Below are 114515 nucleotides of genomic sequence, written 5' to 3' on the forward strand. Positions count from 1 at the left end.
CACGGGTTTTTTCGGGGAGTGAGTCGATGCAGTGAGGGCAACTGATGCCAGGCTCATAGGCCGACGACTGCATATCATCAAGCGAGATGGGCATACGGCAAGCGTGGCACTGCTCATGCTCACCTTCGCTAAGGTCGTGACGCACGGTGACGCGGTTATCAAACACGAAACACTCACCGCGCCATAAGGACTGCTCTTCCGGGACCTTTTCGAGGTAGTTCAGCACACCACCTTTGAGATGATAGACCTCTTCAAAGCCCTCTTTAAGCATAAAGCTGGAGGCCTTTTCACAGCGAATACCGCCGGTGCAGAACATCGCGACCTTCTTGTGCTTTTCCGGGTTATAGTGCTCACGCACGTACTCAGGAAACTCACGAAAGGTGGTCGTTTTCGGGTCAATTGCCCGTTCAAAGCTACCAATCGCTACTTCGTAGTCGTTACGGGTGTCAATGACCAACACGTCTGGGTCGGAGATCACATCATTCCAATCTTCCGGTTCCACGTAGGTTCCCACGGTGTCGTTGGGGTCAATATCCGGCACGCCTAAGGTGACAATCTCTTTTTTCAGTTTCACCTTAGTACGGTAAAACGGCGTTTCGTCGCAGTAGGACTCTTTGTGGTCGATATCGCTTAAGCGAGGATCGGCGGTCAGCCAGGCCAGCAGGGCATCAATGCCTTCACGCGTGCCCGCCACGGTGCCGTTAATGCCTTCTTTAGCCAACAGCAGCGTGCCTTTAACATCGTTATTGACCATCGTCTGACGCAGTGGCTCACGCAGCGCTTCAAAGTCGTTCAGAGTGACAAATTTATACAGTGCCGCGACCACAATGGGCGGCATTTGGGTGGTTTCCATCATGGAATACTCCTGGTAGTCGCCCTCGCAAAGGGCGGACCGGGTAAATAAACGCGCGTAGTTTAGCAAACAATTCAGGCAAAGTGCTGCTTCGCCTAACGATGGCCAGGGGAGCGCTGGACAATCGTCGATTAATTCGATCTGACCATCTAAAAAGCTTCACCCCACACACTAGGCGGGCAGCGTATATTGGTGTTATCGCTTATGACGCTTTCGGAGAACACCATGCACATCCGTCGTTCTAACGAGCGAGGCTATGCCGATCACGGCTGGCTGCGCTCTTTCCACACCTTTTCGTTCGCCAACTATGTGGACCCTAACCATATGGGATTCCGAGCGCTGCGGGTAATTAATGAAGATCGGGTAACCCCCGGCAATGGCTTTGGCGCCCACCCCCACCGAGATATGGAGATCATCTCCTATGTGCTGGAAGGGGAAATGGAGCATCGCGATAATATGGGTAACGGTGAAGTTATGCGCCCGGGCGATGTACAGCGTATGTCCGCAGGTACTGGCGTGTTGCACAGCGAGTTTAATCATTCAAAAGAGAACGGGCTGCATTTCCTGCAGATTTGGATCGAGCCTGCCAAGCGCGGCATTTCACCTAGTTATGAGCAGAAAGCCTTTCCAACCGCTGAACGCCAGGGACAGTGGCGCTTAGTCGCTTCTCAAGATGGGCGCGACGGGTCGGTGAGCGTTAATCAAGACGTTAACCTCTACGCTGGCTTGTTCGACGCTGGCGACCACGCGGCTGCCCCACCGTCACGCTATGCCTGGTTGCATGTGGTTAAAGGCACGGTCGACGTTAACGGCGAAACACTAGGCTCTGGAGATGCCGCTGCCTTTCAACCGGGTGAGACGTTTAGCGTGACAGAGGGACAAGCAGCCGAAGTGCTGCTGTTTGACCTCGCCTAGCGCAACCTCAGCCCTGAAACGAAAAAACGGCCCCATAAGTAGGGCCGTTTTAGTTGATCACGCTGACAGCAGTGACTAGCTGTTATGCGCCGAGTACAGCACGCGAATTTTCAGCGTGTGCTCAACTTTCTTCAACGCTTCTAGGGCCTGTGGGCCGTAGGCTTTATCAACATCAATGACTACATAGCCCACTTTGTCATTGGTTTGCAGATACTGACCTGAAATGTTGATGCCGTTTTCAGACAGTACGCGGTTAATTTGCGATAACACGCCAGGCACGTTGTCATGAATGTGCAAAAGACGATGCTTATCCGGATGAGCAGGCAGCGCCACTTCTGGGAAGTTAACAGAGGTAACCGTGGTGCCATTATCCGAATAAGTAATCAGTTTTTCAGCCACCTCAATACCGATATTCTCCTGAGCTTCCAGGGTAGAACCACCGATATGGGGCGTTAAAATCACGTTTTCCAGGCCGCGTAGCGGGCTTTGGAACTCTTCATCGTTGCCTTTCGGCTCTACCGGGAAGACATCAATGGCGGCACCGTTAAGCTTGCCAGCCTTAATCGCCTCTGCCAGTGGCTCAATCTCAACAACGCTACCGCGGGCTGCGTTAATCAGGATGGCGCCCTGTTTCATGGCTGCGATCTCTTTCTCACCAATCATCCAGCGCGTAGCAGGCAAGTCAGGAACGTGCAGGCTGACCACGTCAGAGCGTGCTAACAGCTGCTCCAGACTCGCTACCTGATTCGCATTGCCCATGCCTAACTTGGTGATCACATCGTAATAGATAACATTGAAGCCAAGCGATTCAGCCAATACTGAAAGCTGCGCACCGATGCTACCGTAACCAACGATACCCAGGGTTTTGCCCCGCGCTTCGTGTGAGTTTTTCGCTGATTTCAGCCAGCCGCCTTGGTGAGCACGAGCATTCTTCTCAGGGATGCCACGTAGCAGCATGATGGCTTCCGCCAGCACTAACTCTGCGACCGAACGGGTATTGGAGTACGGCGCGTTAAACACCGCGATGCCGCGCTTAAGGGCTGCCGTCAAGTCAACCTGGTTCGTTCCGATACAGAAACAGCCAACGCCCACCAGCTTTTCTGCCGCGTCAAATACGCGCTCATTGAGCTGCGTACGCGAGCGAATGCCGATGAAGTGAACATCACGAATCTTTTCGATCAGCGACGCTTCATCTAGCGATGTCGGCAGGTGCTCGATGTTCTCGTAACCTGCGTTGTGAAAATTGTCCACCGCGCTTTGGTGGACGCCCTCGAGCAGCAGGATCTTGATCTTGCTCTTGTCCAGGGACGTTTTGGCCATGGCTGAATCAACCTCTATGGTCGGCGGCATGCGCCGTGTATCGGTTCACGGGAGGCCCATATGGTAGCACAATCACTGCCGCTCTCGGCGTCTTGAGATGATGAAAAGTGTGCGTTTACAAGATGAACCAGACGCAAGTAGAGGAATTGAACCAGGATGAGGGCAGACGCCACCCCCTTAGCTCGGTGTATACTGGGCGTTTATTTTTTGATAACACGGCTATAGCCACATTCGCCGCCCTTAGTCAGCGTCAGGGCGCCAGCAAAATAGTAGGCCTTACCCAATGAGCGATAACACTCCACCAGCGCAAGATTTCGCCGCAACGGTTTCACAGCTTGAAACCATTGTGGAACGCCTTGAGTCCGGCGAACTCTCATTGGAGAACGCTCTGACCGCGTTTGAACAAGGCGTAAAACTCACGCGTGAAGCCCAGCAGCGGCTCGACAACGCCGAACTAAAAGTTCGCGCATTAAGTGAAGGCCGCGATGGTAAGCTTGACGTTACCTCTTTTGCGACGGGTCCAGAAACGGATAATGCCACTGATCACGGCAACGATAGCGAGGAAACGCCGCCATGGTAACGACTGCTAATGCTTCTCAACTGGCGACGCTGCGCCACGCGAGTAACACGCGGGTGGATGCCACACTTTCAGCCTTGTTTGACACCCAACCCGCCGTCGCGCCATACCTTGAAGCCGCTATGCGTCACGGCCTATTGGTGGGAGGCAAACGCTTGCGACCACTGCTGGTATATCTCGCAGGTAACGCGCTAGGGGCGCGGGAAGACGCGTTGGATGCCCCTGCAGCAGCCATTGAGCTGATTCATGCGTACTCATTGATTCATGACGATCTGCCTGCCATGGACGATGACGATCTGCGTCGCGGCCAACCCACCGTGCATAAAGCGTTCGATGAAGCCACCGCGATTTTAGCGGGAGACGCTCTGCAAGCACTGGCCTTTGAGGTACTTGCCAGCCAGCCTCATCCTCGGCTTGGCAGCATGGTCACCACGCTTGCCGTTGCCTCTGGCCGGGCAGGAATGGTCGCAGGCCAGGCGCTAGACTTAGCCGCCGTGGGTGGCCATCCGGACGTGGATGCCCTCGCTCATATGCACGCCCACAAAACCGGCGCGCTGATTGTGGCCGCAGTGCGCTTAGGTGGCTTAGTCGCGGTAGATGAAAACGACCCCCGACTTGCCGCTCTGATTCGCTACGCCCGCGCCATTGGTCTAGCCTTCCAGATTCATGATGATGTCCTTGATGTGACGGGCGATACCGTCACGCTGGGTAAAATCTCTGGCGCTGATGCTGCACGTGCCAAGCCGACTTATCCCAGCTTACTGGGACTTTCCGGCGCACAGCACAAAGCAAATATGCTTATCGAAGAGGCCATTGCCGCCCTCGCCCCGCTTGGCGAGCAAGGCGCACCGCTGGCCGATCTTGCCCACTATATGATCGAGCGCGACCACTAAACGATGTCCATGACCCTGTCCATGAAAACATGCCTATGAAGCTGTTCGACGAGATTCCCCGCGAGCGCCCGGCAACGCCGCTGCTCGACTCTTTTGATCATCCCGCTGCGCTGCGGGCCATGAATGCTAGGCAGCTTGCCCAGTTGGCTGACGAACTACGTGCCTACTTGCTATACAGCGTTGGTGTAACAGGCGGCCACTTCGGTGCAGGTCTGGGCGTTGTGGAACTGACCGTAGCGCTTCACCACGCCTTTCATACGCCCAAAGATCGTTTGGTGTGGGACGTAGGCCATCAAGCGTACCCGCATAAAATTTTAACTGGCCGTCGCGAAGCGATGCTCAGCATTCGCCAGCATGGCGGCCTTGCAGCGTTTCCCCGCCGCGCAGAATCCGATTACGACACTTTCGGTGTAGGCCACTCCAGCACGTCGATTTCAGCTGCCCTGGGGATGGCGCTAGCCGCCCAAGCACAAAACGACCCGCGTCGCGTGTGTGCCATTATTGGCGATGGCGCACTCACTGCGGGAATGGCGTTTGAAGCGCTGGCCCATGCAGGCCACGTTAACGCCAATATGCTAGTGGTGCTGAACGACAATGAGATGTCGATCTCGGAAAATGTTGGCGGCATCGCGACCTATCTAGCCCGTGTGCTGTCTAGTAAGCCCTTCCTTAAGATGCGTGAAGAAGGCAAAAAAGTGCTCTCCCATCTGCCAGGCGCACTCGAACTTGCCAAACGCACCGAAGAGCATATGAAAGGCATGGTGAGCCCTGCCACATTATTTGAAGAAATGGGCTTCCACTACATTGGCCCAATCGATGGCCACGACCTGGAGGCGCTCACCGAAACATTGCGCAACCTGCGCGACCAGGACGGCCCTCAATTTCTGCATATCAAAACAGTTAAGGGTAAAGGCTTTCTGCCCGCCGAAGCTGACCAAATTGGTTATCACGCCATCACTAAGCTAGAAAAGCCCAGTGCCACTGCCAATGCACCACTGGTGAAGCCCCCGGTAGCGCCCAAGACCCCGGCTAAGAAAAAGTACTGCAACGTGTTCGGCGACTGGCTGTGCGATATGGCAGCCACTGATTCAAGGCTGATGGGAATTACCCCCGCCATGGGCGAAGGTTCGGATTTAATTCGTTTCTCCCAGCAGTATCCTGAGCGCTATTTTGATGTCGCGATCGCTGAGCAGCATGCCGTAACGCTTGCTGCAGGCATGGCCTGCGAGAGCATGAAGCCTGTTGTGGCGATTTACTCCACGTTCTTGCAGCGCGGCTACGATCAACTTATTCACGATGTGGCCGTCCAGAATCTAGACGTCACCTTTGCGATTGACCGTGCAGGCCTTGTGGGGGAAGACGGACCAACGCACCACGGCAGCATGGATCTATCTTTTTTACGCTGCATTCCAGGTATGGTGATTTTAGCCCCTGCTGATGAAGCAGAGTGTCGCGCCATGCTCAGTGCCGCTTACCATCATCCCGGCCCAGCAGCGGTTCGCTACCCTCGTGGCACGGGCCCTGGCGCAGCCATTCCCGAACACTTAGAGCCGCTGCCCATTGGCCAAGCACAGATACGCCGCGACGCTGGAAATGAAGGTGTGCGTATTGCATTGCTAGCATTTGGTAGCGTCAACGACGCCGCCGCAGCGGTCGCCGAAAAGCTCGACGCAACGCATATCAATATGCGCTCTATCAAGCCACTGGACCGAGACACCGTGCTGCATGCCGCTGATGAACATGAGCTGCTGGTCACGCTGGAAGAGAATGTGATTGCCGGTGGTGCAGGCAGCGCCGTGAACGAGCTGCTGCACGCAGAAGGGGTACAAATCGAGGTGCTTAATTTAGGCCTGCCTGACACCTTTGTTGAACACGGCACCCCTGCAGAGTTGTTACGCGACTGCGGCCTAGATGCCGACGGTATCGAGCGCGCTATTCGCGCACGTCTCCCGTAACTTTTAACTTTTCAACGGTTGAGAACACCATGCTATTTTTGATTATCTTGTTTGGCCTGATTGGCCTTGCTGTCGGCGGCCCCATTGGCCTGCTGGTAGGCGGTGGGTTGGGCTGGTGGCTAGGACGACGAATTAGCCGCCGCTTAAGCGCGGCTCGCACACAAATCCAAGAAGGCTTTTTAGAATCGATCTTCTCGGTAATGGGCTGTTTGTGCCAAGCCGACGGTAAAGTCACCGATGGCGAACTTGGCGTGGCCGAAAAACTGTTTGACCAAATGCACCTTCAAGGCGAACAGCGTGCCAAAGCGCGAGCCGCCTTCGAACGCGGTCGTGCCGACGACTTCAACCTAGATGCAGAACTGGCGAACGTTAACCGACTGACCCAGCGCCAACCGATTTTACGCCAGGTATTTTTGCAAGTTCAGTTAACCGCCATTGCTGCCGACGGCGTGTTGCACCCTGCCGAGCACGAGATGATTTTGCGTGTGGCCCGCGGAGTAGGCTGTAGCGACGCCGAAGTACAGCAAATCGAAGCCATGCTTCACGGTGCAGCTGCGAATTCGCAGGGTTCCAGCGAAGAGGCATTGAAAGACGCCTACCGCGTACTTGGGGTGAATGAAGACGCCAGCGACGCAGAAATCAAGAAAGCGTACCGCCGCCTAATGAGCCAAAATCACCCCGACAAACTCGCAGGCAAAGGGCTGCCTGAAAGCATGCGTGAAGTGGCTCAAGCGCGCACTAGCGAAATTGGCAACGCTTACGAGCGCATCCGTAGCGCCCGAGATCAGTAGCTCGACAGGTTTCTAAGCACTCGCTACAGTTAAGTCTCACCGCACTGCTTAGGAGCTGCTTAATGATAACGAACTACAGTTTTCCGAACTCTCGCTCGGTGCGGGTTACCTGGACACTTGAAGAACTGGGTCTGGAATACCGCTGCCAGCATGTCGCACTGGATAAAGGTGAGGGGCAAACCGCTGAGCACCTAGCCCGCCACCCAGATGGCAAGGTGCCAGTCATTGAAGATGGCGAGCTAACGCTGTTTGAATCGGCACCTATTTGCCGCTATCTAGCCGAGCAATATGGCGATGGTAGCCTTCTGCCCGGAAGCGCCGCTGAGCGAGCGCAGGTCGACCAGTGGCTAAGCTTTATCGTCACCGAAATTGAGCAACCGTTGTGGCTTCAGGCCAAGCATAAATTTGCACTCCCCCAAGATAAGCGCGTGCCTTCAGTATTGCCCACCGCCGCCTGGGAGTTTCAGCGGGCACTGCTAGCGTTAGAACGCCGTTACCAGGGCCAGGAAACGTTAGTCGGCGAGACATTTACCCTGGCGGATCTTTTCCTTACCCATACATTAACGTGGGCAGCCAGCATGAAGCATCGCCTGCCCGAATCCCTAATTACCTACCGCGCACGCCACGCTGATCGTCCAGCGCTAGCCCGTGCCATGGAAAAAGAGCAAGCGGCAGTTGATTGCTAGGTAACCGCCCTATGAGGTAGAACAGCGCTATAGACGGCAAAGTAGTGGCAAATACTTCCAGCAATCACAAATAAATGCCAAATGGCGTGATTGTAGGGGATGGCACGCACGGCATAGAAGATCACCCCTAGCGTGTAGATGATTCCCCCTGCGGCAAGCAGAGCGATGCCGGCCACTGATAAATTGGCCGCCATCTCTCTAGAGGCCAGGACGATCATCCAGCCCATCAGTAAATAGATAGTCACGCGTAGTACCGCGAAACGCTGTGGCCATAGCAGTTTGCAGCCAATCCCCACTAGTGCTAGCGACCACACGGCAGTAAATAAGACCCAGCCTGTGGTGCCGCGCATATTAACGAGCAGAAAAGGCGTATAAGTACCCGCGATAAGTAAGTAAATTGCACAATGGTCAAGCAGTTGAAAGCGTTGCTTCCAGCGCCGATGAGATATGCCGTGATAGAAAGTCGAGGCAGTATAAAGCAGAACTAACGTGGTGCCGTATAGGCTTAGACTGACAATTTTCCAAGGGTCGACATGCACGGCCAAGCTTGCTACTGCCAGCAGCACGACCATACCCACCAAGCTAAACACAGCACCAACCCCGTGGGTAATGCTGTGTAACCACTCTTCGACAATGCTGAACTCACCCTGCTGAGGCAGTACGTCATGCCGTTGTTCATCTAGAGCTTTCATTGTGGGCCACTCTCCTAGGTTTAAAAAAACCTAATAACTTTATCGCCCCTTACGCTTGTATCAGCCTTTACGTTCAATATCCACGTCACTGGCCTGGGTAAAGTCATCCAGCGCCATCATATGACCAAGTTTGCCAGCTTTGGTTGAGAGATAGTGTTCATTGTGGGGATTTAGGCCCGTAGTAATCGGTAGGCGCTCAACCACATTCACCCCGTCGCGGGTTAAGGCATCTACCTTCCGCGGGTTATTGGTCATCAGCTTTAATGCCGTGATACCCAAGTGGTTAAGCATTGGCACACACAGGTCATAACGACGCATGTCTGCACCAAAACCAAGCTGCTCGTTGGCTTCGACCGTATCAGCACCTTGGTCTTGCAGATGATATGCACGGATTTTATTCAGCAGCCCAATTCCTCGCCCTTCCTGGCGCAGGTAGAACAGCACACCACGCCCTTCTTCGGCAATGCGCTTGAGCGCTTCTTGCAACTGATAACCGCAGTCACAGCGCATTGAGAACAGCGCATCGCCGGTTAAACATTCAGAATGCACGCGTCCCAGCACCGGCTCGCCGCCGCTCACATCACCTAGCGTTAAAGCGATATGGTCTTTACCCGTGGCTTCATCTTCGAAACCGTGCATGGTGAATGTGGCCCAAGGCGTGGGCAGCCGGGAAGCGGCAATGAAGCGAATGGTCACAGGTTACCTCGTTGATTAACCAAACCAGCTAACCACACCGGTGTTGGAAAAATAAGAAAACAGTTTACCAGGAAGCAGCGGTGGCCTCACGGTCTCAACAGGGAGAGACGTTTTTAAGTACGTTTTTAAGTACAATTGCTATCTTCAAGCACAGTTATCTTCAAGTACCGTTATCTTCAAGTACAATGACTCCCTTACAATGCGGGCAAACTTCTCAAGAGCAAGTGTTTATGACCACCACACCTTTGCAAAACGACCGTTTTCTTCGTGCGCTGGCTCGCCAGCCCGTCGACCGCACTCCGGTGTGGATGATGCGCCAAGCAGGCCGTTACCTGCCAGAATATCGCGCCAGCCGCGCCGATGCTGGCAGCTTTATGGATCTGTGCCGCAACCATGACCTAGCCTGCGAAGTAACGTTGCAACCCCTTGAGCGTTATCCGCTAGATGCCGCCATTCTATTCTCCGACATCCTCACAATCCCGGATGCGATGGGCTTGGGGCTCTATTTCGAAACCGGCGAAGGCCCTAAATTCAGAAAAACCGTACGCACCCCAGAAGAGGTGGCGGCGTTAACAGTGCCCAATGCCGAGCGCGATCTCGACTATGTGATGCGCGCCGTATCGACCATTCGTCGTGAACTGAACGGCCGGATGCCGTTGATTGGCTTTTCGGGTAGCCCCTGGACGTTAGCCACCTACATGGTGGAAGGCGGTTCTAGCAAAGATTTCCGCCATCTGAAAACCATGCTCTACGATACGCCAGACACCATGCACCAATTGCTAGATACCCTGGCACAGTCGGTAACCGACTACTTAAACGCGCAAATTCGCGCTGGCGCTCAAGCAGTACAGATTTTTGACACCTGGGGTGGCGCACTATCTACCCCCGCCTACCTGGAATTTTCGCTGCGCTACATGGAGCAAATTGTCTCCGGCCTGATTCGTGAACACGATGGTCGCCGCGTGCCGGTCATTCTGTTTACCAAGAATGGCGGCCAGTGGCTGGAACATATTGCCTGCGCCGGCGCCGATGCGCTAGGTATCGATTGGTCCACCGAACTTTCCGACGCCCGCGCACGGGTAGGCCATAAAGTGGCGCTGCAAGGCAATCTCGACCCGAATGTGTTGTTCGCACGCCCTTCTGCCATCCGAGCCGAAGTTGCACGCGTGTTGGAAAGCTATGGGCACGGCCCGGGCCACGTCTTTAACTTGGGCCATGGCATCAGCCAGTTCACCAACCCCGATCACGTCACCGCCTTTATGGAGGCGCTGCACGATTTAAGCCCGCAGTATCATCAAGGCATTCCTACCCAAACGAACGCCCCGCGTCCAGGAGCAAAGTAATGAGCGATTTACGCGACGACCAGTGGTTTACCGAAGTGTTTGATAGCCACGGCAGCGCTTTCTCGCTGAAAGTCACTGAAAAGTTGCTGGATGTGCAAAGCCCTTACCAGCACTTGGAAGTCTATACCACGGAGACCTACGGCAACCTGATGGTGCTAGATGGCTGCGTGATGCTGACCGATCGCGACAACTTCCTCTATCATGAAATGATAGCCCACCCCGCACTGTTCACCCATCAAGATCCCAAACGGGTGGTGATTATTGGTGGCGGCGATTGCGGCACATTAAAAGAAGTATTACGCCACCCCAGCGTTGAAAAAGTGACACAAATCGATATCGATGAAGAAGTGACTAAGGCCGCCGAGCGTTTCTTCCCAGCGCTGGTAGAAGCTAACGGCGACCCACGTGCTGAGCTGCTGTTCGCTGATGGTGTGAAGTGGGTAGACGACGCTGCCGATGAGAGCATCGACGTGCTGATTATCGACTCTACCGACCCAGTCGGCCCCGCAGAAGGGTTGTTCAAAACTGATTTCCTGAAGCGTTGCCACCGTATTCTAAAAAATGGCGGCGTGATGGTGCAGCAAAGTGAATCACCGCTTTACCACAGCGGCTCTATCATTCGCGAACTGCGTAACGATATGCGTGAAGCAGGCTTTGATAGCGTGGCAACGCTGCCCTTCCCACAGCCGGTGTATCCGTCTGGCTGGTGGAGTGTCACGTTGGCCGGTAAAGCAACCAGCGTTGAAAGCTTCCGCGAACAGGCTGCCGCTGAGCACGAAATGCCGCTACAGTACTACACAGGTGATGCTCACCGTGGTGCACTATCGCTGCCGCCTTTCATGCGTAAAGCCTTCGCATAACGCTGCGACTGCGAATAGCCAAAAGGCCGAGCATTGCTCGGCCTTTTTTATGGGCTTACGTTTTTGAGCTTACGCTTACTTGCCCTTTCACGTTAAGGAATAACAAATGAAAACCGTTCGTTGGTTGGGATTAGGAATTAGTGTTTTAGTACCCGCGATGGCCATGGCCAGCACGCTGGAAACCGTTCAGGAGCGCGATAGCGTGCGCTGTGGCGTTAACGCTGCCCAGCCAGGCTTTTCATCATTAGATGACAACGACCAATACCGGGGCCTGGACACCGATGTATGCCGTGCCATTGCCGCTGCGGCGCTTGGCGACGCGACAAAAGTAGATTTCGTGCCACTCGACTCGGTAGAGCGTTTCACTGCTTTGCAGTCTGGCGAAGTCGATGTCCTATCACGCACCACGACCTGGACCTCAAGCCGTGACACAACGATGGGAATGAACTTTACTGGCGTGAGTTACTACGATGGCCAAGCCTTTATGGTGGCCAGTGATCTTGGCGTGCAAAGCGCCAAAGAACTCGATGGCGCGGCAGTTTGCACCCAATCCGGCACTACCAGCGAACTCAATCTTTCTGATTACTTTCGTATCAACGACATGACCTATGACACCGTCGTATTTGATGCACCCGAACAATCTATTGCAGGTTTTGAAGCAGGCCGTTGCGACGTTTTAAGCTCTGATGCTTCCCAGCTTTATGCTCAGCGGATGCAGCTTGCTGATCCCGACATGGCGGTCGTGCTTCCTGACATCATCTCAAAAGAACCCCTTGGCCCAGCCGTTCGTCAAGGTGACGACCAATGGTTCAATCTTGTGAAGTGGTCGCTGTTTGCCATGCTAAATGCGGAAGAGCTGGGCATTACACAAGCTAACGTAGATGAACAGCTTAATTCGGAGAATCCTGATGTCATGCGCCTGCTTGGTCAAGATGGTGACTTTGGTGAGCCAATGGGCATCAATACCGATTGGGCGTACCAAATCATCAAGCAGGTGGGTAACTACGCCGATATCTTTGATAGAAACGTCGGTGCTGACTCTGACTTCAAGATTGCCAGAGGCTTAAACGCCTTGTGGAAAGATGGTGGCATTCAATACGCACCCCCTATTCGCTAATCCTGTTTATCTTTCAAACCCGTTAATCTGTAACGCTTAAACCTACTATTCTAAAACTATCAGCAACGTTAGCGACTCGCACCAAAATAGAGCAATCGCTAGTCGCTAATGTTCCTTTTTGCACCAATACTTTCGTATACAGCTGGCATTTTGCGTTGAAAAGCGCTGAATTTGACGACATATCCTTTCTGGCACCTTCCTTGCTAGCTTTTAGTGTCATGCATCTGCATGCATAACGACATTAAATCGAGTAAGGGGAACGACCATGATGAATAAGAAACACTTGGTACTACTGGCCTCTGCGGGCGCTATCACGTTGGCCGGTGTCGCCACTGCCCAAGCTGATACGTTAGAAGACACAATGGAACGTGGTGCAGTACAGTGCGGGGTCAGTGACGGCCTGCCAGGTTTTTCCGCCCCGGACGATGAAGGTAACTGGCAAGGACTCGACGTTGACGTATGCCGTGCCGTTGCAGCTGCCGTTCTCGGCGATGCGGATGCGGTGAACTATATTTCTCTGAACGCTGTAGAGCGTTTCACTGCCCTACAATCTGGTGAAGTGGACGTACTTTCACGCAACACCACGTGGACCACCACCCGTGACACGACGCTGGGCCTCAACTTCACTGGCGTTAACTTCTATGATGGCCAAGGCTTTATGGTCTCCCGCGACCTGGGTATTTCCAGCGCGTCTGAACTGGACGGTGCCGCTATTTGTATTCAGTCTGGCACCACGACTGAGTTGAACCTAGCAGACTACTTCCGTGCCAACGGCATGGAATTTGATCCCATCGTTTTCGATACCTCTGAGCAAACCGTTGGCGGCTTCCAAGCTGGCCGCTGTGACGTTCTCACTTCCGATACTTCCCAGCTAGCCGCACTGCGTATTCAGCTAGACGACCCGTCTGGCGCGATGATTCTGCCTGACGTTATCTCTAAAGAGCCGCTCGGCCCGGTGGTACGCCAAGGCGACGATGTATGGTTTAACATCGTGAAGTGGTCGTTATTCGCCATGCTTAACGGCGAAGAGTATGGCGTCACCAGCGAAAATGCCGAAGAAATGCTCAACTCTGATAACCCTGATGTTGCCCGCCTGCTTGGTCAAGATGGCAACTACGGAGAAGGTATGGGCTTAGAAGCTGATTGGGCCTACAACATCTTGAGCCAAGTCGGTAACTACGGCGAAAGTTTTGAGCGCAATGTGGGCATGGACTCCCCGCTTGAGATTGAACGTGGTGTTAACGCCCTGTGGAACCAAGGTGGTTTCCAGTACGCACCGCCGATTCGCTAAGCGTCTCGTTTGACCCCGGCCCGCCGCCCCATTCTTCCAGGGGCCTTGGCGGGCCATTTGATTGATCGTCCGTACCGCGGAGACGCCTTCCATGTCCGTAAGTCCTAACACTCGCCCCGCTGGCCACAAGCCGCCGTTTTGGCGAGACCGTGCCAAACGTGCGCTTATCTTCCAGCTGCTGCTCGTCGCTGCTGTGGCAGCCTTTTTGCTCTACATTGTCGGTAATGTCCAAGACAACTTATCCGCACGTGGTATCACCACCGGGTTTGGTTTCTTGGGCAACACCGCAGGCTTTGGAATTGTGCAGAGTCTGATCGACTACTCTTCCCAAAGCACCTATGGCCGCACCTTCCTGGTCGGCTTACTCAATACACTGCTGGTAGGTGGCCTAGGGGTATTGGCTGCCACCATCATTGGCTTTATTGTTGGCATCGCCCGCCTGTCGCCTAACTGGCTACTGGCGCGCTTAGCCACCGCCTATATCGAAACCTTCCGCAACATTCCGCTGCTGCTGCAAATTTTCTTCTGGTACTTTGCCGTACTACGTACGCTGCCAAGCGCGCGGGAGAGCATGGCATTTGGTGAAGCTATTTTTCTCAACGTGCGCGGGCTGTACTTACCCCAGCCGCTGTTTGAGTCTGGTTTTGGCTTAATTCCCCTTACCTTTCTTGTCGCCATTGCTGCCAGTATTGCCCTGGTGATATGGAACAAGCGTCGCCATGAAGCCACCGGTAAACGCCTGCCGGCCTATTGGATTTCGTTTTTACTGATTTTTGGCTTACCGCTATTAGTGCTCGTTGCCACCGGTGTGCCGGTTACCTGGGAAATGCCGGAACTACGCGGCTTTAATTTCCGTGGTGGTATTACGGTGATCCCTGAGTTCCTCGCGCTTTGGCTTGCCCTGTCGATCTATACCGCCTCCTTTATTGCTGAAATTGTCCGCTCTGGTATTCAGGCAATTTCTCACGGGCAAACAGAAGCCGCCCAGGCGCTAAGCCTGCCGCGCAACTTGGTTCTTCGTCTGGTGGTTATCCCTCAGGCGTTGCGCGTCATTATTCCACCGCTAACCAGCCAGTACCTGAACTTGATCAAGAACTCATCGCTGGCAACCGCCATCGGTTATCCCGACCTTGTCTCGGTGTTTGCTGGCACCACGCTGAATCAGACTGGCCAAGCCATTGAAGTCATTGCGATGACCATGGCGGTCTACCTAACCATCAGCCTGCTGGTGTCCATGTTTATGAACTGGTTCAACGCCCGAGTGGCACTGGTTGAACGCTAGGCCGACGGTGAGGATGTTTACATGATCCATAATCAAACAATCATTAAAGAGCGGCCAGCCCCCAGTAGTTCTGTCGGGGCGGTTGCTTGGCTACGCGCCAATCTGTTCAATGGCCCGATCAATACCATCTTTACCCTGATCGGGCTTTACATACTGTATTTGCTTGTTGTTCCCACCGTTCAGTGGGCGTTTTTGAATGCTGACTGGATAGGTACCACACGGGATGACTGCTCTCGGGAAGGAGCTTGCTGGGTCTTCATCAATGCACGCTTTACCCAGTTTATCTACGGCTTGTATCCCCGTGAAGAAATCTGGCGAGCCAACATAGTCTTTGCTGGCTTCTTTACGCTGATAGCCTGGCTAGCAATTCCCCGCCTGCCCCTCAAACGTTGGGTGGCGGTATTCGCTCTCGTCGGTTTCCCCATCGTTGCTTATGTGCTGCTGCACGGCGGCTACTTTGACATGCCTCGCGTGCCCACGCACCGCTGGGGTGGCTTAATGCTGACCCTACTGCTGGCCACCGTCGGTATGGTTGGTGCGCTGCCAATCGGCATTGTGCTGGCATTGGGGCGACGCTCCAATATGCCCATTGTGAAAAGCTTCTGCGTGGTATTCATCGAGTTCTGGCGCGGGGTACCACTGATTACCGTACTGTTCATGGCTTCGGTAATGCTACCGCTTTTCCTGCCTTCCGATATGAGCGTCGACCGCCTAGTACGCGCACTAATCGGCTTAACACTGTTCCAAAGTGCCTACATGGCCGAGGTTATTCGTGGTGGCCTGCAGGCCATCCCTAAGGGTCAGGAAGAGGCTGCCGCTGCGCTAGGCATGACCTACTGGAAACGCATGGGCCTGATTGTGCTTCCTCAGGCGCTGAAGATGATGATCCCCGGCATCGTGAACACCTTCATTTCGCTGTTTAAAGACACCACCCTGGTCATGATCATCGGGCTATTTGACCTATTGGGGATCGTACAAGCGGCGTTGGCCGACTCACGCTGGCTAGGCTTCTCGCTGGAAGGCTATGTCTTTGCCGCCTTCATGTTCTGGATCTTCTGTTTCAGCATGTCGCGCTATAGCCAGTATTTAGAACGCAAGCTGCACACCGGCCATAAGCGCTAACGCCGCTTTTATTAACGATTTTTTAGCAGGATAAAGACATGACTCAAGCAGCCACCAACATCTCTGGCACCCCCACTTCTGACCTGATGGTTGAAATGCGCGGCGTCAATAAATGGTACGGCGATTTTCACGTGCTGCGCGATATCGACCTGGAAGTAAAGCGCGGCGAGCGTATCGTTATTTGCGGGCCTTCAGGCTCAGGCAAGTCAACCTTGATTCGCTGCATTAACCACCTGGAAGAGCATCAGCAAGGCGATATCGTGGTGGGCGGCGTGCCGCTTACACAAGACGTTAAGCGTATCGAGCAAATCCGTCGTAGCGTGGGCATGGTGTTCCAGCACTTCAATCTCTTCCCCCACTTAACAGTGCTGGAAAACTGCTGTATAGCGCCAATGTGGGTGCAAAAAAAACCACGCCGCGAGGCGGAAGAAATGGCCATGCAGTACTTAGAGCGGGTGCGTATTGCCGAACAGGCACTTAAGTACCCGGGTCAGCTTTCCGGCGGCCAGCAGCAGCGGGTCGCCATTGCCCGTTCACTGTGCATGCACCCTGACGTGATGCTATTCGACGAACCAACGTCGGCACTTGATCCAGAAATGATCAAGGAAGTGCTAGACGTCATGGTGGAGCTTGCTAATGAAGGCATGACCATGCTGTGTGTGACCCATGAAATGGGCTTTGCCAAAACCGTCGCCGACCGGGTGATTTTTATGGACCAAGGGCAAATTATCGAAGAAAACGCTCCTGAGCCGTTCTTTAATAACCCGCAGTCAGAACGTACACAGCTATTCTTGAGCCAAATTCTGGGGCACTAAGTAAAGCAATTGATAAAGCAATGGGCCTCATCGAAGGCCCATCTTTGTATTTCGCTTATATCTAGCGGCGCCAACTCATCGACACAAGAGAGACCGTTCAAGATGGAAAAGCTATTTATTGACCGCGCCCCACAGCCGATTGCTCCCTTTTCGCACGCTTGCCGAGTGGGCGATTTGGTATTTATTACCGGCCAGATGCCCACCGTACCTGAAACCAACGAAATGCTGTTGGGCACCTTTACCGAACAAACTCATCGCGTCATGCAAAACCTAGCCATCGTGTTGGAAGAAGTGGGCAGTCGCTTTGAATACGTCGTGCAGTCACGCGTATTTATTACCAATATGGGCCACTTTGACGAGGTTAATCGCGTGTATGCCAGCTACTTCAAACAGCCGCTGCCAACCCGCACCTGTATTGGCGTCACCGGTCTTGCCGGCGGGGCCGATGTAGAAGTGGATATGATTGCCTGGATCCCACCCTCACCAGCACCCTCACCCAAAACCGACTAACTCCCCAGCGGGGTAATGCTGGCAGGCTGCAGGGCAGGCTGCTCTCGGTGTTGCGTTAGCGGTTTATTGGCGAGCGCTGTGAGCAGTATCTGTAACGGGTCGCCATGACTCACCACCAACACCGTCTCGCCTTCGCAGCGACGCTCCAGCTGCTCAACAACTGCGCACATACGCTTGGCGACGTGACTTACCGCCTCCACCTGATGCTGTTGATGGCCAGCATCCTGGGCATCTAACGCCCATACGTCAGGGTAATGCCGATCCGATTGGCCATCGAGCTCACCAAAGTAGCGCTCACGAAGGCGCTCCTCTTTCTCCAGCGTTAAGCCAAACGCTTTAGCGACTCGATCAGCGGTTTGTGTTGTCCGCAAAAAGTCCGAGTGCACCACCTTGGTGGGCGTCGGCCAACGCCATTGCTCAATGACGGTTGAGAGCTGCTCTTCGCCCAGAGGTGACAAGCCGAAGTCGGAGAGCCCACGCCCAGGCGAACTAATAATGAGGCCTTGTTCGTTCGCTTGGCTATGGCCATGGCGCATCAAAAGATAGCGATTTCGCCAATGGTAGAAGGTGGCTGTGAAAGTGTTTGACATATCTTTGTAACAAATCCTAGATTGAAAGAGATCGTTTTCGAAAAATAAACATCTAGCGCTACAAATGTCCACTTGCGAAACGCACACGAAGCAAAAGAAGCACTGAACTCAATAGTGGATAGCACAACACAAAAATAACGCACATAAGAGGCTAACTATGGAAACATCACGTTTCTGCAAGCGCCCGCTTGCCATGCTAGCGGCTGCATCACTGCTCCCCTTCGCACTCCTCTCTACCCATGCCTTCGCAGAATGCGAGCGCGGCGACCTGGATTCACTGTACTGCGATGAAAACGGCGACATGGTGGCTGATCGGCCAAGCGATGAGTCAGAGTGGGCAAATCCAGACACCCTTATTTTTGCTTATACACCGGTAGAAGATCCGGCCATTTATTCGGATATCTGGCAACCCTTTATTGATCATCTATCGGACGTTACCGAACGCGACGTGCGCTTCTTTGCTGTTCAATCTAATGCCGCACAAGTGGAAGCCATGCGGAGCGGGCGCTTACACATTGCCGGCTTCTCAACCGGCCCTACTCCCTTTGCCGTTAACTTGGCAGGCGCGGTACCCTTCGCATTAATGGGGTCAGATGACGGCCAGTTCGGCTACACCCTGCAGCTATTTACTCACGTAGACTCAGACATTGAGAGCCTGGAAGATCTCAAGGGCAAGCGTGTTGCCCACACCTCACCAACGTCCAACTCCGGTAATCTAGCGCCGCGTGCCTTACTGCCAGAGCTTGGCATTACACCCGAAGAAGACTACGACGTTGTTTACTCGGGCAGCCACGACCAATCGATGCTGGGCGTAGTCGCTCGGGATTACGATGCCGCGCCGGTTGCTTCTGAAGTAGTCGAGCGCATGGCAGCACGTGGTCTTTACGATGAGGAAGATGTACGTCTGATCTACGAATCTGACCGATTCCCCACTACCTCCTATAACTATGCCCATAACTTACACCCGGACCTTGTAGAAAAAATCGAGGAAGCCTTCTTTACCTTCGATTTTGTTGGCACCGAGCTTGGCGAAGAGTTTGAAGGCGTCGAAAAGTTTATTCCGATTAATTACAAAGATAACTGGCAAGTGATTCGTACCATCCAGGCGGCTAATGACGTGAGCTATACACGAGAAAACCTGGAGTAACAGCGATTGCGCCGCCCCCGGCGGCGCAATTATTCGCCTTTCGATGGAAACAATCACATGCTGGAAATTACGAATCTGGTCAAACGTTATGGCCACAACGAGGCAGTGCTGAAAGGGCTCGACCTTAAGGTAGAGGACAACAGCGTTGTTTCTATTGTCGGCGCGTCCGGTGCTGGTAAAAGCACCATGCTTCGCTGTATCAATCGGTTAGTAGAACCCACATCGGGCTCTATCAAACTCAACGGCGCCGAACTGGTTAAGGTGAAAGGCGCTGAATTACGCCGCGCTCGACGCAAAATTGGCATGGTTTTCCAGGGATTTAACTTACTTGACCGTCTCACCGTCATGGAGAATGTACTTGCTGGACGACTTGGCTACGTTAATCTCTATCAAGCAATTTCACGTCGCTATCCCCAAGCCGATATAGAGCGCGCGTTTACTCTCATGGAGCGTGTTGGGATTGCTCATTACGCCAATAAACGAGCCGATGAGCTTTCCGGCGGTGAGCGCCAGCGTGTCGGGGTGGTACGGGCATTAATGCAAGAACCCGACCTGCTGCTGGCCGACGAGCCAACGGCATCGCTCGACCCGCGCACGTCCGAGCAGATCATGATACTGCTGCAGAGCCTTGCCAGTGAGCTTTCGCTACCGGTATTGATCAATATTCACAACGTTGCGCAAGCAAAAACCTACACTGAGCGCATTGTCGGCTTACGCCACGGCAAGATGATTTTTGATGGAGTGCCTGCGGACTTTAATAAAGACGCGCTTGATGCCATTTATGGAGGTATTGAAGCGCCTGACGATGCCATTACCGAGCAGCCCGATGCCCGTGCAGAGGAGCCACGACATGACGCCGTCTGACTCCCCTTCTCCCCCGCGCACCTGGAAAAAGCCGCCTTTTATTGCCAATCCCGTCATCCGTTACGGCATTTTTATTGTCGCAGCGATTTATCTGGTGTGGGCTTTCGGTTCTTTACCGTTTAATTGGGCGCGCATTTCAGAAGGCTTACCGCGGGCAGCGCGCATCTTTAGCGGAGGCTTCCCACCCAGCTTGGAACGATACGAGTTGCTGCTGACAGGTTTTAAAGAGAGCTTCCAAATTGCCATTCTCGCCACATTGCTAGGCGTTTTCCTATCGATACCGTTTGCGGTGATGGCCGCTCGTAACATTGCACCAATGCCCATTTACGTTATTGGCCGCGCGGTCATTATTATCTCGCGCAGCTTCCACCCCGTTATTGTGGCCATCTTATTCGTGGCGGCCGTTGGGTTTGGGCCACTGGCAGGAATTTTAACGCTGACTCTCTACTCCATCGGTTTTGTTGGAAAGTTGTTAGCAGAAGAGATCGAAGAGATTGATTGGGGGCAGGTAGAAGCCATGCGAGCGGCGGGTGCAGGCTACATTGCTACGTTGTATTACGCCGTCTTTCCTCAAATATTACCCCGCCAGGTCGGCCTGTCGATGTACCAGCTTGATAGCAATCTTCGCGCCTCTGCGGTGGTTGGGATCGTCGGTGCAGGCGGTATCGGTGGCACGTTAATGAATGCCTTTGGTCGTTATGATTACGACTTCGCCTTTGCGATTCTGCTGGTCATTATCGCGGTTATTTTGCTTAGTGAAGGCATCAGCGGCTGGGTGAGGAAAAAAATATGGTAGATCACGCACAGCAACTTGCCGACCGCGTTTGGCATCGCTACGACCGTAAAGAGCGGCTCATCCGCTACGCCGTGCTGCTGGGCACGTTAATGCTGGTGTTCTGGGCGGTTCGCGATATTGATATTTTCTGGCCCTGGGTATGGGACGCTCCCAATCAAATGTCTAACTTGGGTGCGCGCATGTGGCCACCCAGCGCTGCCGGGCTAAGCAATATTCTGAACGCGCTACTCGAAACAGTGCACATTGCAACATTAGCCACATTTCTGACTATTTTTCTCGCCTTGCCGGTCGCCTATATCGCCGCACAGAACACCACTCCCAATCGTGTTTGCCTGTGGCTAGGGCGCTTTATTCTAGTATCAAGCCGCTCGGTGAATACGATTATATGGGCGCTGTTATTTGTGGCTATTTTTGGCCCCGGCGTGCTGGCAGGGATTTTAGCGATTGTGTTTCGCTCAATTGGCTTTATCGGCAAGTTAATGGGTGAGGCGATTGAAGAAATCGACCGGCGACCGGTGGAAGCGATGGAAGCGACCGGTGCCTCCAAGGCAAAAGTGGTTGCCTACGCCATTGTGCCCCAGGTGATGCCAGCCTTTTTTGCCATTGTGATTTTGCGCTGGGATATTAATATCCGTGAATCCACCGTGCTAGGACTCGTTGGCGCAGGCGGCATTGGTGTGATTCTTCAAGGCGCTATCGACACCTTTGCCTGGCCGACGGTCGCCACCATTTTGATCGCGATTATCATCTTAGTACTGATTGGCGAAGCCATTACTAGCCTGCTACGCAGCAAAGTGCTTTAAATTCACACAGTACTTTAACACACAGTACTTTAACGCTCGCAAAGAGGCTCTAACGCTACGCAAGTGTTTGACCAAACGGCAAATGCTTGCCATGGTTAGAGGGTAACTAACGACAAGGAGGACGTACGACGATGACCACCTATATCGTGGTAGCTGACGCCGCCCGCGCGCGTATTTTCACCCGTGATGCGTTGAATCTCACTGAGCTTGAGAGCCTTGTACACGCAGCAGGCAGGCTGCACGAAGGTGATTTAATCACCGATCGCCGCGGTGCCGATGTTCATGAATCTACGTCAACGTCATCGCGCTCGTCTGGAGAAGAGGGCGCTGCCTCGCAGCATGAAAATGAGTTATTTGCCAAAGAAGTCGCCAAGCGCTTATATGGCGCACGCGTCGATAACAGCATGGAAAAGCTTATTATGGTCGCACCGCCGAAATTTCTTGGGCTACTGCGAGAAAAACTCGATAACCCCACCCATAAGTTGGTCATTCACACGCTTTCAAAAGATTTGAGCAAAGCGTCCCTGACCGATATTCAACACGCCGTTAGCGACTTACGCTAATGCTCTTTACGCCACCCACGCTTTTCGTCTAAGCACGCTTTTCTGCTAAAGAAATGGTCGCTCTTGCCGATAGTCGTCTGACCCCTGACGATTTAGAGAGCGACCATGTTTTCCTCCCTACGAGCCCGCATCTTACTAGCCGCCCTCACGGCCATTATTGTAGCCCTCATCATTAATGGCATAGCCAGCTACACCACCGTCAAACATCACAACACTCAACAAATAAGCCGCAATCTCAGTGCCGTTGTTAACGGTAACACTCAGGCGATTAATGAGTGGTTTAACGCTCGCTATACCATGCTGGCCAGCATGGATGATGCCGTCAGCAGCAGCGACCCGCTTGTCGCCTTACGTCAGTTGGCTGATTCCGGCAGTTTCATGACTGCCTATATGGCTTATCCCTCTACGTCTGATGCTGTTTTTTCTGATAACTGGCAGCCGCCTAGTGATTATGACCCTCGCCAACGCCCCTGGTATCAAGACGCTGCCAACGCCAAAGACACCATTATCACAGCGCCTTATGTCGACGCCCAAACAGGGGGGTTAATCGTTACCTTTGCACGCCCCTTCTACCGTAACGGACAGCTCGCTGCTGTCATTGGCGCAGACATCACCATTGAAGATGTTATTGATATTGTGGCCAGTATCGCCCCGACACCTTCAAGCTTTGGTTTTTTGACGACAGAAGATGGCACGCTGGTGGCACACCCTGACCCCGAGTTAACGCTTGAGCCATCCTCTGTGCTGAGCAGCGACCTAACTAACGACAGCTTGGCTAGAATTATTCAAGCCGAAGAGCCTCAAGCGCTTGAGCTGCAAAACAGTGGCAAGCTGCTCATGGGCAGCACAGTGGGCGGCAGCAGTGGTTGGCAGTTAGTGGTGGCGCTTGATGAACACGAAGCCACCGCAGGCCTGCGTGCCATTGCGACCACCTCAATTATTACCCTGTTGATTGTCGCGGCCATCACCGCTGTTATATTTGGTGTGCTGCTGTCATTAATGCTTCGTCGACTGCTTGGCGTGCGTAATGCGATGGATAACATTGCCTCGGGAGATGGCGATTTAACCCAACGCCTGCCAGAAGAAGGCAACGATGAAGTGACTCAAATTGCTCAGGCGTTCAACCGTTTTGTCGGCAAAATGGAAGCCGTGTTGGTTGATGTCCGCACGAGCAGTGAAGCGGTTCATCACGCGGCCAACGAAATTGCCATGGGTGGTCAGGATTTATCGCGCCGTACCGATAACGCGGCTGCAAGCCTGCAGCAAACGTCAGCGTCAATTGAGGAAATTACCAGCACCGTTCAACACACCGCCGCGTCCGCCCAGGAAGCCAACCAGCTCTCCCATGCAGCATCAAACGTCGCAAAGGAAGGCGGTCAAGTGGTGGCTAACGTCGTCACAACAATGGAAGACATTTCTCAAGCCTCTAATAAAATTGGTGAAATTGTCACGTTAATGAACAGCATTGCCTTCCAAACTAATCTGCTGGCACTCAACGCCTCCGTGGAAGCGGCTCGAGCAGGTGAACATGGCCGCGGCTTTGCCGTGGTGGCCGACGAGGTCCGCAAACTGGCGGGGCGCAGTAGCGATGCTGCTAACGATATTCAAAAGCTAATCGAAGACTCGCAAACCAAAGTCAACAATGGCACTTCTCTGGTACAAAATGCGGGGGCGACGATGCAGGATATTGTTTCCCATATCACCCGCGTTACCGATGTGCTGGAGGAGATTAACGCAGCCACCAGCGAGCAGAGCGACGGCATTCATCAAGTCAATATCGCCGTTGCCGAGCTTGATCGCATGACCCAGGAAAACGCCGCGATGGTTGAGGAGTCCACCACCGCCGCCGAGCAATTAAAAGAGCAAGCTGAACATCTCGCGGGGACTATCAGCAGTTTTAAGCTGTCCCACACCGCTACACCTGCTTTGCAAGTGCCCTATCAAGCACCTGACAGCCAACGTCGCCATATCGCCTAGGGATTACACTATGCATTTTCGCTCGTTACGCTCTTTTGTCGTGGCACTAGCAGGCCCTTGCCTGTTAGCCATCGTGGCCGCCATGGTGGTGTATAACTTGATCGCCGCCGCTCACACCCAACAAACCGTGGATGACCACACCAGTGAGCTCATGGAAGGCGCGCTAGATGCCCGCTTAAACGCCATTGCCGATGCGGAAGGCCAACGCATTCAGCGCGAGCTGGACAAAGCGATGACGCTGGCCAGCCAACTAGCCACGACCAATGCGTTAATGGGCATGGAAGATGCAGAAGGCCAACGCGCGCTGTACTTAAGCCGCCGACAGCTCTCGAATCTTGTCCGTCAAACCGTCGCCGATAATCCTGATCTATTGGATGCCTATATCGGCTGGGAGCCCAACGCCTTTGGAGATGACGCCCGCTACGCGGGTGACGAGCGCTACGGCCATGACGGAAGCGGCCGCTTTATGCCCTGGTGGTACCGCACCGATGATGGCGAGCTGGCGATACTACCGCTAGGTGAGGACATGGAAAGCGAAACGCGCCTAGCCAGCGGCGTGCGCGAAGGCGAGTATTACCTGTGTCCGCGCGAAACCTTAGCGCCTTGTATTATCGACCCCGCAGCTTACGACTTTGGCGGCGAAACCCAGCTAGTCACCTCGTTCAATGCGCCAATTTTGGTGGATGGCGAATTTCGTGGAGTGGCGGGGATTGATTTGGCGCTTAACTTTATCCAAACCCTGTTAAGCGATGCTAACCAGGCGCTTTATAACGGCGCTGGACGGATGACACTGGTGGCGGGACGTGGTGGTTTGGTAGCAGATACCGCTGGCGAAGAAGCCCTGGGCTTGCCCGCTAGCGATTCGCTAAGTGACACGCTATTGGCAGGTATTGAGCAGGCAACAACGCAGGACAGCCTACACAGCAGCATGGCCGACGGCATGCTCCAGCGTTATCAGCCTATCACCCTTGGCAACACGGATCAGCCCTGGGTGCTGATACTGCAGCTCCCCGAGTCAGTGGTACTGGCCGAACTGAACGCCTTGCAAGACGTACTTAGTGAGCAGCGCCAACAAAACACGCTCGGCATGACACTGGTAGGCCTACTGCTGGCAGCCATTGGTGTCGGTGCACTGTGGTGGATTGGTGGACGAATCGCACGCCCTCTTAAACGCTTAGCCAACCGAATGGAAGAAATCGCGACAGGACATGGTGACCTTACCCAACGCTTGCCAGTTCATGGCCGCGACGAGAGCGCAGCGGTAGCAGAACAGTTCAATGCCTTCGCGGAGAAAATCCAAACCATCTTGCTGGATGTACGGCGCAGCAGCGAAGCAGTCAACCATGCAGCCAATGAGATTACCCAAGGAGGGCACGATCTTTCACGGCGTACCGAACAGGCCGCTGCCAGCCTGCAACAGACCTCTTCAGCCATGGAAGAGATCAGCAGTACCGTTGGTCACACCACTCACGCCTCACAGGAAGCCAGCGGGCTTTCCCAAACAGCCTCGGAGCTAGCGTCCCGCACTGACAGTGCATTTGAACAGGTGGTCGCCACGATGACGGATATTCGCACCAACTCTGATGAAATTCAGAGCATTGTCAGCGTCATTGATGGCATCGCTTTCCAGACTAACCTACTGGCGCTAAACGCATCCGTAGAAGCTGCCCGTGCTGGGGAGCATGGTCGTGGTTTTGCCGTCGTGGCTGATGAGGTACGTAAACTCGCCTCGCGCAGCAGCGACGCCGCCAAAGATATTCGCCAACGTATTGATGCCTCAGCCGGTAAGGTAGAAAGCGGCACACAAATGGTGCGCGATGCCGAAGCCGCTATGCATGAACTGGCTCAAAGCGTGACGCGTGTTACTCAAATGCTGGGCGATATCAGTACGGCCGCGCGAGAGCAAAACGACGGTATTAGTCAGGTAAGCATTGCCGTTACCGATCTAGACCAGATGACTCAGCAAAACGCAGCCCTAGTACAAGAGTCCACCACCGCCGCCGAACAGCTTAAAGATCAGGCGGACCGGCTCGATGCACTGGTGGGTGGGTTCACGCTTGAAGCACATGACAGCCGCCATACACAGGGCCAGCGCACACTGCCTGCGCCAGCGCTGGCACAGTACTAACCTACTATAAAATCAGGCCGCCAGGGGATCGGTAGTAGCGGAGGTTTATCGCTACGCTGGGCTCCGGCGGTCCTTAGCCTGCCAGGCCTCATTTCGAGGCCCACCTCGTTATCCACCCTGCCTTAGCTCCGTTTACTTCAGTGCGTGTTTTCCCACTTACGAACCGATAACAACACGATATTAAGCATACGCCTAAAGTCGTATTCATTGGTGCCGATAGTAGGGCTGCAGATAGTACCTATCAGATAGTACGTAACAGATAGTACGTAACAGATAGTACATACAAAGTGGTCTATTTCAGGCCTTAGCTTTCCTAAATAGCGAGACTATATTCATGCTGTCGTCCCTACGCTTGCGTATTCTCATCATCACGTTACTGGTAATTACGCTAGCACTGGCTATTAATGCCTCAGTCAGCTACCTGACCCTGCAAACACATAATGACCAGCAGGTAACTCGGCAGTTGGCCTCTATTGCGCAGGGTAACGCCCTAGCAATTGAGGAGTGGATTGATGCCCGAGCCGCCATACTAGAAGCAGCGCGCGCACCCGTGCTCGATAACGACCCGCTTGCGCCACTTGTCCAGTTAGCAGAGTCAGGCGGTTTCCTAGCGGCCTTTTACGGCCAATCCGATGGTAGCCACCTTTCGTCCGATGGCTGGGTACCTGGCAGTGATTATGATCCACGTCAACGTGACTGGTACCAAGCAGCAACAAAGCAGGATCGTACTATCGTCTCGTTGCCTTACGTGGACGCTAATAGCAATCAGCTAGTGGTTACCTTTGCTACACCAGTTAAGCGTAATGGCCGTTTATATGGGGTGATCGGCGGCGATGTCGTCATCAACAACCTTGTCAGTCAGGTCAACGCTATTCGGCCAACGCCTTCGAGTTTTGCCTTTCTAAGTAGCAAAGGTGAAACAGTGATTGCCCACCCCGACACTGCACTGACGCTCAAACCGCTGAGTCGAATTAGCGACACCTTGTCCCCTGCGGCCATCGAACAGCTGAGCACTGCGCAAGACGCTTGGGAGCCTATCGAAGTCGGCGGCCTGGATAAGCGACTCTCAGTGACCCCGATTGCAGGAACCGACTGGGAACTCGGCGTGGCGCTAGATGAGCATGAAGCCACTGCAGGGCTGCGTGCCATCCTCAAGTCGTCATTGTTTACGCTAATCGCCATCATTGCTGTCACAGCTCTGCTGTTGAGCCTGTGGCTCAAGCATACTTTCGCTGGCCTAGAACGGGCTCGTGATGCCCTGGATGATATTGCCAGCGGTGAAGGCGATCTAACCCGCCGACTTCCCGAACAGGGCCGTGATGAAGTGGCTCAGATTTGCGGTGCCTTCAACCGTTTTGTGGGCAAAATGGAAGCGGTATTGGTTGATGTACGCACCAGTAGCGACTCGGTGCACCATGCCGCTAACGAAATTGCACTGGGCGGCCAGGATCTATCCCGGCGTACCGATAACGCGGCTTCTAGCCTGCAGCAGACCTCTGCCTCAGTAGAGCAGATAACGAGCACTGTGGAGCACACCGCCGCCTCGGCCCAAGAAGCCAACAAGCTCTCCCATACGGCCTCGAAAGTAGCGAAAGAAGGAGGGCAAGTGGTCGCCAATGTGGTTACCACGATGGAAGACATTTCCCAGGCCTCCCATAAAATTGGCGAAATCGTCACGCTAATGAACAGTATTGCGTTCCAAACCAATTTATTGGCCCTCAATGCATCCGTAGAAGCCGCCCGGGCAGGGGAACATGGCCGTGGTTTTGCCGTAGTTGCTGATGAAGTACGGAAATTAGCAGGACGCAGTAGTGAAGCCGCCAACGATATTCAAAAACTCATTGAAGACTCACAAAGCAGAGTGAATAACGGTACTGCATTAGTGCAAAACGCGGGCGCAACCATGCAAGACATCGTCGCTCATATCACTCGCGTCACCGATGTGTTGGAAGAAATCAATTCCGCCACAAGTGAGCAGAGCGATGGCATCAAACAGATCAACATCGCCGTGTCTGAACTTGACCGTATGACCCAGGAGAATGCTGCCATGGTGGAAGAATCCACCACTGCCGCTGAACAGCTGAAAGAGCAAGCTGATCATCTTAAGGGTACCATCAGCAGCTTTAAACTGTCTCAACACCCCTCGGCTCCTCTGATAGTCAACTCGACCAACGCTTTGCCATCGTATTAAGTGACTATCATATTGAGTGACTAAGGAATCGGCGGTAGTGGAATATCATCACTGCGTTTGGCACCCGCCGTCATCTCTCGGCAAAGTCGCAAGAACTCTCGTACCCCCGTGGTAAGGTACTTGTGGCGGTGCCAGATGAAAGTGAACTGACGTTTTAAGTCTAATTCCGGTGTTGGCAGAGGCACTAAGCTGCCACGCCGGAAAGCATCACGCAGTGCTAGCCTAGAAACGCAGCCAATCCCCAGGCCGGACTCTACTGCCCGCTTAATACCTTCGGTATGTTCAAGCTCCAACAGGGTATTAAACCGACTACGCCGATGCCGAGCGGCGTGCTCAAGGGTCATGCGGGTGCCAGAGCCCTCCTCGCGCATAATCCAGTCTTCACGCAACAGCTGTTCCAGCTCAAGATGCTCGCGACCCGCCAACGGGTGGCGCGGCGAGCAGAATACGCACAGCTCATCCTCTACCCATGGTTGGCTGATAATCATATCGTCGTCGCACTGCCCTTCAATCAGCCCTAAATCAAGCGAGTGCTGGCGTACACTCTCAATGATGTGACGCGTGTTACGCACCGCTAGCCGCACCCGACTGCCGGGGTAGCGCTGCATGAAATCGCTGATCAACAGAGTTGCTAGATAGTTGCCAATGGTTAGCGTTGCGCCCACATCTAATGCGCCTACGCCCTGCTGGCCGCGCAACAGTTCCTCAACCTCTTCGGCCCTGTCCAGCAGGGCTACCGCTTTTGGCAACAGTTGAAAGCCCAATGCATTAAGCTTCAGCCGTTTTCCCATGCGGTCGAGAAGCTGGCAGTCAAATTGACGTTCAAGCTCCGCTAGCGACGTACTGGTAGCAGATTGGGACATGGCAAGGGCACGCGCCGCCTGGGAAACACTTTCGTGCTGGGCGACGGCCACAAAGACTTCCAACTGGCGCAGGGTGTAATGCATAGAGACAACCTATCTTGTTTCAGCGGCATATCTATTTTTTAGATAAGTGTTATCAGTATAATTTGCTTAACAGATATATCCCGGTTTATTTAGAATTAGCAGCAACATATTTAGCCATCTTTTATGCTTTTTTAGAATATGGCAGACGAGGCTTAGGCCACTCTGCCCATTGGAGGAGTTAGCATGAGCAAGTTTGCCCTGGAAGAAGTCCTCAGCGTTCACCACTGGAACGACACCCTGTTCAGCTTCCGCACCACTCGCGAGCGTAGCCTACGCTTCAAAAATGGTCAGTTTGTGATGATTGGTCTGGAAGTGAACGGCAAGCCGTTAATGCGTGCTTACTCCATTGCCAGCCCCAACTATGAAGACCATCTGGAATTTTTCAGCATCAAAGTACCCGATGGCCCGCTCACTTCGCGCTTGCAGCACCTTCAAGTTGGCGACCAAATTATGGTCAGCCGCAAGCCTACGGGCACGCTGGTATGCGATGACTTACTTCCAGGCCGAAACCTTTACATGCTTTCCACCGGAACGGGCCTTGCACCGTTCATGAGCCTGATCCAAGACCCAGAAGTGTACGAGCGCTTTGAAAAAGTGGTGCTGGTGCATGGCGTGCGCGAAGTATCTGAACTTGCCTATGCCGACTTCATTACCAAAGAACTGCCTGCTCACGAATATTTAGGCGAAGAAATTGCCGAGAAGCTGGTGTACTACCCCACGGTCACCCGTGAAGAATTCCACACAATGGGACGCCTGACCGATCACATTCGCAGCGGCAAGCTGTTTGAAGATACCGGTCTTCCGCCGATTGATCCGCGCCAAGACCGCGCGATGATTTGCGGCAGCCCCGCCATGCTCGACGACACGAGCGCACTATTGGACGAACTGGGCCTGAATATTTCCCCGCGGATGGGCGAGCCGGGTGATTACGTAATTGAGCGAGCCTTTGTTGAAAAGTAAGGAGTGAAGAGTAATAAATAGAAGGCAGGGAAAGTGTTTGCCAACAAGTAAGAAAACGCAACGCCCCTCTAAGCAGACCGCTTAACGGGGCGTTTTGGTAACTTTTAGGGAGTGAACACCCGTCGCGATTAAACCGCGTCTTTACCGGTTTCACCGGTACGAATACGGATCACCTGCTCCAGCGGCATAACAAAGATTTTGCCATCGCCGATTTTGCCTGTATTGGCAACCTGCGTGATGGCATCAATAACCTGTTCTGCCATATCATCATCTACCGCAACTTCTAGCTTTACTTTGGGCAGGAAATCCACCACGTACTCTGCACCACGATATAGCTCTGTGTGACCTTTCTGACGGCCAAAGCCCTTCACTTCCGTTACCGTAATGCCCTGCACGCCGATATCAGAGAGCGATTCGCGTACGTCATCAAGCTTAAACGGCTTGATAATGGCTGAGATCAATTTCATTGCGACATCCTCTAGCTTGGTGGCCTTTTATTAAAGGTTGGCGGGACACTGCTGTTAGCCAAGCCCGTTAGCGTTAAGCATACACCGCTACAGGCAGAGAATAAAAAATCAACGCCAATGGATTGTAAGAATGCACTAAGGCAAAAAGGCCTCCCGATAGGGAGGCCAAAAGAGCACGCCAGCTCATTTAATTAGCGTAAGCTTATTTCTTAACGCTAAATTCGGGATAGGCTTCAAGACCGCACTCAGCAATATCGACACCTTCATACTCTTCTTCTTCGCTGACGCGGATGCCCATGATGGCTTTCAGCACCAACCATACCACCAGGCTCGCGACGAATACCCAGCCAAAGATACCAACAATACCGATCAGCTGTGCGCCGAAAGAAGCGTCGCCATTGGTCAACGGTACCGCAAGCACGCCCCAGATACCCACCACACCGTGTACCGAGATCGCACCGACCGGATCATCAAGCTTCAGTTTGTCCAGCGTGACGATCGCAGCGACAACGATCAAGCCACCCACAGCCCCAATCACCGCAGCGCCCAGCGCAGAGGGTGAAAGAGGATCGGCAGTAATCGCGACAAGACCAGCCAGTGCACCGTTAAGTGCCATGGTAAGATCCGCTTTACGGAACCACAGTTTGGCAAGAATCAGTGCGGCAAGCACGCCACCAGCAGCGGCCGCATTGGTGTTAACAAACACCTGAGCAACGTTGTTGGCAGAGCTGATGTCGGACATTTTCAACTCAGAGCCACCGTTGAAACCGAACCAACCCATCCAAAGAATGAAGGTACCCAGTGTGGCCAGCGGCATGTTGGCGCCTGGAATCGCATGGATAGACCCATCTTTACCGTACTTACCTTTACGTGGGCCAAGCACCAATACACCCGCTAAGGCAGCCGCGGCACCTGCTAAGTGAACAATCCCAGAACCCGCGTAATCGGAATAACCGACTTCAGACAACCAACCGCCGCCCCATGTCCAGTAGCCAGACACTGGATAAATAAAGGCTGTCATCACCACCGCGAAGGCCAGGAATGCCCACAGCTTCATGCGCTCAGCAACCGCACCAGACACAATCGACATGGCAGTTGCCACGAACACTACCTGGAAGAAAAAGTCAGAGCGCATTGAGTAGTAAGGCGCATCATCACCGCCTGCAGTCACTGCATCCACGCTGTTTTCAGCGCCGATTAAGAAACCAAGGTTGGGTAAGAAGCCACCTGCGCTGCTGGAATACATGATGTAGTAACCCACCAGCAAGTACATGGTGCAGGCAATTGCAAACAGCGCGATATTTTTGGTCAGGATTTCGGCGGTGTTTTTTGACCGAACCAAGCCAGCTTCAAGCATTGAGAAGCCAGCGGCCATCCACATTACGAGCACGCCGCAAATCAAGAAGTAAAACGTATCGAGCGCATAGCTCAAATCAGCTAACTCATTCATGAGGTGTTCCCCGTTGTATTAAGAGAAGTTATACGTAAAAGGCAGGCCGGAAAGCGTTACACGGCGTCAGCGCCCCGCTCACCAGTACGAATACGGATCACATCTTCTAATGGCGTTACAAACACCTTGCCATCGCCGATCTTGCCGCTGTTGGCCGCGCTGCAAATAGCATCAAGAACGCTTTCCAGGCGCGCATCATCGACAGCAACTTCTACTTTTACTTTGGGTAGAAAATCGACAACATACTCTGCCCCACGATACAGCTCGGTATGCCCCTTCTGACGACCGAAGCCTTTAACTTCAGTCACCGTGATGCCCTGAACGCCGTTGTCGGCGAGCGCTTCACGAACGTCGTCAAGTTTGAATGGCTTGATGATAGCGGTGATGAGTTTCATCCCGGATCTCCCCTGCTGGATTAGGTAGCGGCAGCGCCGCCCGAGTTAACTACTTATCTCGTTAATGCGCATACCGTGCCACCCAACTTTTTTTTCTTATAAGTCAGCAGGTTGTTTTATAAAAATTAAGATTGCTCGGTGGCAAGGAAGACTTAGCAGCAGCCACCACGACCTGCTTGCACCATAAAAGAACATTAATAAAAACGAGGTGCTTCATTTCGATGCACTGCGTCGATAAAAAGAGGCCAGACGCTAATTTTCAAACGATACATGCGTATCGACGGCGGGTTGCGTATCCTTATTAGCAAGCAGTGCACATTTATGCGTAGTCATTTAAGGAGAGAGCGATGGCGCCTCAAGATCGCATTAGCCGTTTAGCCCAGCAAATTGGGGATCGTTTGCAGAACGCGTCCCAAGCCCCGGAAGATATTCAAAAAGGCGTACAGCAGGTAGTGCGTGGTGCCTTTGACAGGCTAGAGCTGGTGTCACGGGAAGACTTTGATATTTTGATGGATGTATTACAACGCACCCGTTCCCGCGTTGAAGCCCTGGAGCGCCAAGTGGCCAGCCTTGAGGCAGCGGTGGAAGCCTCTACCTCAACAAGCAGCACCCCGGTTGAAGCAGAAGCGCCACCAACGCCCACTAAGCCCCACAGCGCTCAAACTGAAAACACCCAGCCGCCTAAAGCGGATACCTGAGCGTAAGCGACATTCTGTTGCCAGCGGCAAGCAATTCTCCTTGCCGCTGACTCTTCCTGTTAATAATAATCACTATCATTGACATTCGGTATGATGGTGATATCTTGCCTGTACGATAATTTTTTACCTCTTTTGAGCACCAATAAAGGGCAGCCATACAAAGCAGTCCCACATTGAAACTCATATTGAATAGGTAACTGCACCAAGCTGCCCTCACCGCGATTACTATCACCACGATGCCACAGCAGCAACGCGCTTCAACGCCTGAAATCACGTCACAAGCACTTGTGCAGCTTGGCCAGCGCTTTGGGATTCACTACCGTATTGAAGACTCACCTAGTCCTCTTGGCCCGGTAGCATTAGGTCATGTTCACGATGTAAGTCTTTCGCAGGCTCTCCATCTAACGCTTTCTGATCTACAGGTGGAACGCACTTACACCTCTACTTCCTATCAGAGTGTGCCCTGGTTTATCAGCGTTATTTTGGAAGGCGAGATCAGTGCTCAACTAGGTGAGACGCCCTACCGATTAAAGGCAGGCGATGGGTTTTGTGCGCATTTTGATGCCCAGCACCCAATCATCGTTCGCCAGCCTGCCCAGCCACGTTTGCGCACCGTCAACTTAGCGGTATTGGCGACGGCACCACTTGCGCTACCGATACCGCCACACAGCCCGCAGTTTCAAGTATGGCAGTTACCTACTGCACTACGGAAAACGCTTTGCACCACCATCGATCAACCGCCCACCGCTTGGCGTCAATCATTATTATGGCAAGGGCTGGCGCTGCAACTCCTGGGGCTTGGGCTACCGGAACAGCGCCAGCAACAGCCTAAATCGCCCAAGCTTTCCCAGCGTGACCAACGCTGCATCACCGCGTTGCATCAGAAAATCGCGGAGCACCCCGAACAGCGTTATCACCTGCAAACATTGGCCAAAGAAGCGGCCATGAGCCCCAGCAGCCTGCGTCAGAAATTTCACTCTTATTATGGCTGCTCAATTTTTGAACACCTGCGCGCTTCCCGACTGCAAAAAGCTTACCGCGATTTAGAAAAGGGCTTTAGTGTGCAACAGGCTGCCCATGCATGCGGCTATCGCCATGCCAGCAACTTTGCCACGGCCTTCAAGCGCCAGTTTGGTATGACACCTCACAGCATGCAGAAGTAACCACCTTGGTGTTACTTCTGCATGCTTAGCCACTGCTGGACGAACACCAGTTGCTGTCATCTATTACAACGAGTTCCCTCCTTCCGCGGCATTTGGCAGGACGCATAACTAGTTTGGCATTGCGCATACCTTTGAAGACTCTCAAAAAGTAATAATTCTCATTACTTATTTTGCTTCCTCGGCCTACAGGAACTCCTTATGTCGTCACCACAACGCCGCTTTCTCCTGTCACCCCTTAGTAGTGCAATGCTGATAGCCTTTACCGCCACGCCGGCCTTTGCTCAGCAGGCTTCCGAGCTAGCAACCGTCACCGTGACTGCCCAGCAGGCGGCTACCAAAGTTACCACCCCTTTTATCGAAACACCTCAAAGCGTTTCTACCATCACTCGTGAACAAATGGATCACCGTGGGGTGAGCACCGTTCAGCGCGCCACTAACTACACTCCCGGCGTGTACAGCAATCAGGTCGGCGCTTCCAATCGTTTCGATTACCTAGTATTGCGCGGGTTTTCTGACGGCAGTTTGAGCAATACCTTCTTAGATGGCTTAAAGGTCATGGGTGATGCCAACTCCCATAGCAGTATGCGCATCGATCCGTGGTTCTTAGAGAGTATTGAAGTCGTTCGCGGGCCTGCCTCGGTGCTCTATGGTCGCGCGTCACCTGGCGGAGTGGTGGCGCTAAATAGCAAGCGCCCTGAATTTGAACAAGGCGGTGAGCTACGCTTTCGAGTAGGCAATAATAACCAGCGCAGTGCCGCTTTTGACCTCACTGGGCCAATTGGCGCAGAGCAGCGAGTGGCCTTTCGCCTGACCGGTATTGCCAGTACCGCCGACACCCAGTTTGGCCCCGCCGAAGAAGAGCGCTATGCCATTGCGCCCCGGCTAACCTGGGATATCACCGATGACACCAGCCTAACGGTCGAGGCTTACCTGCAAGATGAGCCAGAAGGCGGCTACCACTCTGGTGTGCCCTATGAAGGAGCGGTAGTACCCAGAAATGGCAAGAAGATCAGTAACAACTTTTTTGATGGCGAAGCCGACTATAACGCCTACGAGCGTACTCAGCGCATGGCTGGCTATACCCTGGAACATCGCTTTAATGACGACGTAACGGGCCGCCAGCTACTCCGTTATCTCAATTCCGATGTGGTGCTTAACCAAGTCTATGGCTATGGCTGGACGTCAGCTACCTCTGACGAATTAACTCGCTACTATTCTGTCAGCGATGAATCTTTAGAAGCCTGGACTATCGACAACCAGCTTGAAGCTACCATCAGCAGCGGCTTTATGGACCACACCCTGCTTGCTGGGGTCGATTACCAACAGCGGGAAAATGACGTGTCATGGCCTTCTGGGTACTTTCCCCCCATCAATGCCTTTAATCCCAACTATGGTAGCGGCCCGATTGAATTTTACGCACCTACCCGTGAACGTCATGAGATCGACCAAACGGGTGTTTATCTACAGGATCAAATCGCCGTCGATAACTGGCGCTTCACGCTAGGCGGCCGCTACGACTGGGTGAATATCGACAATACCAACCGCGATAGCGGTGACACCAGCTCACTTAGCGATACCCAGTTCAGTGGCCGCGCCGGTATGGTATATCTGTTCGATAACGGTGTAGCGCCCTATGCTAGCTATTCCACCGCTTTCACGCCTACCAGTTTTGTAGATGAAAACGGCAACTTATTAGCGCCGATGGAAGGTGAGCAGTGGGAAGCTGGCCTAAAATTCCAGCCTAACGGCAGTGCTAGCCAATTCAGCGCGGCACTGTTCCATATCAGCCAAGAGAATGTCGCGACCAAAGAACAGCCCTCCGACCCTTATCGCGCGGTAGGTGAAATTGAATCACAGGGGGTGGAGTTAGAAGCACAAACCCAGCTAACGGATACCCTCTCGGTTCAGGCAGGCTATAGCTTCACCGACATCACCTACGCCAAAAGCGATGATGGCAATCAGGGCAACAATGCGATCTATTCGCCGCGCCATCAAGTGCAGCTGTGGGGTCAATACGCCGTCAACGATGGCTGGCTGAACGGTGTGGATGTCGGGGTTGGCGTGCGCCACTACGCGGATATTGCCGCCGATCGAGCCAACACTGAAACCGTCCCTGACTACACCCTGGTCGATGCCACCATTGGCTACGACCTAAGCCAGCTCGGCGTTGAAGGGGTTGAGACACGCTTAAATGTAAACAACCTGCTGGATAAGGAGTACGTGGCTTCCTGCAACTCGCTGGAGTACTGCTACTTCGGCGCAGAACGAGGCGTTACCGCCAGCGTTCACTACCGTTTCTAATCCATTGTTTCTAAAATACTGCTTCTAAAAACGTCAGCACCAGTGATGCCCTGGTATAGCGCCTGGGCATTTTTTTCCTCAAGCTTTTCCCGAAACCAATGTTTGCAAACAATAAACATTATCGTTTAAATATACGCCTTACTTCTTGGATGGCTTCTCACCACCATGCGCCACCCCAGCTTGCTCTCTTTGCTCGTACGCGGCGGGCTCTTTGCCGTTTGCCTACTGACGTTTTCTACCGCCAAAGCACAGTGGGCAACTATCGACTGGACCATTGCAGAAACCTTACTGGCGTTAGACGCCCCTGTCGGCAGTGTCGCTCAGCAGAGCGATTACCATGCATGGGTAGGCGAGCCTCGGATACCTGACAGTGCCACCGATATGGGGCTACGCACTCAGCCAAACCTGGAACTGCTAGCCCAAGTACCTCCAGAACAAATACTGCTATCCCCCATGTTTGCCGGGTTAGCGCCTCGCCTGGAGCGGATTGCTCCTGTCAGCACCTTTTCGTTCTACTCACCGGGCACTGATACGTGGCAAGAGATGCAGGCACTAACGCGCCAGTTAGGGGAGCTAACCAACCGCAATACCCAGGCAGAAAAGCTGATCAACGAGACGCAAACCCTAATGGCCAAACTGCGCGACCAGGCCCCTGAAAGTGCGCCGCTGCTGATGGTGCAGTTTATGGACGCCCGCCATGTGCGAGTGTTTGGAGAAAGCAGCCTCTACAATGCTGTACTTAAGCAACTAACACTGCCCAATGCGTGGGACCAACCCACCAACGCCTGGGGCTTTACACTGGTGGGGATTGAGGCCCTGGCACGCTACCCAGAGGCAACGTTAGTGATTATCGAGCCGCTTCCCGCCGGTATCGAGGAACAGCTCGAAAGCAGCAGCCTATGGCAGCACTTACCCAGCGTTAAAAACGCTCAACTGCTACGCCTACCACCCGTCTGGAGCTTCGGCGCACTGCCCTCTGCCCAGCGCTTTGCAAGAGAATTGTTCGCTGCACTCTCGCTAGACAGCCCAGCTCAAGCAACTGATCCAACCGTTAACTAAGGTTACCTTTCCCGGCGCACGCTATTTTTAAACGTTCCAGATACCGTAGGGTTACGTCAGGAATCAAAACTAGCGAGGGAGCGCCATGACACTAGCCATTGTGGCCACACGCGCAGGCGTTGGGCTGGAAGCCCCCGCCGTGCATGTCGAGGTACATCTAGCCAACGGATTGCCGGGGCTGACGCTGGTGGGCCTGCCGGAAACCGCCGTCAAAGAGAGCCGTGAGCGGGTGCGCAGCGCCCTCATCAATGCCGGGTTTGATTTCCCCAACACCAAGCGCATTACCCTCAACCTTGCCCCCGCCGACCTACCTAAAGAGGGCGGTCGCTTTGATTTGCCGATTGCGCTTGGCATTCTGGCCGCCTCCGGCCAAATCCCAGTGGATGCGCTGGAAGGCATGGAGTGTGCCGGTGAGCTGGCGCTGGATGGCAAACTACGCGCCGTACCCGGCGTACTGCCTTTTGCTCTCGCCACACGACGCGTCAATAAAGCACTGATTATTCCCCGCGCCTGTGCCGATGAAGCTGCATTAGCGGGCGATTTGTCGGTGCTACCCGCCGACACCCTTTGGCAAGTGGTTGCTCATTTGCTGGGACAAGAGAAAATACCGCCCCACCAACTGTCTGCTTCGGTGAGGTCAACGGCCCCTGTTGCTGATTTAGCCGACGTGCGCGGCCAACAGCAGGCACGCCGCGCCCTGGAAGTAGCGGCCGCTGGTGGCCATAACTTGTTATTAGCAGGGCCTCCTGGTACCGGTAAAACCATGCTCGCTAGCCGCTTACCGGGCATTTTGCCGCCGCTTTCCGAAGACGATGCGCTGCAGGTGGCCGCGGTGCGTTCAGTATGCGGGCTTCCCTTGGAAGCAGACTGGGGCCAGCGCCCCTTTCGCCAGCCTCACCACAGCGCCAGCGCCGCCGCGTTAGTGGGTGGAGGCTGTCATTTTCAACAATCGTTGCGACTAAACAATAATTACTGCGACAATCTCTATGTTGAGTTTACATAGAGCACGCCCTTGTGACCGTTTCTCTCAAACAATGCAGAACCTTTAGCTTTCAAGATGGCACCCTTAAAGACGAAACTGAGCGCTTGGTCGTTTGGTGGTACGGGCCTATCTTCAAAAATATCCGCTCACAAAGCGTCCCTAAAATTTATGTATTTTTAAGACCTATTGATCAGGAGAACAAATTAGGAGATGTGATTAAGCGAACGACGGTCTTAACGCATGTCGGGCTATTGAGAATCGGCTCCGTCTGGGAAAAGGGCGTGAGCAACTCCCGCATCGCATTTGAGGAGAAAACATTCCCTGTTTCGTTCTCTCCGGGCGGCTGGCGGATTGTCTCCTTAGACGACTTACACAAAGCAGGGCGCAGCCTCTATACCTCCTTTCATGAGGCAAGCTATTTACCGCTGGACAGAAAACACAAATCGTACCTGATTGAATTTGACCTCCCAGGTGGCAAACATCTGCTCATCCCTTGCACCGAATTTTTTGCACGCGTTTACGGTCGATCATCTGAAATCAAGCGTGTGCTCGCCACTTACTGTTGGGAGGAGGTCAAAGAACGGCTTTATCGACCGCTTAATGCGCCCCCATCGCCAGGTACCTGGCCGGTCAGATTTACATATCGTGTTCATAGGCACGATGCGATTTTGCTCGCGCACATGCTGTACGACCCCTATGCCGAACAAGCTGCCAGAGATATTTATGCGCAGACTGAAGCCAGCTTCCCCCAAGATAAGATGCTTTTAAAAGTCACTCCATGGTTTCAAGGCAGCGGGGAAATCTCTGTTTCTGGCGTTCCAATTGATTGTGGCAACACATTCCTAGGCTTGCAGATATTAGGCTGTACGCAGCCCGATGGTGCCACGATCCACCGCGAAAGAGAGAAATCAACGACAGTACCAGCCACCGATGGCGACGATGCCTCCTCTCAGTTCCCCTATCATCAGCTTCAAGACATCCCCGATGTCATTGACCTGACGGATGATGACGAGCCCGACCACGGTTCTTCCTGGCTAGACCTTACTGAGGACGAATTCGTTATTTTAGGTAAGCCTCGCGCCGTCTTGGATAAACGATATACTCGAAAAAATGTGCCCGATACACGAGGCGTCCCCGTTCCGGGTGACGAAACCATTTTCTCCACTGGGGAGCCACATGGATCAGGAAAAGGGGTCGGACAGGCCTCTATTCATGCTCCTATTACACTGGAATCACAGGGCTTTCTACGTGATATGTGGAATGCGCTTCTCTATTTACAATCGGCCTATCCCGCAACGATTCGTGGCGTTAGCTGGTTTACCTTTGAAGACGGCTTTAGCACTTCTCCTGACCCTCGGTTGATCAGCCTCGAACCTTTCGAAATAGACGAGGAGGTGAAAACGACAGTCGCCAATTGGGTTTACATTGATACTCAGACCAAGGTACCTCGCGGGGTGCTCGTCATTAGGGTGCATTTGTTAGATCAAACACTCTATCTCATGGAGATTCAACGACGCCCTCCAAAACCCAGAGCTGGCGGTAGCGAGGAGGCATCCAAGCCTCCTTCCTATAAAGGTTTGGTCTTCACGCTGAGCCACCAAGGCAGCTTCGAGCAGTGGTTACGCCAAGTGCTGTCTAACGTGCGGCACGTAGAAGGTGTTGTCCAAAAACTAGTTCGTCACTGCCCAGGATTCGCCGATACGTTCAAGCACCCTAAATCCAAAAAGGAACAGATACCCTGCGAAGCCTCTGTGTTAAATGCTTTTAGCAAGGTCAGTATTGGTCGCAGTGACTTAGCATAGGTACTATTTGCCACCTTTATGAGTAGCGGTGTCTGTTTTGTCGGTAAGAGCAACCTGTACACCCCGTGTGCAGGTTGCTCTTCTGACGAAGAGCCGATACGGCCATCCCTTCAGTGGCGGGCGAGGATCTTCGCTGCGATGGGCGAAGTGATCATTTGAATCACGGCAAAAAAAGCGGCTGGAATTGCGATCTCTGATGGCAAGCCAGAAGCAGCGACAAACGCTGCAGCGATGCTGAATTCCTTTTTACTGACCGTGAAAAGATAGGTAATCACCTCTTTGCGATCAGAAGTGAGTAACCGTGAGGACATACCTACCAGGTACCCAATCAAATTGAGGCACAGGGCCGCCCCCGCAATCACAAACGCATACCCACCATAGCCAATGATCGTGGCGGCATTCGGCCCGACCACAGCGAGTAGGATCAGCAGATACAAAATTGACCCTATCCCTGCATACGCTGAATCATGCCGTGCAAAGAAAGTCGAGAACTTTGTCCGCAAGCTGACCCCAATCACGGTAGGAACAAGCACAATCAGTGTTAATTCAAGAATAATTGAGCCCAGCGGTACGTCTAACTGGAGGCCAGTGAGCCATAAAAACAGGAAGGGAACAATAAACGGACATAACGCAGTGTTGACTGCGTTGAAAACAGCGGCAAGCGCCACATTGCCTTTCGCCATCAGTACCAAAAGAGGAGAAGACACATCTGTCGGCAGCGTGCCGAGCAAGGTTTGGCCAGCAGCCAGCGGGCCGCTTCCAAAAAATAGACGGCCCGTTAGCCACCCGGCAATCGACATAGGCCCATAGACCAGCCCCAATGCCAACAACTGCCGTGACGGCTTTCGGAACACGATGCGCACTGCATGCGCATCGAATGTGAGGCTGATAATCAACATCAGTAATGCCAGTAATGGCCCAATCGCGAACTTAAGCATTATTCCGGTGGCCGGAAAGAGTAAGCCTCCCCCCGCGACGACGATTACAAACCAGACAAGGTGCGCCTCGACAAAATAAATGAATCTACCCATGGTGGATTGGACGTTACCGGTTGAAGTGGATTGAGCCCCGCACCTAAAACATGATCACCTTCGGCCCAGCACACAAAGGCTCCTTGGTAGCTAGGGACGTGCTTCCCAATCCAGCGATGCAAATAGATAATGCTCAAGGGTTGAAGCTTTAGTTGCTAGAGGTTTTATAGTACCAAGAACAGATAATTCGAGAGAGGGTAACAGATGGGACATCATCATGATCATCCCCACATTGATCCTGCCTCTGGCGACCGGCGCGTCAGCATCTCCATTTGGGCCAATGGGCTCTTAACCATCGCTCAAATTGTCGGTGGCATTATGGCGGGGAGCCTATCGCTGATCGCTGATGCGTTACATAACTTTTCTGACATGGCAGCGTTAGTCATTGCCTTTGCTGCTCGTAAAATCGCCAGACGGCCTGCCGATGCGCATATGACCTTTGGCTATGGCCGCATCGAGATAGTGGCAGCACTCATCAATTACACCACCCTCATTATCGTCGGCGTCTACCTGATTTACGAAGGCGCTATGCGGATGATCGATCCCCCTGAGATAGAGGGATGGACAATCGTGATTATTGGTGGCGTCGCGCTTGTCGTCGATGCCCTTACCGCCGTGCTCACGTGGTCAATGCAAAAAGAGAGTGTCAATATCCGCGCCCTTTTTCTGCATAACTTATCGGATGCGTTTGCCTCCATCGCTGTGATTATCGGTGGTTCGCTTATTTTACTGTACGACATGCGCTGGGTAGACCCCGCCATCACGATAGGGATTGCGCTATATATTCTTTACCTTGCCTTCTCTGAAATTGGTGGCCCTATCCGTACGCTAATGCTGGGATCTCCCCCGGACATTGACGGGCAGGCAGTCGTTGAGACCGTCCGAAATATCGAGGGAGTCCAGGATATTCACCATGTGCATCTATGGCAGATGCAGGAAAACATGGCAGCCCTTGACTGCCACGTGGTTCTGACAGAAACCGGCTGGCAGCAGCTTGAATCCGTCAAAGCAGAGATCAAGGAGCAGCTTAAAATGCGCTTCAGTATTGCTCATTCCAGCCTAGAGTTTGAGCATAGTGATCACGCGCATCAAAATGCCAATCTATATGGGCACGAGTGACAGACCGAGGCCGACTCCCGGCTCAGGTAGGTAGCGAGCGACTTACTCCCATAGCGATTGGCTTATTTTTCAACCCTACTTTTCCACCCCATCGTTGAGACAGAGAGAGAAACATGTTCAAAAAAGCGTCTTTTATATTAGCTGGTACGTTAATGCTGACCGCTGCAATCGTCGCCGTATCGAAGCCTGCCCTCTTAGACATGCAAGCTCAGGCAGCAAAAGAGAGCGGTGTCCAGGCCGAGGACTCCTTGGTGCGTTCACACTCCCCCATCTTGGGACGAGAAGACGCGCCGGTGACGATTGTGGAATTCTTCGATCCGGCTTGCGAAGCCTGCCGTGCCTTCTACCCACTGACAAAAAGTATTCTGGAAACCTACCCAGAAAAAGTGCGGCTCATCGTGCGCTACACTCCTTTCCACGGCGACGTATCTGATAAGGCCATTCGGGTATTAGAAGTTGCTCGTCGTCAGGGCGTCTTTGAACCGGTACTGGAGAGGCTGCTGGCTCGCCAGGATCAATGGGCTTCACATGGCAGTTTTGATGAATCCGCTATCCTCGATATCGCGAGCCAAGGGGGCCTTGATTTAGCGGCTGCCGAAGAGCAACTGACTTCTGCTGAGGTGCAGGCGGTGATTGACCAAGACATGGCGGATGTCAGAGCCAATCAGATTCGCCAAACACCCACCTTTTTTGTCAATGGCGAGCCTTTAGACCCCTTTGGTATGCAAGAGCTGATTGATGCCGTCGAGAGTGAAGTAGCGGAGATCTCTGGGGAAGAGGATGGCCAGTGATGCAGCGCTGGTGGTTACTAGGCTTGGTGGGCTTTTACCCCTTGCTAGCCGAAGCCAATTGGCAAACGCATCTTTCGTTGCCGCCGTCTGAACTTAGCCCTGTCAGGTTACAAGCGACTAGCGAGCAAGAAGGCACATTACCGCTTGATAGCGTTGATACCCTAACCTTTGGGCGTGATGTCATCATTGATACCACCCTCTACGAGGCTTTAGCAGCAGAAGGTGTCCCTACGCGTTTCGCCAGTAAACTGGAAATACTGCTCAGCGAGTTTATCGCAGCGCCGCTGGAGTTTTCTGGCAGTGAACGTATTCAATTAGTGTGGGAGGAAGATCGACGCCAGGACGGCACCCGTGTTGGGCCACCACGCCTCAGTTATGCAGCTCTGCCTGATCAGGCAGAGCCCTTGGAGGTCGTTTGGCCGGTCACCCAAAAGGGGGACGTAGCTCTTTTCAAAAGCGACACCCTGCTAGGCACGTTGCGGTTGCCCGTGCTTAGTGCCCGCTTAACGTCTCGCTTTGGGAATCGGCGACATCCTGTGTATGGAGGGATGCGTCCTCATAATGGAATTGACTTGGCTGCGCCGACAGGAACGCCGGTCATTGCCACCGCACCTGGGCGCGTATCCTTTATGGGTCGCCAAGGGGGATATGGGCAGGTGATCGAGGTGGAGCACGACACAGGGGCAATCAGTCGCTACACACACCTTAGCCGATTTTCCCCACAGCTAGTGGTTGGGGATTTAGTCAATGCGGGAGAGTCGCTCGGAGAGGTAGGTGCCTCTGGGGTCGCCACGGGGCCCAACCTACATTACGAAGTGAGAGTCAATAACCAGCCTGTTGACCCCCTTGGTCAAGGTCAACGCATCATGCTAGGCGAACAGCCGACTCAAAGTGAATATCAAGCGTCACTTTACGAGGCAAGAGATCGCTTAGAACAAGCTATCGGTACGGCGTCACTTTATGACTTGATCTCGTTTAACGAGCCGTAACCACTCGTGCTTAACAACGTTGCATGGGGGTTAGTAACGTGAACGTGCGCTTGTCTCGTTATGGAACCCAAGCCGTGTAATCACTCATCTATCACAACACAGGTAATCGGTATGGAAGAGGTTTCTCCCGTCACCATGGGGGTATTGGCAAGCCTTGCGGCGGGCTTGATGACGGCTGTAGGGGCGCTTCCTGTCTTGTTTACCAAAACACCGAATCGTGGTGTTCGCGATTTAGCGTTGGGGTTCGCCGCTGGTGTCATGCTAGCGGCCTCTTTCTTCTCACTGATCATACCCTCCTTAGAAGCCTCGGAGCTGCGTTATGGCGGTAGCGTGGTACCTGCTGCCATTGCTTGTGCGGCCATTTTGCTAGGGATTGGAATGGTCGCACTACTGAACGAGCTCTTACCTCATGAGCACTTCGAACAGGGGCGAGAAGGGCCAGAGGCTGCCTCACTACGCCGTATCTGGTTGTTTATTATTGCCATTACGATACACAACCTGCCAGAAGGGCTGGCCGTTGGCGTGGCCTTTGGCGCAGGGGGAAGCGAAGGAGGCATGCCGCTAGCGATTGGCATTGGACTTCAGAATGCCCCAGAAGGACTGGCCGTAGCAGTATCACTGCTAAGCGTGGGCTATTCACGTTGGCGGTCATGGACGATTGCCGCCCTTACGGGGCTTGTTGAGCCGTTGGGTGGCTTATTAGGCGCTGGAGTCATCAGCATGTCACAAGCGCTACTGCCCTGGGGGTTGGCCTTTGCAGCGGGGGCGATGTTGTATGTGATCAGTCATGAGATTATTCCCGAAACTCATCGGAGCGGGCACCAAAAAAAGGCCACGCTGGGCCTCTCCATCGGATTGGTACTCATGCTGTTTTTGGATGTTTCGCTGGGCTAACCATTGGGCGTGGGGCGTAGCGTTAGTGCTAACCCAAGTCGTGAGCCCCTCCGTGCGATTTTTCAGTGATACAGAGCTGATGATCACTGATGACCTCAATGATTCGGCAGCTTTCCACTTTACCACCGGCACACTGTGTGACCATCCGTTGAAGCTCCTCACGCAGTATGGACAGTCGTTGAAGGCGGGACTCCACTTTCTTTAGGTGATGCGTGGCGATGGCATCGACTTCTTGGCAAGGCATATCAGGTTGATCTGACATGGCCAAAAGCTCTCGCACTGACTCCACCGAAAAGCCAAAGTCACGGGCATGACGAATAAAGGTCAAGCGCCGCACAGCGTCGTCTCCATAGCGGCGCTGTCCTCCGCCGGTTCGTGTCGCATCGCGCAACAGCCCAATACGCTCGTAATAGCGAACCGTTTCAGGTTTGCAATCGGCTCGTCGTGCTAACTCACCAATGCTGATACTTTGCCCCATCATCGACATGGTAAAACTCCTTACGCAGGGCTTGAAGCTGTAGTTGCTACAAGGTTTACACTTCAAAACCATAGCTCATTGGGAGAAGAGGCACCATGAAAACATCAACGCAGGCGACAGCGCCTACCGTCTTGACACTGCGTGTTGAAGGCATGGACTGCGGCGGTTGTGAGCGCAAGGTTGTGTCGGCGCTAGAGCGGCTGGACGGCATTGAGGAAGTCACGGCAAGCTCCGTCACAGGATCGGTGAAGATTCACCAGCGCGATCATGGAGGCCCCTCGCAACAGACCATTGAGGGCATCCTGAACGAACTAGGCTATCAAGTGACTTCCCCTGCTGGCCAAACACGCGCATCTGGTGCTTCATCCTCTTGGTGGCAAACCGCTAAAGGGCGCTTGGTCATTATCACGGGAAATCTGCTGATCGTAGCCTTCGCGCTTCGTTTAGCATGGCCTGCGCTGGGTAATGTGCCGTTCATTCTGGCCACGCTGGTCGGCTTAATGCCCATTGCGCAGAGTGCCTGGGGCGCCCTCAAAATGCGCAACCCCTTTACCATCGAGATGCTGATGTGCATCGCTGCGGTTGGCGCATTGGCCATCAATGCTGCTGCTGAAGCTGCGATGGTCGTGTTCTTGTTCGCCGTAGGTGAGCTACTCGAAGGGGTAGCTGCGTCACGGGCGCGCCGCAGTATCTCAGCCTTGGCAAACTTAACACCCTCAACGGCGAGGCTGATGGACAACGGCCATCTGCGTGATGTCTCGGCGGAGTCACTTAAACCCGGTCAGCGTGTGCTGGTGCGGCCCGGTGATCGCGTACCCTGCGATGGACGCATCCTGGTGGGCACCTCCGACATTGACGAGTCGCCGGTAAACGGCGAGTCCATACCTCGTTCGCGAGCGCCTGGTGATGACATTTTTGCTGGCACAGTGAATCTTGATGCCGCCCTGGAGGTGGAGGTAACACGAGGCGCTGATGACAATACGATCGCACGCGTTATTCGTCTGGTTGAAGAAGCACAGGCCGCCAAGGCACCGATAGCACGCTTTATTGATCGTTTTGCGTATTACTATATGCCCGCCGTCGTCTTACTCGCCCTACTGATGGCGATAGTGCCACCGCTGGTATCGACCATGGCATGGTCGGAGTCGATTTACCGTGCGTTAGCATTGCTGTTAATCGCATGCCCCTGCGCGTTAGTCATTTCCACCCCTGCCGCCATCGCCGCCGGTCTCTCGGCGGGAGCTCGGCGCGGACTACTGATCAAAGGGGGAGCCGTTCTTGAACAGTTAGGTAAGCTTCGCTTGGTGGCATTAGATAAAACGGGCACCCTCACTGCGGGTACCCCAAGAGTCACAGATGTGGAGTCTTGGATTGCTGAGGAAGACGATAACAGCGTATTGCGGCTCGCCGCCGCAATAGAGCGGGATTCCAGTCACCCTATCGCCACGGCTATCGTTGAGCATGCCCGACAGTCGGGCATCAACCTCCCCACCGTCACCGGCGGCCGCGCTCTGGCGGGGCGCGGTGTTTCCGGCCAGGTGGAGGGTCGCGAGCTGAGCTTAATGACGCCTCGTCACCTTCACGAGAAAGTCATCCTTGAGGAAAGTCTCAGTGCTCGGATTGTCGCGTTAGAAGAAGCCGGTAAGAGCCTCGCTCTCCTCGTCGAAGGCGAGCGTTTACTGGGCTTGATCGCGGTTCGCGATGAGCCACGCGAAGATGCCATGGAAGGCCTAGCGGCGCTATCCCGTTTAGGCGTACAGGCGGTCATGCTCAGCGGTGATAATGCCCGCACCGTCGCTGCCACGGGGGGTCGCTTAGGCATTGAAGCGTACGGCGAACTAATGCCTGAAGACAAGGCAGCGTATGTTCGAGACTGGCAAGCGGCAGGCCGTGGCCCCATCGGTAAAGTAGGCGATGGCATCAACGATGCACCGGCACTCGCGGCAGCAGATGTGGGTATCGCGATGGGGGGTGGCACGGATGTGGCGTTGGAAACCGCCGATGCAGCCTTGCTCAAGAACCGCGTTACCGGCATCGCTGAGCTGATAGACCTCTCTCGTGCCACGCTGCGCAATGTGAAAACCAACGTTGTTCTCGCCCTTGGCTTAAAAGCCATTTTCCTAGTTACAACGGCGCTGGGTATTACCGGCATGTGGATTGCGGTGATGGCCGATACCGGTGCTACCGTCCTGGTGACGTTGAACGCCATGCGACTGCTGGGTTACCGCTTTTCGCCCAGTACCGCAATGACAGGCCTGTCACAAGGAAAAACAACGTCATGAGAACAGCGCCAAACGATAGCCCTTCACGTCGCTGGCCATGGTTCACATTAGCTTGCGTGATGGCTCTAGCCGATCAACTGGTCAAGGAAATTGTGCATGCCCAGATGTCGTTTGGCCAAGTCATTCCGCTAACGCCGTTTTTTAACTGGGTTTATACCGGGAACACAGGAGCCGCTTTCAGCTTTCTCGCAGAAGCAGGGGGTTGGCAGCGCTACCTCTTTCTTGGTTTAGCGTTGGTGGTGGTCGTCGTATTGGTTGTGCAGCTATGCAAACCCCTGTCGCGCTTGGAGGCCTGTGCGTACAGCCTGATTCTTGGCGGCGCGCTCGGTAATACTGTTGATCGCTTAGCGCGAGGGTACGTCGTCGACTATCTGGACATTTACTGGGGCGAATGGCATTGGCCCGCCTTTAACATGGCCGATATCGCGCTATTTGCCGGTGTATTGATGTTCGCGGTGGCGTTATGGCGTGAAAGTCCTGCTTTTAAGCGCTCTGAGTAACGCTATGGATGTGGTCGATAAAGATAAAGAATATACGCTTTTTGCTGGGCGCTCCTCACCAATAGTCGATTGCGTTGTAGCGCTCGCCGCTGGGGTGCTGACCACCTTGAGTGCCGCCCCCTTTTCCCTATGGTGGCTTGGCCCAGTGAGCGTGGCACTGGTCTATTGGAGAATAGCGTCGCTAACGCCCGCCATGGCCACCCTGCGTGGGTGGTGCTATGGGGTAGGCCTGTTCGGTTCAGGCACGTCGTGGGTCTTCGTTGCTATTCACGATTTCAGTGGCACCGGGGCCTTGGTGGCGATGCTCCTCACCACTCTTTTTGTCAGCGTCCTGGCGCTCTTCTTTGCAGTCCCCTTTGGGCTCTATCGACGCATCACGGGGCCACGGTTCGCCTTTCTTAGCTTTGCCGGTATGTGGGTGGTGAGCGAATGGCTACGCACTTGGATGCTCACCGGCTTTCCCTGGTTATTGCTGGGCACCTCTCAGATTGATTCTCCACTAGCCCCATGGGCGCCCGTTGGTGGTGTATACTTGCTGTCACTCATGACCGCGCTGACAGGTACGTTAGGGGTAGAGGTACTGCGTCGCCGCTGGAGTTTCCTTGTCCCAATGGCCGCCTTGTGGATCGTTCCATTCCTATTGCCCGCCCAATGGACAACCCCGGCTGGCAAGCCCATCCGGGTGGCATTGCTGCAAGGGAATCTTGACCAGCGCATTAAGTGGACTGCCCAAGGGCAGCGCGAAGCGATCAGTATCTACACGACGATGACACGAGAGCAAGCAAGGGATATCGATCTCATCGTTTGGCCTGAGGCAGCCCTTCCCATGCTTGAGCAGGAAGCACAGCAAATACTTGAGCAAGTAGCGTCCGACCTGGGGCCTGACACCGCCTTGTTGACCGGCATTTTGCAACGCGACAGTGAAGGGCGCTCTTATAACAGCGTCATAGGGCTAAATGATGTGCAGGGCGAATACCAGAAGGCGCACTTGGTGCCCTTTGGCGAGTATTTGCCATTCCAAAGTCTCCTCGCTGGCACCCTTGCTTTTTTCGACTTGCCAGTACCTCGCCTGACCCCAGGGTCAGGCGAACAGGCTCCGTTACACGTGGCTGGAGCCACCATTGGCAATGCCATTTGTTACGAAATCATTTTTGCCGACCATGTCGCCCAACAGGCGCGTAATGCCGAGCTGCTATTAACGGTTTCCAACGATACGTGGTTTGGGCGCTCCATTGGCCCACACCAACATCTTCAAATGGCGCGTCTACGTGCCTTAGAAAATGGTCGTCACCTACTTCGAGCTACCAGTAATGGCGTGACGGCCATCATCGATTCACAAGGTCACGTCACAGCCCGTGCCCCACAGTTTGAACAGGCCAGTTTAACGGGCGAGGTGACCCCGATGCAGGGCCTAACTCCTTTCACACGCACCGGTAGTGGCCCCGCTTGGATACTCGCTGCGGTGCTGACACTGCTCGGGTTACAACTGAACTTATCTCGATCAAAAAACGACGCATTAGATGAAAAAGGAACCTAGCGATGCTCTTGGCAAAGAACGCAGCAATACTTAAGAGATTCCTCCCATGGCCAATGCAGATCGGCTTCATCGTGAGTGTGATGGTTTCGTTTCTGGCATGGCTCCCTGTCGCCATGGCGGCACAACCTTCCACTGCCCAGGAGACGGAATGGCCCAAGGGGCATTACCCGCTACCTGAGGAAGGCAATATTATCGGAGAGGCTGACACCTTCATCGTGAAGAATTACGAGGATACTCTGATTGATATTGCCAGACGTCACAACCTTGGCTACCAGGAGATTGTACGTGCTAACCCAGAGGTCAGTATTTGGGTGCCCGGAGTGGGTACTGAAGTAACCATTCCAGGACGCTTCATCCTGCCGAATGTCGAGCGTACTGGGGTCGTCATCAATATCGCCGAGCTGCGGCTTTACTACTACCCAGATGTCAAAACCGGTGAGACACCGCGCGTTGAGACCTATCCTATCGGCATCGGTCGCGAAGGGTTTGATACACCCCTTGGTGTGACCGAGACCACCATGAACATTAAAAACCCCGCATGGTACCCGCCTGAGTCGGTAAAACGTGAAGCGGAAGCACGCGGCGAAACCGCACCAAGCGTTGTACCGCCCGGCCCCGATAACCCGCTAGGAGACCATGCCATCATCCTAGGCTTCGATGGCTATTTGATTCACGGCACCAACCAGCCCGATGGCATTGGCATGCGCGCAAGCCGAGGTTGTATCCGCATGTTACCCAAAGACATCGAATCTATATTTGACCGCATTCCACCCGGCACCCAAGTCAACATCATCAATCAGCCGATCAAGATAGGTTGGGAAGGCGGTCAGCCGCTGATTCAAGCCTTTCCGCCGCTTGGAGAAGAAGAGCACAGTATGACCGCACTCACAGAGACCATGACACGCCTTAACCAATACAATGTCGATAACGTAAACCTCGATTACGAGCAGCTCAGCGATGTCCTGTCACTCTCTAACGGGCTTATAACCCCACTACATCCAAAGCAGGAACAGGAGCCACAGCGCCACAGCCCAGAAGAGAAGGCTATCAAGGGCATTTATGAAGACCTGGTTTTGACGTCATCTCAACGGTCATGACACGCCTTTTGGCACCCCGTTGAGCCCTGGCATATAGGTAGAGAGCCATAGCCCCGTCCAAACGGCGGGGCGACATTCGCCTACAGAGTCGCGGGGCCCTCCAAGTGACTGCGCGCTATCAGTGTCTTAGCACTCAATATCCAGAGGCAGCCAGTAGGTAACGCCACCCACTACCACCTGTATCCCGTCTGTCGTCCGCTCTACGGTCTGTTGTCGAAGCATTTTCTGCGTTAATTTTGTGTCATGGAAATACTCCATGGCAGCAACGATCCATGCCTCCCTCCAGGCCTCTCCTTGATCAGCACACCGGGCCATCGTCATCAGGGTGCGGGCTAGTGTTTCTTTTCGCCGCTTTCTTGCCCGTTTTACATCCACCCGAGGAGCCAACGTGGTGGCATGTTGGCGATTTAAGAAATTAGTAAACCCCGTGACCGAGGCTGCTTGTCCGGGCACCGCATGCAAATAGTTGTCCACATCGCCCTGTTGAGGCAGTCGCTGCCCCTCCCGGTCAGTAGCGAGTAGCAATGCGGCTGCCGCTCTTAGTGCAAGTCGTGCGGAGGTGTGGGACGTTTTGCCCGCCTCTATACGGGTTTCCAATTGCAGCCAATAGGCTTGCAGCACTTGGTCTGATAGCGAAGCGAACGGCATAGAACTGAGACACGCTTGAATACGTCTTTTCTCTGAGTCGATCCGCTTTGCTTGGTGATCCGGCTCTACCCCTTGCTCTTCATGCAACCATCGCATGGGAAGCCTCACACGCCGCAAGCCCTCCGCCCCGAAGTGATGAAGTAGCTCCGAATAGCTCGGTATCCGTGACCATGCCTGGTCGAGCTCAAGGAAGAACGAGAAGAAATGATTGATCTTGAGGGCAGCCTTATGCGGCCCAGTGATACGAATCAGCCATTCACCAAATTCCCCAAAGGCCTCACTTAACGCTTTGGTAGTGATACCGGCTTGGCCAATGGAGATCCGCTTGCGGCATGTTCGCGTCCAATAGCAGGGCTCACAGGCATCACCTCGACCCGCTGGCATGGGATTACCACACGATGGGCAGGCAATTTCCCCTTGCTCATTACAGGCTTTGCACAACGCATCCCCGTTGGGTGCCACCACCAATAAACGATGTCGACGACATGCAGAACAGGTACCGTGGTCTGCTGTCGAACAGCGTGGACATAAGCGATGATCATGCCCCATACGCGCCACTCGGGTAAGACGTTGAGATGCTTTCCCACACGCCTCGCAGGGCTCTGGTTCTTTGAAATAGGGAGCGCAGGCGATACAGACAGGGCCGTAGGGAGTGACCTTGCCGATGTTGTAGTCTGAACTGGCTTTTCCACATCGTGCACACGGTTTGTCAACGTTGCACTGACGACAGACGGCGTCTGGGTCATTCTTAGGCAGACGGGCTAACTCACCACATCGTGGGCACATCCGCCGCTTAAACACACGAGCATAGCAAGTTGAACAGTAGCCGTGCCCTTTATGGCGTCGCCACAATTTGGAGACTTCTCGGCCACACTCATCGCAGTCGACCGTTTGGTGTTGATTCAAGAGGTTGGCTCCGCTTTCATTCTGCGTTTTAAACGCGCCCATGAGGCTCTAACAGCGCGTTCCGACATGGGGCGACAAGCCGGGGGAACACGGCGGCGATGCGGCCCATGAGGGTGGTGAGATAACCGTAATAGCAGCGGCAACAACACAACGGGGGGTGACTTTCGGTGGTCATGAAGCGCGCTCGTTTTCACATTGAACGCGACCAACGCACTGAACGTTTCCTCAACGCCTATACTGAGCAAACGCTCCACCGACGCCAATAAAGCACTACGCTCGCTGACAGGCAACAGTTCAAACGCCAGCCCAGACAAAGGCATTCGACTATCCGTAACCGAAATGCCCAATGACAGAAGCGCATCGGCCAGGGGGGACGCAGGCCGCCGACTTGCACGCCGAACAACGCCAATAAAGAAGGCCACCATAGAAAACCAATCGGCGGGTGCGATAGGGGCCTCCCTAAACGTCACGTTGCTGCTTTTTAAAGCACGATCTGCCATCACTTGAACACTGAACGCTTCTGCTAAATGCAACGTGCATACCACCTTTCTAAAATCGTCATGGCACCGACTGCACTGAGCTAAATGTTGATCTTCCGCTGACAGGCGATGGGGCTCTATAGGGGCCTTGCATGCTGGGCATTCATCTATCAGCTGCACCCCATGAAAGCGGCACCCAGTGTGCCAAGCGAATCGCCAGTGTCGGCGCAAGTAAGGGGTTGAGTCCTCTGCCAAGCACAACGTGCATACCTGTTGTCCTCCATGGCGGGTTCGATTTCGGCTGCCGAGTGCCAACAACCAGGGCCAAGTCCGCGTTTCCGGTAATGAGTAACCGGCCACTTTCTCACAATCGTCACGCACCCCAGCTTTCTGAAACTCAGCGGACGATATCCCCGATGCATTGACTAATGGGCGCATTCTTACGAGGGGAATTTCCCTATCAATATCCCTTGTCCATATACGCCATGTTGGCCAGATAGCCCCGGTGAGCGACAAAGGATCACACCCCTGTCTCAACGCCGCCCGTACCAGCCATGAAGAAAGCGACTCTTCAGACAACAGAGGCACACTCAGCGCCCAGGGCATTACAGCATCACCTCCCTAATGCCACGGGTAGGTCGCACCCATGATTTACTCTGAATAATTTTCTCATCGATACGCTCAGCCCCGGACAAAATAGCGGCATTGGCACACTCAATCAGCAGCCGGTGCAGGTCGCCAAAATTGCCGCCAGAGATCGCGTGAAGCTGGGTCGCCAATTGTGGCTCATGCAGTTGGGAAGGATGTTTGAGCGGTAATATCTTCTCAAAGCCAGCGAGCAGCTTCTGAAACTCCTGATTGAGCTCCCACTTGGGTAACGCGACCACATCAAAGCGACTCGCATGCTGCGGGTCTGAATGCAGCACCCGCACGGCATCCTGCGTGCCCACGCCAACGATGGGAATCATTAACTCATTGCACAGGAGCTTAATGGCATTCATCGTTTCTCGCTGCTTGACGGCACCACCGGTTAGCAGTGAGTGAAACTCATCAATGATCAGCAGGCGCGTATGGCAAGCACGCAGTTGATGAATCACCTGGTAGCGCAGCTTGGGAACCGGATCAGTAGGTCGATAGGGAGCCCAGAAACTCTCTAGTACCGCGATATACAGACTTTTCTCATCGGCACTCGGTGGGGCCTGAGTGACGACAACCGGCTTTACCGGCTCTACGTCTTCATTCACGTAGCCTTCACCATACTGCTTATGAAAACGCTGAACGATGGTGGTCTTCCCGTTATTAGAGTCACCCACGATCAAAAGATTGGGCATACGAGGACGACTGGGCTTCTCCATCAACCCGCGCATAACCTCAATAACACGGTTGGCCAATGGATAGCCCAACCATCGCGGTTGATCCATAAACTCCATCCGCTCTTTAGCGGACAGCCCCAAGACGTGACGGAGGTCAGGATGAAGGTGTGTGCTCATGCTATGTCCCAGTTCACATCGATATCACCCGTTAAAAGACCGTTTCCTTGAGCGGGTGACTCTTGAGGGGCCGCGTTTGAGGGCGCATTTAACAGAGGATCTGCAGGCGTCACCTTCTTCTCATGCTCTTTGCGGCGTTGCGCCTGACGGCGGCTTCGCTTGGTGCGCGCTTGCGACTCCTCCACATGGGTTCGAAGCTCACTAATAGCGCGTAGAATTTCAGACTCATTCACCGAGTTCCTGCCTTCCTGGCGAAGGCGTGCCTTAGCCTGGGCATACTCCCAAACACTCATCGAGGGGAGGGCAAGATTGGCAAAGGGAATGCGAAAATAGTGCCCGAGTTCCGGGTCTTTGAACCAAATGACGCTAATGTCGCGAGGATCGCGCCGGAATACAAAGGTTCGTTTCTTGTCTGGCATGTCTGGATCTTTGGCATTGATCCACGGCCTTAGCGCCTCATCGTAATAGTTCATGCCATCGATGGTCACACCAAAAGTCTGGATCGTGCGCTGAAAGCTGGGCAAAAAATCGAGCAATACAGAGAGCCTGTCAGCAGGCCTCGGCGCTAATCCCACTCCCTGCACGTCAGCATTGCCAAACACACCAATTTCCCACTTCTTCATCGGCGACATGCCAATTCCAGAATGAAGGCGCTGGTGGTAAACCTTACAGATCAACGTCACCAGCCACTCTTCAAACTCGCTTTTCGTCATGGCTGCATGTTTCTCTGGATCGTACCCCTCTTTCTCTTTAATGGAGGAGAAGGTTGTCCCAGGCAGGTTATGGATTTCCTTGAGAAGAGATCCCAGCACCCGCTCAATGTGGCCACCATAACGAGGCTGCTTAACAGGTCGAAACTCAAGATTGATCCCATAGGCTAGGCATGAGCGCCGAAACGTCTCTGAGCGAAAATCTGGGCCGTTATCGACGTGAATCGTGGCGGGTGTGCCCCATACCGGCCACTCAGCCTCCACGTTATGCAGTAGCAGCCACTCATCTTTAGGAAGCATGGATTGCGCCACACACATGCCTACGGATGTTTCAGAAGGCGGGTCAAACGATAAGTAGTACCCCGTGACCATGCGAGTACACACGTCCATGGCCAACGTGATCCATGGACGGCCAATCGGTTTGCGATACACGTCATCGACCAAAATAATATCGGCAGGCGTGTGGTCAATCTGCATGACGGCTAGCGGATAGTCCGCATTGGGAAACTTTCCGGCAGCTGGCTGAAACTTATTAATCGCTTTCTCTCTAAAGCCATGGCCACGCAACCGATCACGCTCTGGGATGTCACGCAGACGAGCACGAACGGTACCAGGGCTCGGCGGATCAATGCGCCGCTCGTGGCAGCGACGCATGACCTCCTGTACCGCCTTTTGTGCTGAGGGACGCTGCAGCGTCAAATAAACCTCTTTGATAACTTCCTGAATCACCGCCTCCGCATGCGCGGGGATACGCGACTTCCCCTTCTTCCACCCTGGCTTTTGAGGAATCAATGCGAGCACCGAGCCCGTCGCTTTATACCGCTTCAACCAACGGTAGATCGTAGCCGTATCAACCCCCGTTTGCTTAGCACGCTCCTCCGCTGCATCTCGCCCCACGGTATGGCGATCCACCAAGGGCTTAATGATGGAAAAGCGATGCTCGGCCTCCCGCCAATCGGCATCCCCAATCTCGGACATATCCTGCTCAGGGGGTACAGACCCGCTATTGAGAGGCGCTAGTTCTTTGATGCGAAGCGGGCAACTACGCCCGGACTCAACGGCAATGCCAATGACCGTCTCAAAATCGAGCACCTGGGAAATTCGGTAAACGGTGCCATCTTTCTGAACCTGCTCACCCACCATGATCTGCAAGTGTTGGCGTCTTTGGGCGACTCCATTATTTGGTTCAGTTGTGTTGCCACGATGATTATTCATGATCGGGTACCCATACCTCCGATAGAGGACTGAAGGATTGAGCCATATCGCAATCTAGCTGTCGGGTCGCCAGTAGATGCCATAAATGCGCAATCCCCTCTGCCCGGTAAATATCGCCCATGAAGTGCCGAGAAAGCAGGTAATCCAAGGTCGCCACCCCCATCTCCCTCACCGTATTGAGGACTGCCTGGCTTTCGACAGAGGGAAACACCATCCGCTTATAGCGCGCTAGGAAGGTAATGTTGTCCAAGGTCTTATCACGAATGCGGCTTTCATCATGAATGCTAAAAGACCATCCCTCGTTGCTAGCATGCCGCATCGCCGCCTTCCATTTAGGCGACCATTCACGCCAATGTGCTTGCCACTTTTCCCGTGGTTTGACCTCCACCAGGAGAGGTTTTGGGTAGTCCTTGTAATGACGGTTACCGAGACGGTAATAAACCAAATAATCCGGGGTGTAGGTGTAACACCTACCGGTCACAGGATGATGAAACGGGATCTCGCACGGCTGGGAAATCACACCAAGGACGCTCACATCAAAGTCAGCCTTTATGAGGAAATCACGTTCGAGCGTCGACTCGAACGCAATAGACTCCTCCCCGCGAAAGGCATAGTAGCCAGACACACTTCGTCGGGTAGGGCCGATTTTACGAACAGATGTAGGCAGTGGCATGAGCAGTCGCACCAAATGTTGAATAAAACGTGGCCTGTCGCAGCAATTGCTATTAATTCTGTCGCATTCAATCCTGCATAGACTACCATAATAGCCCGATATTACGTGCTGAGGGTCGCATTAATTGCTGAAAATGACAGAGGCTCAAAACCCAAACCAGGGGAAATCTCGCTTGCTCACCACGGCGTGCTGTTTTTAGACGAGCTGCCAGAGTTTTCGCGTAACGTCTTGGAAGTTTTACGGCAGCCACTAGAAACGGGGGAAATTCACCTCTCACGCGCCAGTCATGAACGCCGTTATCCGGCACAGTTTCAGCTCGTTGCCGCCATGAATCCCTGCCCCTGTGGCCACCTGGGGGACCCGCGCCAGCGCTGCCAGTGCAGTGCCAGCCAGATTCAGCGCTATCAGGCACGGCTTTCTGGCCCGCTGCTAGACCGCATTGACCTGCAAGTGGAAGTGCCCGCCCTTCCGCCCGAACAGCTCACCGCCCAAACTCAAGGTGAACCTTCCAGCGCCGTGCGCGAGCGGGTGATGGCCGCCCGAGAGCGGCAGATGGCGCGAGGTGCACTCAACAGCCAGCTTAGCGGCAAAGCCCTAGAAGCCGCCTGCGCGCTGAACGATGAAGAGCGCGCCTGGTTGGCAGGCGTGCTGGAAAAGCTCAAGCTCTCTGCCCGCGCCTATCACCGTGTTCTGCGGGTCGCGCTTACCCTGGCCGACCTACAAGGCGAACCCAAGCCCACTCAGCCACACTTTATCGAGGCTATCGGCTACCGGCAGTTGGATAGGCTGCTAAGGGGAGCCTAGTGCACATTTTCAACAAAGTTATCCAAGGCATCAAACAGCACTTGCCGAATCGGTTCGGCCTCGTTAACTAAGTGGTGCCGTGCTTCTGGGTGGCGGTAGATCTCAGCATTGGGAAACTTCTCCTCTAATACCGCCAAATTCCACTCCCAATCGACGGTAAGATCTTGCTCGCCCTGCAGAATAAGCGTCGGCAGCGGATTAGGTGACAACGCTAGCAAGCGCGGCATCCAACGTCGCATGGCAGTTATCCACGAAACGCTTAACCGTTCGGGCTGAAGCGGGTCTTGGTCGCGTAGAAACGCCGTAAACTGCTCATCAGTGGAATTGGGGCGATACTTGCGCGGCAACTCTTTTAAAAAAGGGCTCGCAATGAGGTGCAGCCAGCTAGACTGACTCCAACGCCAGGGGCGCACCAATGGCGCCAGCAGTACAATACCCGCCCAGCCTGCTGCCTCACGGCGGGTGAGCGCGTCGGTCGCCAAGATGGCCGCACCCGTACTCTGTCCGACCCCTAGCCACGGCTTAGGGGCCATACCCTGGCATTGCAATGTCGCCTGCAAATGCGCAAGGCAGTGCTGGTAGTCGTCAAAATCTTCAATGTCGGCACGTGGGCCGCTGGAAAGGCCGTGACCAGGAAGATCCCACAACACCACCCGCCACCCCTTGGCCAGCAGGCAACCGAGCAAATGGCGGTAAAGCCCTAAATGGTCAAAGTAGCCATGAATTACAAACGCAGTGCCCGTGGGGACAGGCGGGCTCCATACTTGGCACCAAAGAGCAAAGCGTCCAGTATCAATAAAACCCGCGTGCACTTCGCTGGTGTCGTTTAAAAGCGTTTCTAAGCCGTAGTGGCGAAAATAGTCATGCACAGCGTCCGTTAGCTCATCGCCCGGCCTAAGCCGGGAGAGCGATGATTCGCCTGCTGCTTGCCTAAACAAGCCTTCCAGGTGTTGGAAATTATGCATTAACGTCTCTCCGTGAACGCCACCTATCCATTGGCTGAATGACAGCGGAGACCACTACCGCTCTCATCATTTGGTCGAGCATTTTGCTGCTTTACGGCATCGGCTGTTTACATGCCAGCGCAGTTGTGGAAGTATTTTCCATAAATATATGTTTACCCTGACCGTGGCACGGTAATATCCCACGGGCATCTTTACAGGAGAACCCCATGAGCGAGCGTATCACGCGTCACCGTTTACAGGTGTCAGCAGACCTGGACCGTTTCATCAATGAGCAAGCATTACCAGGCACGGGTGTCGACGAAAACGCCTTTTGGGCCGGCGTTGACGCCCTCTTCCATGATTTGACACCGAAAAATCGCCAATTGCTTGAAGAACGCGACACGCTTCAAGAAAAACTGGATGTCTGGCACCGTGAAAATCCGGGCCCGGTTAGCGATATGCAGGCTTACCGCAGCTTCTTAAAAGATGCTGGTTACCTAGTGGATGCGCCGAATAGCGTTAAAACCACCACGGCTAATGTAGATCGCGAAGTCGCTGTTCAAGCAGGCCCGCAGTTGGTCGTGCCTGTGAGCAACGCCCGCTATGCGTTGAATGCCGCTAACGCCCGCTGGGGCAGCTTGTACGATGCTCTATACGGCACCGATGCGATTTCAGAAGAAGATGGCGCTGAGAAAGGCACCAGCTTCAACCCGAAGCGTGGCCAAAAAGTTATCGCCTATGCCCGCGGTGTGCTTGATCGTGCAGCCCCTCTGGCCACAGGCTCTCACCGCGATGCAGTGAAATACGCTATTCGTGACGGTCACTTGGTCGTTAGCCTGGAAGGCGGTCGCGAAACCGGCCTAAAAGATTCCGGCAAGCTGATCGGCTTTAACGGCGACGCATCTGCGCCAGAAGCAATCCTGCTTGCCAATAATGGCCTGCACCTGGAAATCCAGATCGACGACAGCCACTCGATCGGTAAAACCGACCCCGCTCACGTGAAAGACGTGGTGGTGGAAGCGGCGCTGACCGCAATTATGGATTGTGAAGACTCCGTTGCTGCTGTCGACTCTGAAGACAAAGTCGGTGTTTACAGCAACTGGCTTGGCCTGATGAAGGGCGATCTGGAAGAGAGCATCGACAAAGGCGGCAAAACCTTCAAGCGGACGCTGCACGCTGATCGTACTTGGCAAACCACCGATGGCAGCACCGTTAAACTGCCGGGTCGTTCGCTGATGTTCGTGCGCAACGTTGGCCATTTGATGACCACGCCTGCCATCCTAGACGAAAACGGCAACGAACTGCCGGAAGGTATCTTGGACGCAGTAGTGACCTCACTGCTGGCGCTGCACGACCTGAAAAAAGACGCCGATCAGCCGCGTAACTCACGCGCTGGCTCAGTGTATATCGTGAAACCGAAAATGCACGGGCCGAAAGAAGTAGCATTCGCCAACGAGCTGTTTGGTCGCGTTGAAGACATCTTGGGCATGAGCCGTGACACTCTGAAAATGGGCATCATGGATGAAGAGCGCCGCACTACCGTCAACTTGAAGGCGTGCATTGCTGAAGCGGCTTCTCGGGTTGTATTCATCAACACCGGTTTCCTTGACCGCACCGGTGATGAAATGCACACCGCCATGGAAGCAGGCCCGATGGTTCGCAAAGGCGATATGAAGAGCGCTGCGTGGATCACCGCCTACGAGAAGAACAACGTGCAGGTAGGCTTAGCCTGTGGCCTGCGTGGTCGTGCTCAAATCGGTAAAGGCATGTGGGCGATGCCGGATCTGATGCATAACATGCTAGAGCAGAAAATTGGCCACCCGAAAGCGGGTGCTAACACGGCATGGGTGCCCTCTCCAACGGCGGCTACGCTACATGCGCTTCACTATCACCAAGTCAACGTAACGGATGTACAGCGCGAGCTGGAAGCCCAGGGCGAACCCGATTTCTTGGATGACCTGCTCACCGTGCCAGTCGCCGAAAATGCCAACTGGTCGGATGAAGAGATTCAACAAGAGTTGGATAACAACTGCCAGGGCATTCTGGGCTACGTAGTGCGCTGGGTTGAGCACGGCGTGGGCTGCTCGAAAGTGCCAGACATTCATAACGTAGGCCTGATGGAAGACCGCGCTACGCTGCGTATTTCCAGCCAACATATTGCCAACTGGCTGCACCACGGCATTGTCGATGCGCCGCGAGTGGAAGAAACGCTTAAGCGTATGGCTAAAGTGGTTGATAAGCAGAACGCTGGCGACCCCACCTACACGGCCATGAGCGCCGACTTCGAAGGCTCAACCGCCTTTAAAGCAGCCTCTGACTTGGTGTTCAAAGGCCGCGTACAGCCTTCTGGCTACACCGAACCGCTACTTCACGCGTGGCGTCAGGTGCATAAGGCGAAGTAAGCCCGTTTTACGGTATCATCAGCCTCGAGGCGCATGCCTCGGGGCTTTTTTATAAAGGACAATAATAATGACCGTAATGACTGCCGAGCAGATTGAACACTTTTTAGATGAGGTGTTTCCCCAGCGGATGGGCAGAATTGAAAGCGTTGGTGCGATGAGTGCCACCCTGCGACTAACTATCGGTGAGCAACACCTTCGCCCTGGCCCCAGGGTGTCTGGTCCGACCATGATGGGCTTTGCTGATGTGGCATTGTATGTGGCCATTTTGGCACAAATAGGCCCCGAAGCCATGGCGGTCACCAGTGACTTAAACTGCCATTTCTTACGTGCGGCCTCTGGCGAACACGATATTGTTGCTCACGCCAAACTCATTAAGTTAGGCCGCCGTTTAGCGGTAGGCGAAGTGCAGATTTTCTCTGTCAGCGATGACACTAAGCCGGTTGCGCACATTACCGCGAGCTATGCGCTGCCAGACAGCCCAACTGGCCAACCACCGCGCTAACGGCTGAGCAGCGCAGTGACGGCTAAGCCTAACCAGCCTGCCATCAACAGCAAACCACCGATGGGCGTTACAATACCAACGCTAAGCCCTACTAGGGCCATTAGGTAAAGTGAGCCCGAAAATGCGGTGATACCCAACGCCCATAGCGCTAGCACGATGCGCTGTCCTGGCTGAGGGCACTGGCTGCGCCAAGCCAGCACCGCTAACATGGCCAACGTATGCCACGCTTGGTAACGCACGCCAGTTTCAACGATGTCGACCATGGCAGCAGTGGTACGCGATGCCAACCCATGAGCCGCATAGGCCCCTAGTATCACCATTAACGCCCCTGAGAGGGCTACTAAACACCACCAGGGTTTGTCTGCTCGCTGCATGCGTTACTCCTGTTTATAAATACTCATTATAAGTACTTGAGATAAGTGCTTGAGATAAGTACTCGACATACGCACTCGATGTTTCACTGACATGATTCACGTTGTTACATACCTTGAGCGGTACGAAACCGCTACAATAGACAATGTTTTGCCTCACCGAATGGGACACTTACCGTTATGCCTACTCCTAATGAGTCGATACAACTGACGCTCAATGGCGAATCGCATACGCTGGCAGCTGGCCTTAGCGCCGCTGATCTGATTGAGCAATTAGGCCTGACCGGGCGCCGTATCGCTGTGGAAATTAACGAACAGATCGTGCCCAAAAGCCAGCTTGCTCAAACGCATTTAGCCAATGGCGACCAGATAGAAGTCGTTCACGCCATCGGCGGCGGCTAGCGTAGCCCATCACCGTTTTTGCTTTCAAAAGGAACCGCTATGACGCCACTGACTGATACACCGTTTACCGTTGCTGGGCGCGAGTTCAGCTCCCGCCTGCTCGTGGGTACTGGCAAATACAAAGACTTTACTGAGACTGGCGCGGCCATTGCACAAAGCGGCGCGGAAATTGTCACCTTTGCCGTGCGCCGCACCAACTTAGGTCAAGATGCCGACGCGCCTAACCTTCTCGATGTCATTTCCCCTCAACGCTACACCTTGTTGCCCAACACCGCTGGCTGCTACAACGCCAAAGACGCCGTGCGCACCTGCCGCTTGGCGCGTGAGCTACTGGACGGCCATAACCTGGTCAAGCTGGAAGTGCTCGGCGACGATCACACCCTCTATCCCAATGTGGTCGAGACGCTAAAAGCCGCTGAGACACTGTTGGCTGATGGCTTTGACGTCATGGTGTACACCAGTGATGACCCTATTGTGGCACGTGAACTAGAAGCCATGGGTTGCTGCGCCATCATGCCGCTAGGTTCGCTGATTGGCTCGGGGCATGGCATTCAAAACCCGCATAATGTACGCCTGATTGTTGAGCAAAGCAGTGTGCCCGTGTTGGTCGATGCGGGCATCGGCACCGCTTCTGACGCTGCCATGGCCATGGAGCTGGGGTGTGACGGCGTACTGCTCAACACAGCGATTGCTCACGCCCGCGACCCGTTGCGTATGGCTAACGCCATGAAGCTTGCCGTAGAAGCTGGCCGCGATGCCTTCTTAGCAGGCCGTATGCCTCGCCGCCAGAGCGCCGACCCCTCTTCGCCTTTTGCAGGCCGAATTAACGGCTGATACAGAGACACCATGACCGATACGAACGACACTACGCCTGAAAGCAACGCTGCTGGCGCTGAGAGCAACACCACAGGCCCTGAAAATGCTGATGCCCCGCTACACCGGCGGGGGATTAAGAGCTACGTGATTCGCGCAGGGCGCATGACCCCAGCGCAAAGCCGGGGCTTAGAAGACGTTTGGCCACGTTTAGGACTGACGATTGCCGATGGGCGTCAGGATCTGGACACCCTATTTGGCCGCCAAGCGCCACGCGTGGTGGAAATTGGCTTTGGTATGGGTAACTCACTCATCGAGCAAGCCGAACGCCACCCAGATACTGACTTTATCGGTATTGAGGTTCACGCGCCTGGTGTGGGCAAGCTGCTAGACGAGGTAGATAAACGCGGCTTAACCAACCTGCGCGTTTACCGCGAAGATGCCTTAGCGGTGCTGGAGCAGTGTCTACCTGAAGACTCATTAACCACGCTACAGCTATTTTTCCCCGATCCCTGGCCGAAAAAGAAGCACCACAAGCGGCGTATTGTGCAGCCTGCGTTTGTTGAACTAATTCGTACGCGCTTAAAACCTGGCGGCACCTTCCACATGGCGACCGACTGGGAAGCCTATGCCGAGTGGATGGCCGAGGTCATGGACGCCGCACCCGGCTATGCGAATACCGCCAGCGCCGACACAGCACCCTACGTTCCGCGTCCCGACTTTCGCCCGCTAACTAAGTTTGAAGCCCGCGGCGAGAAACTTGGCCACGGCGTATGGGATTTGATTTACCGCCGTGACGTTTAAACACAGCGATTAAAGATAGCTCAGCGTCGTTTACGTTCGCTTATCGTAAACGACGCGATGCAGCGTACCGCTACCGCTTTCAAAGGCATCAATATTCGCCACTGTGGTCTCGGCGATATTGGTCAGCGCCTCGGTGGTAAAGAATGCCTGGTGGCCGGTAATCAGCACGTTGTGAAAGGTCGTCAGGCGCATGAACTGATCATCGTCGATCACACCATGAGACAAGTCTTCGAAGAACAGCTGCTCCTCCTCTTCGTAAACATCTAGCCCTAAGCGGCCAATTTTGCCGCTTTTCAGACCAGCGATCACCGCCGGGGTATCGACCACTCGGCCGCGGCCAGTGTTGATCAACATGACACCCTGCTTCATTTGCGCGATGGCATCGGCGTTAATCAGGTGATCAGTATCGGGTGTTAATGGGCAGTGTAGCGAAATAATATCTGCTTGAGCATAAAGCGACTCAACCGGCACGTACTCCACAAACGGCTCGGCATTCGGGTTTGGTAAAGGATCGCTGGCAACTACTCGGCAGCCAAAGCCATGCATGATATTGGCAAAGATCAAGCCAATCTGCCCAGTACCAATCACGCCCACGGTTTTGCCATGCAGATCGGACCCCAGCAGGCCATCCAGGGCAAAGTTGCCCTCGCGCACTCGGTTGTAAGCGCGGTAGGTCATGCGGTTCAGGCTTAACACTAGGGCCACTGCGTGCTCTGCTACGGCATAAGGTGAATAAGCAGGCACCCGCACTACGGTAATTCCCAGCCGCTCAGCCGCCGCCAAGTCAACATGGTTAAAGCCCGCCGAGCGCAGTGCTACCAATCGTGTGCCGCTAGTGTGTAGCTGCTCCAGAACGTCCGCATACAAATGGTCATTTACAAAAGCACATACAGCTTCAAACCCCTTCGCGAGAGGCGCCGTATCAACGGTCAAGCGCGCATCAAAAAAGCTTAATTCGTGTCGATTCGCGGCATTAGCACGAGTAAGAAAGGTTTCGTCATAAGGCTTAGCGCTAAAAACGGCAACGCGCATGGCATTTCTCCTGGCTCTGGATAGATGATCAGCATAGGCAATTTGCCTATTGTCTGCCTAAACGTCAGAAGAGGTATTCACCGAGATCAAAGAAAGATGCCGCTAAAAGGAGTAAAGCCGCTCCAAGCGGGAGCGGCAAAAGACCGTGACTAGCAAGGAAAGAGGAACAATGACAGGAAACTGGCGCTGATTTTTGAAATAGCGTCGTGGTTGCCAATCTTTCAGCAAACACGGGCACTAGAAAAAAGAAAGCCGCTCCAAGGGAGCGGCAAAAGACCGTGACTAGCAATGAGAGGGAGAAACTATGACAGGAAACTGGCGCTGATTTTTGAAATAGCGTCGTGGTTGCCAATCTTTCAGCAAACACGGGCACTAGAGAAAAGAAAGCCGCTCCAAGGGAGCGGCAAAAGACCGTGACTAGCAATGAGAGGGAGAAACCATGACAGGAAACTGGCGCTGATTTTTGAAATAGCGTCGTGGTTGCCAATCTTTCAGCAAACACGGGCACTAGAAAAAAAGAAAGCCGCTCCAAGGGAGCGGCAAAAGACCGTGACTAGCAATGAGAGGGAGAAACCATGACAGGAAACTGGCGCTGATTTTTGAAATAGCGTCGTGGTTGCCAATCTTTCAGCAAACACGGGCACTAGAAAAAAGAAAGCCGCTCCAAGGGAGCGGCAAAAGACCGTGACTAGCAATGAGAGGGAGAAACCATGACAGGAAACTGGCGGTTTCTGTCGTGGTTGCCAACGTCTCATCAAACGCTGACAATCACAATATAATCATTCTCATTTACCCCGTCAACCTAAATGCGAATACTTTTTATTTATTTTTAAGACAGTTTTTTTACACTAGCCCACTAACTGCAACCAGACGGGCAACGTCAGCATCGCTAACAGCGTCTGGCCGGTAATAATTGCCGCCATAAGCTCTGCATCACCTCCCAACTGCCGAGCAAGAATGTAAGCAGATGTGGCGGTAGGCAGCGCTGCAAACAGCAACGCCACATCACGACTGATAGGGTCCAGCCCCACCAGCCACGCTAATAACAGCACCACCGCAGGCATTAACAACAGCTTGATGCTATTCGTCGCTATCACGCCACGATCCAGCCGTAACAGTGCTGCAGGGCGCAGCGCCACTCCCACGGCAATGAGCCCTAGCGGCAGCGCCGCACCACCCAATAGCCCTACTGTATCCTTGCTCCAACCGGGCAAGCCAACACCCGAAAGATTGAGCCCGATACCTGCTAGGCAGGACAAAATCAGTGGATTTTTAGCCAGTGCGAGGGCACTTTGGCCAAGGCTTCCACTGCCCAGCGTACCTGCCGCGACAAAGCTTGCGACACACATTACGTTCACCACCGGTACCATGAGTGCCACCGCCACAGCGGCGGTAGTCGCCCCCATGCTGCCATGTAGCGCCGCGGCTCCCGCGACGCCCACGTAGGTGTTAAAGCGAACGGCACCTTGGAACACCGACGTGAACGCCGCAGGCGTTAAGCCAAGGTAACCACGACAGCGCCATAACAACAGACCCAAAACCCCCATAGTGCCGAGCAATACCAACGCGATGCGTCCAACCGGCACTTGGCTGACATCAGCAGTAGCCAGCGTACCTATCAGCATTGCTGGAAATAGCACAAAGTAGATCAGACGCTCCATTTGCGGCCAGAACGTAGCACTTGGCCAACGGCCATAGCCAATGGCAGCGCCCAGCAAAATCAATAAAAACAGTGGCCCAAGTGCGCCAGTAATGCTCTCCATTGTTATTCCTTGTTAACTGCGACATCCCAGCACAGCGACATCCGTGCGATTACTGTTACCATGAAACTAACTTCCACCTTACGGCCTGCGTAGTGACTATTCTGCCATGAAGAACTTGCCTAAACCTGTCTACTTCACGGGTTTTCCAGCACTAAAAGTGCTTATCCTCATCACTGGCATCTCACTGGCCGCCTGCACGTGGTACGTTTTCGCCAATTGGCTACGTGATGATGGTGATATTGCATGGTTTACACCGGATGCCGACTGCAATCTACACACCAGCACGTGCTCGGCAGTTCTGGGGGATAAAGGCCGCCTAACACTGACCGTTGATGCCGATGGCCGTATCGACGCGCTGGATATTCTGCCACTGGATGTAGAAGTAGAGGGCCTCAACCCAAGCCATGTGACGGTCGACTTTATTGGGCGTGATATGGATATGGGCTTACACCGTTTTGGATTAACCGCTACTGCACCCGGGCACTTTCATGGCCAAGGGCAAGTCGGTATCTGCACGCAAGACGTGATGCCCTGGCGGGCGCGGGTTATCCTGGAAACACCGGAAGGAAAGTTGGGCAGTTGGTTCGACTTTGACGTGATTAGGAGTTAGTACGCATGGCCGCTAAACCAAACAATCGTAAAGCACTCTGGCTAGGACTAGTGCTGATACTTGTCTTGCTGACCATTTCGGCTATCGGCCTTTACCAGTTTGCCTTCCAGCCTAACAGTGACGACGTGACGGGGGGGCCGATAGAAATGCCCTCTACCCAAGGTGATTTCTCTCTCTCCCAGCTAGATAAAGACGACATTGCGATTGTTTCATTTGGCTACACCTACTGCCCAGATGTTTGCCCAATGAATCAGGCCGTTAAACGCCAGGCATTGGCCCAGCTAAGCGACGCACAGCGCGAACGCGTGGTGCCGATAATGATAACGGTTGACCCTGAACGCGATACGCTGCCACGCATGGAAGAGTATATGCAGTTCTTTGGTGATGCGTTTATCGGCTTGGTGGGCAGTCAAGAGCAGCTTGAAGATGTAGCAGCACGCTATGGCGTTATTTGGCGGCGAGTAGAGGCACCCGATTCAGCCATGGCCTACACCATTGACCATAGCGCTTCGCTTTTCTTGGTTAACCGTAAAGGTGAGATTTTGCAGAGAGTGCTCTACTCCCCAGCACCACACGGCTTAGTGTCAGCGCTGGAGAATGAACTAGATAGCTAGGACCAACTGAAAATCTGAGTTTATCGTTTAGGCGGTCCCGGGGTTAAGGTGTGCTTTGTAGGTGATCAAGCATTGCCATTAGCGCTCTGGCTTGAGTGCCATCACGCGTGTCATGCAACGGATTGAGTTGCCACGTACTTTCGGCAAAGCCCCACCAATCCCAGCACCCCTGCGGATTAGCCATGCTACTTTCCGCCTGTGGGTACAACACCACTTGTCCATGGTCTGCTGCCCAACGGTTCAAACCACTGTGACGTACAAACGTATCGCCAATGGCTTCAACGCTCATTTGACAACCATGCAAAGCTATTGTGACAGGGCACCCTCCCGCTTCACACGCCTCGGGAATAAATAGATACCCCACATCAGCCAAGCCTTTAACCGCGTACTCCGACTGATCAAAGGCAATCACTTCGCCCTCGCTAGCATTAGCCTCACGCTCAGGGTAAAGCCATGAAAGCATATCGCCAGCCACATTCTCATCACAGGCAAGCACATGACTGCCCCCGCCCTGGCGACAGCCACCAAGTGCCTGGGGGCTAGCACTGGCCTGCTTCGGCAATTTTATGGGCCAGCCATGACCTGTGTTCTCACTGCTTACGAAACGCAGCTGCTCAGAAGATGCCAGCCAGCGCTGCCACTGTTCTGCCAACAAGCTACCCAGCTCAGGAGACACCGTGTCATCTTCATCACCGTGCCATACATAGGCACGCAGTTGGCTTAACGCGTCGCGCTCACCCACCTGCTCAAGTGACTCGTAACGCTCGCGCCGACGATCCAGCTCATCCAAGGAAGGCAACCCCCGGCGAGTGCTCATACACTGGTTAAGGGCCAAACTGAGCGCGCCCTGGGCACAGCTCCAAGGCCCCGCCGCTAATACACCTACGCCACTAAAGCGCTCTGGCCAAGCAACCGCCAACTGTGCAGCCATGTAGCCGCCAGAAGAGACACCTACCACGCTAGCATGATCGCTCGCTGCGCTGAGTGCAGGTAAATCACCAGGCACGTCCTCTGCTTCAGCCTGAACAACCGTGCTGCCTAACAGTAAAAGCGCGCCAACAAGGCAAGATGTAGAAACGGCGGAACGTATCATTTACTCAACGCCTAACAGTTCAACGCGGAACGTCAGCATCTCATTCGGGCCAATCGGGCCTTGACCACCTTCCCCATACGCCAGCTCAGCAGGGATATATAGCATCCAGCTATCGCCTACGCTCATCAGTTGAAGCGCCTCCTGCCAGCCTTCGATGACCTGGTTTACCTGGAAACTCACCGGCTGACCGCGCTCAAAGGAACTGTCGAATACGGTGCCATCCAGCAGCATGCCTTCATAATTCACTTCTACGGTGTCTTCTGCGCCTGGAGTTGCGCCGTCGCCGGACTCAAGCACTTCATACTGCAAGCCAGATTCAGTCACTTCAACTTCTTCACGCTCAGCATTTTCCGCTAGGTAAGCCTGGCCTTCCTCTAGATTAAGCTGAGCAATTTCAGCGGCTTCTTGCTCGCGCTCCGCCATAGAACGCTCTTGGAAAGCGACCAGCGCCTCCATCATTTCTTCTTCGCTTAACGCCAACTCCTTGCCATCAAAGACATCGCGCATGCCGTCCGTAAATGTATCTAGATCGAGGTCTTCAATATCAGCCTGCATGCTCTCGCCTAGAGTGACGCCTAAGCTATAGGCAAGACGCTGTTCGTCGGTTTCAGGCGCCGCTGCAGCAAAAGGAGCAACCAGTAACAAACTCGCCAAGGCGGTGGAAGAAAACAATGCTTTCATGTAAAAAAACCTTATCCAGCGGCGCAACGCGCCAAATGTTTGAGTAGCTCAAAGACTAACACCCGCCACCTCAGGCTGCATTACCTGAGAAGGCGGGTGTTAGTGAGACCGCTATTAAGTTCAGTAGTTTGGTGTCTTAAACGACCAATGTGGGACAGTGTGCCGCACCCGCCACCCGTTGGGAGACACTGCCCAACAACAAGTTCTTCTCGCCGTTGGTTCCTTGAGCACCAATCACGATTAAATCGCACTCCCGTTTACGGGCAAAGCGCACAATGGTTCGTGAGGGGCGCCCGCCTTTCACAAACGCCCTTATTCGCGCGCTGTCCGCCCCCATCTCTATGGCATAGGACTTGGCGTGGACTGCAATTTCCGTGGCGTACTCTTTCAGTGCATCATCGGGCAAATCAAGTTTATTCGGCCGCACCATGGAAAGCGATGCTTCCAATAAGCTGTGGTGCTTAAAGACACACAGCAAATAAAGCTCTGCACCGGTAAGCATATGCAGGCCAACCGCTTTATCCAGCGCCTTAATCGCCCCTTTTGAGCCATCTACGGGAATTAAAATGCGATTAAACATCCGCGATCTCCTTGTGACTGCTTAGCGGAAGGCAACATCACGCAAAAACAGCGCAATCTGCGGGAACATGATCAGCAGCGCTGCCGCTAGAATCAGCATAAAGATAAAGGGCGGTGTGCCTTTGATAACTTCCCAGTAAGGCCGCTTAAAGATTGCAATCGCGGTGAATATATCGCACCCAAAGGGCGGCGTCGCCGAGCCTATCGCTACTTGTAGCGTGATCAAAATACCCACTAGCACAGGGTCGAGGCCGGTCGCTGCAATCGCTGGCGCAAAAATGGGTGTTAGCACCAAAATGACCACAATTGGGTCAACAAACATACAGGCGACAAAGAAGGAGATACAGATTGCAATCAGCACACCTGTAGGCCCAGCCTCATTGACACCTACTGCTTCCAGAATCATTTGCGGAATCTGTGCGAACGAGATTATCCAGGAGAACCCATTACCAACAGCGACCAATATAAACACTACTGCGGTAATTAAACCGGTGGATTTAGCAATCGCATAAATATCGTTCATCTTGAGCGAACGGAATACCACAAACTCAAGCAATACGGCATATAGCACACAGGCTGCGGCTGCTTCCGTCGGGCTAAAAATACCACCATAGATACCGCCAACAATTATGACGGGAAAACCTAGCGGCCATAGTGCTTTTTGTACGGCTACAGCGCGCTCTTTCCAGCTAGCGCGGGGCTCAGTAGGCACGCCTTTTACCACGGCATAAATAATGCAATATATTGAGAACATAAACAGGATTAAAAGCCCTGGCCCAATACCCGCGATAAACAGCTCACCAATAGATGTTCCTGAAATAACCCCATAAATAATCATGCCAATACTTGGGGGTATCAAAAAGGCAATGTCACTCGCGTTAATGATCAATGCCAGTGTAAAGGGGTCTGAGTAGCCCGCTTTCAACATTTTGGGTCGCAGCGGTGAACCCACTGCTACTACGGTTGCCTGAGTAGAGCCAGAAACCGCGCCAAACAGCGTACAGGAAGCCGCTGTACTGACCGCAAGACCACCTTTGATATGGCCTATAAAGGACATCACCATATCAATTAAGCGATTGGCCGACTGCCCTCGAGTCATGACATCTGCCGCCAATATAAACATTGGCACCGCAATCAGCGAAGCAGGCCGAATACCTGCCATCATCTGTTGGATCAACGTATCCATTTGGCCGAAGCCGTTAAACATCATATAAAAACCGATCACCGCGGCGGTAATCAGCGGGATCATCATAGGAAAGCCCAGCAGCAGCAGGGCAATCATGGTGACTACCATTATCGTCGTCATAGCGTTCCCCTAGGGTGCAAGCCCTGCTTTACACTTCTGTTTCGGTGTCTTTGTAACCGTCGACTACCCCTGTCGAGAGATATACATCCCGAGAGGTAAGGTTTTTAATTGCCGTTAATAGGTACTGAATGCCCGTAATTAAGAACCCCATAGGCACCCAGACGTAAATGATCCAAATAGGCAACCCGAGCGATGGCAACACGCGACCTTTACTTTGAAGGTCGAGGATGTAAACCACGGAGTAGTACAGCAGGAAAAACATAACAAGGGAGGTAAATAACGATATACCTATCATCAGCACCTTACGCCCCCCGACGGGCAAGGCATCATAGATGGCTGACATACGTATATGGCGGCCGTGGCGAGCAGCGTAGCCGATACCCGCAAAAGTAATCATAATGATTAAAATACGGTTTAATTCACCTGAAAACATAATGCTATTACCAAATACAAAGCGGGCAATAACATTGGTGACCGTATTCAGCGCCATTAGCAAAACCCCCACCGCCAGTATGACTGACTCGATTTTGCTAATTGCAGTGTCGATCACGCCTAGTATGCCAGGCAAGCTAGAGCTGTAATTCTTTTCGGATTCTTCTTCGGTCATGGCCGATCTCCTCTTATGCAGCGTGGCAGCTAACTATTCAAAACCTAGTGCCTCTTCCTTCACTGACCACCGAACGGAGCGTGTCCGGCCTTACTCATTTTGTAGCGTAACGGTTAATAACTCTTTCCGCTTCAACGCTGGATGTACGTAAATTTTTCTGTCTTTTACGCACGGTAACGCGCTTTTTTTGTTAGATGGCTGTCAGCATCGGGTAAGCGTATAAAAATAAAAAAGGGGGCAGCGCTGGCTGCCCCCTGGTGTTTTACCGTTAAAACGAGTGTACTAAACGGAGAGTTACTCGTTAGTGACGGCTTCGAGATCAGCTTTGAACTGCTCAAGCAATTCAGAACCTTTATCGCCCGTCATTTCTAAGAAGGCTTCTTCAACCTGAGGAGCACGGTCACGGAAAGCTTGGATTTGTTCTTCATCCAAACGTGTCACAGTGACTTCATCCGAAGCTTCCTGGATTTTAGCTAATGCCTCGTCGGCTAGGCCTTTAATGTGCTCGATTGTGTGATCATAAGCAGCATCAGACGCCTCCTGCACTAGCTCCTTATCTTCATCAGACAAGCCTTCATAGAAGTCTTGGTTAGCCATCATGGCGGTAGTGAACCAGCCATGGCCTGTGAAGGTAAGATGCGGTGACACTTCATATAAACCGCCGGACTCAATCCAGAAAATCGGGTTTTCTTGACCATCGATAATACCGGTTTGCAGGCCACCATATACTTCGCCCCACGGCAGCGGCGTTGGTGTTGCACCAAAGGCATCATACGTTTCTGAAAGCAATGGGTTCGTCATGGTACGAATTTTCTTATTATTCATATCTTCCGGCGAGCTAATCGGCTCGTCGGTGGTAACGACCATTTCACCTTCAGGGTACATCTTCAGTAGCTCAAGGCCTTGTTCGGCGTAGAGCTCAGGGAACATCTCGTTAATGGCCTTACTCTCATCGAAGAAAGTGAGGACGGTTTCTTCATCTGTTGGTAACAAATAAGGGATAAAGAAGATTTGCGCTTCTGGGATAAGAGAACCCGTGAACCCAGGCGACTGGTTGACAAACTGAAGAATGCCGTTTTGGGTCTGCTCCATGATGTCGTCAGACTCACCTAACTCACCGAAACGGTAAACCTGAACGGTATGATCTGAATTCTCTTCGATATATTCTTTGAATGCGTAAGCGAACACATCTTGGACATCGCCTTCGTACTCTTCGTGGGCGTAACGCCAGTTATCTGCTTGAGCGGCTGCGCTGAGACCAAATAGTAGTGCACCAATGCTCGCCGTTGTCATTAACTTAGTCGTTACTGAACGAGTCGAAATTAACTTGCTTGCCTTCATGCAGAGTTCCCCTAGCAGTGGTAAGCGCGCTATGCGAGTGCGCCAGTACTTAATTTTTGTATAAAGCGTGCCGCTCTCAAACGCTCTGTTAGTTGTCAGTAGCTTTAGAGTAACTATTCATAAAAGCATCCTTCATAAAGCATGTTTTCTTGAATACATTTAGAAACAGTTACACATGCAATAACAACCTTAAAACACGCGTTATTCAAAAATAGCTTAATTTCAGGCTAGCGCGGTCGCTCGTAGCGGTCAAGCTGTGTCGCAAGCATATTAAGTGCCTCCCTGACGTTCTCGCGCTCGGGTGACACAGCCACCTGATCAAATGCAAGAGCATCGTAAAACAGCTTACTTTGCAGCCATTGTGCAACATCTTGCTTACTTATAGCGCAGTTTGTTAATCGCTGGTTATGTTTAGACGCTTGCAATATCCAGTGCTGCCAGCGTTGAAGATTCTCACGCTCAGCTTGAAGTTCGGCCTGCTGAAGCGTCTTTCGCAACTCAGCAATATCCTTATTCATGGCAGCTTGGGGCTTAAGGTCGCGACGCAATTGGCGCAAAACAGCCGTGACCGATTGCTGCCAACGCTCGCGCGCTTTGCGCTCCACTGCCAGCGCCCGGGGTGATGCCTGAAGACCGTGCTGATAGAGCCAGCCGTGCACTAAAAGCTCACACACATCCACCTCTGCACTGTCCTGCAGAATAAGACATGCTTGCTCGACCCCGGGTTGGGCATAAAACGTCAGTGCAAAATCCCACAGCGGAGCCTGCTGTAAGCGCTGGAATCGGTTAGAATCGAACATTGATTTACTCACTTTTTCGGGAGAATGCATGATCGCACTGCGCCAAGTCGCCCTGCAACGGGGTACGCAAACGCTACTCGATAACGCTGACCTTACGCTCCACAGCGGCATAAAGGCTGGCATTATTGGGGCAAACGGCGCCGGTAAGTCGAGCTTATTCAAACTCCTGCTAAGCGAGCTCGGCCCCGACCAAGGCGACGTCGAGATGAGCGGTGGTCAGCGGATTGCCCACATGGCCCAGGAAGTGGAAGCACTGGATCGCCCCATTGTGGAGTATGTATTAGATGGCGATCGTGCATTGCGGCAAGCAGAAGCTGATCTTCTGGCTGCACGCAAAGCAGACGATGCGCATCGGGAAGCCGAGTTACATGGGCTTATCGAAACGTTGGATGGCTATACTGCAGAATCACGGGCATCGCAGCTGTTGGTAGGGCTCGGTTTTGTGCAAGCAGATCTTAAGCGACCCTTGTCGGACTTTTCCGGGGGCTGGCGTATGCGAGTGAATCTAGCCCGCACACTGTTTATGCCTTCCGACTTATTACTGCTTGATGAGCCGACCAACCACCTTGATCTCGACGCTCTACTTTGGCTAGAACAGTGGCTAACCCGCTACCCAGGCACATTGCTGCTGATTTCTCATGACCGCGACTTTCTGGATGCCGTGTGTGATCACATTGTGCATATGCATCACCAAACGCTTGAGCTTTACCGCGGCAACTACTCTCGCTTTGAGCGCACGCGGGCTGAAAAGCTCGCTCTACAGCAAGCAGAAGCAGCCAAACAGCAGGCTCGCCGCGAAGAAATTGAGCGCTTTATAGCGCGTTTTCGCGCTCAGGCAACCAAAGCAAAGCAGGCGCAAAGTCGTGTAAAAATGCTGGAGCGTATGGGGGATATTGCTGTTGCTCATACGGATTCGCCTTTTCACTTCACCCTGCCTGCTGCAGATAAGACCTCACATCCACTGCTCGTGCTTGACCAAGCGACCCTTGGCTATCGCAGCGAAACAGGCGATATCGCGCAGTTAGAGAAGGTCAACATTACGTTATTACCCGGTAGCCGCATCGGCCTATTAGGCCCCAATGGCGCGGGTAAATCGACATTGATCAAATCATTGACCGGTGAACTTTCGCTGTTAGAGGGCAAGCGCGTTCCAGGTGAGCATTTAGCCATTGGCTATTTTGCCCAGCACCAGTTGGAAAGTTTAGACGTGACGACGACACCGTTTGTACATGTGCAACGGCTCTCTCCCACGGCAAGTGACCAGGAAATTCGCAATTTTCTAGGAGGCTTTGGCTTTAAGGGCGATGACGCCTTTGGCGAAGTCGGCACCTACTCCGGCGGTGAAAAAGCGCGCTTGGCACTCGCGCTAGTCGCCTGGCAGAAACCCAACCTGCTGCTGCTCGATGAGCCAACCAACCATTTGGACTTGGAAATGCGTGAAGCGCTAACCGAGGCGCTGGCAAGTTTTGAGGGCACGGTCATTCTTGTGTCTCACGACCGGCATTTATTGCGTGCCACGGTTGATGAATTCTGGCGGGTAGCAGACCATCGTGTTGAACCCTTTGATGGCGATCTCGATGACTATCGGGCATGGCTAAAGGCGCGTTTGGAAGAAGGCAGACGCGATGCGCGTAGCGAAAAAAGCGAACGCCAAAGTCAGCAGCCTAGCGGTGACCGGAAAGCCGCTCGCAAGGCAGCAGCAGAACTACGCGAGAAGCTGCGACCACTGAAAAAAGAGCGTGATCAAGCTGAAAAAACTATGGAGAAAACTCAGCAGGCGCTTGAAGAAGTAGAAGCTATTTTGGCTGATCCTACGCTTTATACCGACAGCGCTCGCAAAGCAGAACTGACCGAAGCACTTGCCCAGCAGGCGAAAATCAAAAGTCGCTTGGATACTGCTGAACAGCAGTGGCTAGCCGCAGAGGAAGCGCTGGAAACAATGGAAGCAGAGCTGTTGGCCAGCGAAGACGCCTAGCCTTACGCTGGCTAATCCTCACTGCTTGAAACCAACGCTGTTTGAAACCTAGGCTAATTAACTAGGTCAGCTTTCAAGCATGAACGTTACCGGCCCATCGTTAATTAGCGCCACTTGCATATCAGCACCAAATTGGCCGGTCGCGACGCTAGGCCAGGTTGCGCTCGCCTTGGCCACCAAATAGTCAAACAGGCGCTCGCCATCGGCAGGCGGTGCAGCGCTAGAAAAACTGGGACGCAAACCTTTGCGAGTATCGGCGGCCAACGTAAACTGTGACACCAGCAATAAGCTACCGTTAGCCTGTTGAAGGTTATGATTCATTTTGCCTTCTTGGTCGCTGAAAACGCGGTAGTGCAGCAGTTTATGCAGTAACTTTTCAGCATCGACCTCACTGTCGCCCTTTTCAACGCCCACTAAAGCAAGTAAACCATGCTCAATGGCTCCTACCGTCTTACCTTCGACCGTCACGCTGGCGTTTTTTACCCGCTGAATCAGTGCCTTCACACTTGCCTCTTGCGATGTGTCCCAAAGATAATACAGTGTACTCGCTGGCACAGGCATCAGACAAAACCCTGATTTGAATTAACCCTGGCCCAGTAGCGCATCACGAAAACCATCGCTTAGAGGACGCTCGCCCAACCAAATACCAAACATAGCGCTGGCGAATTCAGCACTGTCATCTTCAAATACCACATCGCCATTAAGGGCGAGTTGCAGCGACTCCCCATCCCAGCTGAGTAGATAGCGATCACCAGGTGCTACATCACGATAGCGCTGATTCAGCCGCTCTAGGTCCTCCTCAATTTGGCTAAACTCATAGAGTGTCAGCGACTCTTTTAGCGTTTTCTCAGTCGCTTCAGCAAAATCAGCCGCCTCAATGTCATGAAAATAAGCTAACTCAAGGCGGCGAGGAACATCACTCAATGGCAGCGGCTCAGTTTCTCCCTCAAGCTGGTAGTAAGCCCCTGCATAGGCGGTCCAGATCATATAGCGGAACACGCCAGTACCCATTAACGCGTAGCGCTGACCATCAATTTCAACGACGCGCTCAAAGCGCTCTCCCCGTTCAGTCACACTATCTGCCAGCACACTAGGTGCCGATAAAAATGTACCGACTGACAGCAGCGTGCCCAGCATTAAAGGGTGTTTGTATACATATAGCATAGCGAAACCTCTATTTTTTTCAGAACACTAGCTATACATACACAAAACAAAAATAAAGGTTCCGTACAACAACTACCAGGAGCGACATAGCATGAGGTCGCAGTGAGGTTCGCCTAGCAGCATTTCGGTCACTTGGCTGCTGTGCTGGGGCTGGCCGCGGCTTCCAATAATCACCAAATCTGGAGAGTGTCGCTTCATGTAATCTTGAAGCACATCACAAGGTTGCCCTGGCTCGAGCACTAACTCAACATCAGGGACGCCATCAAGATCGCGCATTAAACTCTCAATCTCGTTATCCAGCGTCCTACGTAAGCGTTCTACTTCATGGTCTCGCCACTGGGCAAAATTAGCCTGGGAGCCCAACTCACGCTCTCCAGGCAAACTCCAGGCATGTAGGAGCGTCAACGTCGCTTCTGGAAAGCGAATGAGTGCCTCCCTGAGCGTTTGGCGTGCGGTAAGCGAAAAATCGATCGGCACCAGAATATGTTGCCAAGGCTGCGTTGGTAGATAAGAGGCGACCACCACTGGGCAGGGCGCACTTCGCAGCACACGCATCACGGTGGTTCCCAAAAGGAGGTCTTTCTGTCCGCGCTTACGGTGCATGCCCATAATAATTAATGAGGCATTGCGTTCGTGAGCTTCTCGAACGATTTCAACATGAGGCGCCCCCACAACGGTTTGAATAAACAATGAAGGCGCTTCCAGCGCGTAATCTTCGCGCAGATCGGTCAATGTAGCACTGATATCTTCGTTAACCGCGCTTTCAACGTCGTGAAGAACACGGCGGGGCAAGTAAGGGTCAAGGACGTGAAGAATGTCGAGCTGCGCCCCTTGTGCATAGGCCAGCCGAAGGGCGCGAGCAAACGCAGCGCGGTTATCCTGAGAAAGGTCCGTGGCGAACAGCAGCGTGCGAGACATGGCACAACTCCTTGGCCGACCAAGTCGGCACCGTCAGTAGGCACGTTAGATAGCCAAACAGGCACTGTTCAGCATGGTGTTCGTTTGCGCATACTGCAAGGTGTGTCTTACCTTTTCGATTGCTGCTCTGCACGCTTATTGCGCTAGGTCATTTACATCACCACCACGCATGGAAATGGTGCACTGGCCCACGCCCATGACCGACATTTAGCCGAGTGCTCGCTTCTAATGCGGCATGTAACCACACCTTAGCTTCGCCAATCGCTTGCTTAGGTGCATCTGACGACGCATTGTCCGGTAGTTTTGCTAGACACGCAGTGATCGCAGACGAGAGCGCGCAACCCGTGCCGTGCAAGTTATCAGTGTCGATACGCGAGGCAGGAAGCCATGTGTGGCCGTCCGGGGTTGCCAGTAAGTCTGGGCAGGTATCTCCACGTAAGTGCCCACCTTTCAGCACCACATAAGGAGCGCCCAACTCAACCAGCGCTGGCAGCATCGCCTCCATGTCATCCAGCGAATTCGGTGATTCGGCATCTAAAAGCACAGCCGCTTCAGGCAAATTGGGCGTAATCACGTCAGCCAACGGTACCAATATATCGCGCACAGCACGAATGCCTGCGTCATCGACCAGAATATCCCCACTTTTGGCTACCATTACCGGGTCCAGCACGATCCAGCGGGGGCGTTTTTGCCGCAATACTTCAGCAATTACTTCGGCAACCTCGCGGCTGGCGACCATGCCAATTTTAACGGCATCTAATGCCACATCATTTATCAGGTTTTCTAACTGCTCGCGAATAGCGTGAGGTGAAACCGGATACACAGAAGCCACACCACAGGTATTTTGGGCGATGACAGCAGTGATGACATTGGTCCCGTAGACACCCAGCGCAGAAAAGGTTTTCAGATCACCCTGCAAACCCGCACCACCCGAGGGGTCGGAACCAGCGATGGTAAGTACATTGCGAAGGCGGAAATCGTTGGACATGGGGCTCCTTACTTAACGGTTCAGTAGTGCTCTAGAATACCCAAGTACAGCGCTCAATAGGGGCTTCTTAACTAAAACAATGGCCGCCTCTTAGGCGGCCATTGTGTGTTCAACGAGAGCAGCATGCTAATAGCATAGTTACATCGCTATTGAGCCGCTACTGCGTTGTGTCTCCATCTGGATTCCGTGCGTTGTAGTACGCCTGTTCAGAGATTGCATGGTAGTTTTCGACCTTATCCTGGAAGGTACGATAGGAGTCATAAATCCGTGTACCCAACTCGCTCGACTCAGCCAACTCAGCAATGACTTCTGCTGAATACTCACGGGCCTGAGCCAACACGTCGTCAGGAATGCGGCGCAGCTCAACCTCATGTTCGTTGACCAACGTCTCCAGCGCATCGTTATTACGCGCGGTGTACTCATCAAGTACGCTCGCATTAATATCGCGCACTGCGGTCGTCAAGATAGCCTGCAAATCAGCGGGTAACTCGGCTAAGGCTTCTTCGTTGACGATGGTTTCAAACATCACCGTCGGTTCGTGCCAGCCAGGATAGTAGTAGTAATCGGCAGCCTGATGTAGACCAAAGGCTAAATCATTGTAGGGACCAATCCACTCAGTCGCATCAATGGCACCTGACTGAAGTGATGTGAAGATTTCGCCGCCTGGCATGTTCACAATGGCAACGCCCATACGGCTCATCACTTCACCGCCTAAGCCCGGCATGCGCATTTTCAGGCCATCAAGATCCTCAATGGAATTGATTTCCTTGTTATACCATCCGCCCATTTGAACGCCAGAAGCCCCCCCCACCATGACATCCACACCAAAGGGCTCGTAAACTTCGTTCCACAGTTCCATGCCACCGCCATAATACAACCAGGCATTCATTTCCTGTGCGTTCATGCCAAATGGCACCGCAGCGAAGAACTGTGCTTCAGGGGCTTTACCCTTCCAGTAATAAGAAGCAGAGTGGCCAAGCTCAGCAGTGCCGTCAGACACAGCATCAAAGACTTCAAACCCAGGCACCAATTGGCCAGCGCCGAATACTTCAATGGTTAGGCGACCATCGGACATTTCTTCCACTAGCTGCGAGAGACGCTCAGGCCCCTGCCCCACGCCTGGAAAGTTTTTCGGCCAGGAAGTGACCATTTTCCAGCGGAAGTTTTCTTGTGCCTGAGCCTGATTATCAAAACTTGAGACCACTAGCAAGCTAGCGGATAGAGCGGTTGTCATCGCAATGGCGACAGGTAGCGCTTTGGCTTTCATACATAACCCTCTTGCTTCTATTGTTGCTGTTATAGTCAGGGGGAGGCCGCCTAGCCCGTTTGACTAAGCGGTTTGTTGCAAGCCGTTCGTTGGCACAGCTAGGCTGCTTTTAATTAAGATTGCCACGTAGTTGCGTTGATAGTAACGATAGTTTTCAACTGGGCACTAATCTAAATGACTTAGCCTAAAAAGATGCCTTTTTCAAAATTGAGTAGGGAGCCAAGTGGCCAGTTGAGGGAAATACGCTAGCATCAGCAACATGCCAAGCTGCATCAGGATAAACGGAATGACTCCACGATAAATCGCCGAAGTTGGCACTGAAGGTGGTGCTACACCGCGCAGATAAAACAGTGCAAAGCCAAACGGTGGGGTTAAGAACGACGTTTGCAGATTGATGGCGATCATGATGCCCAGCCAAATCGGATCTAGCCCCATGGCCAACAGAATCGGCCCAACGATGGGCACCACCACGAAAGTGATCTCGATAAAGTCGAGAATAAAGCCAAGCAGGAAGATGACCAGCATCACGATAATAGTGGCGCCCACCACACCGCCGGGCATGCCTTCGAACAGATCAGTCACCATATGCTCGCCGCCGTAAGCTCGGAAAACCAGCGAAAACAGCGCCGCACCAATCAATATCATAAACACCATGGTGGTCACATGGGTGGTTGAACGCAGCACATCTTTCAGCGTTGCCCAATCCAACTGACGATAAGCAATGGCCAGCACCAGAGCACCAAAGGCGCCAACGGCAGAGGCTTCAGTGGGGGTTGCAAAACCGCTTAAAATCGAGCCAAGCACCGCGACAATAAGTACGACGGGAGGCACTAAGCCTTTCAATAGCAGCCATCCCAGACCTGATGTATGACCAAGCTCGGCCATTAGCTCTTCACGGTCAGCAGCAGGCGCCATTTGCGGGCGTAGCCAAGCGACCATAGCAACGTAAATCATATACATAACTACCAGAATCAACCCTGGCACCAGCGCTCCCATAAACAGATCTCCCACAGAGACCGTTTTAGGACTAAAAATGCCCATCGAGAGCTGAGCCTGCTGGTAAGCGGACGACAGCACATCGCCAAGCAGTACCAATGCAATGGAGGGCGGGATGATCTGGCCTAGCGTGCCGGTCGCACAAATGGTGCCGGTCGCAAGCGAGGTGCTGTAACCACGCTTTAGCATGGTAGGTAGCGACATAAGCCCCATGGTCACCACGGTGGCTCCCACAATGCCGGTAGACGCCGCCATCAGCATACCGACCAAGGTCACGGAGATGCCCAAACCCCCCCGCATAGCACCAAACAGCAGCGCCATTGCATCGAGCAGTGTTTCGGCTACTTTGGACTTCTCAAGTAAAACGCCCATTAAGACAAATAGTGGCACCGCCAATAACGTTTGATTGGTCATAATGCCGTAAAGCCGATTGGGTAGCGCGGCGAGATAACCACTGTCGAAATTGGCGCTTACACCGATAGCCTCAAGGCCTAAACCCATACCAGCAAACAACAGCGCGGTGCCCGCTAACGAAAGCGCCACAGGAAAACCGAACATGAGTACGATACAGATGGTGGCAAATAAAATAAGCGGCATAAATTCCAACATCAAACGCGCTCCTCAAGGTGGTTATCACCACCAACAGATGGGGGTATCCGGCCAGTAAATACGTAGCTATTGCGCACGACCTCAATGACACCTTGCACTATCATCAGCGCAGCAAAGATCGGTATTAAGGTTTTCAGTGCAAAGACGGCTGGAATGCCACCGTAGTCTGAAGAGGTCTCCATAACACGCCAGGAGTTAGCAACGTAGCCTAAGCTTGAAGCAATGATAAACATCATCACGGGAATCAAGAGCGTAATAATACCCACGATGTTAACCATCGCCTGGCGGCGAGGCGTCATTCCTCGATAGAAAATATCGACACGCACATGGCCATCGTGGCGAAAGGTGTAAGCCGCAGCGAGCATAAAGACACTGGCATGCATATACATCACCAGCTCTTGCATAAAAATGCTGTTAACGCTGAAAACATAACGAAGCAGTACAATCGCGAACTGAATCAACATCATAATGATGATCAGCCACGCAAGACTACGCCCGAACCATTCCGAAGCGCGGTCCAGCGCAGCGATAAACGCAGGTAGTTGTGTTGTGTCTGACATGGAAGTGTCTCGCGTAAAACGGCTAAGGGGAGTCAGCGCCCCAGACAATAGCGCAAATACGCAGACAATGCAGCGCCCATAAACCGCCTAGCACGCTTATTATTAAACGCTTTGGCGGATTGCCGCTAGACAGGCTGGAGGTAATGGTAAATCGACAGCAATCGGTAAATGGTCAGAGAACAGATGGTCCAACACATGGACATCTGCGGTTTCAAGTGTCTGGGAAAGCAGGATGTGATCCAGCGCGCGACGGGGTTGCCAAGATGGATAACTAAGCAGTGGCTTAACCGGGTGAAGTGGCAGCGACATGCTAAAACGTTCATGGGCATGAAGCTGATCAGGCGTGCAGTTTAGATCCCCCATGACGACCACATGGCGCAGCGGCTCAATAATATTGCTTAAATAATTCAGCTGACGCACACGCCCACGCTGACTCAGCGCCAAGTGGGCTACAAAGATATGCAGTGCATCAGGCCCCTCACCATAGCGTGCGTGAATTGCGCCTCGCCCTGGCAACATCCCTGGCAAGCGATGCTCTTCGATGTGGCTAGGCACGATACGTGACAATAGCCCATTACTGTGCTGAGCAAACTGCCCTAGATTACGATTTAGCTGCTGAAAGTAGTGGGGAAACCTTGCTTTAGTGGCAAGGTATTCAACTTGGTTAACACGACCGGAACGAAAACTACCGCCATCAACCTCTTGCAGACCCACTACATCAAATGGCTCTAACACATTGCCCATTTGCGCCAAGCGTTTAAGCCGTTGGGGATGAGGCAACACGTGCTGCCAACTACGCGTGAGGTAGTGATGATAGGCCGACGTTTGAATACCTACCTGCAAGTTAAACGTCAGTAAGCGAATATGACCACGCTCGGCCAAAGACAACGCAGACGAGCCTACTTGCCCACCTGCGTGACCATGCTCTAACACCGTTATTGTGCGCGCTCGTTACGCACGCGCTCGACAAGCGCATCCGCAATTTGCGGCATATTTTCCAAGCTACCTGCCGTGCTTGGCGACACAACGTAGCGGCCATCAACAATAAGTGCCGGCACACCCATCAGGCGCATTTCACGCATGCGACTATTGGCTTTGTTGACTTCGCTGCGAACGCCAAACGCCGTCAACGCCTGCTTAGCTTTTTCTTCGCTGACGCCGTAATTAGAGAAAAATTCTGCGATTTCATCCGCATCTGTCAGTGAGCGACCATCTTCATGAATGGCCTCAAAGAAATCAGCATGCAGTTCATCTTCGATACCCAGAGATTCTGCTGCATAAAACGCTGTCGCGTGGGTGTTCCAGTCACCGCCCATGGTGGCCGGCATGTGAACAACGCTAACGTCGTCCTCAAGTGTTTCGTACCACTCACTTACAGGTGTTTGCAGCCGGTAGCAATGCGGGCAGCCAAACCAAAACGCTTCGGTCACTTCAATCTGTCCCTCTTCGACCTGTGTCTCCACCGGCGACTCGAGCAGTGTGTAGTGCTGACCTTCTACCAGCTCCTGAGCACTTACTGCCGCAGATAAACCTAAGCCAGCCATCGCGACCATTAACGTTTTCAACATAGCGAAAATTCTCCAAGAATGAGCGAGACTGTGACTGCTGAGCATGCATAGAGGTTCCCTATCTCTTTAATTACCAGCGAGATAGGGCACCTTGATTAGCTGCGACTAGTTCAAGCCTAGCAGGTAATTCGCTACAGCTTCCATATCGTTATCGCTCATTTTGGAAGCGATATCACCCATGATGTTGTTCGGGCTGTTAGCACGCTCACCGGAAGCAAAGTCTTGCAACGTGGACACTGTATACTCTGCGTGCTGACCTGAAAGCGCCGGGTATACTGCGCTGCCGATACCGGCCCCCGTCGGTGTATGACAAGCGCTACACGAAGGAATGCCTTTGGACATATCGCCCGCCCGGTACAACTCTTCACCGCGAGCTAAAAGCTCTGAGTCTTCATCACTAGTCTGGCCAAGGTTCGCGTCTTGCCCTGCAAAGTGAGCCGCGACATCCCAAGCGTCTTGATCCGAGAAATCATCGACTTGACCGGCCATGGTGGGAACCATGCGGTCGCCATCGCGGATATCCATGATTTGCTTGGCTAGATAGGACATTTGCTGCCCCGCTAGGTTTGGAAAAGCGCCCGATGGGCTAACACCCTGCTGGCCATGGCAGGCCGCACAGGACTGAGCCAGTTCACGACCTGCCGCCGCATCCGCGTCAGCTTGGTGGTCGGTTTGAGCGTGTACGGTGCCAACGGCACCCATGGTAATTGCCAGGCTTGCCAGTAACTTTCTCATTGCTATTCCACTATGCCGTTTGATTATTGACTGGTACGCACCCTGGGCGCTGCCCAGGTTCAGCACTTTACCAGGGTCAGCTCCGCCAAAACGAACAACATGTCGTGTTGGTCGCTGCTGGCTAGAGCGCGATGGTACACTAGCGCCCCAGGTCGCAGTTATAAACCGCTTGCATTATAACGAATCACCCTAGCGGCGGGAATGCAAGTCCAGGTCTGCTTTTGGGGTAATTCGTCGCGGTACCGTCATTTACTCACGTTAACGTGGTGAAACGGGCCGTCTTATACGTCTGTTTTTCAGGATTAACACCATGTCTACTGCCAATGATCACCCAGTCGCTCGACTGAACTATCCCACTGCCCGCTTTATGATTAGCGCACCAACACTTGCTCTGTGTCCAGACGATACCGGCGCAGAAGTCGCGTTTGCTGGACGCTCGAATGCTGGTAAATCAAGCGCGATTAACGCGCTTACTCAACAGAATGCCCTTGCCCGCACCTCGCGTACACCAGGCCGCACCCAGTTGATCAACTTTTTCAGCGTCATGAACGACGAATCGCGCCGCTTAGTCGATTTGCCCGGCTATGGCTACGCCAAAGTGCCTGAAGCAGTGAAGCTTGAGTGGCAGCAGCATCTGTCTGACTATCTGCGCGGCCGCTTCAGCTTACGTGGCCTTGTACTGCTAATGGACGTGCGCCACCCGCTAACCGAGTTCGATCAAATGATGCTCAATTATGCGGATAAGCGCGAAATGCCGGTTCACATTCTGCTGACTAAATCCGATAAATTAAAAAAAGGCCCTGCTAGCGCCTCGCTGCAAAAAGTACGTTCTCGCCTTAAAGAGTGGGAAGACTTAGTCTCAGTTCAGCTTTTCTCATCGCTCAAGCGCGACGGTGTAGATACGCTTTCTCAAAAGCTCGACCAGTGGCTGCATACTCCTGAGTAAACCAAGGATTACCGAACAAGCCAAGTTTTCTCCAATAAACGGAATCTTGCCAAACACCCCATTGTTCTTAAACAAACCGCTTTTTCACGAGCGTCGCTCCAACCACTCGATCAGCTCAGGCAATTCTTTCACGTGGGCAATGCGGTGGGTACGTGCTGGCAAAGCTTGGTCGCCCTGCGCGGCGATCCATACGGCGTGCATGCCCAACTGCTGTGCGGGTAGCACGTCCTCTTGCCAAGAGTCACCTACATGCATGGCCCGGTGTGGCACAACATTCAGACGCTCCAAGGCAGTGAGAAACGGCTTAGGATCTGGTTTTGGTGCCAGTAATTCGCCTGCAGCAATAGCGACGGGAAAGTACGCTGCTAACGGCTGACGCTTAAGGTGAATATTGCCATTGGTAATAGCGGCTAGTTGGTAACGCTCGCTCAACGCGGTTAATAGCCCCGCGGCTTCGGGGTGCGGCGTTACTTGAACCCGCAGGCGATGAAACTCATTCATAGCAGCGGCGGCCCATAGCAACGCACTACTGCGTGTTAAGCCTTGAGCTTCCAACTGTGCTTCTAACGCCCGCAAACGCAGCCAGGTAAAGTCGCCACGCCTTTCAGGCACTCGCTTGGCCCATTCTTGGCGGCGGTCCAAGTAATCAGTCAGCCCCTGCTGGTAACTCAGCGCTAATGGCGCTTCATGGCGTGCTTTGCGCCACGTTGCCAGCGCTTCAATTAGCCAACGATAGTGACCCTCTTCCGTTTTTAACATCACGCCTTGGTTGTCCCATAGCGTATCGTCAAGATCAAACGTAATCGCTTGCAGAGAAGCCATGGTTAACTCCGTGTCGTGCGGCGTTTTGCGCGGGGGTGAGCAGCATCATAACTTTCGGCCAAGTGCTGCCAATCCAGGCGAGTGTAGACTTGAGTGGTCGATAAATTAGCGTGGCCCAGCAATTCCTGCACCGCCCGCAGATCTTGGCTGGATTCCAATAAATGACTTGCAAACGAGTGGCGCAGGCGATGGGGATGGAGGTGTTCAGGCAAACCACGCACAATAGAAAGTTGCGCCAAGCGCTTTTGAATACCGCGGTGTCCCAGACGCTGCCCACGCTGGCCGACAAATAACGCCATCTCGCCCGTTGCCGCCAGCGCAGATCGACAAGACAGCCACGCCTCAATAGCTTGATCCGCTCGCTTACCAACGGGCACTTGCCGAGGCTTACTGCCCTTACCCATCACTCGCACATGGTGAGCATTTAAGTGACCCACATCCAGCGCGGCAAGTTCCGCTAACCGTAGGCCGCTAGAGTAAAATAACTCAAGCATAGCTTGGTCACGTATTGCCAGTGGCGTGCCATCGTGGGGCGTATCTAAAAAACGTGATAGCGCATCAACATCAAGCGGTCTTGGTAAATGGCTAGGCTGCTTTGGCGTGCGCAATAGTCCAACAGGATTGTCGGCAAGCACATGTTGCTGCACAAGATAATCAGCAAAGCGTGATAGCGCAGCACGGCGGCGAGCTAAACTTCTCGGTGCGAGGCCGCGAATGCGCTCCGCTCCTAAGAAGGCGCGCAGAAATGCAGTGTCTAACGTCGCCGCATCGGTGACGCCGCGTTGCTCAGAAAAACGCAGCAGAGCGTTTAAATCCTGACGATACGCCGCCACCGTGGCAGGGCTTGCATGGGTACCAAGCTTACGTAAATACGCTTCGATCTGCGTCGTTAATGCGCGTGGGCTACCCATGGTGTTCCAGGCGAAGCAGTAACCGTGCCACGATATCGCTCAGATACTCTGTAAACAACGTATCCATGCTGGCGCGATAACAGTCGGGATCTGGGCTTGCGAGAAGTAAATACCCCAGCTGCTCGCCCGCGGAAAGCCGCGAAACGGCACAGGAGCCCGCACGCCGGGGTGCTTTGGTATGTGGCAACAAACACTTCCAATCGCTAACACTGAGCTTGGCACAACGGCTGGTGCGCCCATCTAGTAGGGCGGCAAGACGAGCGCTGGCATGCTGGTCTAGCACGTGACGCGGCGGTTGAGGCGGTGTTGGCTCATCGTCACTTAATGAGGATGGGCACCATAGCGCCATTGCCGGCGTTTGAAAGTGCTCACTCAACTGAACAGCGAGCGCTTGTGCCAGGGTATCGCGATCTTCTGCCTCAACCAGACTGAGCAGTGTCTCCCGTAGGCGTCGGTATTGGGCTTCGTTATGCCGTGCCGTTTCTAGAAGATGCTCAAGCCGTCCCTCTGCTGTTTCAGCACGCTGGCGTAAATCAATCACCAAACGCTCTAGCAGTGATACCGCCCCATCAATGTGGGGATGCGGCACCTTAAGTTGCTGCAGTAAGCCTTCACGACCAACAAAAAAATCGGGGTGACGAGCCAGCCAAAACGCCACTTGATCAGGGTCGAGCGTTTTGCGCGGCTCGGGGGCTTGAGACATCGCCGTTCTCCTCGGATTAATTGAGTGTGACACGACCGTCGAAGACGCGTGTAGCAGGGCCCACCATCACCAACGGCGCTTCGGGGTCGGGCCACTCAATGCTTAACTGACCTCCCGGCAGGTGAACGGTGACCGGGCTTTTCAACAACCCCTGGCGAATACCACTGGCGACAGCAGCACAAGCGCCGGTGCCACAAGCAAGCGTCTCGCCACTGCCACGCTCATACACCCGCAGGCGAATTTCGCTGGGCGACACAACCTGCATAAACCCCACATTCACCCGTTTAGGAAAGCGAGGGTGAGACTCAAGCAACGGCCCAAGATGCTCTACCGGCGCACTATCAACACTTTCCACCTGCAGCACGGCATGGGGATTGCCCATTGAGACAACCCCCAGCTCCAGCGTGTCACCGTCGACCTCGACAGCGTGTAGTGGTTGGTCCCCCGGTGCCTCAAACGGCAACGTGGCGGGATTAAAACGGGGTCTACCCATGTCAACGCGCACCATACCGTCGTGTTGAACATTAAGTACCAATGGCCCACCGGCAGTTTCCACATGAATTTCATGCTTATGTGTCAGGCGCTGATCGCGAACGAAACGTGCAAAGCAGCGCGCACCATTGCCGCAATTTTCAACTTCGCTGCCATCCGCATTAAAAATACGGTAGCGAAAGTCCATCTCTGGGTCACGGGGCGGCTCAACCACCAATAATTGGTCGAAGCCAATGCCAAAGCGCCGGTCTGCTAGCTGACGAATCTGCTCATCGCGCAAACGCGCTCGCTGAGTAACCAGATCCACCACCATAAAATCATTACCCAGACCATGCATTTTGGTGAAGTGCAACAGCATCAGCGCTCCCCTTCCGGCAGCAGAGTTTCACCGGCCCACAGGCTTGCAAGGCTTTCCCGAGCGCGAACCACATGATAGTTGCTGCCATCGACCATTACTTCCGGAGGACGCGGACGGCTATTGTAATTCGATGCCATCACAAAGCCGTAAGCACCTGCTGATCGAACGGCCAGTAAATCGCCCTCAGCGATTGCCAGATCGCGCTCTTTACCAAGGAAATCACCGGTTTCACAGACAGGACCTACCACATCATAGACCGCACGCTCACGCTGCTGGCGGGTATCCACCGACACAATCGCCTGCCATGCCTGGTACAACGCAGGGCGGATCAGGTCATTCATGGCGGCATCAACAATCGCGAAATTTTTGGTTTCGCCGGGCTTTAAGAACTCTACACGGGTCAGCATTAAACCTGCGTTAGCGGCAATAGAGCGACCCGGCTCAAATAGCAAAGTAAGCGCTTCACCGCCCTCCCAGCGAGAAAGGCGTGCCAGCAATTGACTCGCATAATCAAACGGCTGAGGTGGCTTTTCGTCACGATAAGGGACACCTAACCCGCCACCTAAATCCAAATGGTCAATCTCGATGCCGCGCTCACGCAACCGCTCCATCAACATTAACAGCCGCTCAAGAGCATCTAAAAATGGTGCCGTTTCCGTGAGCTGAGAGCCAATATGGCAGTCTAGTCCGGTGACGCGCAAGTTGGGTAAGCTGTCAGCCAGCGCGTAAACATCCAACGCTTCGTCGACTGGAATACCGAACTTGTTGTCTTTCAGCCCAGTAGAAATATAAGGATGCGTGCCTGCATCCACATCTGGGTTTACCCGCAGTGATACCGGCGCCACCTTGCCCAATTCCGCCGCAACAGCGTTTAATCGCTCAAGCTCGGGGCGGGATTCAACATTGAAGCACTTAATGCCGACATCCAGCGCACGAGCCATTTCATGAGGCTGCTTGGCAACGCCTGAAAACACGACTTTTTTCGGATCACCACCCGCTTTCAGCACGCGCTCAAGCTCACCAATCGAAACAATATCAAATCCAGCGCCCAATCGAGCAAGCAAACCCAACACTGCCAAATTAGAGTTAGCCTTCACCGCATAACAAATTAAATGGGGATGACCACCCAAAGCTTCGGTATAGGCTCGGAAATGGCGCTCTAACGTGGCTTTTGAATAAACATAACAGGGCGTGCCCAGATCAGCGGCGATCTGGGTAAGCGGGACGTCTTCGGCATAAAGCACGCCATCACGGTAGTTAAAGTGATCCATTACCCCTCCTGCTCAGCAGCCGATCCATTGGTGTTTTCGTCAGGCAAATAGAGCGGCCCTTTCTGACCGCATCCCACTAATAGCAGCGCGAGCAGCAGCACCGCACTAACGGTGGTAACCCAGCGTTTCATGCATCACCTTTCAGCGCTGCCAACGCCTCGCGGGCACGGCTGGCAGCAGCGCGAACCTGCTCAGGCGCGGTGCCACCGATATGGTTACGGGCGGCTACGGAGCCTTCTAACGTGAGCACCTCAAAAACATCCTGCTCAATCGTGGCAGAGAACTGCTGCAGTTCTTCAAGGGTCATTTCAGACAGATCTTTCTTAGACTTCAAACCGTAAGCCACTGATTGACCGACAATTTCATGGGCATCGCGAAAGGCGACGCCTTTGCGAACCAAGTAATCAGCAAGGTCCGTGGCGGTTGAGAATCCGCGTCGTGCGGCCTCATACATGCTGTCCTTTTTCGGCTCAATAGCTGGCACCATGTCGGCAAAGGCTTTTAAGCAGTCGCGCACGGTATCAACGGCGTCAAACAGCGGCTCTTTGTCTTCCTGGTTGTCTTTGTTGTAGGCCAGGGGCTGAGACTTCATCAGCGTTAATAGCGCCATTAAGTGACCATACACTCGGCCCGTTTTACCGCGAACCAGTTCGGGAACATCGGGGTTTTTCTTCTGCGGCATGATTGAAGAGCCGGTGCAGAAGCGATCAGGCAGATCGATAAAGTCAAATTGGGCACTGGTCCACAACACCAACTCTTCACTCATCCGCGATAGATGCATTAGCAGAATGCTGGCAAAGCTGGTGAATTCAATAGCGAAGTCACGATCAGAGACAGCGTCCAGCGAGTTTTCTGCTGGGCGATCAAAGCCTAGCAACTCGGCAGTGACATGGCGGTCGATGGGATACGTGGTACCCGCTAGCGCCGCAGCGCCAAGAGGCATAACGTTCACGCGTTTACGGCAGTCAAGCAAGCGCTCGTGGTCACGGGTTAACATCTCTTGCCATGCCAGTAGGTGATGGCCAAAGGTCACCGGCTGCGCCGTTTGTAAGTGGGTAAAACCAGGCATAATGGTATCGGCTTCACGGTCGGCTAGCTCAATCATGCCTTCACGCAGACGAACCAATTCCGCTTCAATCACGTCAATTTCATCGCGCATAAATAGGCGGATATCGGTCGCTACCTGATCATTACGTGAACGGCCTGTATGTAGCTTTTTGCCTGTAATACCGATTTTATCCGTCAACCGCGCTTCGATATTCATGTGCACGTCTTCAAGCGGAATCGACCAGTTAAACTCGCCTCGCTCGATTTCGCCCTGAATCTCGGTGAGGCCGTTGATAATGGTGTCACGCTCATCATCGGTCAGTACACCAACCCGAGCCAGCATAGTCGCATGGGCAATGGAGCCCTGAATATCCTGGCGCGCTAGGCGCTGGTCAAAAGTCACAGACGCGGTGAAGCGTGCAACAAAAGCATCGGTGGGCTCGCTAAAGCGACCGCCCCAAGATTGGTTCGTAGCTTGGCTCATCGGAGGCATATCCTGCTGACTAAACTAAAGGAATCGTTATCAGAAAGTGTACCAGAGTCGCCGCACTCAGCGGCATGCCGATTTATAGTCGTTTTTACGTCGGCTGTGGTTCAAGATCACTAAACGGATAAGGAGATTCGCGTAAAAAAGTGCGTATGGCTGAAAATGGCATTGGACGAGCAAAGTAGAAGCCCTGGAAATGCGTGCTATGACGGGCATTGAGGTACGCATACTGCTCTGCTGTCTCTACACCTTCAATTAAAACCTCAAGACCCAGCTTGGCCGCCATGGTTACCACACCGTCTACAATCGCAGCATCCCGAGAGTCGTTAACCACATCTCGTACAAATGATCGATCAATTTTAAGCTTGTTAATTGGCAAGCGTTTGAGATAACTAAGGCTTGAAAAACCGGTACCGAAATCATCCAGTGCAATATGCACGCCCAGAGAGCGCAGATCCTGCAATGTTTTTATGGCGTGCTCTGTACTGTCCATTAGCACGCCTTCGGTAAGCTCTAGCTCCAATAGTTCGGGCGCTAGTCCGCTCTTCTCAAGTACCTGCTGAATAGATGCCAGAAAACCTGAACGCTGAAACTGCATGGGCGAAATATTAACCGCCATTGTAACGGGCATATTTGCGCTCGCATTAAGCCTGACAGCATCACGACACGCCCTCTCCAACACCCACTCGCTGATCGGCATAATCTGCCCGGTGTCTTCTGCCAAACTAATAAACTGGCCTGGGGAAATGTTGCCACGCTCTGGGTGATACCAGCGAATCAGCGCCTCCACGCCAGAGACGCCACCAGTGGGGCCATGTATTTGCGGCTGGTAATGCAGCTCAAATTGCGATTGCTCTATGGCTTGTTGCAACGCATGACGTAAATTAACCCGTTCGGAAACTTTACGATTTAGCTCATCGGTATACCACTCATAGGTATTACGCCCTTGCCGCTTGGCCTTATACATCGCCAAATCTGCCTGCTGTATAAGCTGGCGCGGCTCGCTAATCGTTCCATCATCAGTGGCAATCCCTATACTGGCAGTAATACGCAGCTCGCTGCCTCGATACCAGTAGGGCGCAGAGAGACGAGCGAGAAGTCGCTCCACCACCTGCATAACATCTTTTTCGTGGGCGAGGTCAGGCAGCAAAACGATAAATTCGTCGCCCCCGAAACGCGCTACGGTATCCCAAGGGCGCAACTCTTCCTCAAGGCGCTTGGCGACTTCAATGAGAATATGGTCGCCTACCTCATGGCCAAGCGTGTCATTAATGGGTTTAAAGTCATCCAGATCGACAAATAGCACAGCTATATAGCGATGATAGCGCTTAGCAAGCAAGCAGCCCTGTGCCAGTCGTTGGTCGAGCAGCAAGCGATTGGGCAAGCCTGTTAATGCATCGTGGCAAGCGTTATGTCGAAGCTGCGCTTGGGATTCGCGTTGGGCGGTAATATCATTCTGCACACCGATAAAGTGCGTTACAGCACCTGCTGTATCGCGCACGGGAGAAATATACAGATCATTCCAAAATGGCACCCCGTTACGACGGTAATTGCGTATTACCACATGAACTTCTTGCTGAGCGTGAATCCCTCTACGCAACTGATCCAGTGTGGCGGGGTCTGTCTCTTCGCCCTGAAGAAAACGGCAGTTTTGCCCTAGCGCCATATCGCGAGAGTAGCCCGTAATTCGTTCAAATGCCGCGTTCACATAAACCATTGGCAAATCGTGACCCTGGGCATCAACAATAATCACACCATTCGTGCTTGACTCAACGCTCCGCTCTAGCAGTGTGAGCTGTCGTTCCGTCGCTTTGCGCTCAGTGATATTTTGGGTTGACCCCTGAACTTGAATAATTTGTCCTAGCTCGTCACGAACGGCTTTGCCGATGACTCTTACCCACAGCTTTACTTCTTGCCGAGTGATGATTTCGAGTTCTTCATCAAAGCTAACCCCGCTCTCGCAACAAGCTTCAAAAACCTCACGAATACGTGGCCTTGAACTCGGCGCATAGAAATCAATCGCCTCCTCAACAGTGGGCTGAAACCCGGGTGAAACGCCATGCAAGCGGCACACCTCGTTAGACCAAATGGGCAGCCTTTCGGCCATATCGACATACCAGCCGCCAATCAGCGCGGTCTCGCCAGCTATTTGGAAGAGTCTCTGATTACGAATAAGCTGTTTCTCAACGGTTTTTCGTCGCGAAATATCACGGGCGATGACATAAATGACGTGCTCTCCCACTGCGGCGGTAACTTCCAACCACACCATTTTCCCCTCTGCCGTTACTGCTCGAACATCAAACGGAGGTACTTTCTTTTGGGACTGTAGGCGCGCCAATGCCTCCTCAATAACCGGAATATCGCGACGGTCCACTACCTTGCCACAAGACTCGCCTATCCATGCGCTAGCGGGATAACCCAGCAGGGTTTCGAACATCGGATTGACGTTAAGTAAAATACCCGCGAAATCAATGCTGAAGAATAAATCTTGCGATAATAAAAAAAACTGATCTAACTTGCCTTGAGATTTAACAACGGGCATGGCATTACCTAAACATGTGGTTTGCCTGACAGCACTGGCCTTAAATTCGGCCGGTTATTTTTACTGTGTGGCTGGGTGCTTTATGATGAGACTTATCATAGTTCGTCGCGACCTGTCAGCGACAAAGGGAGAATCACGTGTCATCCATCACTAAATTGCGCATTGCCACGCGTAAAAGCCAGCTTGCTATGTGGCAAGCCGAGCACGTCCGCGACCGCTTGATGGCGGCACACAGCGGCCTGGAAGTCGAGCTTATTGCGCTATCAACCAAGGGCGATAAAATTCTCGATACACCACTTTCCAAGATTGGCGGTAAAGGGCTCTTTGTGAAAGAGCTGGAAGATGCCATGCTCGATGGGCGCGCAGATATCGCCGTTCATTCAATGAAAGATGTTCCTATGCACTTTCCTGAAGGACTCGGCCTTTCTGTCATTTTGGAAGGTGCCGATCCAACCGATGCGTTTGTTTCCAACCACTATACTAGCATCGACGAGCTACCAGAGGGTGCTCGTATTGGTACTGCTAGTCTACGTCGCGGCCTGCAAATGCGCGAGGCGCGACCTGACCTGCAGATTCTTAATCTACGCGGAAACGTGCAGACTCGCCTAGCAAAATTAGACGCTGGCGAATTTGATGCCATTATTCTTGCCACTTCTGGCTTGAAACGCTTAGGTCTCGATGAGCGCATTGCGCAAGCCTTGCCGCCTGAAATATGCCTTCCCGCCTGTGGCCAAGGAGCATTAGGCATCGAATGTCGTCTCCATGACCCCGAATTAATCGGATTATTAGCCCCGTTGGATGATCCCGACACAGCGACTCGTGTGCGTGCCGAACGCGCCATGAACACACGCCTAGAAGGCGGTTGCCAAGTACCTATCGCAGGTCATGCTGTACTTGATAAGGCAGGCGACACCATTTGGCTGCGCGGTTTGGTTGGTAACCCAGAAGGCACAGAGGTACTGCGAGCAGAGGGCAGTGGTTCTATTCATGAGCCCGAAGCCTTGGGTATCCGAATCGCTGAGGACCTGTTAGATCAAGGGGCAGGCGATATTTTAGCCGAGGTGTATGGCCGCAACGTATGAGTCAACCGGTACTGATCTGCCGCCCTGGTGATCGGGGAGAGGCACTAGCAAATTCGCTGCGTTCTCAGGGGGCTTATGTCGAGCAACTTGACGTTATGCGCTTAGAGCCGCTGCCCGAAGATTATGTGCAGCGCAGCATTTGGTTAGATATTGATCAGTACCATAAAATAGTGGTGGTCAGTCCCTTTGCCGCTTACTGTTTAAGCGAAGCGCTTGATCGCTACTGGCCCCAACTGCCTGTTGGCATTGATTACTACAGTGTCGGCCGTGCGACGGCAGGCGTACTATTTGAACAGCTGGGTGTACGTGTCCATATACCTCCGCCTGACCATGGGGAAGACACGAGTGAGGCACTGTTGTCACTTGCCTCTCTCAAAACGCTTACGCACCAACGTATATTGCTAGTGGCTGGTGAAGGTGGTCGCTCATTATTAGCCGATACCTTAGGCGCACGCGGGGCCAATGTGACCCGCATCGCGGTGTATCGACGTGTATATCAAGCGCCAACGCCTGCCCTGCAGCAGCGTCTATTAACAGGCGATTATCAAGCGTTAATCGCTACCAGCGGCGAACTGCTTCAACATCTGGCAAGATGGTGTGAACAAGCAGCGTTGAACCAACCGCTAATCGTTTCCAGTCACCGTTTAGCTAAACTGGCCGGTAAACTGGGTTTTCGTGACCTCAAGGTGGCGTCGGGAGCAACGCCAGCTGCACTGGCAGCGGTGTTGGGTCGGTCCTGCAACCCAAAGGGTGCCGATGTCGATCAAGGAACTTAATAAGGGCTAGCGACAGATGAGCAAACAACCAAACGATCAGGAAGGCGTACACAACGCGTCTGCCGATGCATCTCAAGACGACGCTAAACCGAGCGACACGTCCTCGTCGAGCGGCGAAACGGCAACAACAGGCAACACGACAGCGTCTTCTTACGCCGCTAAAAACAGCCGCTCGCGTCGCCGTAATAAAGGGAGCTATAACGCGCCCAATGCCAGCACCGTATCAGCGAACGTCAATCATGACCAAGCCTCGACCAAACCAAGTGCGGCCCCCCAACAGACAACGGATACTAAGTCATCTGTTGAGCCTAAGCCTTCTGCAGAACCTAAGTCTTCTGCAGAACCTAAGCCTTCGGCAGACGTTAAATCATCAGCAGGAACCAAGCAGACGGCAAGCACCAAGCCAACGAGCGGTGGTACTAGCACGTCTGGAAATGCTGCACATGTCCCGCCTTCTTCTAAGAACAGCACCGCGAACAGTGGCAATGGTGGCGGCAAAGGCAGCGGTATCGCCATTGCACTGGTGATTATCCTGGCACTCGCCGTTGCGTTTGCTGCTTGGCAAGGCTGGCAGCGCTTGGATAATCAGCAGCAGCGTATAGACGAGCTGGCCCAGCAAACGCAAAGCAGTGCCTCGCAGCAAGAGGTTAGCGACCTAGCATCACGTATTGAAAGCAGCGAAGCCGAGCGCACCCAAGCGCTAGACAGCACGATGAGCGAGCTGCGTAGCGAACTGGATAGCTACCGTGGTGAGGTCAACAGCACATTAGACGACGTGCTAGCGCAGCTGTCTCAAGAGCAGGAGACCGATGAGCGTGACTGGCTACATGCCGAGGCCGCTTATCTGCTACGGCTAGCCAACCAACGCCTGCAATTGGAAGGTGACGTTGAGGGTGCTGCCGCCCTACTACGCACTGCCGACGCTCGCTTGGTTGATGCTGACAATCCGGCACTAACGCCAGTACGTCGTGAAATTGCGAATGAACTTGCAGCCCTGGATGCCGTACCGCAGGTTGACCGCACCGGTATTTATCTCGCGCTGAACGCTCAGCAAGAGCGTATCGCTGGCCTACGGCTGTCACAAGAGATTGAAGAGCGCGCTGTTACTTCTAGTATTGAGCAGCCGCCCACGGGCACCTTCCAGCGTCAGTTGGCTCGCTTTGGTGAAGAACTAAAAGATCTTGTAGTGATTCGTCAGCACGATGAAGCATTAGAAACACTGATTACACCAGAGCAAGAGTCCTACTTGCGTCAAAGCCTACGCTTGATTCTTGAACAGTCTCAGCTGGCACTGCTGAAAGAAGAGCAAGCGCTTTTTGAGGCAAGCATCGATAAGTCACTAGCGCTGCTGAACGGCTACTACGACACCGAACGTGAAGAGACTCAAAGCGTTATTGCTCGCCTGCAAGAACTAAAGCAAACCCAGGTGCAGCCTGAATTGCCGGACATCAGTGCTTCGCAACAAGCACTAGCGGGCTTCATTGAAAACCGCTTTGAGTCGCGTCGCCAAGGTGGAGGTGATGCATGAGAAAACTAATTCTCTTAGTTGTTGCCGGCCTAGCGGTCGGCGCACTGTTCGGGCACTTGATGATGTCAGTGCCAGGCTATTGGTTAATACGCGTTGGTGACACCTCGGTACAAACGTCGTTTTGGTTCGGCTTGGTACTGCTGCTAGGCGCCTTTATCGTCTTACACTTTGCCTTACGCCTGCTCAGCGGCATTATTCGTCCGGTGGGGCGTTTTCGCACCTGGAATAGCCGTGCCCGCAATCGTCGTGCAATGAAACGTACCGTGCGCGGTTTGGTTGCCTTAACCGAAGGCCGCTGGAAAAAAGCCGAGAAAACGCTGGTGCGAGCGGCTGACGATTCCAGCACACCACTTGTCAACTACCTTTCTGCGGCACTGGCGGCGCATTACCAAGGCCACCATGAGCAGTCTCAAGAGCATTTAAACCAGGCTCAGCTCACTACCGAAGGGGCTGATACGGCCATTGGTCTGATGCAGGCTCAACTGATGGTTGATCGTCAGCAGCCTGAGGAAGCACTGGCTATCCTGAACCGCCTGGATAAAAAGCTGCCCAACCACCCGCAAGTGCTCAAGCTCCTTAAGCAAGTGCACCTAAGCGTTAACGACTGGGAAGGCTTACGCCAGTTAATACCACGCCTAGCGGCACAAAAACTGATCACCCAGCAAGAGCGTGAGCAGCTGGAATTCAAAGCGTACCGTGAATTGATTGTTTTTGAGGCCAAAAACCCCACGAACATTGAGCGGGTGCGCGGGTTATGGGCCGATATGCCGGACTATCTACGCGGCAATACCGAGCTAATCGTGCTCTATACCGAGGCACTTTTACAGGCCAACGAAGAGCCTATCGCCGAGCGCTTGCTTAACCACTCGCTGGACAGCCACTGGGATGCGCGTTTAGTGAAACGCTACGGTCTGCTTAACGTAGATGCCTCACGCCAATTAGCAAAAGCGGAAAAATGGCTTCAAGAGCGGCCCAACGATCCCGAACTATTGCTGACCTGCGGCCGCCTTTCGCTGCGTACTGGCAAGTGGGAAAAAGCGCTGGAGTACTTTGAAGCCAGTCAGCGTCAACGCCCTAACGGTGAAGTATGCGCCGAGCTTGCTCGCCTCTATGCAAGCCTTGGCGAACACAACAAGAGCCAGCTCTACTACCGCCACAGTGTGGATATGCTCGCTAAGTCACTGCCCTCGCTTCCGCAACCAAGCGACGCCAATGACAGCAAGCAAAGTGAGCCCAAAAAAGCCGTTAAGAAAAGCGCTTAACGTCGTCAGAAAGCCGTCAATGAAAGAGGGTGCCCAATGGGCACCCTCTTTATTTACATTAACGCGTTATTTAGCCGAACCTGACGTCATTTCAGCCGCATCCTCAGCGGTTAATTCAGACGTACAATGGCCGCAGCGCACTGCTTTAATAGGCACCACCATAAAGCAGTATGGGCAAGGCTTTTCCGTCGGGTCAGCAGGCGCAACCGCCTCTTCCCGTTTCATTCGATTAATCGTGCGAACCAACAAAAAAACCACAAAAGCAACAATCGTAAAGCTCACCACCGCGTTAATAAATAATCCCACATTGAGCGTTACCGCCCCTGCCGCCTGAGCATCAGCAAGCGTTGTATACGGCCCACCACCGCTCCCTTCTCTTAGTACGAAAAAGAGGTTCGAAAAATCGACTCCACCCACCAATAAACCGATCACCGGGTTCATAACATCGGCAACCAGGCTTTTCACAATCAGCGTGAAGGCACCACCAATAATGATGCCAACGGCCATATCAACCACGTTTCCCTTCACCGCAAACTCGCGGAATTCCTTAAAAAATTTTGCCATTTAACGTACTTCCCAGCCAGCCCTTGTAAACACTTCTATTCTGCCCATGATACCAACACCGCATCTAACGCAGCGCGATAACCCTGTACACCCAATCCCGCAATCACGCCGTCGGCGCGCAGAGAAACATACGAATGGTGGCGGAACGCTTCACGCTTATGCACATTCGATAAATGCACTTCGATTACCTTGCCGTCGAAAGCATTCAATGCATCGAGAATAGCGACGGACGTATGGGTATAAGCGGCCGGATTAATAATAATCGCCTGAGTCCCATCAATACGCGCAGCGTGAATAGCATCAATCAACTCGCCTTCATGATTACTTTGTAGGCAAGTAATATCACAGCCCGCCATCACTGCTTTTTCACGCAGAAGATTATTCACGTCCTCTAGGGTTTCGTAGCCATATATCTCTGGCTGACGACTTCCTAGCAAATTGAGATTGGGGCCATGTAGTACCAAGACTTTTCCCTGACGCATGACGTCCTCCTGAACGGTTGGGCCTAACGTAAACCAGCTGAAATAGCGATATGACCCCGTTCTATCACCTTCCTCCTAACACTGCCAGCGCCTGAGCAGTATGGGTAACTGACACCAATGCTAAACGATACTTAAAAGAGTGTACTGGTATCATGTAAAGCTTCATTTCTTATCTATTTAATCGCCATAACTATGCCCTAGAAAAGCACCTAAACACTCCCGTGAAGCGATTACACTAATATAAAATCACCACCAAAGGCCTCAACATGACGCTCCCTCTTTATTTGGGCCTACCTATGTGGGCTAACCAGGATTGGCTTGGCACCCTCTATCCACGGCATGCCAAAACTGACCTGTTAAGCGATTATGCAGCGGTCTTCTCAAGCGTTGAGGGCAACACCACCTTTTATAGCGGCGCACCAAAGGCAGACACGGTGGCTGCATGGGCGCGGCAAACACCCCCTCATTTTCGTTTCTGCTTTAAACTTCCTGCCACGGTCACCCATGATCAGCGTTTAACCCAGCCGGAAAATGCCTGGGCGTTTCTAGAGGCGCTCGCACCCTTGCATGATCGCCTTGGTCCTACCATGGTTCAGCTACCACGTGATTTTGGCCCTTCGGAGCTGCCCCAGCTAGCAGCACTACTTGCGCAATGGCCGGCCCACTTACCGTGTGCAGTGGAGGTACGCCACCCCGCTTTTTTCCTCAAAGGAGAGGCAGAAAAAGCCCTTAACCGCTTGTTAATAACTTATTCAGCTAACCGCGTAATGCTTGATGTTCGTCCGGTGTTTTCAACACCCGCCAATGACCATTCTGGCTTAGCGCATGCACAGCAAGAAAAGCCGAAACTCCCGCTACACGTGCTTTCGACAGCGAATTATCCGGTCATTCGCTTCATTGGCCATATTGACAAAACAATTAATAGGGACTATTTCACGCCGTGGATAGACCGCCTCACCCTGTGGATAAGTCAGGGGAAAACCCCTTTCTTATTTGTGCATACTGCAGATAATCGAACGTCACCAGAACTAGCCCGCCGTTTGTATCATGACGTTCAACACCGCATCACTTTGCCAGCGCTTTCGTCATTCGCCGGCGAGAAGCAGAGCCAACTGTTTTGACCGATCTTTTTAGGCTAACTGACTGGCAACCCCCACCACGATCGGATAAATTGCGCGTACTTTCGGAAAATAACGCTGTAACCTCTCTATTTTCCGAAAATCAGCACATTAGGCTAATAACGCCTTATTACAATTAACTAAACAGGTGATTTCATGGCAAAACTTGCACATGCACAGTGGTCATCGCGCATGGGATTTGTGCTGGCGGCCGCTGGATCAGCCGTTGGACTTGGCAACATTTGGCGCTTTTCTTACATGGTGGGCGACAGCGGTGGTGCCGCTTTCGTGCTTGTCTACCTTGCTTGCGTGGCGTTGGTGGGCCTGCCCATTTTGGTGGCTGAATGGATGATTGGCCGCCGTGGCCAAAAAAATCCAATTAATACCATGGCTGACCTTGCAGCCGATCATGGTAAATCTAAGGCGTGGGCGTTAATCGGGGTGAGCGGCGTATTAGCGGCGTTCCTGATTCTGTCTTTTTACAGTGTCATTGGGGGCTGGTCGCTGAACTACACCCTTAGCTCAGTCATCGGTACGTTTAACGGCCAAGATGCTGACGCAATTAGTGGTCTTTTTGGCGGCATGCTGGCGAGCCCAACAACTTTGCTGCTTTGGCATACTGCCTTTATGTTGCTTGTCATTGGTATCGTCGCGCGCGGCGTAACCAAGGGCCTAGAGAGCGCAGCCCGGCTGCTGATGCCTGCCTTGGTTGTATTAATGCTGATACTGGTGGGCTATGGGATGGCAAGTGGCTATTTCGGCGAAGCGCTAGCGTTTATGTTCCGTCCTGATTGGAGTGCACTGAATGGTGGTGTTGTACTCGCTGCCATGGGCCAAGCCTTCTTTACCCTGTCGCTGGGTATGGGCATCATGATGGCTTACGGCTCTTACCTTGGTGAAGACGTTAATCTTATTAGCACAGCACGCACGGTGATCATTCTTGATACGGTGATTGCACTACTGGCGGGACTAGCGATCTTCCCCATTGTGTTTGCGAATGGTCTCAGTGCTGGCGAGGGTCCAGGCTTGATTTTTGTCACGTTGCCATTGGCTTTCGGCAACATGGCAGGCGGTACAATTCTGGGCTTGATGTTCTTCTTGCTGCTGACCTTTGCTGCCTTAACGTCAGCGATTTCACTGTTGGAACCAACGGTAGAAATGCTCGAAGAACGCACTACGATGTCTCGTGTCACTGCCACATTGGCAAGCGGGATTGGCGTATGGTTGCTTGGCGTTGCCGCCTTACTGTCATTTAACGTGTGGTCTGAGGTGCTTTTCTTCGGCCTTAATATTTTCGATCTACTCGATACGTTTACCAGCAAGATCTTGCTGCCATTAACAGGCCTAGGGGCCATTGTATTTGTCGCGTGGTGCTTGAAGCGTGACAGTGTAGAGGCCGAGCTGGGGCTTTCGTCCACTGGCGTTAGCGTATGGAACGTCATCGCGCGTTTTGTAGCGCCCGCGGGCGTTATTGCTGTGTTCGTCACAGGGCTACTTTAAGTTTAAGCCCTCACTAGCAACCAGCACTGTTGGCTAAGATGCCGCCCTGTGAATGAACGGGGCGGACTTACTCAACCGCCCTACTATCTTAAAGTGCACCCTTTAGTGCACTTTTTTAATGCAATTCACTCTCTTGCTGCTCGTCATCGTCTGGCAAGGGGGCAATATCCCGCGATAACTTCTGAAACTCCCGATGCAGCTCGATTCCCCTACGCGCCCTTAGGCTGCGCTGCGCGGCACTGCGCCGGCGTTGAACATGCTCATCCACTTCCATACTCATAAAGATATCGAGCAGTTCGCTTTTTACCGAGGTAATTCGTTCGACGTTTCTCATAATCGACGTTCCTCCAGGTGAATATGCCTACGTCCACCTGCATCCGTGACGACTGTTTTTTAAATGATGCAGTGCGGCACTTCACTTCTTACTATAACCTACTTGACAAAATGATGACGAATCCTGCTGAAATGTCTTAACGGCATTTAAACGCATGACTAAAACGCATTTATACTCTTTCTGCATCGTGGTCCCTATAAATACGTTGCGGAAAGCACTCAGGCATACTGTAGTGAGCATGCCCGAACAAGTACTAAAGAGAAATTAAGGAGCTGAACGTGAGCCGCGCCCTGTTCGATGAAATGAGACGCCGCATGGAGCATTTCCGTCGCTCCGAGCAAAAGGTTGCGCGGTTCGTACTGCGCAATCCTGACGAGGTCATCCATATGCGGATTGTCGACCTCGCAACAGAGGCTAAAGTCAGTGAGCCTACCGTCGTGCGCTTCTGTCGCGCACTCGGCTGTAATGGGTTCCAGGACTTTAAACTCCAGCTTGCCCAGATGCTGGCTAGTGGCAGTCAGTTTGCCCAGTTCTCAATGAACGATAGCGATTCGGTTGCCGAATTTTCCCACAGCATTTTCGACTCCACCGTGGGCACGCTTTTATCGGTGCGCGACCGACTTGATAATGATGCCCTCGGTCGTGCGGTCAACGCTCTCGCCATGGCAAACCGTGTCGAGTTCTATGGCTTTGGGGCCTCTGGTGCCGTGGCCTTTGATGCCCAACATAAGTTCTTCCGCCTGCAAATATCGACCTCCGCTTATGCCGACCCTCATATGCAAAATATGTCGGCGGTCACGCTTAAAGAGGGCGATGTCGTGGTCGCTATCTCGCAGACAGGTCGTACCAAGGCGTTGGTCGCTAGCGTTCGTTTAGCGCGTGAAGCAGGTGCCACCGTTATTGGTCTGTGCCCAAGTGACTCGCCGCTGGCCAGCGAAGTGAGCCTGCCGCTGTATATCGACGTGCATGAAGATACCGAAATCTACACGCCGCTTAGCTCACGAATCGCCCATTTGGTACTGATCGACGTCCTTGCCGTTGGCGTTGCCAAAACGCGCGGCCCGAAGCTTGCTGAGCAGTTGAAAGCCGTCAAGAAGAGCCTGAATACCCTGCGTTACCCTGAAGAGTCGTAGCAGCCTATTCGACTGTATGCACAGCCAGTTCGCTGGCTGTGCTAAACTGGCCGCCCATTTTTCGAACCGGCAGCGGCTTATATGGACGACGTCACGGCGATACTTGATCAGCTTAACCCTGCCCAGCGCGAAGCGGTAAGCGCGCCTCAGGGTAACTTACTGGTACTGGCGGGTGCCGGGTCCGGTAAAACCCGCGTGCTGGTTCATCGCATTGCATGGCTAATGCAGGCCGAAGGGCTTTCGCCGTATGCCCTGTTGGCGGTCACGTTTACCAACAAGGCAGCGCGGGAAATGCGCACCCGCCTGGAAGCCCTGCTGAGCATCTCCATGCGCCATGTGTGGGTCGGCACGTTTCACTCTATCGCTCACCGCTTGCTGCGCACTCACTGGCAGGATGCTCGGCTACCACAGCACTTCCAAATCATCGACTCCGATGACCAGTTACGGCTGGTAAAACGGATGCTCAAAGATTACTCCATCGATGATGAGCGCTTCCCACCCCGTCAGGTGCAGGGATTCATCTCTGGCTGCAAAGAGGAAGGCCTTCGCCCCCACCAAGTAAACGTGGACGGCGATGGTTATCTTGGCCAGATGGTAGAGCTTTATGAGCGCTACCAATTTATCTGCGAACGCGGCGGCCTAGTGGACTTCGGTGAACTGCTGCTTCGCAGCCTGGAACTGTTGCGTGACAACCCGCCTTTGCTAAATCATTACCGCGAGCGCTTTGGTCATGTATTAGTCGATGAGTTTCAGGACACCAATACGCTGCAATACGCGTGGTTAAAACTACTCACTGGTCTGCAAACACCCATGACCGCCGTCGGTGATGATGACCAGTCAATTTACGGATGGCGTGGTGCCAAAGTGGAAAATATTCGCCGCTTTGAGGAGGAGTTTCCTAACACTCACACCGTACGCCTAGAGCAGAACTACCGTTCCACAAGCGCGATTCTGGAGGCCGCTAACACGCTGATTAGCCATAACAGCGAGCGGCTGGGCAAAAACCTATGGACTGACGGTGTCGAAGGCGACCCTATTTCTGTCTATGCCGGGTTTAACGACTTAGAAGAAGCTCGCTATATCGTCGATACCATCAAAGAAAAGGTCGATGAAGGGTTTAATCGCCGCGATGTTGCCATTCTTTACCGCTCGAATGCTCAGTCGCGTTTACTGGAAGAGACGCTGATCCGCCAAGGCATGCCCTACCGTATTTACGGCGGGCATCGCTTCTATGAGCGCTTAGAGATCAAAAATGCTCTAGCTTACCTGCGTCTACTGCTTAATCGTGATGACGATGCCTCTCTGGAGCGTGTGATTAACGTCCCCACCCGCGGGATTGGCACCCGCACGGTAGAAATTGTGCGCCATCGCGCTCGGGAACAAAGCATTTCACTATGGCAGGCGCTGCACGATGCCATTCAAGACGGCACGCTAAAAGGCCGTGCGGCCAACGCCGTGCAGACATTTGCCAACCTCATTGAGCAATTAGACAACGATGCATCTGGCCTGCCACTGCATGAAATTATCGACCACATCACCACTCATACTGGCCTTATCGAACATCACAAGAGCGAGCGCGGCGAAAAGGGGCAAGCGCGAGTGGAAAACTTGGAAGAACTGGTGACCGCTGCTCGCGCCTTTACGCATGGCGATGCCTTCGAAACCCCTGAGGCGGGCGAAGGCATGGCGGCACTGGAAGCATTTCTTTCCGAAGCGGCACTTAATGCAGGCGACCATGAAGCCGATGAGTTTGAAGACAGTGTGCAACTGATGACCCTGCACTCAGCCAAAGGCTTGGAGTTTCCCGTGGTGTTTATTGCCGGCGTTGAAGAGGGACTGTTTCCTCATAAAATGTCGATCGAAGAGCCAGGGCGACTCGAAGAGGAAAGGCGACTTTGCTATGTCGGCGTTACCCGCGCAATGCAGAAGCTCTACCTGACCCACGCCGAAACCCGCCGTCTGCACGGCAAAGAAGTGTTCCCCAGGCCATCGCGCTTTCTACGTGAACTTCCACCCCATCTCTTGGAAGAAGTCCGCCTTCGTGGTCATATTTCCCGTCCCGTTACCGCTTCACGCTCAAGTTTTGCGCAGCAGCGTGTTGAAAGCGACGGCGACCTACCTGCCCTGCATGTTGGCCAGCGGGTAATGCATCCGGTGTTTGGCGAAGGCATCATTCTGAATGCGGAGGGCGAAGGTGCCCGCGCCCGCGTACAGGTTAGCTTTGAAGGTGAAGGGGTGAAATGGCTCGTACTAGGATTTGCCAAACTCACCCCACTTTGAGCGATGTTAACGTAAGCGTAAAGCTGTAGGCGAATACTTGCCCATTAAAACCTGCTTAGCGCATACTGGCTGGTGGACACTGCGCACACTGCGCGTTAATAAAAAAACATCAGATAATTTCGGAGTTATGCCCGCCATGCAACGCCGCCAATTTCTAAAAACCGCCGGCCTCGGTGCCGCCGGTGTCGCTGCTGCGCCTTTTGTTTCCACCGCTAGCGCCAATGAAACCTATACCTGGGATATGGTGACCTCCTGGCCGAAAAACTTCCCGGCGCTTGGTACAGGTGCTAATGACTTTGCACGTCGAGTCGAGCAACTCTCTAATGGCCGCATGCGCATACGCGTGCACGGCGCAGGTGAGCTTGTTCCTGCACTTGAGGTGTTTGATGCAGTCGCTGCTGGTACTGCCGAGATGGGACATTCCGCGTCCTACTACTGGCGCGGCAAGGTCGCAGCCTCTCAGTTTTTCACCGCGGTACCGTTCGGTATGAACACCACTGAAATGAACGCGTGGCTGTATCACGGTGGCGGTCAGGAACTGTGGGATGAAATCTATGCCAACCACAACCTGAAGCCTTTCGCTGTTGGCAATACCGGGACGCAAATGGGCGGCTGGTTTAAAAAAGAGATCAACTCTCTCGACGATATGCAGGGCCTGAAACTTCGTCTGCCAGGCCTTGCTGGCGAAGCGATGAATGGCATTGGCGTTAGTACCGTCAATATGGCGGGCTCAGAAATTTTCACCTCGCTGCAAACGGGTGCGCTCGATGCAGCGGACTGGGTCGGGCCCTACAATGATATGGCGTTTGGCCTTCACCAAGTGGCGGATTACTATTACACCTCCGCATGGAACGAGCCGACAGCCGTGCTAGAAGGCACTGTCAATTTAGACGCTTGGAATGCGCTGCCAGAAGACCTGCAAGACGTTATCCGAGAAGCCGCCCGAGCCTCCAATCTCGCTATGATCAGCGAATTTGCCTACCGTAATGCCCAGGCGCTTGAAACACTGGTCGATGAACACGGTGTTCAACTACGCACCTTCCCGGAAGATGTGATGGCAGCGCTGTATGAATCCTCAAAAGAGGCTATCCAGCGCCAAGTAGACAATGACGAAGAGTCTCGCCGGGTTTATGAATCTTACTCGGCCTTCCAAAAATTGGTGCGTCCGTTCAGCGATGTCGGCGAATACGCTTACCTTAAAAACCGCGATAATGTCGGCGCCTAGACATTTCCCCATCTTTTGGTAGCGACAAAAAAGGGCGCCAAGGCGCCCTTTTTGATGCTAATAAACAGTATGTTTCTCAGCTATGTACCGCGCGGATACGCCCATTATCGTCTAACGCCACCATAACAAAACGCGCTTCGGTCACTTTTTGTCGCTCTTCCAAATGACGGCCTTGAGGTGGGCGCACCCATACCTCAACATCAATCTTGATCGAGCTATGGCCTATTTCCCGCACGCAGGTATAAACGCTCACCATTGAGCCCACACGCACCGGGCTTAAAAAATCCATCGCCTCAATCGCTACGGTCGCTGTGCGACCGCCTGCCTCTCGGCCCGCGGCCAGTTCGGCGGCTTGGTCCATCTGGTTAACTAGCCAGCCACCCGGAATATCACCATAGAGATTGGTATCTTGCCGAGAAGCCAGTAACTTTAAGGTGAGCTGCCCCTGCGGAGCAGGCACATCGTCCAAATCAGTGTCCAGCGGTGTCATAAGGTGGTCGCTTCAAAAGGTTATTGTTGTGATGTTGCTGCATCGCAATAGGCTGGTAATAGTTAATCACAAGAGGGGTGTCGTTTGAAGCGTTACAATTTACGACGTGTGAGGAAACATCAACTGCTACTGATTCTGACTGGCTGGCTTTTAATGGCAGGCACTTTTGCTTGGGGGCAACCAGCCTCGGTGAGCGGCACATTAGGTGCCGTCGGTTCTGACACCATGGCAGGCTTGGTGCTGCGCTGGGGCGAAGCCTTAAACGCCCGCTATCCAGATATCAATTTGCAGTTTCAGGCCGGAGGCTCAGCCAGCGCGCCAACCGCCCTAATGGCAGGCACCACCCGACTAGGGCCGATGTCGCGCCCCATGACCCATGCTGAACGCCAGCAGTTTATTGACCGCTACGGTTATCCACCGCTTGAACTTCGTGTTGCTCGGGACGCATTAGTCGTGGTGGTACATCGCCATAACCCTCTGGATACCCTAACGCTCCCTCAAGTCGATGCGATTTTTTCAACTAGCCTCGCTTGCGGCTCCCCCCGCCACATCCGGCGCTGGAGCGCGCTGATGCCGATGTCGGATTGGCCCTATGGCCAAATAGCCCTTCATGGTCGTAATCTGGCATCAGGTACCTATGGGCTCTTTCAGGCGAGGGCCCTTTGCGGTGGCGAGTTCAGGCTTGATATTAGCGAACACCCAGGTTCATCTGCGGTCATTGCAGCAGTGGGAGCCTCCTTCAATGCGATGGGCTATGCAGGCTACAACCATTTAAATCCGATGGTGAGCGCTCTACGGCTAGTAGATGAATCCGGCGTTGCTGTTGCGCCCACTGAACGCTCGATTCAACAAGGAAGTTATCCACTATCACGTGATCTCTATCTTTACGTTAATCTGCCGCCCGGCGAGCCATTACCCCCCGTAGAGCAAGCTTTTCTGGCGCTTATTTTTTCTGAAGAAGGTCAGCAAATTGTCAAAGCAGCCGGTTTTGTGCCGCTTCCCAAACATTTACGTGATGCCCAGAGCTTAGATGATGCCCAGCAGCAACGCCCGTAAACTGTCATTTAATTGTCATAAATAAACGATAGGGTAAGGAGACTCGACCATGCATGCTTATTTTTGTGATGGCTTTCGCTTTTCTATGATGTCGACATGACTCCTCCTCGGCTACCCTTTTCGCGTCAGCCGCTGCGCCATATACAAGACCGACTTGCTACCGGGCTTATCACCGCCGGTGGTGTTGGTGTTTTGTTGGCAATTTTAGCCATTGGCGTCTTTCTTGTATGGGAAACGCTACCGCTGCTCGCGTTTGGCAACACATTCACCCTTGCAAAACTCTCGCCTCTTGCCTGGGGAACGTTAAAAGCGGCCCTGGCTGCCATGCTATTCGCAACGCCTATTGCCCTGGGCGCGGCAATGTACTCTGCACTATTTATGTCAGCACGACTCCGTAGCCGTTTGAAGCCAACCCTTGAATTGATGGAGGCGGTGCCTGGTGTTGTCATCGGTTTTATTGCCGGTTTACTACTCGCCCCCTGGGTGGAACAAAACCTAGCCAGTACATTGATGATCATTATTTGGCTACCACTAAGCGCAGCGCTCGCGGGATATTTGTGGCACCGGACTGCCGCTCGCGTTCGCCACCGACTACCGCTCTCTTGGGCAGGCTTATGGCTTCTTCCGTGGCTGGCTGGCATGACGGTACTCGCAATATGGCTTGCCCCAATTATTGAGCAACACTGGTTTGGTGGCGATCTGCGTCGCTTGCTAGATCAACATTATGGCCTTGATTACGCCACGCGAAATGCATTGATTGTAGGTATTGCGATGGGGTTTGCGGTGATACCCAGTATTTATTCACTCGCGGAAGATGCACTTGCCGACGTGCCCCCTACCTTAATGGAAGGTGCTCAAGCACTTGGCGCTAGCCGCTGGCAAGCACTGTGGAAGGTTGCTCTACCCACGGCAGGCCCTGGGGTTTTTTCAGCGGTAATGATTGGCGCTGGCCGCGCCGTCGGCGAAACCATGATTGTCTTAATGGCCAGCGGCAACACTGCGCTCTTCAGCGCCAGCCCGTTTGAAGGGCTACGTTCACTATCAGCCTCCATCGCCATTGAACTTCCCGAGGCCTCACCGGGCGGGCTGACCTATCACTTACTGATACTGGCGGCGCTAGCCTTGTTCATTTTTACCTTTGTGGTGAACACGCTAGCTGAAATTGTCAGGCAGCGATTGCGCCGACGCTATCAACGCTTAGGGAGCACACTCTAATGCGTTGGCAGCGTACTGGTATTTCAAACGTTGGTTTTTTAAAAATGAGCGGCAGCGGCCTCTGGCCTTGGCTCTGTGCTGCCTGCGTGGCGCTTTCGTTATTGATGTTGGCATCATTATTAACGCTACTGGCACTTCGCGGATTAGGCCATTTTTGGCCAGCACCGTTAGAGGAAGTTACCCTAAACTCAGGTGACATCGTCATTGGACAGTCAGTTCGTGAAACGACGCTGCCCAAAGGAGCGGGGGCAGAGCGGCTCTATTTCACTGGCAATCAGGATATTACAGGAAGCAACTGGCAGTGGATTGCCATTGATGAGATTAGCCAGCAGACCGAGCCAGCCGACCTTATCCGCTTAACGCGCACCCCATGGGGAGATTTTATTGGCCGTTTAATCGCTGTGGAGAGTGGCGATCAACGACTAACAGATCAGGCAGCCTGGGCCTTCATCCAAGATGCGCTTGCCTTACCTGTCAACCAGCGCGCCCCTGGAACGTTAGTGCTAGCCGCCGCTGATGGTCAAACCCTACGCCAGCCGCTGGCAAGTGTTACCCACTTTCAGACGCCGAATGCTATGTCCTGGGGGCAAAAAACCATCGCCTGGGGGCAGCGCATCTGGCAATTTCTAAGTGAAGGGCCGCGCGCTGCGAATACTGGCGGAGGTGTCTGGCCAGCCATTTTTGGCACTGTCTTGATGGTCATTCTGATGTCAGTAATCGTTACTCCGTTTGGAGTTCTCGCGGCTATTTACTTAAACGAAATCGCTCATCAAAACCGCTTAACGCGCTTGGTTCGCATTGGCGTACGCAACCTTGCAGGCGTGCCTTCAATTGTTTATGGCGTGTTTGGCCTTGGGGTATTTGTATATGGAGTAGGCGGTTCTATCGACAGCTGGTTTTTCAGTGATGAACTGCCCTCACCCACGTTTGGAACCGGTGGTCTTCTTTGGGCCTCGTTAACGCTCGCCTTGCTCACGTTACCCGTGGTGATTGTGGCTACCGAAGAGGGGCTAGCACGGATACCCGATGCCCAGCGTGAAGGCGCCGTTGCGCTAGGGGCGACACGCTTAGAAATGTTGACGCGGGTGGTGTTGCCTATGGCAACGCCCGCCATGCTAACGGGGGTGATTCTAGCCGTCGCCAGAGCCGCAGGCGAAGTGGCGCCGCTAATGCTGGTAGGCGTCGCCAAGCTAGCGCCGCAAATGCCTGTAGATGGTGAGTTTCCCTACCTTCATCTAGAGCGCAAGTTTATGCACCTCGGCTATCATTTATTTGATACTGCCTTTCATGGTGAAGATGTACAGGCTGCAATTCCGCTGGTTTTCGCCACCGCGCTGCTGCTGGTGTTAATCGTACTCGTGCTTAATCTAACTGCCATATTTCTGCGTCATTATCTGAGGCGTCAGCGAGGAAACGAATGTTAGCGTCATTATCGTCCGACAATGCGGCTCAAGCACCCGTGACGCATTTTTCTGCCGAACAGCGCTGCTTGAGCATTGAAAAGTTTCACCTCGCTTATGCGGGGAAAACGGCGTTGCGAGACCTAACGTTAGACCTACCACGTCACCGTGTAACGGCCTTTATTGGCCCTTCAGGCTGTGGAAAATCGACACTGCTACGCGCGATTAATCGATTGCACGACCTTAATGAATCGGTAACACACAGTGGCCATATTCAGCTTGAAGGTCAGGATATTCACGCCCCGGACATGAATGTTACCGAGTTGCGACGTCGCGTTGGGATGGTGTTTCAAACACCCAATCCTTTCCCCATGTCGATTTATGAAAACGTAGCCTTTGGTCTGCGTTTACAGCAACGCTTACCCAAGCGAAAACGAGACGACATTATCGAATGGGCGCTTACATCGGCAGCGCTTTGGGATGAGGTTAAAGACCGCCTGCATCGTTCGGCTTGGCAGCTATCTGGCGGCCAGCAACAGCGCTTAGTCATTGCTCGTACGCTTGCCGTTCAACCGGATGTACTGCTACTCGATGAACCAGCATCAGCATTAGATCCTATCTCAACGCTGAAAATTGAAGAGCTGATTCGTAACCTTAAATCACAGCTAACGCTTGTGCTGGTTACCCACAACATGCAGCAAGCCGCGCGGGTTTCTGACTACACGGCTTTTTTGCAGCACGGTGAACTCGTTGAGTACGGGCCAACGGATCAAGTGTTCACCAACCCGCGTTTACAACGCACCGAAAACTACATCACCGGCCGCATCACCTAGGCCCCAAAGACATTACGTCAGGAGTGCTCAATGGATATTACGAGCGATAGCCATAGCCAACATATCTCTCGCCAGTTCAACCAAGAGCTGGAGGAGCTAAAAACCCACCTGATGGCCATGGGCGGTCTGGTGGAAAAACAAGTGCAAGATGCTGTTTTTGCGCTACTTGAAGGTGACAGCCGTCTTGCTGAAAAAGTGCGCGACAATGACCGCCAAGTGAACGATCTGCAACTGCAAATTGACGACGAATGTACGCGAGTATTAGCGCGTCGTCAGCCAGCAGCTTCTGATTTGCGCTTAGTGCTGGCAGTTATTCGCGCAACGTCTGACCTTGAGCGTATCGGCGATGAAGCCAGCAAAATTGCTCGAAATGCGCTACTTTTGAGCGAAAATAGCGGCAACATTCGTGGCTTGGTAGAAGTGCGCCATATCAGCGAGCACGTGCGTAAAATGCTTCGCGATGCGCTTACTGCTTTTGCGCGTTTTGATACCGATCTTGCCATGCAAGTGGTGCGCGAAGATGAGTTCGTTGACGACGAGTATGGTAGCGCTATGCGCTCACTGATGACC

Annotated in this window: 108 protein-coding genes and 2 pseudogenes (2 of these 110 running past the window's edge); 61 read left to right on the top strand and 49 right to left on the bottom strand. The window is 53.4% G+C overall.

The genetic code is table 11. The features are described from left to right. Positions 1–856, bottom strand: partial view of an oxygen-dependent tRNA uridine(34) hydroxylase TrhO gene (trhO, locus tag B6A39_RS17670; RefSeq protein WP_083007619.1) — the 5' portion only. Its footprint begins 104 nt before the window's first position; only the first 856 of its 960 coding nucleotides appear in the window; the start codon lies at positions 854–856; its stop codon lies beyond the left edge, outside the window. 222 nt (positions 857–1078) lie between these two features. Between trhO and B6A39_RS17675 the strand changes: the two genes are divergently transcribed. Further along, positions 1079–1768 carry a pirin family protein gene (locus tag B6A39_RS17675; protein ID WP_083007620.1) on the top strand — a complete coding sequence of 230 codons (690 nt, stop codon included), beginning with the start codon at positions 1079–1081 and terminating at the stop codon, positions 1766–1768. A gap of 75 nt (positions 1769–1843) precedes the next feature. Here B6A39_RS17675 and serA read toward each other — a convergent pair whose 3' ends face one another. Further along, entirely contained in the window at positions 1844–3088 is a 1245-nt protein-coding gene (serA, locus tag B6A39_RS17680; RefSeq protein ID WP_083007621.1) for a phosphoglycerate dehydrogenase, read from the bottom strand. A gap of 283 nt (positions 3089–3371) precedes the next feature. Here serA and B6A39_RS17685 point away from each other — a divergent pair, with 283 nt between their 5' ends. The 5 genes from B6A39_RS17685 to B6A39_RS17705 all read left to right on the top strand — a co-directional run bounded on the left by B6A39_RS17685 (position 3372) and on the right by B6A39_RS17705 (position 7990). Beyond that, entirely contained in the window at positions 3372–3668 is a 297-nt protein-coding gene (locus B6A39_RS17685) for an exodeoxyribonuclease VII small subunit (RefSeq protein WP_083007622.1), read from the top strand. Continuing rightward, positions 3662–4558, top strand: a complete 897-nt coding sequence (ispA, locus tag B6A39_RS17690) for a (2E,6E)-farnesyl diphosphate synthase (RefSeq protein ID WP_083007623.1) — start codon at positions 3662–3664, stop codon at positions 4556–4558. Before B6A39_RS17685 ends, ispA begins: the two co-directional genes overlap by 7 nt. Before the next feature lie 29 nt (positions 4559–4587). After that, positions 4588–6513: a 1-deoxy-D-xylulose-5-phosphate synthase gene (dxs, locus tag B6A39_RS17695; protein WP_083007624.1), complete on the top strand. Its 1926-nt coding sequence runs from the start codon at positions 4588–4590 to the stop codon at positions 6511–6513. Between the two features lie 29 nt (positions 6514–6542). Then, positions 6543–7304, top strand: coding sequence for a co-chaperone DjlA (gene djlA / locus B6A39_RS17700; protein WP_083007625.1), 762 nt, complete (start codon positions 6543–6545; stop codon positions 7302–7304). A gap of 62 nt (positions 7305–7366) precedes the next feature. Further along, positions 7367–7990, top strand: a complete 624-nt coding sequence (locus tag B6A39_RS17705; protein WP_083007626.1) for a glutathione S-transferase family protein — start codon at positions 7367–7369, stop codon at positions 7988–7990. Here B6A39_RS17705 and trhA read toward each other — a convergent pair. Both trhA and ribA read right to left on the bottom strand, forming a co-directional pair. Beyond that, the gene (gene trhA, locus B6A39_RS17710; protein ID WP_083007627.1) at positions 7987–8682 is read right to left on the bottom strand and encodes a PAQR family membrane homeostasis protein TrhA; all 696 of its coding nucleotides are present in this window, start codon (positions 8680–8682) and stop codon (positions 7987–7989) included. The two genes, B6A39_RS17705 and trhA, sit on opposite strands and share 4 nt — an antisense overlap. A gap of 60 nt (positions 8683–8742) precedes the next feature. Then, the gene (ribA, locus tag B6A39_RS17715; protein WP_030071109.1) at positions 8743–9378 is read right to left on the bottom strand and encodes a GTP cyclohydrolase II; all 636 of its coding nucleotides are present in this window, start codon (positions 9376–9378) and stop codon (positions 8743–8745) included. Positions 9379–9608: 230 nt separating this feature from the next. Between ribA and hemE the strand changes: the two genes are divergently transcribed. From hemE to B6A39_RS17755, 8 genes are all read left to right on the top strand, one after another. Then, complete coding sequence (gene hemE, locus B6A39_RS17720) at positions 9609–10721, top strand: uroporphyrinogen decarboxylase (RefSeq protein ID WP_083007628.1); 1113 nt, start codon at positions 9609–9611, stop codon at positions 10719–10721. Next, entirely contained in the window at positions 10721–11581 is an 861-nt protein-coding gene (gene speE, locus B6A39_RS17725) for a polyamine aminopropyltransferase (RefSeq protein WP_083007629.1), read from the top strand. Before hemE ends, speE begins: the two co-directional genes overlap by 1 nt. Positions 11582–11687: 106 nt before the next feature. Next, a complete protein-coding gene (locus B6A39_RS17730; RefSeq protein WP_083007630.1) occupies positions 11688–12698 on the top strand; it encodes an amino acid ABC transporter substrate-binding protein in 1011 nt (336 codons plus the stop codon). Positions 12699–12963: 265 nt separating this feature from the next. Then, a complete protein-coding gene (locus tag B6A39_RS17735; protein ID WP_083007631.1) occupies positions 12964–13989 on the top strand; it encodes an amino acid ABC transporter substrate-binding protein in 1026 nt (341 codons plus the stop codon). Between the two features lie 91 nt (positions 13990–14080). Next, positions 14081–15271, top strand: coding sequence for an amino acid ABC transporter permease (locus tag B6A39_RS17740; RefSeq protein ID WP_083007632.1), 1191 nt, complete (start codon positions 14081–14083; stop codon positions 15269–15271). A gap of 21 nt (positions 15272–15292) precedes the next feature. Beyond that, on the top strand, positions 15293–16393 hold the full coding sequence (locus B6A39_RS17745) for an amino acid ABC transporter permease (RefSeq protein WP_083007633.1): 1101 nt from the start codon (positions 15293–15295) through the stop codon (positions 16391–16393). Positions 16394–16479: 86 nt separating this feature from the next. Beyond that, a complete protein-coding gene (locus B6A39_RS17750) occupies positions 16480–17208 on the top strand; it encodes an amino acid ABC transporter ATP-binding protein (RefSeq protein ID WP_009723183.1) in 729 nt (242 codons plus the stop codon). Between the two features lie 102 nt (positions 17209–17310). Then, the gene (locus B6A39_RS17755; RefSeq protein WP_038479447.1) at positions 17311–17718 is read left to right on the top strand and encodes a RidA family protein; all 408 of its coding nucleotides are present in this window, start codon (positions 17311–17313) and stop codon (positions 17716–17718) included. Here B6A39_RS17755 and B6A39_RS17760 read toward each other — a convergent pair. Further along, a complete protein-coding gene (locus tag B6A39_RS17760; RefSeq protein WP_083007634.1) occupies positions 17715–18308 on the bottom strand; it encodes a histidine phosphatase family protein in 594 nt (197 codons plus the stop codon). The genes B6A39_RS17755 and B6A39_RS17760 overlap by 4 nt on opposite strands. 157 nt (positions 18309–18465) lie before the next feature. Here B6A39_RS17760 and phnD point away from each other — a divergent pair, with 157 nt between their 5' ends. From phnD to B6A39_RS17800, 8 genes are all read left to right on the top strand, one after another. Next, positions 18466–19455, top strand: coding sequence for a phosphate/phosphite/phosphonate ABC transporter substrate-binding protein (gene phnD / locus B6A39_RS17765; protein ID WP_083007635.1), 990 nt, complete (start codon positions 18466–18468; stop codon positions 19453–19455). A 57-nt stretch (positions 19456–19512) separates the two neighbouring features. Then, positions 19513–20319, top strand: a complete 807-nt coding sequence (gene phnC / locus B6A39_RS17770) for a phosphonate ABC transporter ATP-binding protein (protein ID WP_083007636.1) — start codon at positions 19513–19515, stop codon at positions 20317–20319. Next, complete coding sequence (gene phnE / locus B6A39_RS17775; protein WP_083007637.1) at positions 20306–21115, top strand: phosphonate ABC transporter, permease protein PhnE; 810 nt, start codon at positions 20306–20308, stop codon at positions 21113–21115. Before phnC ends, phnE (B6A39_RS17775) begins: the two co-directional genes overlap by 14 nt. After that, positions 21109–21918 carry a phosphonate ABC transporter, permease protein PhnE gene (phnE, locus tag B6A39_RS17780; RefSeq protein ID WP_083007638.1) on the top strand — a complete coding sequence of 270 codons (810 nt, stop codon included), beginning with the start codon at positions 21109–21111 and terminating at the stop codon, positions 21916–21918. The genes phnE (B6A39_RS17775) and phnE (B6A39_RS17780) overlap by 7 nt, the downstream gene beginning before the upstream one ends. Positions 21919–22049: 131 nt before the next feature. Beyond that, complete coding sequence (locus B6A39_RS17785) at positions 22050–22481, top strand: host attachment protein (protein WP_083007639.1); 432 nt, start codon at positions 22050–22052, stop codon at positions 22479–22481. Positions 22482–22586: 105 nt separating this feature from the next. After that, positions 22587–24458, top strand: a complete 1872-nt coding sequence (locus B6A39_RS17790) for a methyl-accepting chemotaxis protein (protein ID WP_083007640.1) — start codon at positions 22587–22589, stop codon at positions 24456–24458. A gap of 10 nt (positions 24459–24468) precedes the next feature. After that, positions 24469–26586 carry a methyl-accepting chemotaxis protein gene (locus B6A39_RS17795; RefSeq protein ID WP_083007641.1) on the top strand — a complete coding sequence of 706 codons (2118 nt, stop codon included), beginning with the start codon at positions 24469–24471 and terminating at the stop codon, positions 26584–26586. A 334-nt stretch (positions 26587–26920) separates the two neighbouring features. Then, positions 26921–28777, top strand: a complete 1857-nt coding sequence (locus tag B6A39_RS17800; RefSeq protein ID WP_083007642.1) for a methyl-accepting chemotaxis protein — start codon at positions 26921–26923, stop codon at positions 28775–28777. Positions 28778–28797: 20 nt separating this feature from the next. Here B6A39_RS17800 and B6A39_RS17805 read toward each other — a convergent pair whose 3' ends face one another. After that, a complete protein-coding gene (locus B6A39_RS17805; protein WP_009723195.1) occupies positions 28798–29724 on the bottom strand; it encodes a LysR family transcriptional regulator in 927 nt (308 codons plus the stop codon). Between the two features lie 183 nt (positions 29725–29907). Between B6A39_RS17805 and B6A39_RS17810 the strand changes: the two genes are divergently transcribed. Then, complete coding sequence (locus tag B6A39_RS17810; protein WP_038479478.1) at positions 29908–30684, top strand: ferredoxin--NADP reductase; 777 nt, start codon at positions 29908–29910, stop codon at positions 30682–30684. Positions 30685–30812: 128 nt separating this feature from the next. Here B6A39_RS17810 and glnK read toward each other — a convergent pair whose 3' ends face one another. The 3 genes from glnK to B6A39_RS17825 all read right to left on the bottom strand — a co-directional run bounded on the left by glnK (position 30813) and on the right by B6A39_RS17825 (position 32996). Next, a complete protein-coding gene (glnK, locus tag B6A39_RS17815) occupies positions 30813–31151 on the bottom strand; it encodes a P-II family nitrogen regulator (RefSeq protein ID WP_009098335.1) in 339 nt (112 codons plus the stop codon). A gap of 202 nt (positions 31152–31353) precedes the next feature. Continuing rightward, positions 31354–32601 (bottom strand): ammonium transporter, encoded by a 1248-nt coding sequence (locus tag B6A39_RS17820; protein WP_083007643.1) that lies wholly within the window; start codon positions 32599–32601, stop codon positions 31354–31356. A gap of 56 nt (positions 32602–32657) precedes the next feature. Then, positions 32658–32996: a P-II family nitrogen regulator gene (locus B6A39_RS17825; protein ID WP_007112359.1), complete on the bottom strand. Its 339-nt coding sequence runs from the start codon at positions 32994–32996 to the stop codon at positions 32658–32660. A 347-nt stretch (positions 32997–33343) separates the two neighbouring features. Between B6A39_RS17825 and B6A39_RS17830 the strand changes: the two genes are divergently transcribed. The 6 genes and pseudogenes from B6A39_RS17830 to B6A39_RS17855 all read left to right on the top strand — a co-directional run bounded on the left by B6A39_RS17830 (position 33344) and on the right by B6A39_RS17855 (position 41001). Then, positions 33344–33694 carry an accessory factor UbiK family protein gene (locus B6A39_RS17830; protein ID WP_083007644.1) on the top strand — a complete coding sequence of 117 codons (351 nt, stop codon included), beginning with the start codon at positions 33344–33346 and terminating at the stop codon, positions 33692–33694. 236 nt (positions 33695–33930) lie between these two features. Continuing rightward, complete coding sequence (locus B6A39_RS17835) at positions 33931–34857, top strand: AraC family transcriptional regulator (protein ID WP_083007645.1); 927 nt, start codon at positions 33931–33933, stop codon at positions 34855–34857. A 198-nt stretch (positions 34858–35055) separates the two neighbouring features. Further along, the gene (locus B6A39_RS17840) at positions 35056–37158 is read left to right on the top strand and encodes a TonB-dependent siderophore receptor (protein ID WP_083007646.1); all 2103 of its coding nucleotides are present in this window, start codon (positions 35056–35058) and stop codon (positions 37156–37158) included. Positions 37159–37323: 165 nt separating this feature from the next. Next, positions 37324–38217, top strand: a complete 894-nt coding sequence (locus tag B6A39_RS17845) for an ABC transporter substrate-binding protein (RefSeq protein WP_083007647.1) — start codon at positions 37324–37326, stop codon at positions 38215–38217. Positions 38218–38302: 85 nt separating this feature from the next. Then, positions 38303–39151 (top strand): annotated as a pseudogene (locus B6A39_RS17850) (YifB family Mg chelatase-like AAA ATPase); the annotation flags it as partial. An 80-nt stretch (positions 39152–39231) separates the two neighbouring features. Next, complete coding sequence (locus B6A39_RS17855) at positions 39232–41001, top strand: hypothetical protein (RefSeq protein WP_083007648.1); 1770 nt, start codon at positions 39232–39234, stop codon at positions 40999–41001. A 110-nt stretch (positions 41002–41111) separates the two neighbouring features. Here the strand turns inward: B6A39_RS17855 and B6A39_RS17860 are convergent, their stop codons facing one another. After that, positions 41112–41939: a bile acid:sodium symporter family protein gene (locus tag B6A39_RS17860; RefSeq protein WP_232318735.1), complete on the bottom strand. Its 828-nt coding sequence runs from the start codon at positions 41937–41939 to the stop codon at positions 41112–41114. A 297-nt stretch (positions 41940–42236) separates the two neighbouring features. On the opposite strand from B6A39_RS17860, the gene B6A39_RS17865 reads away from it, so the two are divergent. The 4 genes from B6A39_RS17865 (at position 42237) to B6A39_RS17880 (ending at position 45825) form a co-directional block, all read left to right on the top strand. Further along, positions 42237–43151: a cation diffusion facilitator family transporter gene (locus tag B6A39_RS17865; RefSeq protein WP_083007650.1), complete on the top strand. Its 915-nt coding sequence runs from the start codon at positions 42237–42239 to the stop codon at positions 43149–43151. A gap of 113 nt (positions 43152–43264) precedes the next feature. Further along, a complete protein-coding gene (locus B6A39_RS17870) occupies positions 43265–43942 on the top strand; it encodes a DsbA family protein (RefSeq protein WP_022521292.1) in 678 nt (225 codons plus the stop codon). After that, complete coding sequence (locus B6A39_RS17875; protein WP_083007651.1) at positions 43942–44931, top strand: M23 family metallopeptidase; 990 nt, start codon at positions 43942–43944, stop codon at positions 44929–44931. The genes B6A39_RS17870 and B6A39_RS17875 overlap by 1 nt, the downstream gene beginning before the upstream one ends. Before the next feature lie 111 nt (positions 44932–45042). Further along, complete coding sequence (locus B6A39_RS17880) at positions 45043–45825, top strand: ZIP family metal transporter (RefSeq protein WP_027965781.1); 783 nt, start codon at positions 45043–45045, stop codon at positions 45823–45825. Between the two features lie 28 nt (positions 45826–45853). Here B6A39_RS17880 and B6A39_RS17885 read toward each other — a convergent pair whose 3' ends face one another. Continuing rightward, on the bottom strand, positions 45854–46312 hold the full coding sequence (locus B6A39_RS17885) for a MerR family transcriptional regulator (RefSeq protein ID WP_082051477.1): 459 nt from the start codon (positions 46310–46312) through the stop codon (positions 45854–45856). A gap of 86 nt (positions 46313–46398) precedes the next feature. On the opposite strand from B6A39_RS17885, the gene B6A39_RS17890 reads away from it, so the two are divergent. Genes B6A39_RS17890 through B6A39_RS17905 form a run of 4 tightly spaced genes read left to right on the top strand, consistent with a single transcriptional unit; the run spans position 46399 to position 51719 of the window. After that, complete coding sequence (locus B6A39_RS17890) at positions 46399–48585, top strand: heavy metal translocating P-type ATPase (RefSeq protein WP_027965783.1); 2187 nt, start codon at positions 46399–46401, stop codon at positions 48583–48585. Next, entirely contained in the window at positions 48582–49085 is a 504-nt protein-coding gene (gene lspA, locus B6A39_RS17895) for a signal peptidase II (protein WP_016916426.1), read from the top strand. The genes B6A39_RS17890 and lspA overlap by 4 nt, the downstream gene beginning before the upstream one ends. A gap of 4 nt (positions 49086–49089) precedes the next feature. Then, positions 49090–50622: an apolipoprotein N-acyltransferase gene (gene lnt / locus B6A39_RS17900; protein WP_016916425.1), complete on the top strand. Its 1533-nt coding sequence runs from the start codon at positions 49090–49092 to the stop codon at positions 50620–50622. A 53-nt stretch (positions 50623–50675) separates the two neighbouring features. Beyond that, positions 50676–51719, top strand: a complete 1044-nt coding sequence (locus tag B6A39_RS17905) for a L,D-transpeptidase family protein (protein WP_016916424.1) — start codon at positions 50676–50678, stop codon at positions 51717–51719. A 126-nt stretch (positions 51720–51845) separates the two neighbouring features. On the opposite strand, the gene B6A39_RS19115 is transcribed toward B6A39_RS17905, so the two are convergent. Genes B6A39_RS19115 through B6A39_RS17930 form a run of 5 tightly spaced genes read right to left on the bottom strand, consistent with a single transcriptional unit; the run spans position 51846 to position 57840 of the window. Next, the gene (locus B6A39_RS19115; RefSeq protein WP_232318736.1) at positions 51846–53273 is read right to left on the bottom strand and encodes a hypothetical protein; all 1428 of its coding nucleotides are present in this window, start codon (positions 53271–53273) and stop codon (positions 51846–51848) included. Then, the gene (locus B6A39_RS17915) at positions 53270–54358 is read right to left on the bottom strand and encodes a TniQ family protein (RefSeq protein WP_083007653.1); all 1089 of its coding nucleotides are present in this window, start codon (positions 54356–54358) and stop codon (positions 53270–53272) included. The genes B6A39_RS19115 and B6A39_RS17915 overlap by 4 nt, the downstream gene beginning before the upstream one ends. Continuing rightward, on the bottom strand, positions 54358–55242 hold the full coding sequence (locus B6A39_RS17920) for a TniB family NTP-binding protein (RefSeq protein WP_083007654.1): 885 nt from the start codon (positions 55240–55242) through the stop codon (positions 54358–54360). Before B6A39_RS17920 ends, B6A39_RS17915 begins: the two co-directional genes overlap by 1 nt. Beyond that, positions 55239–57167 (bottom strand): Mu transposase C-terminal domain-containing protein, encoded by a 1929-nt coding sequence (locus B6A39_RS17925; protein WP_083007655.1) that lies wholly within the window; start codon positions 57165–57167, stop codon positions 55239–55241. Before B6A39_RS17925 ends, B6A39_RS17920 begins: the two co-directional genes overlap by 4 nt. Continuing rightward, positions 57160–57840, bottom strand: a complete 681-nt coding sequence (locus B6A39_RS17930; protein WP_083007656.1) for a TnsA endonuclease N-terminal domain-containing protein — start codon at positions 57838–57840, stop codon at positions 57160–57162. The genes B6A39_RS17925 and B6A39_RS17930 overlap by 8 nt, the downstream gene beginning before the upstream one ends. A 141-nt stretch (positions 57841–57981) precedes the next feature. Between B6A39_RS17930 and B6A39_RS17935 the strand changes: the two are divergent. Beyond that, a pseudogene (locus B6A39_RS17935) lies at positions 57982–58644 on the top strand (ATP-binding protein); the annotation flags it as partial. On the opposite strand, the gene B6A39_RS17940 reads toward B6A39_RS17935, so the two are convergent. Continuing rightward, a complete protein-coding gene (locus B6A39_RS17940) occupies positions 58641–59609 on the bottom strand; it encodes an alpha/beta hydrolase (protein ID WP_083007657.1) in 969 nt (322 codons plus the stop codon). The pseudogene B6A39_RS17935 and the gene B6A39_RS17940 sit on opposite strands and share 4 nt — an antisense overlap. Before the next feature lie 206 nt (positions 59610–59815). Here B6A39_RS17940 and B6A39_RS17945 point away from each other — a divergent pair, with 206 nt between their 5' ends. Beyond that, positions 59816–61990, top strand: coding sequence for a malate synthase G (locus tag B6A39_RS17945; protein ID WP_083007658.1), 2175 nt, complete (start codon positions 59816–59818; stop codon positions 61988–61990). 67 nt (positions 61991–62057) lie between these two features. After that, entirely contained in the window at positions 62058–62492 is a 435-nt protein-coding gene (locus tag B6A39_RS17950) for a PaaI family thioesterase (RefSeq protein ID WP_083007659.1), read from the top strand. Here B6A39_RS17950 and B6A39_RS17955 read toward each other — a convergent pair. Further along, positions 62489–62866: a DUF423 domain-containing protein gene (locus B6A39_RS17955; protein ID WP_083007660.1), complete on the bottom strand. Its 378-nt coding sequence runs from the start codon at positions 62864–62866 to the stop codon at positions 62489–62491. The genes B6A39_RS17950 and B6A39_RS17955 overlap by 4 nt on opposite strands. A 177-nt stretch (positions 62867–63043) precedes the next feature. Here B6A39_RS17955 and thiS point away from each other — a divergent pair, with 177 nt between their 5' ends. The 3 genes from thiS to trmB are packed head-to-tail and all read left to right on the top strand — an operon-like array spanning position 63044 to position 64882. After that, positions 63044–63265: a sulfur carrier protein ThiS gene (thiS, locus tag B6A39_RS17960; RefSeq protein WP_009723207.1), complete on the top strand. Its 222-nt coding sequence runs from the start codon at positions 63044–63046 to the stop codon at positions 63263–63265. Positions 63266–63304: 39 nt separating this feature from the next. Continuing rightward, on the top strand, positions 63305–64099 hold the full coding sequence (locus tag B6A39_RS17965; protein ID WP_083007661.1) for a thiazole synthase: 795 nt from the start codon (positions 63305–63307) through the stop codon (positions 64097–64099). Between the two features lie 12 nt (positions 64100–64111). Then, complete coding sequence (trmB, locus tag B6A39_RS17970; protein ID WP_083007662.1) at positions 64112–64882, top strand: tRNA (guanosine(46)-N7)-methyltransferase TrmB; 771 nt, start codon at positions 64112–64114, stop codon at positions 64880–64882. 30 nt (positions 64883–64912) lie between these two features. Here the strand turns inward: trmB and B6A39_RS17975 are convergent, their stop codons facing one another. Together B6A39_RS17975 and B6A39_RS17980 are read right to left on the bottom strand one after the other, a co-directional pair. After that, positions 64913–65914 (bottom strand): 2-hydroxyacid dehydrogenase, encoded by a 1002-nt coding sequence (locus B6A39_RS17975; RefSeq protein ID WP_083007663.1) that lies wholly within the window; start codon positions 65912–65914, stop codon positions 64913–64915. An 848-nt stretch (positions 65915–66762) separates the two neighbouring features. Then, positions 66763–67677: an AEC family transporter gene (locus B6A39_RS17980; protein WP_083007664.1), complete on the bottom strand. Its 915-nt coding sequence runs from the start codon at positions 67675–67677 to the stop codon at positions 66763–66765. A 106-nt stretch (positions 67678–67783) separates the two neighbouring features. On the opposite strand from B6A39_RS17980, the gene B6A39_RS17985 reads away from it, so the two are divergent. Together B6A39_RS17985 and B6A39_RS17990 are read left to right on the top strand one after the other, a co-directional pair. Beyond that, positions 67784–68287, top strand: coding sequence for a hypothetical protein (locus tag B6A39_RS17985; protein ID WP_083007665.1), 504 nt, complete (start codon positions 67784–67786; stop codon positions 68285–68287). 5 nt (positions 68288–68292) lie between these two features. After that, positions 68293–68901: an SCO family protein gene (locus tag B6A39_RS17990; protein WP_083007666.1), complete on the top strand. Its 609-nt coding sequence runs from the start codon at positions 68293–68295 to the stop codon at positions 68899–68901. A 43-nt stretch (positions 68902–68944) separates the two neighbouring features. On the opposite strand, the gene B6A39_RS17995 is transcribed toward B6A39_RS17990, so the two are convergent. The 7 genes from B6A39_RS17995 to B6A39_RS18025 form a co-directional block, all read right to left on the bottom strand. Then, a complete protein-coding gene (locus B6A39_RS17995; protein WP_083007667.1) occupies positions 68945–69994 on the bottom strand; it encodes a prolyl oligopeptidase family serine peptidase in 1050 nt (349 codons plus the stop codon). After that, entirely contained in the window at positions 69995–70675 is a 681-nt protein-coding gene (locus B6A39_RS18000; RefSeq protein WP_038479544.1) for an FKBP-type peptidyl-prolyl cis-trans isomerase, read from the bottom strand. 136 nt (positions 70676–70811) lie between these two features. After that, positions 70812–71255, bottom strand: a complete 444-nt coding sequence (locus tag B6A39_RS18005) for a universal stress protein (RefSeq protein WP_009723217.1) — start codon at positions 71253–71255, stop codon at positions 70812–70814. 21 nt (positions 71256–71276) lie between these two features. Next, positions 71277–72560 carry a TRAP transporter large permease gene (locus B6A39_RS18010; protein ID WP_083007668.1) on the bottom strand — a complete coding sequence of 428 codons (1284 nt, stop codon included), beginning with the start codon at positions 72558–72560 and terminating at the stop codon, positions 71277–71279. A 28-nt stretch (positions 72561–72588) separates the two neighbouring features. Then, positions 72589–73167, bottom strand: a complete 579-nt coding sequence (locus B6A39_RS18015) for a TRAP transporter small permease (RefSeq protein WP_083007669.1) — start codon at positions 73165–73167, stop codon at positions 72589–72591. A gap of 294 nt (positions 73168–73461) precedes the next feature. After that, positions 73462–74508, bottom strand: a complete 1047-nt coding sequence (locus tag B6A39_RS18020) for a TRAP transporter substrate-binding protein (RefSeq protein ID WP_083007670.1) — start codon at positions 74506–74508, stop codon at positions 73462–73464. 227 nt (positions 74509–74735) lie between these two features. Beyond that, positions 74736–75308, bottom strand: a complete 573-nt coding sequence (locus tag B6A39_RS18025; RefSeq protein WP_083007671.1) for a TIGR02444 family protein — start codon at positions 75306–75308, stop codon at positions 74736–74738. Positions 75309–75336: 28 nt separating this feature from the next. Between B6A39_RS18025 and B6A39_RS18030 the strand changes: the two genes are divergently transcribed. Further along, a complete protein-coding gene (locus tag B6A39_RS18030; RefSeq protein WP_083007672.1) occupies positions 75337–77283 on the top strand; it encodes an ATP-binding cassette domain-containing protein in 1947 nt (648 codons plus the stop codon). Between the two features lie 66 nt (positions 77284–77349). Here B6A39_RS18030 and dtd read toward each other — a convergent pair whose 3' ends face one another. The 10 genes from dtd to B6A39_RS18080 form a co-directional block, all read right to left on the bottom strand. Then, on the bottom strand, positions 77350–77787 hold the full coding sequence (dtd, locus tag B6A39_RS18035; RefSeq protein WP_083007673.1) for a D-aminoacyl-tRNA deacylase: 438 nt from the start codon (positions 77785–77787) through the stop codon (positions 77350–77352). A gap of 78 nt (positions 77788–77865) precedes the next feature. Further along, positions 77866–78447 carry a chalcone isomerase family protein gene (locus B6A39_RS18040; protein ID WP_083007674.1) on the bottom strand — a complete coding sequence of 194 codons (582 nt, stop codon included), beginning with the start codon at positions 78445–78447 and terminating at the stop codon, positions 77866–77868. A 72-nt stretch (positions 78448–78519) separates the two neighbouring features. Continuing rightward, complete coding sequence (locus B6A39_RS18045) at positions 78520–79365, bottom strand: universal stress protein (protein WP_083007675.1); 846 nt, start codon at positions 79363–79365, stop codon at positions 78520–78522. Positions 79366–79522: 157 nt separating this feature from the next. Then, a complete protein-coding gene (gene thiD, locus B6A39_RS18050; RefSeq protein WP_083007676.1) occupies positions 79523–80353 on the bottom strand; it encodes a bifunctional hydroxymethylpyrimidine kinase/phosphomethylpyrimidine kinase in 831 nt (276 codons plus the stop codon). 157 nt (positions 80354–80510) lie between these two features. Then, positions 80511–81620 (bottom strand): TRAP transporter substrate-binding protein, encoded by a 1110-nt coding sequence (locus tag B6A39_RS18055; protein ID WP_083007677.1) that lies wholly within the window; start codon positions 81618–81620, stop codon positions 80511–80513. A gap of 201 nt (positions 81621–81821) precedes the next feature. Further along, complete coding sequence (locus tag B6A39_RS18060; RefSeq protein ID WP_083007678.1) at positions 81822–83225, bottom strand: TRAP transporter large permease; 1404 nt, start codon at positions 83223–83225, stop codon at positions 81822–81824. Next, the gene (locus B6A39_RS18065; RefSeq protein ID WP_083007679.1) at positions 83225–83785 is read right to left on the bottom strand and encodes a TRAP transporter small permease subunit; all 561 of its coding nucleotides are present in this window, start codon (positions 83783–83785) and stop codon (positions 83225–83227) included. Before B6A39_RS18065 ends, B6A39_RS18060 begins: the two co-directional genes overlap by 1 nt. Positions 83786–83887: 102 nt before the next feature. Continuing rightward, entirely contained in the window at positions 83888–84718 is an 831-nt protein-coding gene (locus B6A39_RS18070) for an endonuclease/exonuclease/phosphatase family protein (protein WP_083007680.1), read from the bottom strand. 2 nt (positions 84719–84720) lie between these two features. Next, positions 84721–85353 carry a thiol:disulfide interchange protein DsbA/DsbL gene (locus B6A39_RS18075; protein ID WP_083007681.1) on the bottom strand — a complete coding sequence of 211 codons (633 nt, stop codon included), beginning with the start codon at positions 85351–85353 and terminating at the stop codon, positions 84721–84723. Positions 85354–85458: 105 nt separating this feature from the next. Then, entirely contained in the window at positions 85459–86088 is a 630-nt protein-coding gene (locus tag B6A39_RS18080; RefSeq protein ID WP_083007682.1) for a c-type cytochrome, read from the bottom strand. 310 nt (positions 86089–86398) lie between these two features. Here B6A39_RS18080 and yihA point away from each other — a divergent pair, with 310 nt between their 5' ends. Next, positions 86399–87034 carry a ribosome biogenesis GTP-binding protein YihA/YsxC gene (gene yihA, locus B6A39_RS18085; RefSeq protein ID WP_083007683.1) on the top strand — a complete coding sequence of 212 codons (636 nt, stop codon included), beginning with the start codon at positions 86399–86401 and terminating at the stop codon, positions 87032–87034. Positions 87035–87118: 84 nt separating this feature from the next. Here the strand turns inward: yihA and B6A39_RS18090 are convergent, their stop codons facing one another. From B6A39_RS18090 to B6A39_RS18125, 8 genes are all read right to left on the bottom strand, one after another. After that, a complete protein-coding gene (locus B6A39_RS18090) occupies positions 87119–87856 on the bottom strand; it encodes an HAD family hydrolase (RefSeq protein WP_083007684.1) in 738 nt (245 codons plus the stop codon). Positions 87857–87858: 2 nt separating this feature from the next. Next, positions 87859–88767, bottom strand: coding sequence for a tyrosine recombinase XerC (locus tag B6A39_RS18095; protein ID WP_083007685.1), 909 nt, complete (start codon positions 88765–88767; stop codon positions 87859–87861). After that, the gene (locus B6A39_RS18100) at positions 88760–89470 is read right to left on the bottom strand and encodes a DUF484 family protein (protein WP_083007686.1); all 711 of its coding nucleotides are present in this window, start codon (positions 89468–89470) and stop codon (positions 88760–88762) included. Before B6A39_RS18100 ends, B6A39_RS18095 begins: the two co-directional genes overlap by 8 nt. 16 nt (positions 89471–89486) lie before the next feature. Further along, positions 89487–90320 carry a diaminopimelate epimerase gene (gene dapF, locus B6A39_RS18105; RefSeq protein ID WP_038479600.1) on the bottom strand — a complete coding sequence of 278 codons (834 nt, stop codon included), beginning with the start codon at positions 90318–90320 and terminating at the stop codon, positions 89487–89489. After that, positions 90320–91591, bottom strand: a complete 1272-nt coding sequence (lysA, locus tag B6A39_RS18110) for a diaminopimelate decarboxylase (protein WP_083007687.1) — start codon at positions 91589–91591, stop codon at positions 90320–90322. Before lysA ends, dapF begins: the two co-directional genes overlap by 1 nt. Beyond that, entirely contained in the window at positions 91591–91722 is a 132-nt protein-coding gene (lptM, locus tag B6A39_RS18115; protein WP_083007688.1) for an LPS translocon maturation chaperone LptM, read from the bottom strand. The genes lysA and lptM overlap by 1 nt, the downstream gene beginning before the upstream one ends. Then, positions 91719–93122, bottom strand: a complete 1404-nt coding sequence (argH, locus tag B6A39_RS18120) for an argininosuccinate lyase (RefSeq protein ID WP_083007689.1) — start codon at positions 93120–93122, stop codon at positions 91719–91721. The genes lptM and argH overlap by 4 nt, the downstream gene beginning before the upstream one ends. A gap of 94 nt (positions 93123–93216) precedes the next feature. Beyond that, a complete protein-coding gene (locus B6A39_RS18125; protein ID WP_083007690.1) occupies positions 93217–95667 on the bottom strand; it encodes a sensor domain-containing protein in 2451 nt (816 codons plus the stop codon). Between the two features lie 137 nt (positions 95668–95804). Between B6A39_RS18125 and hemC the strand changes: the two genes are divergently transcribed. From hemC to B6A39_RS18145, 4 genes are read left to right on the top strand one after another with little or no spacing between them, the layout of a single operon-like run. Beyond that, entirely contained in the window at positions 95805–96749 is a 945-nt protein-coding gene (hemC, locus tag B6A39_RS18130; RefSeq protein ID WP_038479611.1) for a hydroxymethylbilane synthase, read from the top strand. Beyond that, the gene (locus tag B6A39_RS18135) at positions 96746–97525 is read left to right on the top strand and encodes a uroporphyrinogen-III synthase (protein WP_083007691.1); all 780 of its coding nucleotides are present in this window, start codon (positions 96746–96748) and stop codon (positions 97523–97525) included. The genes hemC and B6A39_RS18135 overlap by 4 nt, the downstream gene beginning before the upstream one ends. 16 nt (positions 97526–97541) lie before the next feature. Further along, the gene (locus tag B6A39_RS18140; protein ID WP_198036740.1) at positions 97542–99053 is read left to right on the top strand and encodes a uroporphyrinogen-III C-methyltransferase; all 1512 of its coding nucleotides are present in this window, start codon (positions 97542–97544) and stop codon (positions 99051–99053) included. Beyond that, positions 99050–100315, top strand: a complete 1266-nt coding sequence (locus B6A39_RS18145; RefSeq protein ID WP_083007692.1) for a heme biosynthesis HemY N-terminal domain-containing protein — start codon at positions 99050–99052, stop codon at positions 100313–100315. Before B6A39_RS18140 ends, B6A39_RS18145 begins: the two co-directional genes overlap by 4 nt. A gap of 66 nt (positions 100316–100381) precedes the next feature. Here B6A39_RS18145 and mscL read toward each other — a convergent pair whose 3' ends face one another. Continuing rightward, the gene (gene mscL, locus B6A39_RS18150) at positions 100382–100879 is read right to left on the bottom strand and encodes a large-conductance mechanosensitive channel protein MscL (protein WP_083007693.1); all 498 of its coding nucleotides are present in this window, start codon (positions 100877–100879) and stop codon (positions 100382–100384) included. 35 nt (positions 100880–100914) lie between these two features. Then, positions 100915–101361, bottom strand: a complete 447-nt coding sequence (gene aroQ, locus B6A39_RS18155) for a type II 3-dehydroquinate dehydratase (RefSeq protein ID WP_083007694.1) — start codon at positions 101359–101361, stop codon at positions 100915–100917. Between the two features lie 266 nt (positions 101362–101627). Between aroQ and B6A39_RS18160 the strand changes: the two genes are divergently transcribed. After that, the gene (locus B6A39_RS18160) at positions 101628–102482 is read left to right on the top strand and encodes a DUF72 domain-containing protein (protein ID WP_083007695.1); all 855 of its coding nucleotides are present in this window, start codon (positions 101628–101630) and stop codon (positions 102480–102482) included. Positions 102483–102635: 153 nt separating this feature from the next. Then, positions 102636–103979 (top strand): sodium-dependent transporter, encoded by a 1344-nt coding sequence (locus B6A39_RS18165; RefSeq protein ID WP_083007696.1) that lies wholly within the window; start codon positions 102636–102638, stop codon positions 103977–103979. Positions 103980–104094: 115 nt separating this feature from the next. Here B6A39_RS18165 and B6A39_RS18170 read toward each other — a convergent pair whose 3' ends face one another. Next, entirely contained in the window at positions 104095–104313 is a 219-nt protein-coding gene (locus B6A39_RS18170; RefSeq protein WP_083007697.1) for a PA3496 family putative envelope integrity protein, read from the bottom strand. Positions 104314–104591: 278 nt separating this feature from the next. Between B6A39_RS18170 and hexR the strand changes: the two genes are divergently transcribed. From hexR to B6A39_RS18185, 3 genes are all read left to right on the top strand, one after another. Beyond that, positions 104592–105446, top strand: a complete 855-nt coding sequence (gene hexR / locus B6A39_RS18175) for a transcriptional regulator HexR (RefSeq protein WP_009723260.1) — start codon at positions 104592–104594, stop codon at positions 105444–105446. Between the two features lie 81 nt (positions 105447–105527). Next, positions 105528–107726 carry a DNA helicase II gene (gene uvrD, locus B6A39_RS18180; RefSeq protein WP_083007698.1) on the top strand — a complete coding sequence of 733 codons (2199 nt, stop codon included), beginning with the start codon at positions 105528–105530 and terminating at the stop codon, positions 107724–107726. Between the two features lie 136 nt (positions 107727–107862). Beyond that, entirely contained in the window at positions 107863–108951 is a 1089-nt protein-coding gene (locus tag B6A39_RS18185; RefSeq protein ID WP_083007954.1) for a TRAP transporter substrate-binding protein, read from the top strand. Positions 108952–109027: 76 nt separating this feature from the next. Here the strand turns inward: B6A39_RS18185 and B6A39_RS18190 are convergent, their stop codons facing one another. Further along, entirely contained in the window at positions 109028–109441 is a 414-nt protein-coding gene (locus tag B6A39_RS18190) for an acyl-CoA thioesterase (RefSeq protein WP_083007699.1), read from the bottom strand. A gap of 84 nt (positions 109442–109525) precedes the next feature. Here B6A39_RS18190 and B6A39_RS18195 point away from each other — a divergent pair, with 84 nt between their 5' ends. The 5 genes from B6A39_RS18195 to phoU form a co-directional block, all read left to right on the top strand. After that, positions 109526–110497, top strand: coding sequence for a PstS family phosphate ABC transporter substrate-binding protein (locus B6A39_RS18195; protein WP_083007700.1), 972 nt, complete (start codon positions 109526–109528; stop codon positions 110495–110497). 96 nt (positions 110498–110593) lie between these two features. Continuing rightward, positions 110594–111712, top strand: a complete 1119-nt coding sequence (locus tag B6A39_RS18200; RefSeq protein WP_083007701.1) for an ABC transporter permease subunit — start codon at positions 110594–110596, stop codon at positions 111710–111712. Next, positions 111712–113136, top strand: a complete 1425-nt coding sequence (pstA, locus tag B6A39_RS18205; RefSeq protein ID WP_083007702.1) for a phosphate ABC transporter permease PstA — start codon at positions 111712–111714, stop codon at positions 113134–113136. The genes B6A39_RS18200 and pstA overlap by 1 nt, the downstream gene beginning before the upstream one ends. Further along, the gene (pstB, locus tag B6A39_RS18210) at positions 113130–113945 is read left to right on the top strand and encodes a phosphate ABC transporter ATP-binding protein PstB (RefSeq protein ID WP_083007703.1); all 816 of its coding nucleotides are present in this window, start codon (positions 113130–113132) and stop codon (positions 113943–113945) included. Before pstA ends, pstB begins: the two co-directional genes overlap by 7 nt. Positions 113946–113975: 30 nt before the next feature. Then, a protein-coding gene (gene phoU, locus B6A39_RS18215; protein ID WP_083007704.1) for a phosphate signaling complex protein PhoU crosses the window boundary here: on the top strand, positions 113976–114515 show its 5' portion. Its footprint extends 186 nt past the window's final position; only the first 540 of its 726 coding nucleotides appear in the window; the start codon lies at positions 113976–113978; its stop codon lies off the right edge, out of view.

This window comes from Halomonas sp. GT, from assembly GCF_002082565.1.
Classification (GTDB): domain Bacteria; phylum Pseudomonadota; class Gammaproteobacteria; order Pseudomonadales; family Halomonadaceae; genus Vreelandella.

What these genes read in the sequence shown, in the direction of transcription:
- B6A39_RS17675 (WP_083007620.1), top strand. Translation starts at nt 1,079, where the DNA reads ATGCACATCCGTCGTTCTAACGAGCGAGGCTATGCCGATCACGGCTGG.
- serA (WP_083007621.1), bottom strand. Translation starts at nt 3,088, where the DNA reads ATGGCCAAAACGTCCCTGGACAAGAGCAAGATCAAGATCCTGCTGCTC.
- B6A39_RS17685 (WP_083007622.1), top strand. Translation starts at nt 3,372, where the DNA reads ATGAGCGATAACACTCCACCAGCGCAAGATTTCGCCGCAACGGTTTCA.
- ispA (WP_083007623.1), top strand. Translation starts at nt 3,662, where the DNA reads ATGGTAACGACTGCTAATGCTTCTCAACTGGCGACGCTGCGCCACGCG.
- dxs (WP_083007624.1), top strand. Translation starts at nt 4,588, where the DNA reads ATGCCTATGAAGCTGTTCGACGAGATTCCCCGCGAGCGCCCGGCAACG.
- djlA (WP_083007625.1), top strand. Translation starts at nt 6,543, where the DNA reads ATGCTATTTTTGATTATCTTGTTTGGCCTGATTGGCCTTGCTGTCGGC.
- B6A39_RS17705 (WP_083007626.1), top strand. Translation starts at nt 7,367, where the DNA reads ATGATAACGAACTACAGTTTTCCGAACTCTCGCTCGGTGCGGGTTACC.
- trhA (WP_083007627.1), bottom strand. Translation starts at nt 8,682, where the DNA reads ATGAAAGCTCTAGATGAACAACGGCATGACGTACTGCCTCAGCAGGGT.
- hemE (WP_083007628.1), top strand. Translation starts at nt 9,609, where the DNA reads ATGACCACCACACCTTTGCAAAACGACCGTTTTCTTCGTGCGCTGGCT.
- speE (WP_083007629.1), top strand. Translation starts at nt 10,721, where the DNA reads ATGAGCGATTTACGCGACGACCAGTGGTTTACCGAAGTGTTTGATAGC.
- B6A39_RS17730 (WP_083007630.1), top strand. Translation starts at nt 11,688, where the DNA reads ATGAAAACCGTTCGTTGGTTGGGATTAGGAATTAGTGTTTTAGTACCC.
- B6A39_RS17735 (WP_083007631.1), top strand. Translation starts at nt 12,964, where the DNA reads ATGATGAATAAGAAACACTTGGTACTACTGGCCTCTGCGGGCGCTATC.
- B6A39_RS17740 (WP_083007632.1), top strand. Translation starts at nt 14,081, where the DNA reads ATGTCCGTAAGTCCTAACACTCGCCCCGCTGGCCACAAGCCGCCGTTT.
- B6A39_RS17745 (WP_083007633.1), top strand. Translation starts at nt 15,293, where the DNA reads ATGATCCATAATCAAACAATCATTAAAGAGCGGCCAGCCCCCAGTAGT.
- B6A39_RS17750 (WP_009723183.1), top strand. Translation starts at nt 16,480, where the DNA reads ATGGTTGAAATGCGCGGCGTCAATAAATGGTACGGCGATTTTCACGTG.
- B6A39_RS17755 (WP_038479447.1), top strand. Translation starts at nt 17,311, where the DNA reads ATGGAAAAGCTATTTATTGACCGCGCCCCACAGCCGATTGCTCCCTTT.
- B6A39_RS17760 (WP_083007634.1), bottom strand. Translation starts at nt 18,308, where the DNA reads ATGTCAAACACTTTCACAGCCACCTTCTACCATTGGCGAAATCGCTAT.
- phnD (WP_083007635.1), top strand. Translation starts at nt 18,466, where the DNA reads ATGGAAACATCACGTTTCTGCAAGCGCCCGCTTGCCATGCTAGCGGCT.
- phnC (WP_083007636.1), top strand. Translation starts at nt 19,513, where the DNA reads ATGCTGGAAATTACGAATCTGGTCAAACGTTATGGCCACAACGAGGCA.
- phnE (WP_083007637.1), top strand. Translation starts at nt 20,306, where the DNA reads ATGACGCCGTCTGACTCCCCTTCTCCCCCGCGCACCTGGAAAAAGCCG.
- phnE (WP_083007638.1), top strand. Translation starts at nt 21,109, where the DNA reads ATGGTAGATCACGCACAGCAACTTGCCGACCGCGTTTGGCATCGCTAC.
- B6A39_RS17785 (WP_083007639.1), top strand. Translation starts at nt 22,050, where the DNA reads ATGACCACCTATATCGTGGTAGCTGACGCCGCCCGCGCGCGTATTTTC.
- B6A39_RS17790 (WP_083007640.1), top strand. Translation starts at nt 22,587, where the DNA reads ATGTTTTCCTCCCTACGAGCCCGCATCTTACTAGCCGCCCTCACGGCC.
- B6A39_RS17795 (WP_083007641.1), top strand. Translation starts at nt 24,469, where the DNA reads ATGCATTTTCGCTCGTTACGCTCTTTTGTCGTGGCACTAGCAGGCCCT.
- B6A39_RS17800 (WP_083007642.1), top strand. Translation starts at nt 26,921, where the DNA reads ATGCTGTCGTCCCTACGCTTGCGTATTCTCATCATCACGTTACTGGTA.
- B6A39_RS17805 (WP_009723195.1), bottom strand. Translation starts at nt 29,724, where the DNA reads ATGCATTACACCCTGCGCCAGTTGGAAGTCTTTGTGGCCGTCGCCCAG.
- B6A39_RS17810 (WP_038479478.1), top strand. Translation starts at nt 29,908, where the DNA reads ATGAGCAAGTTTGCCCTGGAAGAAGTCCTCAGCGTTCACCACTGGAAC.
- glnK (WP_009098335.1), bottom strand. Translation starts at nt 31,151, where the DNA reads ATGAAATTGATCTCAGCCATTATCAAGCCGTTTAAGCTTGATGACGTA.
- B6A39_RS17820 (WP_083007643.1), bottom strand. Translation starts at nt 32,601, where the DNA reads ATGAATGAGTTAGCTGATTTGAGCTATGCGCTCGATACGTTTTACTTC.
- B6A39_RS17825 (WP_007112359.1), bottom strand. Translation starts at nt 32,996, where the DNA reads ATGAAACTCATCACCGCTATCATCAAGCCATTCAAACTTGACGACGTT.
- B6A39_RS17830 (WP_083007644.1), top strand. Translation starts at nt 33,344, where the DNA reads ATGGCGCCTCAAGATCGCATTAGCCGTTTAGCCCAGCAAATTGGGGAT.
- B6A39_RS17835 (WP_083007645.1), top strand. Translation starts at nt 33,931, where the DNA reads ATGCCACAGCAGCAACGCGCTTCAACGCCTGAAATCACGTCACAAGCA.
- B6A39_RS17840 (WP_083007646.1), top strand. Translation starts at nt 35,056, where the DNA reads ATGTCGTCACCACAACGCCGCTTTCTCCTGTCACCCCTTAGTAGTGCA.
- B6A39_RS17845 (WP_083007647.1), top strand. Translation starts at nt 37,324, where the DNA reads ATGCGCCACCCCAGCTTGCTCTCTTTGCTCGTACGCGGCGGGCTCTTT.
- B6A39_RS17860 (WP_232318735.1), bottom strand. Translation starts at nt 41,939, where the DNA reads ATGCTTAAGTTCGCGATTGGGCCATTACTGGCATTACTGATGTTGATT.
- B6A39_RS17865 (WP_083007650.1), top strand. Translation starts at nt 42,237, where the DNA reads ATGGGACATCATCATGATCATCCCCACATTGATCCTGCCTCTGGCGAC.
- B6A39_RS17870 (WP_022521292.1), top strand. Translation starts at nt 43,265, where the DNA reads ATGTTCAAAAAAGCGTCTTTTATATTAGCTGGTACGTTAATGCTGACC.
- B6A39_RS17875 (WP_083007651.1), top strand. Translation starts at nt 43,942, where the DNA reads ATGCAGCGCTGGTGGTTACTAGGCTTGGTGGGCTTTTACCCCTTGCTA.
- B6A39_RS17880 (WP_027965781.1), top strand. Translation starts at nt 45,043, where the DNA reads ATGGAAGAGGTTTCTCCCGTCACCATGGGGGTATTGGCAAGCCTTGCG.
- B6A39_RS17885 (WP_082051477.1), bottom strand. Translation starts at nt 46,312, where the DNA reads ATGTCGATGATGGGGCAAAGTATCAGCATTGGTGAGTTAGCACGACGA.
- B6A39_RS17890 (WP_027965783.1), top strand. Translation starts at nt 46,399, where the DNA reads ATGAAAACATCAACGCAGGCGACAGCGCCTACCGTCTTGACACTGCGT.
- lspA (WP_016916426.1), top strand. Translation starts at nt 48,582, where the DNA reads ATGAGAACAGCGCCAAACGATAGCCCTTCACGTCGCTGGCCATGGTTC.
- lnt (WP_016916425.1), top strand. Translation starts at nt 49,090, where the DNA reads ATGGATGTGGTCGATAAAGATAAAGAATATACGCTTTTTGCTGGGCGC.
- B6A39_RS17905 (WP_016916424.1), top strand. Translation starts at nt 50,676, where the DNA reads ATGCAGATCGGCTTCATCGTGAGTGTGATGGTTTCGTTTCTGGCATGG.
- B6A39_RS17915 (WP_083007653.1), bottom strand. Translation starts at nt 54,358, where the DNA reads ATGCCCTGGGCGCTGAGTGTGCCTCTGTTGTCTGAAGAGTCGCTTTCT.
- B6A39_RS17920 (WP_083007654.1), bottom strand. Translation starts at nt 55,242, where the DNA reads ATGAGCACACACCTTCATCCTGACCTCCGTCACGTCTTGGGGCTGTCC.
- B6A39_RS17925 (WP_083007655.1), bottom strand. Translation starts at nt 57,167, where the DNA reads ATGAATAATCATCGTGGCAACACAACTGAACCAAATAATGGAGTCGCC.
- B6A39_RS17930 (WP_083007656.1), bottom strand. Translation starts at nt 57,840, where the DNA reads ATGCCACTGCCTACATCTGTTCGTAAAATCGGCCCTACCCGACGAAGT.
- B6A39_RS17940 (WP_083007657.1), bottom strand. Translation starts at nt 59,609, where the DNA reads ATGCATAATTTCCAACACCTGGAAGGCTTGTTTAGGCAAGCAGCAGGC.
- B6A39_RS17945 (WP_083007658.1), top strand. Translation starts at nt 59,816, where the DNA reads ATGAGCGAGCGTATCACGCGTCACCGTTTACAGGTGTCAGCAGACCTG.
- B6A39_RS17950 (WP_083007659.1), top strand. Translation starts at nt 62,058, where the DNA reads ATGACCGTAATGACTGCCGAGCAGATTGAACACTTTTTAGATGAGGTG.
- B6A39_RS17955 (WP_083007660.1), bottom strand. Translation starts at nt 62,866, where the DNA reads ATGCAGCGAGCAGACAAACCCTGGTGGTGTTTAGTAGCCCTCTCAGGG.
- thiS (WP_009723207.1), top strand. Translation starts at nt 63,044, where the DNA reads ATGCCTACTCCTAATGAGTCGATACAACTGACGCTCAATGGCGAATCG.
- B6A39_RS17965 (WP_083007661.1), top strand. Translation starts at nt 63,305, where the DNA reads ATGACGCCACTGACTGATACACCGTTTACCGTTGCTGGGCGCGAGTTC.
- trmB (WP_083007662.1), top strand. Translation starts at nt 64,112, where the DNA reads ATGACCGATACGAACGACACTACGCCTGAAAGCAACGCTGCTGGCGCT.
- B6A39_RS17975 (WP_083007663.1), bottom strand. Translation starts at nt 65,914, where the DNA reads ATGCGCGTTGCCGTTTTTAGCGCTAAGCCTTATGACGAAACCTTTCTT.
- B6A39_RS17980 (WP_083007664.1), bottom strand. Translation starts at nt 67,677, where the DNA reads ATGGAGAGCATTACTGGCGCACTTGGGCCACTGTTTTTATTGATTTTG.
- B6A39_RS17985 (WP_083007665.1), top strand. Translation starts at nt 67,784, where the DNA reads ATGAAGAACTTGCCTAAACCTGTCTACTTCACGGGTTTTCCAGCACTA.
- B6A39_RS17990 (WP_083007666.1), top strand. Translation starts at nt 68,293, where the DNA reads ATGGCCGCTAAACCAAACAATCGTAAAGCACTCTGGCTAGGACTAGTG.
- B6A39_RS17995 (WP_083007667.1), bottom strand. Translation starts at nt 69,994, where the DNA reads ATGATACGTTCCGCCGTTTCTACATCTTGCCTTGTTGGCGCGCTTTTA.
- B6A39_RS18000 (WP_038479544.1), bottom strand. Translation starts at nt 70,675, where the DNA reads ATGAAAGCATTGTTTTCTTCCACCGCCTTGGCGAGTTTGTTACTGGTT.
- B6A39_RS18005 (WP_009723217.1), bottom strand. Translation starts at nt 71,255, where the DNA reads ATGTTTAATCGCATTTTAATTCCCGTAGATGGCTCAAAAGGGGCGATT.
- B6A39_RS18010 (WP_083007668.1), bottom strand. Translation starts at nt 72,560, where the DNA reads ATGACGACGATAATGGTAGTCACCATGATTGCCCTGCTGCTGCTGGGC.
- B6A39_RS18015 (WP_083007669.1), bottom strand. Translation starts at nt 73,167, where the DNA reads ATGACCGAAGAAGAATCCGAAAAGAATTACAGCTCTAGCTTGCCTGGC.
- B6A39_RS18020 (WP_083007670.1), bottom strand. Translation starts at nt 74,508, where the DNA reads ATGAAGGCAAGCAAGTTAATTTCGACTCGTTCAGTAACGACTAAGTTA.
- B6A39_RS18025 (WP_083007671.1), bottom strand. Translation starts at nt 75,308, where the DNA reads ATGTTCGATTCTAACCGATTCCAGCGCTTACAGCAGGCTCCGCTGTGG.
- B6A39_RS18030 (WP_083007672.1), top strand. Translation starts at nt 75,337, where the DNA reads ATGATCGCACTGCGCCAAGTCGCCCTGCAACGGGGTACGCAAACGCTA.
- B6A39_RS18040 (WP_083007674.1), bottom strand. Translation starts at nt 78,447, where the DNA reads ATGCTATATGTATACAAACACCCTTTAATGCTGGGCACGCTGCTGTCA.
- B6A39_RS18045 (WP_083007675.1), bottom strand. Translation starts at nt 79,365, where the DNA reads ATGTCTCGCACGCTGCTGTTCGCCACGGACCTTTCTCAGGATAACCGC.
- thiD (WP_083007676.1), bottom strand. Translation starts at nt 80,353, where the DNA reads ATGTCCAACGATTTCCGCCTTCGCAATGTACTTACCATCGCTGGTTCC.
- B6A39_RS18055 (WP_083007677.1), bottom strand. Translation starts at nt 81,620, where the DNA reads ATGAAAGCCAAAGCGCTACCTGTCGCCATTGCGATGACAACCGCTCTA.
- B6A39_RS18060 (WP_083007678.1), bottom strand. Translation starts at nt 83,225, where the DNA reads ATGTTGGAATTTATGCCGCTTATTTTATTTGCCACCATCTGTATCGTA.
- B6A39_RS18065 (WP_083007679.1), bottom strand. Translation starts at nt 83,785, where the DNA reads ATGTCAGACACAACACAACTACCTGCGTTTATCGCTGCGCTGGACCGC.
- B6A39_RS18075 (WP_083007681.1), bottom strand. Translation starts at nt 85,353, where the DNA reads ATGTTGAAAACGTTAATGGTCGCGATGGCTGGCTTAGGTTTATCTGCG.
- B6A39_RS18080 (WP_083007682.1), bottom strand. Translation starts at nt 86,088, where the DNA reads ATGAGAAAGTTACTGGCAAGCCTGGCAATTACCATGGGTGCCGTTGGC.
- yihA (WP_083007683.1), top strand. Translation starts at nt 86,399, where the DNA reads ATGTCTACTGCCAATGATCACCCAGTCGCTCGACTGAACTATCCCACT.
- B6A39_RS18090 (WP_083007684.1), bottom strand. Translation starts at nt 87,856, where the DNA reads ATGGCTTCTCTGCAAGCGATTACGTTTGATCTTGACGATACGCTATGG.
- B6A39_RS18095 (WP_083007685.1), bottom strand. Translation starts at nt 88,767, where the DNA reads ATGGGTAGCCCACGCGCATTAACGACGCAGATCGAAGCGTATTTACGT.
- B6A39_RS18100 (WP_083007686.1), bottom strand. Translation starts at nt 89,470, where the DNA reads ATGTCTCAAGCCCCCGAGCCGCGCAAAACGCTCGACCCTGATCAAGTG.
- dapF (WP_038479600.1), bottom strand. Translation starts at nt 90,320, where the DNA reads ATGCTGTTGCACTTCACCAAAATGCATGGTCTGGGTAATGATTTTATG.
- lysA (WP_083007687.1), bottom strand. Translation starts at nt 91,591, where the DNA reads ATGGATCACTTTAACTACCGTGATGGCGTGCTTTATGCCGAAGACGTC.
- lptM (WP_083007688.1), bottom strand. Translation starts at nt 91,722, where the DNA reads ATGAAACGCTGGGTTACCACCGTTAGTGCGGTGCTGCTGCTCGCGCTG.
- argH (WP_083007689.1), bottom strand. Translation starts at nt 93,122, where the DNA reads ATGAGCCAAGCTACGAACCAATCTTGGGGCGGTCGCTTTAGCGAGCCC.
- B6A39_RS18125 (WP_083007690.1), bottom strand. Translation starts at nt 95,667, where the DNA reads ATGCCCGTTGTTAAATCTCAAGGCAAGTTAGATCAGTTTTTTTTATTA.
- B6A39_RS18135 (WP_083007691.1), top strand. Translation starts at nt 96,746, where the DNA reads ATGAGTCAACCGGTACTGATCTGCCGCCCTGGTGATCGGGGAGAGGCA.
- B6A39_RS18140 (WP_198036740.1), top strand. Translation starts at nt 97,542, where the DNA reads ATGAGCAAACAACCAAACGATCAGGAAGGCGTACACAACGCGTCTGCC.
- B6A39_RS18145 (WP_083007692.1), top strand. Translation starts at nt 99,050, where the DNA reads ATGAGAAAACTAATTCTCTTAGTTGTTGCCGGCCTAGCGGTCGGCGCA.
- mscL (WP_083007693.1), bottom strand. Translation starts at nt 100,879, where the DNA reads ATGGCAAAATTTTTTAAGGAATTCCGCGAGTTTGCGGTGAAGGGAAAC.
- aroQ (WP_083007694.1), bottom strand. Translation starts at nt 101,361, where the DNA reads ATGCGTCAGGGAAAAGTCTTGGTACTACATGGCCCCAATCTCAATTTG.
- B6A39_RS18160 (WP_083007695.1), top strand. Translation starts at nt 101,628, where the DNA reads ATGACGCTCCCTCTTTATTTGGGCCTACCTATGTGGGCTAACCAGGAT.
- B6A39_RS18165 (WP_083007696.1), top strand. Translation starts at nt 102,636, where the DNA reads ATGGCAAAACTTGCACATGCACAGTGGTCATCGCGCATGGGATTTGTG.
- B6A39_RS18170 (WP_083007697.1), bottom strand. Translation starts at nt 104,313, where the DNA reads ATGAGAAACGTCGAACGAATTACCTCGGTAAAAAGCGAACTGCTCGAT.
- uvrD (WP_083007698.1), top strand. Translation starts at nt 105,528, where the DNA reads ATGGACGACGTCACGGCGATACTTGATCAGCTTAACCCTGCCCAGCGC.
- B6A39_RS18185 (WP_083007954.1), top strand. Translation starts at nt 107,863, where the DNA reads ATGCAACGCCGCCAATTTCTAAAAACCGCCGGCCTCGGTGCCGCCGGT.
- B6A39_RS18190 (WP_083007699.1), bottom strand. Translation starts at nt 109,441, where the DNA reads ATGACACCGCTGGACACTGATTTGGACGATGTGCCTGCTCCGCAGGGG.
- B6A39_RS18200 (WP_083007701.1), top strand. Translation starts at nt 110,594, where the DNA reads ATGACTCCTCCTCGGCTACCCTTTTCGCGTCAGCCGCTGCGCCATATA.
- pstA (WP_083007702.1), top strand. Translation starts at nt 111,712, where the DNA reads ATGCGTTGGCAGCGTACTGGTATTTCAAACGTTGGTTTTTTAAAAATG.
- pstB (WP_083007703.1), top strand. Translation starts at nt 113,130, where the DNA reads ATGTTAGCGTCATTATCGTCCGACAATGCGGCTCAAGCACCCGTGACG.